Annotated in this window: 121 protein-coding genes (1 of these 121 cut by a window edge); 32 read left to right on the top strand and 89 right to left on the bottom strand. The window is 33.0% G+C overall.

Going from position 1 to position 115,343, the window contains the following annotated elements; translation table 11 throughout:
• Window positions 1-1,002, top strand: partial view of an amidophosphoribosyltransferase gene (locus ACFSSE_RS04010; protein ID WP_379041287.1) — the 3' portion only. The gene continues 903 nt to the left of window position 1, outside the view; 1,002 of the gene's 1,905 nt are visible here — the last part of the coding sequence; its start codon lies beyond the left edge, outside the window; it ends in the stop codon at window positions 1,000-1,002.
• Between the two features lie 71 nt (window positions 1,003-1,073).
• Here the strand turns inward: ACFSSE_RS04010 and ACFSSE_RS04005 are convergent, their stop codons facing one another.
• The 46 genes from ACFSSE_RS04005 to ACFSSE_RS03780 form a co-directional block, all read right to left on the bottom strand.
• Window positions 1,074-2,372 carry an NAD(P)/FAD-dependent oxidoreductase gene (locus ACFSSE_RS04005; protein WP_379041286.1) on the bottom strand — a complete coding sequence of 433 codons (1,299 nt, stop codon included), beginning with the start codon at window positions 2,370-2,372 and terminating at the stop codon, window positions 1,074-1,076.
• Window positions 2,373-2,413: 41 nt separating this feature from the next.
• Window positions 2,414-2,734, bottom strand: coding sequence for a 2Fe-2S iron-sulfur cluster-binding protein (locus ACFSSE_RS04000; protein ID WP_379041285.1), 321 nt, complete (start codon window positions 2,732-2,734; stop codon window positions 2,414-2,416).
• Between the two features lie 2 nt (window positions 2,735-2,736).
• Window positions 2,737-3,756: an NAD(P)/FAD-dependent oxidoreductase gene (locus ACFSSE_RS03995; RefSeq protein ID WP_379041284.1), complete on the bottom strand. Its 1,020-nt coding sequence runs from the start codon at window positions 3,754-3,756 to the stop codon at window positions 2,737-2,739.
• The gene (locus tag ACFSSE_RS03990) at window positions 3,753-4,178 is read right to left on the bottom strand and encodes a MarR family winged helix-turn-helix transcriptional regulator (protein ID WP_379041283.1); all 426 of its coding nucleotides are present in this window, start codon (window positions 4,176-4,178) and stop codon (window positions 3,753-3,755) included. Before ACFSSE_RS03990 ends, ACFSSE_RS03995 begins: the two co-directional genes overlap by 4 nt.
• A gap of 111 nt (window positions 4,179-4,289) precedes the next feature.
• Complete coding sequence (gene rplQ / locus ACFSSE_RS03985; RefSeq protein WP_379041282.1) at window positions 4,290-4,832, bottom strand: 50S ribosomal protein L17; 543 nt, start codon at window positions 4,830-4,832, stop codon at window positions 4,290-4,292.
• A gap of 106 nt (window positions 4,833-4,938) precedes the next feature.
• Window positions 4,939-5,931: a DNA-directed RNA polymerase subunit alpha gene (locus tag ACFSSE_RS03980; protein ID WP_379041281.1), complete on the bottom strand. Its 993-nt coding sequence runs from the start codon at window positions 5,929-5,931 to the stop codon at window positions 4,939-4,941.
• Between the two features lie 89 nt (window positions 5,932-6,020).
• Complete coding sequence (rpsD, locus tag ACFSSE_RS03975) at window positions 6,021-6,629, bottom strand: 30S ribosomal protein S4 (RefSeq protein ID WP_379041280.1); 609 nt, start codon at window positions 6,627-6,629, stop codon at window positions 6,021-6,023.
• A gap of 63 nt (window positions 6,630-6,692) precedes the next feature.
• A complete protein-coding gene (rpsK, locus tag ACFSSE_RS03970) occupies window positions 6,693-7,082 on the bottom strand; it encodes a 30S ribosomal protein S11 (protein ID WP_379041279.1) in 390 nt (129 codons plus the stop codon).
• Between the two features lie 16 nt (window positions 7,083-7,098).
• Window positions 7,099-7,476, bottom strand: a complete 378-nt coding sequence (gene rpsM, locus ACFSSE_RS03965) for a 30S ribosomal protein S13 (RefSeq protein ID WP_379041278.1) — start codon at window positions 7,474-7,476, stop codon at window positions 7,099-7,101.
• A 24-nt stretch (window positions 7,477-7,500) separates the two neighbouring features.
• Window positions 7,501-7,617, bottom strand: coding sequence for a 50S ribosomal protein L36 (rpmJ, locus tag ACFSSE_RS03960; RefSeq protein WP_008506259.1), 117 nt, complete (start codon window positions 7,615-7,617; stop codon window positions 7,501-7,503).
• 1 nt (window position 7,618) lies between these two features.
• On the bottom strand, window positions 7,619-7,837 hold the full coding sequence (gene infA, locus ACFSSE_RS03955; RefSeq protein WP_017257530.1) for a translation initiation factor IF-1: 219 nt from the start codon (window positions 7,835-7,837) through the stop codon (window positions 7,619-7,621).
• Between the two features lie 71 nt (window positions 7,838-7,908).
• The gene (gene map, locus ACFSSE_RS03950; protein WP_379041277.1) at window positions 7,909-8,691 is read right to left on the bottom strand and encodes a type I methionyl aminopeptidase; all 783 of its coding nucleotides are present in this window, start codon (window positions 8,689-8,691) and stop codon (window positions 7,909-7,911) included.
• A gap of 6 nt (window positions 8,692-8,697) precedes the next feature.
• Window positions 8,698-10,032 (bottom strand): preprotein translocase subunit SecY, encoded by a 1,335-nt coding sequence (gene secY, locus ACFSSE_RS03945; RefSeq protein WP_379041276.1) that lies wholly within the window; start codon window positions 10,030-10,032, stop codon window positions 8,698-8,700.
• Between the two features lie 9 nt (window positions 10,033-10,041).
• Window positions 10,042-10,488, bottom strand: coding sequence for a 50S ribosomal protein L15 (gene rplO / locus ACFSSE_RS03940; protein WP_379041275.1), 447 nt, complete (start codon window positions 10,486-10,488; stop codon window positions 10,042-10,044).
• A 5-nt stretch (window positions 10,489-10,493) separates the two neighbouring features.
• Window positions 10,494-10,673, bottom strand: a complete 180-nt coding sequence (rpmD, locus tag ACFSSE_RS03935) for a 50S ribosomal protein L30 (RefSeq protein WP_379041274.1) — start codon at window positions 10,671-10,673, stop codon at window positions 10,494-10,496.
• 4 nt (window positions 10,674-10,677) lie between these two features.
• Complete coding sequence (rpsE, locus tag ACFSSE_RS03930) at window positions 10,678-11,196, bottom strand: 30S ribosomal protein S5 (protein WP_379041273.1); 519 nt, start codon at window positions 11,194-11,196, stop codon at window positions 10,678-10,680.
• A 14-nt stretch (window positions 11,197-11,210) separates the two neighbouring features.
• Window positions 11,211-11,567 (bottom strand): 50S ribosomal protein L18, encoded by a 357-nt coding sequence (rplR, locus tag ACFSSE_RS03925; protein ID WP_379041272.1) that lies wholly within the window; start codon window positions 11,565-11,567, stop codon window positions 11,211-11,213.
• 5 nt (window positions 11,568-11,572) lie between these two features.
• On the bottom strand, window positions 11,573-12,130 hold the full coding sequence (gene rplF, locus ACFSSE_RS03920) for a 50S ribosomal protein L6 (protein WP_379041271.1): 558 nt from the start codon (window positions 12,128-12,130) through the stop codon (window positions 11,573-11,575).
• Between the two features lie 16 nt (window positions 12,131-12,146).
• Window positions 12,147-12,545, bottom strand: a complete 399-nt coding sequence (gene rpsH, locus ACFSSE_RS03915; RefSeq protein ID WP_379041270.1) for a 30S ribosomal protein S8 — start codon at window positions 12,543-12,545, stop codon at window positions 12,147-12,149.
• Window positions 12,546-12,621: 76 nt separating this feature from the next.
• Entirely contained in the window at window positions 12,622-12,891 is a 270-nt protein-coding gene (gene rpsN / locus ACFSSE_RS03910; RefSeq protein WP_379041269.1) for a 30S ribosomal protein S14, read from the bottom strand.
• The gene (gene rplE, locus ACFSSE_RS03905) at window positions 12,884-13,453 is read right to left on the bottom strand and encodes a 50S ribosomal protein L5 (protein WP_379041268.1); all 570 of its coding nucleotides are present in this window, start codon (window positions 13,451-13,453) and stop codon (window positions 12,884-12,886) included. Before rplE ends, rpsN begins: the two co-directional genes overlap by 8 nt.
• Window positions 13,453-13,785, bottom strand: a complete 333-nt coding sequence (gene rplX, locus ACFSSE_RS03900) for a 50S ribosomal protein L24 (RefSeq protein ID WP_379041267.1) — start codon at window positions 13,783-13,785, stop codon at window positions 13,453-13,455. The genes rplE and rplX overlap by 1 nt, the downstream gene beginning before the upstream one ends.
• A gap of 1 nt (window position 13,786) precedes the next feature.
• Window positions 13,787-14,155, bottom strand: a complete 369-nt coding sequence (gene rplN / locus ACFSSE_RS03895; RefSeq protein WP_379041266.1) for a 50S ribosomal protein L14 — start codon at window positions 14,153-14,155, stop codon at window positions 13,787-13,789.
• Between the two features lies 1 nt (window position 14,156).
• Entirely contained in the window at window positions 14,157-14,411 is a 255-nt protein-coding gene (rpsQ, locus tag ACFSSE_RS03890; RefSeq protein ID WP_379041265.1) for a 30S ribosomal protein S17, read from the bottom strand.
• A gap of 14 nt (window positions 14,412-14,425) precedes the next feature.
• Complete coding sequence (rpmC, locus tag ACFSSE_RS03885) at window positions 14,426-14,638, bottom strand: 50S ribosomal protein L29 (protein ID WP_379041264.1); 213 nt, start codon at window positions 14,636-14,638, stop codon at window positions 14,426-14,428.
• A gap of 71 nt (window positions 14,639-14,709) precedes the next feature.
• Window positions 14,710-15,132, bottom strand: a complete 423-nt coding sequence (gene rplP, locus ACFSSE_RS03880) for a 50S ribosomal protein L16 (protein ID WP_379041263.1) — start codon at window positions 15,130-15,132, stop codon at window positions 14,710-14,712.
• A gap of 39 nt (window positions 15,133-15,171) precedes the next feature.
• Window positions 15,172-15,978: a 30S ribosomal protein S3 gene (gene rpsC / locus ACFSSE_RS03875; RefSeq protein ID WP_379041262.1), complete on the bottom strand. Its 807-nt coding sequence runs from the start codon at window positions 15,976-15,978 to the stop codon at window positions 15,172-15,174.
• A gap of 6 nt (window positions 15,979-15,984) precedes the next feature.
• Complete coding sequence (gene rplV, locus ACFSSE_RS03870) at window positions 15,985-16,347, bottom strand: 50S ribosomal protein L22 (RefSeq protein WP_379041261.1); 363 nt, start codon at window positions 16,345-16,347, stop codon at window positions 15,985-15,987.
• Window positions 16,348-16,353: 6 nt separating this feature from the next.
• The gene (rpsS, locus tag ACFSSE_RS03865) at window positions 16,354-16,620 is read right to left on the bottom strand and encodes a 30S ribosomal protein S19 (protein WP_379041260.1); all 267 of its coding nucleotides are present in this window, start codon (window positions 16,618-16,620) and stop codon (window positions 16,354-16,356) included.
• Window positions 16,620-17,444: a 50S ribosomal protein L2 gene (rplB, locus tag ACFSSE_RS03860; protein ID WP_379041259.1), complete on the bottom strand. Its 825-nt coding sequence runs from the start codon at window positions 17,442-17,444 to the stop codon at window positions 16,620-16,622. The genes rpsS and rplB overlap by 1 nt, the downstream gene beginning before the upstream one ends.
• Window positions 17,445-17,451: 7 nt before the next feature.
• A complete protein-coding gene (rplW, locus tag ACFSSE_RS03855) occupies window positions 17,452-17,742 on the bottom strand; it encodes a 50S ribosomal protein L23 (RefSeq protein ID WP_379041258.1) in 291 nt (96 codons plus the stop codon).
• A 1-nt stretch (window position 17,743) separates the two neighbouring features.
• A complete protein-coding gene (gene rplD / locus ACFSSE_RS03850; protein ID WP_379041257.1) occupies window positions 17,744-18,373 on the bottom strand; it encodes a 50S ribosomal protein L4 in 630 nt (209 codons plus the stop codon).
• Between the two features lies 1 nt (window position 18,374).
• Window positions 18,375-18,992 carry a 50S ribosomal protein L3 gene (rplC, locus tag ACFSSE_RS03845; protein ID WP_379041256.1) on the bottom strand — a complete coding sequence of 206 codons (618 nt, stop codon included), beginning with the start codon at window positions 18,990-18,992 and terminating at the stop codon, window positions 18,375-18,377.
• A gap of 269 nt (window positions 18,993-19,261) precedes the next feature.
• Window positions 19,262-20,734 carry an NADH-quinone oxidoreductase subunit N gene (locus ACFSSE_RS03840; protein ID WP_379041255.1) on the bottom strand — a complete coding sequence of 491 codons (1,473 nt, stop codon included), beginning with the start codon at window positions 20,732-20,734 and terminating at the stop codon, window positions 19,262-19,264.
• The gene (locus ACFSSE_RS03835) at window positions 20,734-22,329 is read right to left on the bottom strand and encodes a complex I subunit 4 family protein (RefSeq protein ID WP_379041254.1); all 1,596 of its coding nucleotides are present in this window, start codon (window positions 22,327-22,329) and stop codon (window positions 20,734-20,736) included. The genes ACFSSE_RS03840 and ACFSSE_RS03835 overlap by 1 nt, the downstream gene beginning before the upstream one ends.
• Window positions 22,329-24,377, bottom strand: a complete 2,049-nt coding sequence (locus tag ACFSSE_RS03830) for an NADH-quinone oxidoreductase subunit 5 family protein (protein WP_379041253.1) — start codon at window positions 24,375-24,377, stop codon at window positions 22,329-22,331. Before ACFSSE_RS03830 ends, ACFSSE_RS03835 begins: the two co-directional genes overlap by 1 nt.
• A complete protein-coding gene (gene nuoK / locus ACFSSE_RS03825) occupies window positions 24,377-24,682 on the bottom strand; it encodes an NADH-quinone oxidoreductase subunit NuoK (protein WP_379041252.1) in 306 nt (101 codons plus the stop codon). The genes ACFSSE_RS03830 and nuoK overlap by 1 nt, the downstream gene beginning before the upstream one ends.
• On the bottom strand, window positions 24,679-25,227 hold the full coding sequence (locus tag ACFSSE_RS03820; RefSeq protein WP_379041251.1) for an NADH-quinone oxidoreductase subunit J family protein: 549 nt from the start codon (window positions 25,225-25,227) through the stop codon (window positions 24,679-24,681). The genes nuoK and ACFSSE_RS03820 overlap by 4 nt, the downstream gene beginning before the upstream one ends.
• 232 nt (window positions 25,228-25,459) lie before the next feature.
• On the bottom strand, window positions 25,460-26,038 hold the full coding sequence (locus tag ACFSSE_RS03815; RefSeq protein WP_379041250.1) for a 4Fe-4S binding protein: 579 nt from the start codon (window positions 26,036-26,038) through the stop codon (window positions 25,460-25,462).
• Window position 26,039: 1 nt separating this feature from the next.
• Window positions 26,040-27,110, bottom strand: coding sequence for a complex I subunit 1/NuoH family protein (locus ACFSSE_RS03810; RefSeq protein ID WP_379041249.1), 1,071 nt, complete (start codon window positions 27,108-27,110; stop codon window positions 26,040-26,042).
• A gap of 311 nt (window positions 27,111-27,421) precedes the next feature.
• A complete protein-coding gene (locus ACFSSE_RS03805; RefSeq protein ID WP_379041248.1) occupies window positions 27,422-27,697 on the bottom strand; it encodes a DoxX family protein in 276 nt (91 codons plus the stop codon).
• A gap of 435 nt (window positions 27,698-28,132) precedes the next feature.
• Window positions 28,133-29,116 carry a hypothetical protein gene (locus tag ACFSSE_RS03800; RefSeq protein ID WP_379041247.1) on the bottom strand — a complete coding sequence of 328 codons (984 nt, stop codon included), beginning with the start codon at window positions 29,114-29,116 and terminating at the stop codon, window positions 28,133-28,135.
• Window positions 29,116-30,156 carry a nucleoid-associated protein gene (locus tag ACFSSE_RS03795; RefSeq protein WP_379041246.1) on the bottom strand — a complete coding sequence of 347 codons (1,041 nt, stop codon included), beginning with the start codon at window positions 30,154-30,156 and terminating at the stop codon, window positions 29,116-29,118. The genes ACFSSE_RS03800 and ACFSSE_RS03795 overlap by 1 nt, the downstream gene beginning before the upstream one ends.
• Before the next feature lie 29 nt (window positions 30,157-30,185).
• Window positions 30,186-30,611: an RDD family protein gene (locus ACFSSE_RS03790; protein WP_379041245.1), complete on the bottom strand. Its 426-nt coding sequence runs from the start codon at window positions 30,609-30,611 to the stop codon at window positions 30,186-30,188.
• Window positions 30,612-31,592: 981 nt separating this feature from the next.
• On the bottom strand, window positions 31,593-32,876 hold the full coding sequence (locus ACFSSE_RS03785; RefSeq protein ID WP_379100721.1) for an IS4 family transposase: 1,284 nt from the start codon (window positions 32,874-32,876) through the stop codon (window positions 31,593-31,595).
• Between the two features lie 421 nt (window positions 32,877-33,297).
• Window positions 33,298-34,164, bottom strand: a complete 867-nt coding sequence (locus ACFSSE_RS03780; protein WP_379044659.1) for a DUF808 domain-containing protein — start codon at window positions 34,162-34,164, stop codon at window positions 33,298-33,300.
• 1,317 nt (window positions 34,165-35,481) lie between these two features.
• Between ACFSSE_RS03780 and ACFSSE_RS03775 the strand changes: the two genes are divergently transcribed.
• Window positions 35,482-35,787, top strand: coding sequence for a hypothetical protein (locus tag ACFSSE_RS03775; RefSeq protein WP_379044655.1), 306 nt, complete (start codon window positions 35,482-35,484; stop codon window positions 35,785-35,787).
• 110 nt (window positions 35,788-35,897) lie between these two features.
• Here ACFSSE_RS03775 and ACFSSE_RS03770 read toward each other — a convergent pair whose 3' ends face one another.
• Entirely contained in the window at window positions 35,898-36,410 is a 513-nt protein-coding gene (locus ACFSSE_RS03770) for an ExbD/TolR family protein (RefSeq protein ID WP_379044652.1), read from the bottom strand.
• A gap of 148 nt (window positions 36,411-36,558) precedes the next feature.
• Here ACFSSE_RS03770 and ACFSSE_RS03765 point away from each other — a divergent pair, with 148 nt between their 5' ends.
• The 10 genes from ACFSSE_RS03765 (at window position 36,559) to ACFSSE_RS03720 (ending at window position 47,404) form a co-directional block, all read left to right on the top strand.
• Window positions 36,559-36,984: a cupin domain-containing protein gene (locus ACFSSE_RS03765; RefSeq protein ID WP_379044649.1), complete on the top strand. Its 426-nt coding sequence runs from the start codon at window positions 36,559-36,561 to the stop codon at window positions 36,982-36,984.
• A 231-nt stretch (window positions 36,985-37,215) separates the two neighbouring features.
• Window positions 37,216-38,211, top strand: coding sequence for a hypothetical protein (locus ACFSSE_RS03760; RefSeq protein ID WP_379044646.1), 996 nt, complete (start codon window positions 37,216-37,218; stop codon window positions 38,209-38,211).
• 173 nt (window positions 38,212-38,384) lie between these two features.
• Window positions 38,385-40,295 (top strand): molecular chaperone DnaK, encoded by a 1,911-nt coding sequence (gene dnaK / locus ACFSSE_RS03755; protein WP_379044643.1) that lies wholly within the window; start codon window positions 38,385-38,387, stop codon window positions 40,293-40,295.
• 109 nt (window positions 40,296-40,404) lie between these two features.
• Window positions 40,405-40,743, top strand: coding sequence for a cupin domain-containing protein (locus ACFSSE_RS03750; protein ID WP_379044641.1), 339 nt, complete (start codon window positions 40,405-40,407; stop codon window positions 40,741-40,743).
• Window positions 40,744-41,080: 337 nt separating this feature from the next.
• Window positions 41,081-44,002, top strand: a complete 2,922-nt coding sequence (locus ACFSSE_RS03745) for a kelch repeat-containing protein (RefSeq protein ID WP_379044638.1) — start codon at window positions 41,081-41,083, stop codon at window positions 44,000-44,002.
• Between the two features lie 129 nt (window positions 44,003-44,131).
• Window positions 44,132-45,079, top strand: coding sequence for an NAD-dependent epimerase/dehydratase family protein (locus tag ACFSSE_RS03740; protein WP_379044635.1), 948 nt, complete (start codon window positions 44,132-44,134; stop codon window positions 45,077-45,079).
• Between the two features lie 86 nt (window positions 45,080-45,165).
• Window positions 45,166-45,891, top strand: a complete 726-nt coding sequence (locus ACFSSE_RS03735) for a YebC/PmpR family DNA-binding transcriptional regulator (RefSeq protein WP_379044632.1) — start codon at window positions 45,166-45,168, stop codon at window positions 45,889-45,891.
• A gap of 123 nt (window positions 45,892-46,014) precedes the next feature.
• Window positions 46,015-46,245 (top strand): hypothetical protein, encoded by a 231-nt coding sequence (locus ACFSSE_RS03730; RefSeq protein ID WP_379044629.1) that lies wholly within the window; start codon window positions 46,015-46,017, stop codon window positions 46,243-46,245.
• Window positions 46,246-46,268: 23 nt separating this feature from the next.
• Window positions 46,269-46,487, top strand: coding sequence for a DUF2442 domain-containing protein (locus ACFSSE_RS03725; protein WP_379044627.1), 219 nt, complete (start codon window positions 46,269-46,271; stop codon window positions 46,485-46,487).
• On the top strand, window positions 46,484-47,404 hold the full coding sequence (locus tag ACFSSE_RS03720; protein WP_379044624.1) for a hypothetical protein: 921 nt from the start codon (window positions 46,484-46,486) through the stop codon (window positions 47,402-47,404). The genes ACFSSE_RS03725 and ACFSSE_RS03720 overlap by 4 nt, the downstream gene beginning before the upstream one ends.
• Here the strand turns inward: ACFSSE_RS03720 and ACFSSE_RS03715 are convergent.
• From ACFSSE_RS03715 to ACFSSE_RS03705, 3 genes are all read right to left on the bottom strand, one after another.
• Window positions 47,401-48,837 carry an O-antigen ligase family protein gene (locus tag ACFSSE_RS03715; protein WP_379044621.1) on the bottom strand — a complete coding sequence of 479 codons (1,437 nt, stop codon included), beginning with the start codon at window positions 48,835-48,837 and terminating at the stop codon, window positions 47,401-47,403. The two genes, ACFSSE_RS03720 and ACFSSE_RS03715, sit on opposite strands and share 4 nt — an antisense overlap.
• On the bottom strand, window positions 48,837-49,931 hold the full coding sequence (locus tag ACFSSE_RS03710) for a Wzz/FepE/Etk N-terminal domain-containing protein (protein WP_379044618.1): 1,095 nt from the start codon (window positions 49,929-49,931) through the stop codon (window positions 48,837-48,839). Before ACFSSE_RS03710 ends, ACFSSE_RS03715 begins: the two co-directional genes overlap by 1 nt.
• 66 nt (window positions 49,932-49,997) lie before the next feature.
• Window positions 49,998-51,425, bottom strand: a complete 1,428-nt coding sequence (locus ACFSSE_RS03705; protein ID WP_379044615.1) for an oligosaccharide flippase family protein — start codon at window positions 51,423-51,425, stop codon at window positions 49,998-50,000.
• 85 nt (window positions 51,426-51,510) lie between these two features.
• On the opposite strand from ACFSSE_RS03705, the gene ACFSSE_RS03700 reads away from it, so the two are divergent.
• The 7 genes from ACFSSE_RS03700 (at window position 51,511) to ACFSSE_RS03670 (ending at window position 58,813) form a co-directional block, all read left to right on the top strand.
• The gene (locus tag ACFSSE_RS03700; RefSeq protein ID WP_379044612.1) at window positions 51,511-52,614 is read left to right on the top strand and encodes a glycosyltransferase family 4 protein; all 1,104 of its coding nucleotides are present in this window, start codon (window positions 51,511-51,513) and stop codon (window positions 52,612-52,614) included.
• Complete coding sequence (locus ACFSSE_RS03695) at window positions 52,615-53,211, top strand: ribonuclease HII (RefSeq protein ID WP_379044609.1); 597 nt, start codon at window positions 52,615-52,617, stop codon at window positions 53,209-53,211. It begins immediately after the preceding gene.
• A 12-nt stretch (window positions 53,212-53,223) separates the two neighbouring features.
• A complete protein-coding gene (locus ACFSSE_RS03690) occupies window positions 53,224-54,432 on the top strand; it encodes a glycosyltransferase family 4 protein (RefSeq protein WP_379044606.1) in 1,209 nt (402 codons plus the stop codon).
• A 50-nt stretch (window positions 54,433-54,482) separates the two neighbouring features.
• Window positions 54,483-55,571 (top strand): glycine cleavage system aminomethyltransferase GcvT, encoded by a 1,089-nt coding sequence (gene gcvT, locus ACFSSE_RS03685; RefSeq protein WP_379044603.1) that lies wholly within the window; start codon window positions 54,483-54,485, stop codon window positions 55,569-55,571.
• 10 nt (window positions 55,572-55,581) lie between these two features.
• A complete protein-coding gene (locus ACFSSE_RS03680) occupies window positions 55,582-56,415 on the top strand; it encodes a KilA-N domain-containing protein (protein ID WP_379044600.1) in 834 nt (277 codons plus the stop codon).
• 5 nt (window positions 56,416-56,420) lie between these two features.
• Window positions 56,421-57,134 carry a 2-phosphosulfolactate phosphatase gene (locus ACFSSE_RS03675; RefSeq protein WP_379044597.1) on the top strand — a complete coding sequence of 238 codons (714 nt, stop codon included), beginning with the start codon at window positions 56,421-56,423 and terminating at the stop codon, window positions 57,132-57,134.
• Window positions 57,135-57,235: 101 nt separating this feature from the next.
• The gene (locus tag ACFSSE_RS03670) at window positions 57,236-58,813 is read left to right on the top strand and encodes a M28 family peptidase (RefSeq protein ID WP_379044594.1); all 1,578 of its coding nucleotides are present in this window, start codon (window positions 57,236-57,238) and stop codon (window positions 58,811-58,813) included.
• 71 nt (window positions 58,814-58,884) lie between these two features.
• Here ACFSSE_RS03670 and ACFSSE_RS03665 read toward each other — a convergent pair whose 3' ends face one another.
• Together ACFSSE_RS03665 and ACFSSE_RS03660 are read right to left on the bottom strand one after the other, a co-directional pair.
• Window positions 58,885-59,328 (bottom strand): hypothetical protein, encoded by a 444-nt coding sequence (locus ACFSSE_RS03665; protein ID WP_379044591.1) that lies wholly within the window; start codon window positions 59,326-59,328, stop codon window positions 58,885-58,887.
• A gap of 196 nt (window positions 59,329-59,524) precedes the next feature.
• Window positions 59,525-60,211, bottom strand: coding sequence for an OmpA family protein (locus ACFSSE_RS03660; RefSeq protein ID WP_379044588.1), 687 nt, complete (start codon window positions 60,209-60,211; stop codon window positions 59,525-59,527).
• A gap of 78 nt (window positions 60,212-60,289) precedes the next feature.
• On the opposite strand from ACFSSE_RS03660, the gene ACFSSE_RS03655 reads away from it, so the two are divergent.
• On the top strand, window positions 60,290-61,129 hold the full coding sequence (locus ACFSSE_RS03655; protein ID WP_379044585.1) for an SDR family NAD(P)-dependent oxidoreductase: 840 nt from the start codon (window positions 60,290-60,292) through the stop codon (window positions 61,127-61,129).
• Here the strand turns inward: ACFSSE_RS03655 and ACFSSE_RS03650 are convergent.
• Window positions 61,080-61,556, bottom strand: coding sequence for a DUF2452 domain-containing protein (locus tag ACFSSE_RS03650; RefSeq protein WP_379044582.1), 477 nt, complete (start codon window positions 61,554-61,556; stop codon window positions 61,080-61,082). The two genes, ACFSSE_RS03655 and ACFSSE_RS03650, sit on opposite strands and share 50 nt — an antisense overlap.
• 95 nt (window positions 61,557-61,651) lie before the next feature.
• On the opposite strand from ACFSSE_RS03650, the gene ACFSSE_RS03645 reads away from it, so the two are divergent.
• Window positions 61,652-62,065: a response regulator gene (locus tag ACFSSE_RS03645; protein ID WP_379044579.1), complete on the top strand. Its 414-nt coding sequence runs from the start codon at window positions 61,652-61,654 to the stop codon at window positions 62,063-62,065.
• Here the strand turns inward: ACFSSE_RS03645 and ACFSSE_RS03640 are convergent, their stop codons facing one another.
• Window positions 62,066-63,250, bottom strand: coding sequence for a class I SAM-dependent rRNA methyltransferase (locus ACFSSE_RS03640; RefSeq protein WP_379044576.1), 1,185 nt, complete (start codon window positions 63,248-63,250; stop codon window positions 62,066-62,068).
• A gap of 176 nt (window positions 63,251-63,426) precedes the next feature.
• Here ACFSSE_RS03640 and ACFSSE_RS03635 point away from each other — a divergent pair, with 176 nt between their 5' ends.
• The 3 genes from ACFSSE_RS03635 to ACFSSE_RS03625 all read left to right on the top strand — a co-directional run bounded on the left by ACFSSE_RS03635 (window position 63,427) and on the right by ACFSSE_RS03625 (window position 66,907).
• Window positions 63,427-65,517 carry a peptidylprolyl isomerase gene (locus ACFSSE_RS03635; RefSeq protein ID WP_379044573.1) on the top strand — a complete coding sequence of 697 codons (2,091 nt, stop codon included), beginning with the start codon at window positions 63,427-63,429 and terminating at the stop codon, window positions 65,515-65,517.
• Between the two features lie 67 nt (window positions 65,518-65,584).
• Window positions 65,585-66,100, top strand: coding sequence for a DUF2480 family protein (locus ACFSSE_RS03630; protein ID WP_379044570.1), 516 nt, complete (start codon window positions 65,585-65,587; stop codon window positions 66,098-66,100).
• A 30-nt stretch (window positions 66,101-66,130) separates the two neighbouring features.
• Window positions 66,131-66,907: a DUF3108 domain-containing protein gene (locus tag ACFSSE_RS03625; protein ID WP_379044567.1), complete on the top strand. Its 777-nt coding sequence runs from the start codon at window positions 66,131-66,133 to the stop codon at window positions 66,905-66,907.
• A 157-nt stretch (window positions 66,908-67,064) separates the two neighbouring features.
• Here ACFSSE_RS03625 and ACFSSE_RS03620 read toward each other — a convergent pair whose 3' ends face one another.
• On the bottom strand, window positions 67,065-68,336 hold the full coding sequence (locus ACFSSE_RS03620; RefSeq protein WP_379044564.1) for a hemolysin family protein: 1,272 nt from the start codon (window positions 68,334-68,336) through the stop codon (window positions 67,065-67,067).
• A gap of 338 nt (window positions 68,337-68,674) precedes the next feature.
• On the opposite strand from ACFSSE_RS03620, the gene ACFSSE_RS03615 reads away from it, so the two are divergent.
• Window positions 68,675-70,000 carry an OmpA family protein gene (locus ACFSSE_RS03615; protein WP_379044561.1) on the top strand — a complete coding sequence of 442 codons (1,326 nt, stop codon included), beginning with the start codon at window positions 68,675-68,677 and terminating at the stop codon, window positions 69,998-70,000.
• 133 nt (window positions 70,001-70,133) lie between these two features.
• Here ACFSSE_RS03615 and phoU read toward each other — a convergent pair whose 3' ends face one another.
• The 15 genes from phoU to ACFSSE_RS03540 form a co-directional block, all read right to left on the bottom strand.
• Window positions 70,134-70,802 (bottom strand): phosphate signaling complex protein PhoU, encoded by a 669-nt coding sequence (gene phoU, locus ACFSSE_RS03610; RefSeq protein ID WP_379044558.1) that lies wholly within the window; start codon window positions 70,800-70,802, stop codon window positions 70,134-70,136.
• Between the two features lie 12 nt (window positions 70,803-70,814).
• Complete coding sequence (pstB, locus tag ACFSSE_RS03605; protein WP_379044555.1) at window positions 70,815-71,609, bottom strand: phosphate ABC transporter ATP-binding protein PstB; 795 nt, start codon at window positions 71,607-71,609, stop codon at window positions 70,815-70,817.
• Window positions 71,585-72,445: a phosphate ABC transporter permease PstA gene (gene pstA, locus ACFSSE_RS03600; protein WP_379044552.1), complete on the bottom strand. Its 861-nt coding sequence runs from the start codon at window positions 72,443-72,445 to the stop codon at window positions 71,585-71,587. The genes pstB and pstA overlap by 25 nt, the downstream gene beginning before the upstream one ends.
• On the bottom strand, window positions 72,438-73,328 hold the full coding sequence (pstC, locus tag ACFSSE_RS03595; RefSeq protein WP_379044549.1) for a phosphate ABC transporter permease subunit PstC: 891 nt from the start codon (window positions 73,326-73,328) through the stop codon (window positions 72,438-72,440). Before pstC ends, pstA begins: the two co-directional genes overlap by 8 nt.
• Before the next feature lie 2 nt (window positions 73,329-73,330).
• The gene (locus ACFSSE_RS03590) at window positions 73,331-74,317 is read right to left on the bottom strand and encodes a PstS family phosphate ABC transporter substrate-binding protein (RefSeq protein ID WP_379044546.1); all 987 of its coding nucleotides are present in this window, start codon (window positions 74,315-74,317) and stop codon (window positions 73,331-73,333) included.
• A 269-nt stretch (window positions 74,318-74,586) separates the two neighbouring features.
• A complete protein-coding gene (locus ACFSSE_RS03585; protein ID WP_379044544.1) occupies window positions 74,587-75,114 on the bottom strand; it encodes a hypothetical protein in 528 nt (175 codons plus the stop codon).
• A gap of 146 nt (window positions 75,115-75,260) precedes the next feature.
• The gene (locus ACFSSE_RS03580) at window positions 75,261-76,604 is read right to left on the bottom strand and encodes a hypothetical protein (protein WP_379044542.1); all 1,344 of its coding nucleotides are present in this window, start codon (window positions 76,602-76,604) and stop codon (window positions 75,261-75,263) included.
• 119 nt (window positions 76,605-76,723) lie between these two features.
• Window positions 76,724-79,519 carry a TonB-dependent receptor gene (locus ACFSSE_RS03575; RefSeq protein ID WP_379044540.1) on the bottom strand — a complete coding sequence of 932 codons (2,796 nt, stop codon included), beginning with the start codon at window positions 79,517-79,519 and terminating at the stop codon, window positions 76,724-76,726.
• A 127-nt stretch (window positions 79,520-79,646) separates the two neighbouring features.
• Entirely contained in the window at window positions 79,647-80,153 is a 507-nt protein-coding gene (locus tag ACFSSE_RS03570) for a hypothetical protein (protein WP_379044537.1), read from the bottom strand.
• A gap of 48 nt (window positions 80,154-80,201) precedes the next feature.
• Window positions 80,202-80,702, bottom strand: a complete 501-nt coding sequence (locus ACFSSE_RS03565; protein WP_379044534.1) for an Mpo1 family 2-hydroxy fatty acid dioxygenase — start codon at window positions 80,700-80,702, stop codon at window positions 80,202-80,204.
• A gap of 194 nt (window positions 80,703-80,896) precedes the next feature.
• Entirely contained in the window at window positions 80,897-82,459 is a 1,563-nt protein-coding gene (rny, locus tag ACFSSE_RS03560) for a ribonuclease Y (RefSeq protein ID WP_379044531.1), read from the bottom strand.
• A gap of 227 nt (window positions 82,460-82,686) precedes the next feature.
• Complete coding sequence (locus ACFSSE_RS03555) at window positions 82,687-82,980, bottom strand: cell division protein ZapA (protein ID WP_379044528.1); 294 nt, start codon at window positions 82,978-82,980, stop codon at window positions 82,687-82,689.
• Window positions 82,981-83,002: 22 nt separating this feature from the next.
• Entirely contained in the window at window positions 83,003-83,293 is a 291-nt protein-coding gene (locus ACFSSE_RS03550; protein WP_379044525.1) for a hypothetical protein, read from the bottom strand.
• 390 nt (window positions 83,294-83,683) lie between these two features.
• Window positions 83,684-86,080: a phenylalanine--tRNA ligase subunit beta gene (pheT, locus tag ACFSSE_RS03545; protein WP_379044522.1), complete on the bottom strand. Its 2,397-nt coding sequence runs from the start codon at window positions 86,078-86,080 to the stop codon at window positions 83,684-83,686.
• 143 nt (window positions 86,081-86,223) lie between these two features.
• Window positions 86,224-86,622 carry a response regulator gene (locus tag ACFSSE_RS03540; RefSeq protein ID WP_379044519.1) on the bottom strand — a complete coding sequence of 133 codons (399 nt, stop codon included), beginning with the start codon at window positions 86,620-86,622 and terminating at the stop codon, window positions 86,224-86,226.
• A gap of 414 nt (window positions 86,623-87,036) precedes the next feature.
• Between ACFSSE_RS03540 and ACFSSE_RS03535 the strand changes: the two genes are divergently transcribed.
• Together ACFSSE_RS03535 and ACFSSE_RS03530 are read left to right on the top strand one after the other, a co-directional pair.
• Window positions 87,037-87,528 (top strand): hypothetical protein, encoded by a 492-nt coding sequence (locus ACFSSE_RS03535; protein WP_379044517.1) that lies wholly within the window; start codon window positions 87,037-87,039, stop codon window positions 87,526-87,528.
• A gap of 133 nt (window positions 87,529-87,661) precedes the next feature.
• Window positions 87,662-88,618 carry an acetyl-CoA carboxylase carboxyltransferase subunit alpha gene (locus ACFSSE_RS03530; RefSeq protein ID WP_379044514.1) on the top strand — a complete coding sequence of 319 codons (957 nt, stop codon included), beginning with the start codon at window positions 87,662-87,664 and terminating at the stop codon, window positions 88,616-88,618.
• Window positions 88,619-88,674: 56 nt separating this feature from the next.
• Here the strand turns inward: ACFSSE_RS03530 and ACFSSE_RS03525 are convergent, their stop codons facing one another.
• The 11 genes from ACFSSE_RS03525 to ACFSSE_RS03475 all read right to left on the bottom strand — a co-directional run bounded on the left by ACFSSE_RS03525 (window position 88,675) and on the right by ACFSSE_RS03475 (window position 99,465).
• The gene (locus tag ACFSSE_RS03525) at window positions 88,675-89,127 is read right to left on the bottom strand and encodes a hypothetical protein (protein WP_379044511.1); all 453 of its coding nucleotides are present in this window, start codon (window positions 89,125-89,127) and stop codon (window positions 88,675-88,677) included.
• A gap of 5 nt (window positions 89,128-89,132) precedes the next feature.
• The gene (locus ACFSSE_RS03520; RefSeq protein ID WP_379044508.1) at window positions 89,133-89,480 is read right to left on the bottom strand and encodes a hypothetical protein; all 348 of its coding nucleotides are present in this window, start codon (window positions 89,478-89,480) and stop codon (window positions 89,133-89,135) included.
• Window positions 89,481-89,493: 13 nt separating this feature from the next.
• Complete coding sequence (locus ACFSSE_RS03515) at window positions 89,494-89,760, bottom strand: YtxH domain-containing protein (protein WP_379044505.1); 267 nt, start codon at window positions 89,758-89,760, stop codon at window positions 89,494-89,496.
• Window positions 89,761-89,850: 90 nt separating this feature from the next.
• The gene (locus ACFSSE_RS03510) at window positions 89,851-90,873 is read right to left on the bottom strand and encodes an AI-2E family transporter (protein WP_379044502.1); all 1,023 of its coding nucleotides are present in this window, start codon (window positions 90,871-90,873) and stop codon (window positions 89,851-89,853) included.
• 74 nt (window positions 90,874-90,947) lie between these two features.
• Complete coding sequence (locus ACFSSE_RS03505) at window positions 90,948-91,916, bottom strand: OmpA family protein (RefSeq protein ID WP_379044499.1); 969 nt, start codon at window positions 91,914-91,916, stop codon at window positions 90,948-90,950.
• 73 nt (window positions 91,917-91,989) lie between these two features.
• Window positions 91,990-93,456, bottom strand: coding sequence for a hybrid sensor histidine kinase/response regulator (locus ACFSSE_RS03500; protein ID WP_379100716.1), 1,467 nt, complete (start codon window positions 93,454-93,456; stop codon window positions 91,990-91,992).
• Window positions 93,449-93,850: a response regulator gene (locus ACFSSE_RS03495; protein ID WP_379044493.1), complete on the bottom strand. Its 402-nt coding sequence runs from the start codon at window positions 93,848-93,850 to the stop codon at window positions 93,449-93,451. Before ACFSSE_RS03495 ends, ACFSSE_RS03500 begins: the two co-directional genes overlap by 8 nt.
• 10 nt (window positions 93,851-93,860) lie before the next feature.
• Complete coding sequence (locus tag ACFSSE_RS03490) at window positions 93,861-96,683, bottom strand: PAS domain-containing protein (protein ID WP_379044489.1); 2,823 nt, start codon at window positions 96,681-96,683, stop codon at window positions 93,861-93,863.
• 15 nt (window positions 96,684-96,698) lie between these two features.
• Entirely contained in the window at window positions 96,699-98,123 is a 1,425-nt protein-coding gene (locus ACFSSE_RS03485) for a sigma-54-dependent transcriptional regulator (RefSeq protein WP_379044486.1), read from the bottom strand.
• A 128-nt stretch (window positions 98,124-98,251) separates the two neighbouring features.
• Entirely contained in the window at window positions 98,252-99,034 is a 783-nt protein-coding gene (locus ACFSSE_RS03480) for an enoyl-CoA hydratase/isomerase family protein (protein ID WP_379044483.1), read from the bottom strand.
• An 11-nt stretch (window positions 99,035-99,045) separates the two neighbouring features.
• Window positions 99,046-99,465 (bottom strand): cobalamin B12-binding domain-containing protein, encoded by a 420-nt coding sequence (locus tag ACFSSE_RS03475; protein ID WP_379044480.1) that lies wholly within the window; start codon window positions 99,463-99,465, stop codon window positions 99,046-99,048.
• A gap of 182 nt (window positions 99,466-99,647) precedes the next feature.
• Here ACFSSE_RS03475 and ACFSSE_RS03470 point away from each other — a divergent pair, with 182 nt between their 5' ends.
• Window positions 99,648-100,535, top strand: a complete 888-nt coding sequence (locus ACFSSE_RS03470) for a hypothetical protein (RefSeq protein ID WP_379044477.1) — start codon at window positions 99,648-99,650, stop codon at window positions 100,533-100,535.
• A 41-nt stretch (window positions 100,536-100,576) separates the two neighbouring features.
• Here the strand turns inward: ACFSSE_RS03470 and ACFSSE_RS03465 are convergent, their stop codons facing one another.
• Entirely contained in the window at window positions 100,577-101,833 is a 1,257-nt protein-coding gene (locus tag ACFSSE_RS03465; RefSeq protein ID WP_379044474.1) for a pyridoxal phosphate-dependent aminotransferase, read from the bottom strand.
• A gap of 112 nt (window positions 101,834-101,945) precedes the next feature.
• On the opposite strand from ACFSSE_RS03465, the gene ACFSSE_RS03460 reads away from it, so the two are divergent.
• Together ACFSSE_RS03460 and ACFSSE_RS03455 are read left to right on the top strand one after the other, a co-directional pair.
• Window positions 101,946-102,374, top strand: a complete 429-nt coding sequence (locus tag ACFSSE_RS03460; RefSeq protein WP_379044471.1) for a nuclear transport factor 2 family protein — start codon at window positions 101,946-101,948, stop codon at window positions 102,372-102,374.
• Window positions 102,375-102,691: 317 nt separating this feature from the next.
• Entirely contained in the window at window positions 102,692-103,825 is a 1,134-nt protein-coding gene (locus ACFSSE_RS03455) for a BamA/TamA family outer membrane protein (RefSeq protein ID WP_379044468.1), read from the top strand.
• 213 nt (window positions 103,826-104,038) lie between these two features.
• On the opposite strand, the gene ACFSSE_RS03450 is transcribed toward ACFSSE_RS03455, so the two are convergent.
• Entirely contained in the window at window positions 104,039-105,019 is a 981-nt protein-coding gene (locus ACFSSE_RS03450; protein WP_379044465.1) for a deoxyhypusine synthase family protein, read from the bottom strand.
• 192 nt (window positions 105,020-105,211) lie between these two features.
• On the opposite strand from ACFSSE_RS03450, the gene ACFSSE_RS03445 reads away from it, so the two are divergent.
• Complete coding sequence (locus ACFSSE_RS03445) at window positions 105,212-106,339, top strand: BamA/TamA family outer membrane protein (protein WP_379044462.1); 1,128 nt, start codon at window positions 105,212-105,214, stop codon at window positions 106,337-106,339.
• Between the two features lie 89 nt (window positions 106,340-106,428).
• On the opposite strand, the gene ACFSSE_RS03440 is transcribed toward ACFSSE_RS03445, so the two are convergent.
• Together ACFSSE_RS03440 and ACFSSE_RS03435 are read right to left on the bottom strand one after the other, a co-directional pair.
• Window positions 106,429-107,496, bottom strand: a complete 1,068-nt coding sequence (locus ACFSSE_RS03440; RefSeq protein WP_379044459.1) for an AI-2E family transporter — start codon at window positions 107,494-107,496, stop codon at window positions 106,429-106,431.
• A 48-nt stretch (window positions 107,497-107,544) separates the two neighbouring features.
• Entirely contained in the window at window positions 107,545-108,288 is a 744-nt protein-coding gene (locus ACFSSE_RS03435) for an O-methyltransferase (protein ID WP_379100713.1), read from the bottom strand.
• Between the two features lie 123 nt (window positions 108,289-108,411).
• On the opposite strand from ACFSSE_RS03435, the gene ACFSSE_RS03430 reads away from it, so the two are divergent.
• Window positions 108,412-109,272: a transglutaminase-like domain-containing protein gene (locus tag ACFSSE_RS03430; protein ID WP_379044453.1), complete on the top strand. Its 861-nt coding sequence runs from the start codon at window positions 108,412-108,414 to the stop codon at window positions 109,270-109,272.
• Here ACFSSE_RS03430 and ACFSSE_RS03425 read toward each other — a convergent pair.
• The 4 genes from ACFSSE_RS03425 to ACFSSE_RS03410 form a co-directional block, all read right to left on the bottom strand.
• Entirely contained in the window at window positions 109,269-110,177 is a 909-nt protein-coding gene (locus tag ACFSSE_RS03425) for an alpha/beta hydrolase (protein ID WP_379044450.1), read from the bottom strand. The genes ACFSSE_RS03430 and ACFSSE_RS03425 overlap by 4 nt on opposite strands.
• 12 nt (window positions 110,178-110,189) lie before the next feature.
• Window positions 110,190-111,279 (bottom strand): peptide chain release factor 2 gene (gene prfB, locus ACFSSE_RS03420; protein WP_379044447.1). Its coding sequence is split into 2 segments (ribosomal slippage): window positions 110,190-111,218 and window positions 111,220-111,279, totalling 1,089 coding nucleotides; the frame shifts between segments, so codons are not numbered across the junction.
• A 216-nt stretch (window positions 111,280-111,495) separates the two neighbouring features.
• Window positions 111,496-112,035: a T9SS type A sorting domain-containing protein gene (locus ACFSSE_RS03415; RefSeq protein ID WP_379044444.1), complete on the bottom strand. Its 540-nt coding sequence runs from the start codon at window positions 112,033-112,035 to the stop codon at window positions 111,496-111,498.
• Window positions 112,036-112,696: 661 nt separating this feature from the next.
• A partial coding sequence (locus ACFSSE_RS03410) for a beta strand repeat-containing protein (RefSeq protein ID WP_379100710.1) occupies window positions 112,697-115,343 on the bottom strand: 2,647 nt, incomplete at its 5' end.

The raw sequence follows: 115,343 nt of genomic DNA, 5'->3' as shown, positions 1-115,343 counted from the left end.
AAAGATGGTACGGTAACGGAAGAAATTTTTAGAGAACCAGTAGAGAAAAAAGCATGTTCTTTTGAGAGAATTTACTTTTCGAGAGGAAGTGATGCCGATATTTATAAGGAACGTAAACAGTTAGGGAATTTATTAACTAACAGAATTTTAGAAAGTGTAAATCACGATATTGAAAATACTGTTTTTTCTTACATACCAAATACAGCTGAAGTTGCATTTTATGGTTTAGTGGAAGGTTTACATAGCTACACAGTTAAAACTCAAAGAGACGCTCTAGTAAATAGCCGTAATAATTTAACAGACGAAGAATTAGATCGTATTTTAAAAGTTACTCCAAGGGTAGAAAAATTAGCTATAAAGGATGTAAAAATGCGTACTTTTATTACGCAAGATGCTGAACGTAGTGATATGGTTGCCCATGTTTACGATACTACTTATGGTTTGGTAAGAAGAGATATTGATACTATTGTAGCTTTAGATGATTCTATAGTAAGGGGAACTACCTTAAAACAAAGTATTTTAAGAATATTTGACAGATTAGGGCCAGTTAAAATCATCATTGTATCATCTGCACCACAAATACGTTACCCAGATTGTTACGGAATTGATATGAGCCGGATGGGTGAGTTTGTTGCCTTTGAAGCTGCCATTACATTATTAAAAGAAAGAGGTATGGAGCAGGTAATTGCAGATGTTTACTCAAAATGTAAAGCTCAGGCAAATTTACCTAAAGAAGAAGTAATTAATCATGTAAAAGCTATTTACAGCCCTTTTAGTCCCACAGAAATATCAGCTAAAATTGCAGAAATAATAACCCCTAAAGAAATAGCGGCAAAGGTAGAAGTGATTTATCAAACTTTAGAAGGTTTACACGAGGCTTGTCCTAACCATTTAGGAGATTGGTATTTTTCTGGAAACTATCCTACTCCAGGTGGAAACAAAGTTGTAAATAGAGCATTTATGAATTGGATGGAAGGTAAAAATGCAAGAGCATATTTATAAAATAAATTAATTTTAAACAAAAAATCCCGAATGAATCGGGATTTTTTGTTTGTAGGTATTTTAATAAAAGTCTATTTTGCTACTGTTTCTTCAGTCATTAATTCTCTATTAAATTTCCGGATAATCACTCGTGTTCCTCTATCGTAACTAAAGTAATTAATAATCCAGTTCATTAAAGTAACTGCTTTGTTTCTAAAACCTACCAAAAAAAGTAGGTGTATAAACATCCAAGTTAACCAAGCAAAGAATCCTTGAAATTTCCAATATTTTAAATCTACAACTGCTTTATTTCTGCCTACTGTCGCCATTGAACCTTTATCAAAATAATCAAAATCAAGTGGCTTTTCATTATTCAAGATTCTAATTAAATTATCACCTAATTGTTTCCCTTGTTGTATGGCAACCTGGGCAACACCAGGATGCCCGGTTGGAAACTCCTTAGTTTCCATGTAGGCTAAATCACCAATAGCAAAAATATCATTGTAATTAACAATTTTATTATAGTTGGTTGTTTTAATTCTTCCTCCTCTTACTATCTCAGCTTCATCTAAACCTGGTATTAAAGCACCTTTAACACCCGCACTCCAAATTACACCTTTAGTCGTAATTTTTTCAGTGGTATTATAAGTTATCGTATCGCCATCGTAATGGTTAACCCTAGTTTTTTCCATTACAACAACACCCAAATCTTCTAAAAATTCTTTAGCTTTCGCTGATGCTTGTTCCGAAAATGGCTCTAAAACCCTTTCACTTCCTTCCAATAAGAAAATCTTCATAGTTGCGATATCCAATTCCGGATAATCGCTCACCAAAACATGATTTTTTAGTTCTGCTAAAGCACCAGCTGTCTCCACTCCTGTTGGTCCACCTCCAACAACCACAAAAGTCATCAACGCCTCTTTACGGATAGGGTCTTTCTCTATAAGAGCTTCTTCTAAATTCTGAAGAATTAAAGAACGCATATTTAAAGCTTCGGGAACCGTTTTCATTGGCATAGAAAAATGTTCAATCTCCTTTTGTCCAAAAAAATTAGTCTCAGAACCTGTAGCTAGTACCAAATAATCGTAATCGTAATCACCAATATCAGTAATTACCTTTTTTTCATTTGGCAAAATTTGCAATACATCTGCCACCCTAAAATTAAATCTTTTTTGATGTTTAAAAACTTTTCTCAACGGAAATGCAATAGAATCTGGTTCTAATCCACCAGTAGCAACTTGATACAATAAAGGCTGAAAAGTGTGGTAATTATGCCTGTCTAACATCAAAACATCTACTTCCTTATTCTTTAATTTCTTCGCTAATTGTATTCCTCCAAAACCTCCACCAATAATTAAAACTTTTGGAAATTGAGTATTTTTATTTTTCATTTCTATTTATGCTATTCAATTTCAAACTAAAATTGAGTATATTAAAACAAATCACTATTAATCTTAACAATAATCCCTTCTAATTGTTCGCTAACGCTCAATTGGCATGCCAACCTGCTGTCTATACTTACATTAGGTAAAGTGTCTAACATATTCAACTCGTTATCCTCAGCAGGCTTTAGATTTTCTAGGCCTCGTATAACTTCAATTTGACAAGTGGCACATAATGCCATACCACCGCAAGTTGCTAAAATATCATATTCTGATGCTTTAAGAACCTCCATCAAATTTAAGTTAATGCCTTCAGGCACTTCAATTAGCTTTCCAGCACCGTCTCTGTCTATTACCGTAAAATTAATCATATCTAAAAGCTATTAACACCATAAACGGTGGTGTATTTAAAAGAAAGTTTAGCATCAGGATAAACAAATTTAAAAGCACTTTGAGCCATTAAAGCAGCTTCATGAAAGCCGCTTAAAATTAATTTCAGCTTCCCTTTGTAAGTATTTATATCTCCAATTGCATAAATTCCTTTAATATTTGTAGAATAGTCCTCGGTATTAACCTCTATTGCAGATTTATTAATGCTCAAATCCCAATCAGCTATTGGGCCTAATTTCGGACTTAAACCAAACAGTGGAATTAAATTATCTGCTAACAAAACATGTTCTTGCTTATTTTTATCTATCAAATAAACTTTTTCTAATAACTCAGAACCTTCAATCTTAACCAAATGAGAAGAAAGAATTAAATTTATTTTACCTGCTTCAGCTAAATTAAAAACTTTTTCGGCAGAGTCTGGCGCACCTCTAAACGTATCACCCCTATGCACTAAAGTTACCTCTTTTGCAATGTTGGCAAGGTATATTGTCCAATCTAACGCAGAATCTCCACCGCCGGCAAGTATTACTTTTTTACCTCTGTAAAATTCAGGATCCTTAACCATATAATTAACTCCCTTACCTTCAAAATTTAATAAATTTTCAATATCTGGTTTACGAGGTTCAAAACAACCTAAACCGCCTGCAATAACAACGGTCTTACAATTTATAATTGTTCCATCACTAGTTTTAACATTGAAAGTTTCATCATCGTTTTTAATTAATTGTTCAACACGCTCGCCTAATGAAAATCCGGGGTTAAATGGTTTAATCTGTTCCATTAAATTATCTATTAAAACTTGAGCTTTAATTTCAGGAAAACCAGGTATATCATAAATTGGCTTTTGAGGATAAATTTCTGACAACTGACCACCAACTTGAGGCAATACATCTACCAAGTGGCAACGCATCTTTAATAGTCCTGCTTCAAAAACTGCAAATAATCCTACTGGACCTGCACCAATAATACATAAATCTGTGACTATATTTTTAATCTCACTCATGACAATGATTGATAAATAGTATTTAAAATTCTTGTTAAATCTTTATAATCTTGTTCTGTTAAATTCTCCCATGCCTTTTTTCTAATCTCAGTAACTTTTGGCGCCCATTCTTTTTGTTTTTCCTTACCCAAATCAGTTAAATGAATAATAAAACTTCTTCTATCATCTTCTTTAGATTTTCTTTCTACCAAACCTTTCTTTACTAATAAATCTAATATCCTTGTTAAAGTTGGGTTATCTTTGCCTGTTAATAATGCTAATTGACTTTGATTTTGATCATTGTTCTCCACTAAGTTTTTTAGAATAACCCATTGATCTATGGTGATGTCAAAATTTTCTTCATTAAATCTTTGTTGTGCATACTGCTTTACCTTTTTTGACGTTTTGTCCAAAAGATGCGAATACATACTAAACTCTTCCATTACTGTAATAATAATTAGTACAACAAATATAAGTATAATAAATATTATAGCATAAAAAAACCTCCAACATATAAATGTTGGAGGTTTTTAAAATACTTTCTTTTAAAAATATTATTCAGCTGATTTTTCTTCTTTAGAATCCGCAGCCTCTTCGGTAGCAGGTGTTTCTTCAGCAACTGGAGCTTCTTCAACTACTTCAGCTTTTTCTGCAACGGGTGCATCATCTGCTTTTTTAGTTTTTGAACCTCTTCTACGAGTAGATTTTTTCTCTACTTTAGCTTCTGTATTGTATGTTTCGTTGAAATCAACTAACTCAATCATTGCCATTTCAGCGTTATCACCTAAACGATTACCCAATTTCACAATACGGGTATATCCACCTGGACGATTAGCTACTTTTTCTGCAACTTCTCTGAATAATGTAGTTACAACTTCCTTATTTTGTAAGTAAGCAAATACAGTACGACGAGAATGTGTAGTATCACTTTTTGATTTTGTAATCAAAGGTTCAACATAAATACGTAAGGCTTTAGCTTTGGCAACAGTTGTAGTTATACGCTTGTGCTCAATTAAAGATGAAGCCATGTTAGCCAACATTGATTTTCTGTGTGCTGTTTTACGACCTAAGTGATTGAATTTTTTTCCGTGTCTCATTTTCTATTTATTTGCGCATACCGTCAGCTCAAGCCTAAATTGGCGAACCGGGAATTATGCGGCATTTTCACATTAATAACTAAGTCCCCTTCAGGGGATTTAGGGACTATTCTTCGTCTAATTTAAATTTAGACAAGTTCATACCAAAAGATAAACCTTTTGATTTAACTAATTCTTGAATCTCTGTTAAAGATTTTTTACCGAAATTTCTGAATTTTAACATATCAGCAACATCGTAAGAAACCAATTCAGCTAAAGACCTGATATCAGCTGCTTTTAAGCAATTTAATGCTCTTACAGAAAGATCTAAATCAACTAATTCAGTCTTTAAAATTTTACGCATATGTAAAACTTCTTCATCAACTTCTTTAGTTTCTTCTTTAGCTTGTGATTCTAATACCAAGTTTTCATCAGAGAACAACATAAAGTGCTGTATTAATATTTTAGCAGCTTCTTTTAATGCTTCTTCTGGATGAATTGAACCATCAGTAGTAATGTCTAAAACCAATTTTTCGTAATCAGTTTTTTGTTCTACCCTAAAGTTTTCAATAGTATATTTAACATTTTTAATTGGCGTGTAGATAGAATCTATGGCAATTACACCAACTGGTGCATCAGCATTTTTATTTTCTTCTGCAGCAACATATCCTCTACCTTTATTAATAGTTAATTCTATTTCTAAAGTAACAGAATCTTCCATATTACAAATAACAAAATCAGGGTTTAAAACCTCAAAATTGTTAGAGAATTTAGTGATGTCACCAGCTTTAAAAGACTCTTGACCGTTTATAATCACAAATATCTTCTCGGTATCGCCAGAATCACCTGTTTTCTTAAAACGTACTTGTTTTAAGTTCAAGATAATGTCTACCACATCTTCTGCTACACCTTTAATGGTAGAGAATTCATGAGAAACACCTGAAAAACGAACTGAAGTAATTGCGTAACCTTCTAAAGAAGAAAGCAGAATTCTTCTAAGTGAATTACCTATTGTAACACCAAATCCAGGTTCCAACGGACGAAATTCAAACGTACCATCGAAATCTGTTGATTTCTGCATAATCACTTTATCGGGTCTCTGAAATGCTAAAATTGTCATTTATTTGCCTTATGTTAATCGTTAATTTTTAGATAAAATAAATAATTGCTGGCCATTTATTTCAAACAACCAGCAATTATAAATTATCATTATTTAGAGTACAATTCGACGATTAAGTTTTCCTTGATATTCTCAGGAATACTATCACGTTCAGGATATTGTAAAAATTTACCAGATAGTTCTTTTGCGTCCCACTCTAACCAATTGTATTTATTAATCATACGGCCAGCAACACAATTTGTAATGGTTTCTAAAGTTTTAGATTTCTCTCTAACCTGTACAACATCTCCAGCTCTTAAAGTATAAGAAGGAATGTTAACTACTGAACCATTAACGGTAATGTGTCTGTGAGATACCAATTGACGAGCCCCAGATCTTGTTGGTGCAATACCTAAACGGTAAACTGCATTGTCTAATCTTGCTTCTAACAATTGTAATAAGTTTGTTCCCGTGATACCTTCTTTAGCAGAAGCTTTTTTGAACAAGTTTGAGAATTGTTTCTCTAATACACCATAAGTGTATTTTACTTTTTGCTTCTCTTGTAACTGAGTTGCATACTCCGACTGCTTTCCTCTTCTTTTAGAAGCGCCATGCTGTCCGGGAGGGTAATTTTTTCTATCTAATGCCTTATCAGGACCGAAAATTGGTTCTCTGAATTTACGGGCTATCTTTGATTTTGGACCTGTATATCTTGCCATTTTTTTTGTTTTAAAGTATCATCCCAACAGTATTGGAAGAATCTTATCTTTAAAAATAATTAATTAAACTCTTCTTCTTTTTGGTGGACGACATCCGTTGTGCGGAAGTGGAGTAATATCCTTAATAGTTGTTACTTCCAATCCTGAATTTTGTAAAGTACGGATTGCTGATTCACGACCAGAACCTGGACCTTTAACAAAAACCTCAACTTTACGTAAACCCAAATCATGAGCAACTTTACCGCAATCTATTGCAGCCTGTGAAGCAGCATACGGTGTGTTCTTTTTAGAACCTTTAAATCCTTGCTTACCAGCTGAAGACCAAGAGATTGTTTGACCTTGGTTGTTGGTAAGAGTGATAATGATGTTATTAAATGTAGCGTTGATGTGTGCTTGACCTACGGCCTCCACTACAACAATACGCTTTTTAGTAACTTTTTTTGACTTAGCCATTTTTTACTATCAATTATTATTTAGTAGCCTTTTTCTTGTTCGCAACAGTTTTTCTCTTTCCTTTACGGGTACGAGAATTGTTTTTGGTTCTCTGTCCACGTAGTGGTAAACCCTTCCTGTGACGTAGTCCTCTGTAACATCCAATATCCATTAAACGTTTAATGTTTAACTGAACCTCAGAGCGAAGTTGTCCTTCTACTTTGATAGATTCATTGATAATGTTACGGATCGCTGTTAATTCTTCATCGGTCCATTCTTGAACTTTTTTATCTACGCTGATGTTAGCTTGCTCCAATATAGATTGTGCAGTGCTTCTTCCAATTCCGAAGATATAAGTAAGGCCGATCTCTCCTCTTTTGTTTTTTGGTAAATCAATACCTGCTATCCTTGCCATTTTTTTCTGTTGATAGTTTAATAATTAACCTTGACGCTGTTTGTACTTAGGGTTCTTTTTGTTGATAACATAAAGTTTACCTTTTCTGCGAATAATTTTGCAATCAGCGCTGCGTTTTTTAATGGATGCTCTAACTTTCATTTTATTTATACCTATAAGTTATTCTACCTTTTGTAAGATCATAAGGAGACATCTCCAATTTAACACGGTCTCCAGGTAAAATTTTAATGTAATGCATTCTCATTTTACCCGAAATGTGTGCGATAATCTCATGACCATTCTCCAGTTCAACACGAAACATTGCATTAGACAACGCTTCTTTTATTATTCCGTCTTGCTCTATAGAGGATTGTTTAGCCATATTTCTTTGATTTTTACTTAATTAGCACCGCCCAAAGCGGGACGCAAAATTAAGTAAAAAAATTTAAATTCCTATTTTTTATTTAAAACTTCTTCAATGTATTCAAAAGTTGACAAAATATCGGCTTTACCCTTCTTAATTGCCACTGTGTGTTCAAAATGTGCTGATGGCTTTTTGTCAATTGTAGATACCGTCCAACCATCTTCCCAAAACTTTACTCCAGCTTTTCCAGCATTAATCATAGGCTCAATGGCAATCACCATTCCTTCCTCTAACTTAATACCTGATCCTCTTTTACCGTAATTTGGAACTTCTGGTTTCTCATGTAATCTTTTACCAACACCATGTCCAACCAATTCTTTAACAACACCGTAACCATGCTTTTCTGCATGTTGTTGACACGCAAAACCTATGTCGCCAATTCTATTACCTACTACTGCTTTTTCTATTGCTAATGTTAAGCATTCTTTAGTAACTTCTAATAATCTCTTGCTTTCCTCTGCTACCTCACCAATGGTAAATGTATAAGCAGAATCACCAAAATATTTATCTTTAATTACACCACAATCTACAGAAACAATATCTCCACTTCTTAATTCATAATTACCAGGAAAGCCATGTACTACTTGGTCATTTAAAGAAATGCACAAAGTATAGGGAAACCCGTTATAATTTAAAAAAGCTGGTGTTGCATTATTATCTCTAATAAATTCTTCAGCAATCTTATTTATGTGCTTGGTTGCAACTCCTTCTCCAATAACTTTAGCTATTTCTGCATGAGTTTTAGAAACTAATAATGAACTTATTCTTATCAGTTCAATTTCCTCGTCAGATTTAAAAATTATTTTAGACATTTTCAACTAGATCACCGCTTCGGAACCGACACCCGCTACAGGAGTACGTCCTTTAATTCTACCAGTTTTCATTAATCCATCGTAATGACGCATTAATAAATGACTCTCTACTTGTTGTAAAGTATCTAAAACAACGGCTACTAAAATTAACAATGAAGTGCCACCAAAAAAGTGTGCAAACTGAGAGTTAACTCCTGCAATGATTGCAAAAGAAGGTAAGATTGCTATTATTGCTAAAAATACAGAACCTGGGAATGTTATTTTTGAAATTATCCCGTCTATAAAATCGGCTGTTGTTTTACCTGGTTTTATACCGGGAACAAAACCACCATTCTTTTTCATATCATCAGCCATTTGATTAGGATTAATCGTTATAGCTGTATAGAAAAAAGTAAACAGAATAATTAAAATAGCAAACGTTAAATTATACTGCCATGAAGTGTAATCGCTAAAAGAAGCTAGAGTTGCTGATTGTGCATTTGGGAAAAACTGACCAATTGTTGAAGGTATAAACATAATTGCTTGCGCAAAAATAATAGGCATAACCCCTGCAGCATTAAGCTTTAAAGGAATATACTGTCTAACTCCGCCGTACTGTTTGTTACCAACTATTTTCTTAGCATACTGCACTGGCACTTTACGTGTTCCTTGTATTACTAAAACGGTAAATACAACTACAGCAAATAATGCTACAAACTCAATAAAGAAAGCAATTAAACCACCTTGTCCGTTCTGACGACTGATAAACTCTGCACCAATACCGTAAGGCAATTGAGCAATAATACCAACCATTATTAATATAGATATACCATTTCCAATACCTTTGTCGGTGATTTTTTCTCCCATCCACATTACAAACATGGTTCCGGCAGTTAAAATTATCATTGAAGATATTGTAAATAAAGGCTCTGATATTAATCTAGCATCTGGAGCAATTTGTGATTTAACATATCCAATTGCTTGTAAAGCTGTAATACCAATAGTTAGGTAACGAGTAATTTGGGTGATTTTCTTCCTTCCACTCTCTCCTTCCTTCTGCATCTTTTGAAAGTAAGGAACTGCAATACCTAAAAGCTGAACAACAATAGACGCAGAGATATATGGCATTACTCCTAAGGCAAAAATTGATGCTCTAGAGAATGAACCTCCTGCAAACATATTTAATAACCCTAACAAGCCTTCTTTGGCGTCTTGGTTATCTAAAGAACTTGGATCTACACCAGGTAATACGATAAATGAACCAATTCTATATACTAAAAGAATTAAGAGCGTGTATAAAATACGCACTCTTAATTCCTCAATTTTCCAAATATTGGATAATGTTGTGAACAGCTTCTTCATTAACTAAAATTATATTTTTTCTACAGTACCACCTAAAGCTTCAATAGCTTTTTGAGCTGCAGCTGTAAATGCATGTGCTTTAACTTCTAATTTAACTTTGATTTCGCCTCTTCCCATGATTTTTACTAAATCATTTTTAGAGATTAAACCATGTTCTTTCATAATATCGAAAGTAACAACTTTTAAATCAAATTTTTCAGCTATTTTTTGTAAAATATCAAGATTGATACCTACATATTCTACTCTGTTTGGATTTTTAAATCCAACTTTAGGCACACGACGTTGCAAAGGCATTTGACCACCTTCGAAACCTACTTTTGACTTGTAACCAGAACGAGATCCAGCACCTTTATGTCCACGTGTTGATGTTCCTCCACGTCCAGAACCGGTACCTCTACCAATTCTTTTTCTGTTTTTTGTTGAACCTTCTGCAGGTTTTAAATTACTTAAATTCATGGTAATTATACTTTTTCTATGGCTACCAAATGATTTACTTTCTTCACCATTCCAATAATTGCCGGATTAGCTTCTACTTCTACGCTGCTGCTGATTTTAGTTAAACCTAAAGCCTGCATCGTTCTTTTTTGGCGTTCACTTCTATCAATAACGCTCTTAATCTGGGTGATTTTTATCTTAGCCATCTTCTTAACCGTTAAAAACTTTATTTAATGAAACACCTCTTTGATGAGCTACTGTATGCGCATCTCTTAATTGAGATAATGCAGAGATAGTAGCTTTAACCACGTTGTGTGGGTTAGAAGAACCTTTAGACTTTGCTAATACGTTATGTACACCAGCAGATTCTAACACAGCTCTCATCGCACCACCAGCAATTACACCAGTACCATTTGCAGCAGGTTTTAAGAAAACAAAACCTCCAGAAAATTTACCAATTTGCTCATGTGGTATAGTGTTATTAATAATTGGCACTTTCACCAAATTCTTTTTCGCATCATCAATTCCCTTAGCAATTGCTTCGGTAACCTCTTTTGCTTTACCTAAACCGTAACCTACTACTCCATTCTCATCACCCACCACTACGATAGCTGAAAAACTGAAAGTACGACCACCTTTAGTAACCTTAGCAACACGTTGGATGCTAACCAAACGATCTTTTAATTCAATCTCGTTTGCTTTTACTCTTTTTATATTTATAGTTGACATCTGTACTTCTAAAATTAAAAGATTAAACCACCCTCACGAGCACCTTCAGCCAAAGACTTAATTCGGCCATGGTACAAGTAACCATTTCTATCAAAAACTACTTCTGTTATCCCAGCTGCAATTGCTTTCTCAGCAACTTTTTTTCCTACTTCCTTAGACTGGTCTATTTTTGGACCTTTTGAACTGAAATCTTTCTCTGAAGATGAAGCAGCAACTAATGTTTTGCCAGCAATATCATCAATGATTTGAGCATATATTCCTTTGTTACTTCTGAAAACAGATAAACGTGGACGCTCTGTAGAACCAGAAATTCTTTTTCTGATACCTTTTTTTATTCTATCCCTGCGGGACAATTTAATTCTTCCTGCCATGACAATTATTTTTTAGATGCTGACTTACCTGCTTTTCTTCTCAATTGCTCTCCAACAAACTTAATACCTTTACCTTTGTATGGCTCTGGGGCTCTTAATGAACGAATCTTTGCAGCAACTTGACCTAACAACTGCTTATCAATAGATTCTAAAATAATTGTTGGATTTTTTCCCTTTTCTGCTGTTGTAGCAACTGTAATTTCTGGAGGAAGAGCAAAAACAATATGGTGAGAATAACCTAACACTAAATCTAAGGTATTACCTTGATTTGTTGCTCTGTAACCTACACCTACTAATTCTTGCTGTAATTTATATCCTTCTGTTACACCAACAACCATGTTGTTAATTAAAGCTCTGTACAAACCATGTAATGCTTTGTGACGCTTTTGCTCAGATGGACGTGTAACCAAAATATTTCCGTCTTCTTGAGATACAGTAATATCTGCATCTACTTGTTGACTTAATTCTCCTTTTGGTCCTTTAACTGTTACTAAATTATCTTTAGAAACGTTTAATGTTACTCCACTTGGGATTGTAATTGGGGCTTTACCTACTCTTGACATATCTCTCTCCTCCTAATTAGTAAACGTAACATAAAACCTCACCACCTACATTCAGCTGTTTAGCTTCTTTATCGGTCATTACACCTTTAGAAGTTGACATGATGGCGATTCCTAAACCATTTAATACTCTGGGCATATTGCCCATACCTGCATATTTCCTCAAACCTGGTTTACTCGCTCTCGCAATACTGCGGATAGCTGGAATTTTAGTGATTGGATGATATTTTAAAGCTACTTTAATAGTACCTTGAACATCATTGTCTTCAAACTTGTAATTCGTAATGAAACCTTTGTCAAAAAGTACTTTTGTAATTTCCTTTTTGAGGTTTGATGCAGGAATTTCAACAACCCTGTGGTTGGCCTTGATGGCATTCCTTACTCTTGTAAGATAATCTGCTATTGGATCTGTATACATTTTATTGTTATATAAATAAAAAGAATTTTTCGGACCGCAAAGGTACAAAAAATTCTTATTAATTCACTATTGATAATTACCAGCTGGCTTTTCTGATGCCTGGAATTTTTCCTGCTAGAGCCATTTCACGGAAAGTAACACGTGAAATACCAAACTGACGCATATAACCTCTTGGACGACCAGTTAATTTACATCTGTTGTGTAAACGTACTGGAGAAGAGTTTTTTGGTAGTTTATCTAAACCTTCGAAATCGCCAGCAGCTTTTAATGCTTCTCTTTTCTCAGCGTATTTCTCTACCATTTTTTGACGCTTTAGTTCGCGAGCTTTTATTCCTTCTTTAGCCATTGTTAACTATATTATGATTTTTAAATGGTAATCCGAATTGTTTCAACAATTCTAATGCTTCTAAATCTGTACTTGCACTAGTTACAAAAGTAATATCCATACCTTGTATCTTATTGATTTTATCAATGTTGATCTCAGGGAAGATAATTTGTTCTGATACTCCTAATGTGTAGTTACCGTTTCCGTCAAAACCTTTATCATTAATTCCTTTGAAATCACGGATACGTGGTAAAGCTACAGAAATTAAACGATCTAAAAATTCAAACATTTGATTATCGCGTAAAGTAACACGTACACCAACTGGCATACCTTTACGTAATTTAAAGTTTGAAATATCTTTTTTAGATTTAGCTGAAACTGCTTGTTGACCAGTAATTGTAGTTAATTCTAAAATTGCAGATTCTACAACTTTCTTATCAGTTACACCTGCTCCAACACCTTGGTTGATAGCAATTTTTTGTAACTTAGGTACTTGCATAACACTTTTGTATTGGAATTTATCCTTTAAAGCGCTAACAATTTCCTCTTTGTATTTATTTTTTAATCTTGGTGCGTAAGCCATTACTTAATTTCCTCCCCAGATTTTTTAGCTATTCTAATTACTTTCCCATCTTCATTTCTCTTTCTAGTAATTCTTGTTGCATTTCCTGATTTAGGATCTACTAACATGATATTAGAAATATGAATTGGGGCTTCCATTTTGTTGATACCACCGTTAGGATTAGCAGCATTTGGTTTAGTATGTTTAGAAACCATATTGGCTCCTTCTACTAAAATACGGCTTGTTTTAGTAATTACTTCTAAAACTTTACCTTGCTGTCCTTTTGAATCGCCTGCTATCACTTTTACTAAATCACCTTTACGGATGTTTAGTTTTACGTTTTTCTTTTCCATATTACAAAACCTCCGGTGCTAATGATACAATTTTCATGAATTGTTTTTCACGCAACTCTCTTGCAACAGGACCGAAAATACGGGTTCCTCTTGGCTCATCTTGTGCGTTTAACAAAACAGCTGCATTATCGTCAAAACGGATATAAGAACCGTCTTTTCTTCTAATTTCTTTTTTAGTTCTTACAACTACGGCTTTAGATACTGTTCCTTTTTTAATGTTTCCAGATGGAATAGCACTTTTTACAGTTACTACCACTTTGTCTCCTATAGAAGCATATCTTTTACCGGTACCGCCCAATACTCTAATAACTAAAACTGATTTAGCTCCTGAGTTGTCGGCTACGTTTAATCGTGATTCCTGTTGTACCATCTTATTTAGCTCTTTCTACAATTTCAACTAATCTCCAGTTCTTGTTCTTACTCAGCGGACGTGTCTCCATGATCAGGACGGTATCACCGATACCGCAATCATTCTTCTCGTCATGAGCCATAAATTTGGTAGTCGTTTTTACGAACTTACCATAAATTGGGTGTTTCACTTTACGCTCAACTGCAACTACAATAGACTTGTCCATTTTGTTGCTCATCACCAACCCAGTTCTTGTTTTTCTTAATTTTCTTTCCATTTCGACTTTAAAAATTATGAATTACTTTCAGAAACTGCCTTAGCCTTGCGCTGAGTTAATTCGGTATTGAAACGAGCGAGGTCTTTTCTCGCCTTATTAATTCTTGTAGGATTTTCTATAGCAGAAACTGCATGAGCAAACTTTAATTTAGTTAAAGTTGCTTTCTCCTCTTGAATCCTGGTAACGATTTCTTCGTTTGACAGGTCTTTGATTTCTGAGTATTTCATTTTATTGTTAGTTAATAGTTAAAGTTGTCTTTGTTAGGTAACGGCCAACAAAAAAAACTAAAAACCGATTTTTATGCTTCTACGTAATCTCTACGTACTACAAATTTTGTTTGAACTGGTAATTTTTGAGCTGCTAAACGCATTGCTTCTTTAGCTACTTCATATGGTACTCCTTCAGCTTCGAAAAGGATTCTTCCTGGTCTTACAACGGCAACCCAATATTCTGGAGCTCCCTTACCCTTACCCATACGAACCTCTGCAGGTTTTTTGGTTACTGGTTTGTCAGGAAATATACGAATCCACACTTGACCCTCACGTTTCATAAAACGTGTTACGGCAATACGAGCAGCTTCTATCTGACGGCTGGTGATCCAGCATTCTTCTAATGATTTAATTCCGAATGAACCGAAAGATAACTCAGCACCACGAGAGGCTAAACCTTTCATTCTGCCCTTTTGCATCTTTCTGAACTTCGTTCTTTTTGGCTGTAACATTACTTTGTCTTTTTTCGTTAAAACGATTTTTCTTAATAATTATCTCTTTCCTCTTCCAGCACCGGCACCTGCACCAGCTCCACCACCACGGTTATTACCACCGCCACGGTTTCCTGGTTTTCTGTCTGCACCACCACGGTTATCGCGTGAGCCGAAACCACCACCTTCTGGTTTACCACCTTTACCAGTGTTTGCACCTATGTTAGGAGAAAGATCTCTCTTACCATAAACTTCGCCTTTACAAATCCAAACCTTAATACCTATTTTACCATAAGTAGTTAAAGCTTCACCTAAAGCATAGTCTATATCAGCTCTCAAAGTATGTAATGGAGTTCTTCCATCTTTATATTGTTCGCTACGAGCCATCTCTGCTCCACCTAATCTACCAGAACACATGATTTTAATTCCTTCTGCTCCCATTCTCATGGTTGCAGCAATAGAAGTTTTCATTGCTCTTCTGAAAGAAATTCTAGCCTCTAATTGTTTTGCAACACCGTCTGCAACTAATTGTGCATCAAGCTCTGGGCGTTTAATTTCAAAAATGTTGATTTGAACATCTTTCTTAGTTAATTTCTTTAACTCTTCTTTGATTTTATCAACTTCTGAACCACCTTTACCGATTACAATACCTGGACGAGCTGTGTGTATAGTTACAGTGATACGTTTTAAAGTTCTTTCGATAACAACTTTAGAAACACCACCTTTTGCTATACGAGCAGATAAGTATTTACGAATTTTTTCGTCCTCAACTAATTTGTCAGCATATTTATTACCACCGTACCAGTTAGAATCCCAACCACGTACGATACCTAATCTAAGACCTATTGGATTTGCTTTTTGTCCCATTTCTTATTAATTAGTTTGAGGTTCAACGTTCTTACTATCTACTACCAAAGTTACATGGTTAGAACGCTTACGTATTCTATATCCACGACCCTGAGGAGCTGGTCTTAAACGCTTTAATTGACGTCCGCCATCAACCATAATTGTTTTCACAAACAGTTGAGCTTCTTCTGGGCGTTGACCCTCATTTTTAGATTCCCAATTTTTGATAGCTGATAATAATAGTTTCTCAACTCTTATTGCTGCTTCTTTATTGGTATATTTTAATATGTAAAGTGCCTTTTCAACACGTTCACCTCTGATCAAGTCTACTACCAGTCTCATTTTACGAGGTGAAGTTGGGCAATTATTTAATTTTGCTACTGCTTCCATTGCTTATTATTTTCTTTTTTCAGCGTGACCTCTAAATGTTCTGGTTGGAGCAAACTCTCCCAATTTGTGACCAACCATGTTCTCAGTTACATAAACGGGAATAAATTTATTTCCGTTGTGTACTGCGAATGTGTGACCTACGAAATCCGGAGATATCATTGATCTTCTTGACCATGTTTTAATTACGGTCTTTTTACCTGCGTCATTCATTGTAGAAACTTTTCTCTCTACATTATGATCTATATAAGGTCCTTTTTTAATCGAACGAGCCATTATTTCTTCCTCCTATCTATGATGAAACGATTTGAGTATTTCTTTTTGTCACGGGTTTTAAATCCTTTAGATAATAAACCTTTTCTTGAGCGTGGGTGACCACCTGATGATCTTCCTTCACCACCACCCATTGGGTGATCGACAGGGTTCATGGCAACACCTCTTACTCTTGGACGACGGCCTAACCAGCGTTTTCTACCAGCTTTACCTAAAACCTCGTTAGCATGTTCTGAGTTAGATACTGTACCAATGGTAGCAGTACATGTAACCAAAATCATACGAGTTTCACCAGAAGGCATTTTAACAGTTGCATATCTACCGTCTCTTGCCGCTAATTGAGCATAAGAACCAGCGCTTCTTGCAATCTGACCACCTTTACCAGGAGTTAACTCTATGTTATGCACAAGAGAACCTAATGGAATGTTAGCCAACTTAATGTTGTTACCTAGATCAGGCGCTACAGCATCTCCAGCAATTACAGTAGTACCTACTTGTAATCCTTCAGGAGCAATGATGTATCTTTTTTCACCATCTACGTAATGTAACAGCGCAATACGGGCAGTACGATTTGGATCGTATTCTATTGTTGCTACTGTTGCAGGGATATCTTTTTTATCGCGTTTAAAATCTATTAATCGGTACAATTGCTTGTGTCCCCCACCGATATAACGCATAGTCATTTTACCAGAATTATTACGACCACCAGATTTGCTTTGTTTTACAACAAGCGTCTTTTCAGGAGTACGAGTAGTGATTTCTGTGAAATCATTACCAACTCTGAAACGAGTTCCAGGGGTAACTGGTTTAAATTTTCTTAAGCCCATAATTTAATTAAATATTGCTATAAAAGTCAATAATTTCACCTTCTTTTAAAGTAATAACTGCTTTTTTAATTTTAGCAGCTCTACCTGATACCATGCCAGCCTTAGTTGAACGGGTTTTTAATTTACCAACTACAACCATTGTATTTACTGACTCTACATTTACACCATACATGGCTTCAATGGCAGATGTAATCTGCAACTTGTTAGCTCTGTGATCACACTGAAAAGTATAACGGTTCAATTTTTCAGTTAGTGAATTAGCTTTTTCTGTTAATACAGGTCTTTTTAAAATGTCCATATTACTTGGCTAATGCCTCCTCCAATTTTTTTACCGAACCGGTAGTGAATACTAATTTTCCTGCGTTCAATACATCGTATGTATTTAACTGATCAGCAGTGATAACTTTAGTTTTTTGTAAGTTTCTACTTGCTAAGTAAACATTATCATTTGCAGCTGAAAGAACAATTAATGTTTTTTCTTCTGATAAATTTAATGCACTTATTAAGCTTACAAAATTCTTAGTTTTTGGGGTATCGAAGTTAAAATCTTCTAATACAACAACGCTATTATCTTTTGCTTTATAAGCTAAAGCTGATTTACGAGCTAATTCTTTAAGTTTTTTATTCAACTTAAAGCTATAATCACGAGGTTGAGGACCAAATACTCTACCACCACCATTAAATAATGGAGATTTAATACTACCAGCTCTTGCGCCACCTGTTCCTTTTTGTTTGTACAACTTACGAGTTGAACCTGCAATTTCATTACGTTGTTTAGACTTGTGAGTCCCTTGACGTTGATTTGCTAAATACTGCTTTACATCTAAGTAAATTGCGTGATCATTAGGCTCAATACCGAAGATAGCCTCAGAAAGCTGCACCTTGGCACCTGTTTCTTTACCTGAGACGTTTAATACTTTAACTTCCATCTTACTTCTCGATTAATACGTACGAACCTTTAGCTCCTGGAATTGATCCGCTTACTACTAATAAATTTTGCTCTGCAAATACTTTAACGATTTGAAGATTCTGGATTTTCACTCTATCACCACCAGTTCTTCCAGCCATTCTCATTCCCTTAAATACTCTTGAAGGGTATGATGACGCACCTAACGAACCTGGAGCTCTTAAACGGTTATGCTGACCGTGAGTTTGCATACCCACACCGCTAAATCCGTGGCGTTTCACAACACCTTGAAATCCTTTACCTTTAGAAGTACCCACTACATCAACGTAGTCTCCTTCTAAAAAAAGATTGACATCAACAACCTCACCTAAAGTTTTCTCTTCTGTAAAGTACTTAAACTCAACAAGCTTACGCTTTGGAGTTGTGTTAGCCTTTGCAAAATGACCTTTTAGGGGAGCAGAAGTGTTCTTCTCTTTTTTCTCATCGTAAGCTAACTGCACCGCAGCATAGCCATCAACTTCGATGGTTCTCACTTGTGTTACAACACAAGGGCCAGCTTCTATAACAGTACATGGTATGTTTCTACCGTCTGCGTCGAATATGCTGGTCATTCCTACTTTTTTTCCAATTATTCCTGACATTTCTTTATTTTAATTAACACCCATCGAAGCAGTAGGGCTTCGTTCAAGGTGGGACATAGTATCCGCCTATTGGCGGACGGCAAAGATATGAAAGTCTTATTAATAATCAAATAGTTATGAAGAAAATTTTTAATAATTTATTAACACCAAATAGCAATGCTAAAATTGATTATAAATCGCACTCTTATTAGCTCTAAAAAGGAATAGAACCGTAAAGAGAATTTTTTCATTAGCCAACGTTTAAAATTTTCAATAATGGTTTATGAAAATTAAAGCGTAAAATAGTTGAGTATGCTTGGAAATAAACCTAATAATAGCGTTAATACAGCTAACAAAATGATATAAATCCTTAAATTTTTTCTTCCATAAATAATCGGGATATTTAGGTCAGATTTTTTAAGGAATAAGTTTAATGGTATTTTTAAATAATAGAATAAAGAGATTACAGTGGTAAAAGCTGCAACAATTAATAAAACTGTTATATAAGGCTGTGATAAACCAACTGATAATAGGATTGAGAAAACCACGAACTTAGCAATAAAACCAGCTGTTGGTGGCAAACCAATTAACGAGACTAATAATAAAACTAAAGCTACTGCTAGAGTAGGGATGTTTTTTCCTAAACCTTTTAATTCAGCTATTTTTGTAAAGCCGTAGCTATTTTCTATACTCGCCAAAGACATAAATGTGCCAATATTAGCAATGCTGTAAATGGCTAGGTAGCACAATAATGATTTTAAAATAATAGCTTGTGGTAATACAAAAAGCATTAGTATAAAACCTGTATGACCAATTGCAGAATAAGCCATCATTCTTTTAGCATCATTCTGAAAAACAGCAATTACATTTCCTAAAATCATAGAAGTTGCGGCAACGGCTAAAATGAATTGATTGAAAACATCTCCGTTTTGAAAACTTGGGATGAGGTAATATAAAAAACCGAATACTGCTATTTTTGGTGCTGTGGCTAAAAAAGAAACCACGGATGTTGGTGCAGCTTCGTAAGCATCGGGTGTCCAGAAGTGAAATGGCACTGCAGAAAGTTTAAAACTGATGCCTGCTAAAACCATAATTACTGCTAAATAAGCTGGAATATTTGCTGTTTGACTTAAACCCTCCAACATCACTTCGTTATAAAGATTTATTGTACCTGTAAAGCCATAAATTAAACTAATTCCGTAAAGCATAATGGCTGATGAAACAGTACCAAACAAAACGTATTTCATGCTTGCCTCTGCTTCTTTTTTCTGATAAGCATTGTATGCCACCATTAAGTAAGAAACCAAAGAAATCATTTCTACCGAAAGATACAGCATTAATAAATTTGCAGAGGATATCAACAAAAACAATCCAAGTGTACCAGCTAAGAAAATAGATATAAAATCGTTTATTCCCTTTGGGTGATTTTGTAACCGATCATCTTGGTAAAAGAATAATAGCGAAAATAAAGACGCGGCAACAACAAGTATTTTAAATTGAAGCGCTGACTTTGAGAAAACAAACATCCCGTTAAAGAGAAATTTGTTTGATTCAAAAGCATAAAGTTCATTTAACAAAACAGCTCCACTTATGATTAAGGTTAAAGCAGCCAAACCAGCTATGATATTCTTTGAGTTTTTGGAAAATAAATCTGTAACAATAACTAAAAGAAATCCGATAACAATTATCCACTCACTTTTTAAGTAAGGCAATGATTGCAGAATATCACTGGTTGTTTGGCTAATGCTTGGAATATTTTGCATTATTTAAACATCATCAAAAATTGGTTCACAGAACTACTCATCACATCAAAAGCAAGAGAAGGCATCACTCCTAATATTAAAGTCATACCAGCTAAGGGTACTAATGCTAAAACCTCTCTTGCATTAATATCTGTTAATTGCGCTTTCCATTCTTCCTTTTTCAACCTCAAAGTACCAAAGAACATTCTTTGTAAAGTCCATAACAAATATCCTGCGCCAAGCAAAATACCCACAGCACCAACAATTGCCATCCAACGTGGTAAAAACCCGTTTAAACTTTCTGAAGAAAAAGCACCAATTAACGTAAATACTTCTGCAATAAATGCCGAGAATCCGGGTAAACCTAAAGAAGCGAAAAAAGCAATCATCACAAAGCTAGTGAAAACGGGCATCTGATTAGCTAAACCTCTAAAATTGTAAATATCTCTGTCATGCACTCTATTATATATTACACCAACTATAAAGAATAGCATCACAGAAAGAAAGCCATGAGAAATCATCTGCATCATAGCTCCGTTTAATCCTTCGGATGTTAAAGATGCAACACCCAATAAAACAAAACCCATGTGCGATACTGAAGAGTAAGCGATCAACCTTTTCAAATCGGTTTGAGCCAAGGCATTCATTGCGCCGTAAATAATAGATATGACACCTAATAAACCAACCCAAAAAGACATGGAAACTGCTACATCAGGAAAAATACCGTAAGCAATACGTATGATTCCGTAACCACCAACTTTCAATAAAATTCCTGCAAGGATAATGGATATAGGTGTTGGTGCTTCTACGTGGGCATCGGGCAACCACGTGTGAAACGGAAAAACCGGGACTTTAATAGCGAAAGCGATGAATACAACTATAAATGCCACTGCCCTTGCCGAAAAGCCAAAAATTTGAATATTTGCTAATGCAGAGAATATAGAACCTGCTGAATAATTTGCTGGGTTCATGGCGTAAACCATATTAAAAGTATGGTTACCTGTAGTTGGGTCTGTTACTGAAAGGTATAAACCAGCAATCACCAACAACATAAAAATTGACCCAAACAAAGTATAAAGAAAAAACTTAATGGCTGCGTATTCTCTTCTCACTCCACCCCACATTCCTATCAAGAAATATAATGGCAAAAGCATCAGCTCATAAAAAATGTAAAATAAGAATAAATCTAAAGCGCAAAAAACACCTTTAATAGCTGTATTTAACAATAGAAATAGCGCAAAATATCCCTTCAAATTTGTTTTTATTTCCCATGATGATAGTGAAGCAATCAACATGACTAATGCCGAAAGCCAGACCAAACCGATAGAAAATCCATCGACACCTAATAAATAATCAATTTGCAATGTACCCAATGTGCCTAAATCTAATCTGATCCAATCTAATTTTTCGAGCCATTGATATTGTGATAGCTCATTAACTCCGGCATAAGCTGCTGTTGTTTTAAATTGAAAATAGAGCCAGGTTGCTAGTCCCAACTGCACTAAGGAAACACCCAGATTGATGTATTTGAATGTGCCACTCATTTTTTTCGGTAGTATTAAAATAATAACACCAAAAACTAAAGGCAAAAATATAAGGACTGATAATAAACCCATCAGATAATAATTTTATAAACCATAAAACTTAAAAACATCAGCAACATCCAAATAAAATAATGTTGCAATTTACCACTATGCATGGCTCTTAACCAAATTCCAATTCTGCTTACTAAATCCGCAGTTCCGTTTACTAATCCATCAACTATGTTTCTATCAACCCAATCCGTAATTTTTGAAAGAACTAAAACAATATTGGTCATTAAATGAAGTGCGCCGTCAATAATATTTTTATCAAACCAAAACAAAGCTTTTGCTTTATACAATACAATTTGCATCAACAAATCATCGTACAAAGTATTAAAATACCATTGATTGTAGGAGAATTTATAATACCAGGTATTTTGATGAGTAAAAACTATTTTTTGTTTGACATAAATAAAATATGCTGCAATAATTAGTATAACACTCAATACATTAATATATATAGGAATCAAAACATTAATTAGGCCATGAGAATGATGTGCAGTTGTATTGAAAGCATTGTATAGCCAAGAGCTTTCTAAACTAAAAGGGTTTAATGCAAAAAAGAAAGCGAAACAGAAGATTGCCAATATTAGAACTGGAATTTTCATCCAATTATTAGGATCGTAGATTTTTAAATCTTCTGCTTTGATAGCTAAAATTTTTAATAAATTAATTTCCCCAAAGAATGTTTTAAACACCACTCTAAAAATATAAAAAACGGTTAACCATGATGTAATTGAAATAACAACTGGAAATAACAAATAAATTCCACCACGGTGAGATGCCCAGTCGAAAACGCTCAGCAATATGGCATCTTTAGATAAATAACCCGATGTAAAGGGTAAACCTGATAATGCAATTGCTGCTGCTAAAAAAACGATTGCCGTGAGTGGCATTAATTTAAACAAGCCTCCCATGCTACTCATATCCTGCTCGTCAAAATTGGCTTGGTATTTTTCTTTTATATGATGTAGCTGATGAATAACCATGCCGGCAGCTAAAAACAATAAACATTTAAAAAAAGCATGAGTAACTAAATGGAAAATTGCTGCAGAATTGGCTTGCACACCAACTGCCAAAACCATAAAACCCAATTGTGATATGGTAGAAAAAGCTAAAACTTTTTTAATATCGGTTTGAGTAATGGCAATGGTTGCCGCCATAAATGCGGTAAATAAGCCTATGGATGCCATAGAAACCAACACCAAATCGTTAAACAATGGTGCTACTCTCAATAATAAAAATACTCCCGCAGCTACCATGGTTGCTGCATGTATTAATGATGAAACCGCTGTTGGCCCTTGCATAGCATCGGGCAACCAAGTATGTAATGGAAACTGGGCCGATTTGGCTACAGCACCTGCTAAAAAGCAAAAGCCTGCAATACTTAACCAGTAAGAAGGCATGGTGCCAAAAGGGCTTACCCATAAATCGCCTTTAACAAAAGACGACTGTATCAATCCGTTTGAACCAAAAAGTGTATTAATATCTAAAGTATGAAATTGAGAAAGCAAAATCATAAGCCCAATTAAAAAGCCTACATCTCCTATCCTATTCATTATAAAAGCCTTTTTATTAGCTTGCACCGCTTTTTCTTTTGTAAACCAAAAGCCTATGAGTAAATAGGAAGCAAAGCCCACCAACTCCCAAAAAGCATAAAGTAGAAAGAGTGAATCGGCAATAACAACACTGAGCATTGCAAAACAGAACAGACTTAAATAAGCAAAGTAGCGGAATTTCAAAGCTTCTTTACGGATGTATTCTACAGAATAAATATGTACCAATAATGCGATAAATGAAACCAACACCAACATAATAAGGCTTAAATCATTTAAAAGAATACCTAAATTGATGTTATAATTCCCGAGTTCTATCCAACTGAAAGTAAATTGAAGCAATGGCTTTTGCCATAAACTCAGAAACAGAATAATGGAAGAAATTAAAGAAACGCTAATGCTTAAAATACCCAAAAAAGCAGCCCATCTTTTAAAAATTAAAGAAAAAATAAACGCCAATAAAGGTGCTGTAATGGCTATTAAAGCAAAACACAAAAGCTGATAATTTGTAAAAAGCCCTTCCATTATCCTTTTAAAGTGTTAGATTGATTTGGGTCAATGGTTTGTGACCTTTTATACAAATTCATGATGATAACCAAAGCCACTGCAACAGCGGCCGCAGCTAAAACAATAATGAAAAGTGCGAAAATTTCTCCGGTGTTATCAATTCTATCGTATTTGCCAAATGCAACCATATTTAAAATGGAGGCATTTATCATTAACTCTACTCCCATTAAAATTTGAATGGCATTTTTACGAGTGATTACTGCAAATAAACCTAACGAAAACAAGGTTGCCCCAATAAATAAGAAATGTGCTAAAGGTATCATTCTGTTTTAGGCTCCTTTCTGGCAATATGTGCAGCACCAATTAATGCCATCATTAACAAAATAGAAATCATTTCTAAAGGCAACAAATACCTGCTCATTAAATTAACTCCTATATTTCTTATTCCGTTATCACTAACTGTTTTTACAGTTTTTTGAAGCTGAGCTTCTTTAATCCAAGCTATATTTTCAAAATCTATTTGAAGAAAAGCGTAAATTAGAATTCCGAAAAACAACAATACAATTAAACTTCCTGATAACCTATGTGCCGACAATAATCCCGAAGGTATTTTAGCCATAGCGTCTAGAGAGTCTTTACTAGAAAGTAAAAATGCAAACAGCAGCAATACTAAAACTCCGCCAACATAAATTACTATTTGTGTAAGGGCAACAAAATCTGCCAAAGCAAAAACGTATAAACCTGCTACCGCAAAAAGGGTGACAAAAAACATAAAAACAGAGCGTACCAATTGCTGGCTAAGCACCACATAAGCGGCGCTGCCAATGGCAATGAATGTTAATATATAAAATATGATTTGTTCTATCAATTCTCTATTGTTTATTTAAATATTTAGGCCTTTTAGCTCATACCTTGCCTGCCCTCATGCCGGGCAATGGCAGCAACTTTTTTACAGAAAAAAGTAACCAAAAACTGTCGCCTGCGCCCTTTGCTATTTATGTTTGTGCTTTTCACTTCTTCATCTCTTCCGCAAAGGACAAGGGCGAATAAAGCGTAAACTTTGGAAGGTGCTTCTGCTTAGTCGATCTTCCATTTTACTTCTATTCCATTTTTTTCATTGCAGCTAATTTTGCGGCTTGTCTTTCTGCCAATTGTGCTTCCAGTTCTTTTCTTTTTTGTTCTGCCTCTGTGTCTGTCATGGTGGCAAATTTATAATTCAAATCAGAAATATGAGTTACACTTTTATCGTATTGATTGGTCATGGTGATACATTCTGTAGGGCAAACCGTGGTACATAAACCACAGTACATACATTTAGCCATATCAATATCAAACTTTGGCGCATATAACCTCTTTACCGATCCATCAGAAGTTTTACCAATAGCTTCTGTTGCTTTAATACTTTCAATTTCTATACAATCAACCGGACAAATTTTCGCACATAAATCGCAAACAATGCAATCATCAATTACCACTTCTAATTGGTAACGCCCAACTTCTGGTACTGGTAATTTTTGATGTGGATACTGAACTGTAGCAATTCCATTCTGCTGTTCAAAATAATCACTTTCTTTAATTCCTTTTACTTTTTTACTTTCAGATGCAGCAAAGAGGTGGCTAATGGTAAGAGCCAAGCCTTTACATGCAGTTAAAAAACCATTTAATGCTGTATTTATCATTTTAAAAAAGTAATAATCTCCATAAACCAGATGCTACCAAACAAGCAAAAGCAAGCGGTGTAAGCACTTTCCAGCATAATGTCATCAATTGATCTACCCGTAAACGAGGTAATGTCCACCTAATCCACATTTGTATGGCCACCACCATTAAACATTTTCCCATTATCCAAAATATCCCCCAAAATATTCCGGTGGTATATTCCGCTAATTTGAAGTCTCCAATGTTTGGTAACGGGGTATTCCAACCTCCTAAAAATAAAGTAACACCAAGCATTGCTACTAAAAACATCATGGCATATTCGGCTAAAAATATAAAAGCAAAACGCAAGCCAGTATATTCTGTATGGAAACCTCCAATTAACTCCGATTCTGCTTCTGGTAAATCAAACGGTGCTCTGTTACATTCGGCCAAAGAAGCAATGAAATAAATAATATAAGCAATGATTAAATGCGGAGCCTGAAAAATATTCCATGCTAAAAAGCCACCAATGTGGTTAACATTAATAAATCCTAAAAGTTTTATTTCTTGGGTAGCTAAAATACCCTGGTTATAATTTATTAATTGTAAATCTAAGGTTTGCGACATCATTACTGCTGAAATCATTACAAAACCAATAGGAATTTCGTAAGATACCATTTGCGCTACAGACCGTACCGCACCCAACAAACTGTATTTATTGTTTGAGCCCCAACCGGCCATTAAAATGCCTAATGCCTCTATAGAGATGATAGCAAAAACATAAAATACGCCTAAGTTCATGCTTGCAGGCACTAAACCTGGTGCCCAAGGTAAGGCTACAAAACCCAAATAAACGGCTACAAAAATAATGACTGGCGCTATGGTAAACAGCACTTTATCTGCCAAAGCAGGTACAATATATTCTTTCTGGATCAGCTTTAAAATATCGGCAGCGGTTTGTAGCAAGCCGTATTTACCTACTTCCATTGGCCCTAACCTGTCTTGTATAAAAGCAGATATTTTCCTTTCTGCATACACACTAAACAGCGAAAAAACCGCTATAAAGCCGAATATGGTGAAGGCAACCAAAAAATATATTAGATAAAAATTCAATATTTAGAGCTGTTTTTTGCGCTGCAAATCTAATGAATTTAGGGTTGTTAAAAGAATCTCTACTAATTTAATAGATATTTATTTTTTTTCTTTTGAAAAGGTGCTGTATTGCCAATCATTTCTGCCAGTCGGGCTTTACGCTTTACTACGTTTGTCCGCCTACTGGCGGGCAATCCGGGGTGCCGCTACAATCCCGTTTATTTAAGGTTGGGTTGGCGGAGTTTATATGGGTTTTTGGTTTGGTAGTCTGAAAACGGTTTTTAATTTTTAATCAATAAAGGTGCTTCGCTTAAACATACATTTAGATTTATTTACGCCTTTTTCAAAAGATATTTCAAAGCACCCGTACACCAAAGTGCCCAAATAATTAACACTGGTTGAAAAAACAACCTGATTAATCTTTTTAGGTCGGTATCTAAACCAAAACCATCAATGCCATTGGTATATTGAGAGATATTACCCGGAAAAATAAGCACATAAAAAATTGCCAATGCAATTCCGACTTTCACTTTATGTTTCACTAAAAAAATCATTGCAAGACCAAAAGTAATTTCAACAATGCCTGAGGAAATCACTACAAAATCCATAAAAGCAGGATGTAGGTAACCATCGAGGTACCTGAGCCTGAAACTCCCCTCTTTGAAAAGTTAAATGGCCAATTCCTGCCAACAACATAGCCAAGCCCAATAAAACTCTAAATATATTTTGAAGTAATGTTGTTTTCATATTATTCTAATTTTCCTTTTAGCGTTTCTTCAAGTATCAAGCCGAATCCATTTATACTGTAAAACATGTTGAATGAGCTTCCTCTTTGGAAGAGTTTCTTATAAAGTACTTAGGATTATATAGGGTTAAGACGCTACAAAGGAATTTTTGTAATCATTATGGTTATTATTCTTTTAATGGTTAGGGAGTTTGGAAAACCTAAATATTATTTAATCCAGAGAGACGTTGTTCTTAACTCTCTGGAAAGGTTGACCTTATTCAATATTAGTAATTGTTCAGATACTATCAAAATACAACTACTGTAATGATAAACCCCATAAATTAGCTGATTCTTCTAATTCGTATAAATCCATATCATTTTCCCATTCATCTACAATTTCAAAATAAAAGTTTTCTAAACAATACCAAATCACAAAAATTTCTGGTTGTGTTATAAATGATAATTGATGAAATCTTATTCTATTATCTTCGAAAATCTGATTAATCTTATCTTTCCGAATATTGATAAATTCATCAATTTGGTTAAGTAATTTTTCTTGCTGTTTTATATCAAGATAATTAATGATGATTTTAATGTTAATCAAAGAAGAAACTCTGTCAAAATCCACCTGTGCATATTTGTAGATTTTTCCCTCCAACTTTCTTATAAGTGAATAAATGATATTATCAGGATTATCCGATAAGACTTTATTTACTGCTGAAAATTCATCGTCAGCGATCTCATATAATGATAGCAAACGATAAACACGCCTTTTTAGATAAGGCTGAATATCAGCTTCTTGTTTATATGATAATTGATGCGAAGTATTAGACCAAGCATGTTGATTTAAAGTTCTTACTTGTATCTCAAATACTAATTCACTTAAATGTGCTTTATCTTTGAAAAACTCGATATCCAATTTTAATGACGCATCATAATGATTGGAAGTATAATCAAGTTTGTCAAAATTAAGAACATCTTGTTTGTATTCAGTTTTTAACAATCGGAAATTGCTTTTCAAAAAAGAATCAACTTTATCTAATTCTTCTTTATAATTACATATGATTCTTATTCCTAGTTTGTCTTTTAAGTCCTTAAAATCATATTCTTTTTCTCTCTGCTTCTTTTTTATTTTTTTTATGATACTTAATAAATCTTTGGTTCTATAAAAGATTTCAGGTAATATTTCATGTTCAGTGATGTGTTTTTTTATATAAATAAAAATTATTTTTCCAAGTTCTTCATACAAAGGTTCCTCTTTTGCCCAAGAATCAGTTATATTTTTAATATCAACAGACACTATTTAATTATTTTTATTTTAGAAATAATTTCGGCTTTCGTTTTTCCATCATTCATCTTTTCAAATTTTACGTTATCATCGAATGTACCTTTATTTCCAATTATTGAAATATCATTTGCAAATAAAACTGTAATTTTTTGTACTTGTCTCGATATTTGCGTTAAATCTTTTATAAAAGATGAGAATCCAAAGTTTTTACTCTCTAGAAAACTTTTGTAATTAGTTTTATCTTCTTTATTTGATAGGTAATCATCAGCAAATTCTCTTGGACTTAAAGTTGATTTATTACATTGAACATATGAATTTAAATCTTGTAAATATTTAGCTCTGAGAATTGGTTCTTCTATAGTATCAATATAAGTTTTAGTAAGATTATAAAATTTCTGAGTAGTTATTTTTGGATCTTCATAAGCATTGCAACCTAGAAATTTGTCAATAAACCAAGTCGTAACTTCACGTTTACTTTTCATGTCAATTTGATAGTCCATAATTAAACCATCATATTTAGCATCAAAATCCTCTCTTCTAATCAACAAGGCTACTTTATAAATTTTTGTTTTTTGAGTCAGCATTAAATCTTCAACTTCTGCTATATCATAAGAATCGGTTTTAGGATCTAATGTCAATTGCATTCCTTTGTCCATCTCTAATTTAAGTAATAGGCAGGTTGTATAAGTATTCACTTTTGCTAAAATCACTACTAAAATCCCAGCAGCGTTAGAGCCAATCTGTGTTTCAAATAAATGTTTTGCAAGTGATTTTGATTTATCTATAAATAGGTCATTATTGCCTAAAACTTCCTTAATTAAATAAGAAACTGGAGAATCACTATTATCATTAAAGCTTATTCTAAATGATTTATCACTTGCTAAGGCTTGAATAATTTTATCTCTAAAAAACAATTTTAGTCCATCCGATAGTTTACTTTCTAATTTACTATACTTAGGTTCTATTGTTAGATCTCCTTTTTGATGTTTAGGTATACTGTGTACGATTACCTTACTTACGGTTATAGTATTAAGTTTTAATTGTTCAGGCATGTTTATAAATTATATTTTCATTATTTTAATTAATCAACCTCAACCACCACACTCCCCACCGCCATATCATGCATCGCCTTCCTTTTCTCATTCCCTTTCACCGTCAATAAAGAAATCCAACCCAAAAATGCTTTGATTAAAAATCGAACAAGCGCTTTAAAGAAATTGATATTTTTTGTGGGTTGCTGCTCATCCCTCACTCTTAAACCAAAAAGTCGCTGACCTATGGTAGCACCCGTAAAACTGGTAAATAAAGGATCGTACAATAAAAAAATAAATACGATAGCTATAATCCGGGCTTCATCTGCCACTGTTTCAAATTGGGCAAACAAGGTTGTAAATAGCATCATGAACAAAATAATCAACAGCATATCGGTGAATAAGGCTTTTACTCTTTTGGCAACGCCAGGGTATTCCACAGTGTATTGAATTTCAAGTTTTAATAAGTTTTCCAAAGGTTGAGGTTAAAAACTAAAAGTAAATTTTTATTAATATTAAAGCAAATATATTTAGCTGTTAATTTATATTGTTTTTATCAGTGATTCAATATTTTAATATTAGCTCCTAATTTAAAAGAGATGGAGTTATTTTACGGGAAACCGTAATCATTTTTTTGTGGTAATCTGAATATTAGCGCAAGGTCCTTATTCGAGAGAACCTATTTATCAGTTTGTAATGATGTTTAGAATCAAAATCTTCCCGCCTCATTGCCGGGGGGAATGGCTAGTTCTTTTCCATTAGCTGAAAAGAACCAAACCCGAGCGATAGCGAACACTTGAACTCCTTTAAAAAAAATAAACACTTGATAAAAAAGCCACCGCTGCGTTTTATGCTACAAAGACAGTGCAATATTTTCCGCACCATTACTGCATAAAACAAGGCGGAATTTTCTGTTAACGAAGGGTTATTGTTGTTAGGACACGCTCTTAATTTGTAATGCCAGAAAATAATGTAATACTATTAACAAAGAGATAAATCCTCCTACCTCGTCGATATGATACGGTGAAGGGAATTGTACCATTACGATACTTCGAACTTGATTCCCATAACACAAGGAGCGTGAGGAGTGCTAGCAAAATCAATAAAGAATCAGCACAATAGCTCAAAAGCAATGCCAAGCCTATAACGAAGCGGTTTTACGCTGGCTTTGCACACCCTTTGCTAACAGAAAAACGAGTAAAATAAGCGCTCCTTCTTTTTTGATGTGCGACGGGGCCGTGAAAAAGCCCCTGTGCGACAAAAAAGTGGTTTGGTTCTTTCCCTTATGAAAGAACAAAGAAAACAAGTCCTCATTCGTGAGAACCTATTAATAAATTGTAATTGTACTTTGATATTAAAATCTTCCCGCCTCATTGCCGGCGGAAGGGCTAGTTCTTTTCCATTAGCTGAAAAAGGAACCAAACCCGAGCGATCAATGTCATTAAGTTAAGGAAAATTCATATAGCATCCCTTTGATTTTTAGTAACTTTAGGTCTTATCCGACCTCTGTATTTACCGACATGCCTTACCCGATTATTACGTACAGGGACAGTATTTTTAAGGAACAAATTTTTCAGTTCCCTGAATATATTGTCCAAGGGTGCTTTTAGATAAAGTAGCTCCATTATCCTGTTTTTTAAGAAACCATAGGATAGATTGGTATTTACTTTATAATTGTACTTTCTGTCTTTGTTTTGCTCATGCAATTCTCCTTTGATATCGTTTACTATAACCGACTGAAGGTTACTAATAAAGATGGCGCAGAAAAAATCCTGCTGGATACTGAGCTGTGAATAACCGGTAAACCACTCTATCTTAAGCTTATTCTTTAATTCGTCATAAAATGTTTCGACGCCCCATCTTAGGAAATACAATTCCTTGAACATCTTAGAAGGATATTTTTTACTATCCATCAAGGTCGTCATTAATACCTCAATTTCTCCACTAGGCAGTTCAATTCTCAACAGACGAACCTTCAAACCAGTATTTTTATTATAATCCTTGCCTTCAAATGATTGCTTCTCTTTAGGGTATATCTCTGTGATTATCGATTTCTTTCCGCCCCTAACGAAGGTAGCTACAACTAGAGAGTAACTAACTTTTACCCGTATCAAGCAATCAATATGCTGTTTTATATGTTCATTTACAAAATCATAGGACGGATAACCCCGGTCATAGATAATGAGGTCGTTCTTTTTCCATTGAGTAGCATGTCTTAGAGCCAATTCCCGTTCTCCTATACTCAGGTTCTCCAGAACCGCATCTAGAGTTACGCCGTTCAGCACATCGTACAAAACCGATGATCTTGCCTGTACTATCTCTACCTCTGACTGGTTCTTTGTTACGCCATAACATGCTTTCAGTTCCAAGGTCATGGGTAGGGTGATCCTAGAGCCATCTACAGCAAGTATCCTAAAACCGTTTGAAAGTATCAATGATTCATTATCAGCGGTGTAATAGTTTTCTATAATGACTGACGAAAGATGCTTAAAAACAGTAGGCTTTATTTTTTTTCTGTTCTGTACAAATGCACTTGAGGTGAAAGAAGGGGTGTTTTGTGAAGTAAAACGCTCGTTTAAATAACGTACAAACCCATCTATTTCAATCGCAAGGCTTGTTCGTAATAAATTGATCATGAAAAGCAAAGTGGCACTGAAGGGTTGTTTTCTGTTTCTAGTAAAATTCTGTTCTTCCATCTTGAAACGCTGCGCAAGATCACCACTAAATATAACTTCCCTCAATTTTTCTATAATTAAAAAAGAGGTTTTTTTTGCATTTTAAATATTTGATTATGAATTAAATATACAAAATTACATCCATAAAAACAATATAATTAATTGATAATCAGATAATTAAATCCTTAACTTAATGACATTGCCCGAGCGATAGCGAACACTTGAACTCCTTTAAAAAAAATAAACACTTGATAAAAAAGCCACCGCTGCGTTTTATGCTACAATGGTTTGCTTTATTTTCTGCATCGATACCGCATAAAACAAGGCGGAATTTTCTGTTAACGACGGGTTATTGCTATTAGAAATTTCTACTAATAATTTGCAATTTTTCTCTTTTCCAGAATAGAAGGAGAGTGACTTTGATGGACCTTAAATTCTACAATTCATAAGCACTCCCTCTCCTTCGGAGAGGGCTGGGGTGAGGCCCCTATTTCTTAAACACAGAAATCACCTTTTTCACCAACATCACTACACCCACAACAATTAACCCTGCAAATAATCCCATTAAAAATTCTTTCACCATCGGGTTAAGCTCGGGAAATATGTGATGTAGATATTCAATATTATGTACGAAAATCCCTCCTGATACTAAAAGTAAAGCTATGGTACCAACAAAGGCTAAAACTTTAATAATAACTGGTAAAGACTTTACCAATAAACGACCTATCATAGCAGAAAAGCCTTCACCTCTAGAACGCTTGATCAGTTTATAGCCAGCATCATCCATTCTTACAATTAAGGCAACAATACCATAAACACCTACAGTAGCTAATAGTGCTACCACAGAAACAGTAAGAATCTGGATGGTAAGACTTTCTGTTAATACAGTGCCTAATGCAATGATGACGATTTCTACAGAGAGGATAAAATCAGTTAATATGGCTGACTTTACTTTTGCGGCTTCTTGTGCTGGAGCGTCTTGCATCACCTCTGCTGCTGCTACGGGAATAGGTTTTGAACGATAGAACAAGTATTCTACAATTTTTTCTACGCCTTCATAAGCTAGGTAAAAACCGCCCAAAATCAGAATAAATGTAATAATGGCAGGAAAAAATGCTTGTAGCAGCATAGCTACAGGAACAATAATGAGCTTATTTAAAAAAGACCCTTTGGTGATAGCCCATAAAACTGGGATTTCTCTGGAAGACAAAAAACCGGTTGCTTTTTCTGCATTAACAGCTAAATCATCACCCAGTATCCCTGCGGTTTTACGGGTAGCCAACTTTGCAGTTAACGCAACATCATCCATTAAAGCCGCAATATCATCTAAAATTGCAAAAACACCTGAAGCCATATTTAATTTTTAATGGCGCAAAATATACATTTAATTGACGCCTTTCAAAAAGAATTGACATTGATTAAAAAATGAAGCTTGATCTCTCCTTTGTGCATTTGATGCCACTAGTATATAACAAATCATCTTCTAACTTGGCTATGATGCGGTGATGAGATTTTCACCTTGCCACATCACAAGGAGCTGTGGACTGCTCGGTAAATAAAAAAAGAAAAAGCACCTGTGCAACAAAAAAATGGTTTGGTTCTTTCCCTTATGAAAGAACAGAAGAAAACAGATCCTCATTCGAGAGAACCTATTATTAAATTATAATTATACTTTGATATTAAGATCTTCCCGCCTCATTGCCGGCGGAAGGGCTATTTCTTTTTTCATACTTAACATATGTTATAATTAGGCATTCAAGAGTGCTTCGCAATTTCCGATGAAAAGAAACAAACCCAAGCGGTAGCGAACACATGAAAGCCTTCGAAAAACAATAAATAAATTGAATAAATCTCCGCTGCGTTTTATGCTACAATGGTAGTGCTTTATTTTCTGCATCGATACCGCATAAAACAAGGCGGAAATTTCTGTTAAGGAAGTGTTATTGCTTAAAGGATATTTTTGGTGGTATGATGATACACATCCTTCATACAGTCAATCTCCCAACAACCTGCATCATGGACATATTTTTTTTCAATTGATAAGCACTCCCTCTACCTTGGAGAGGGCTGAGGTGAGGCTATTCCACAACACAATAGCAAAACGATACCCTCAACGTAAGATGAAGCTTCTAGCAGTTACCTACACTATAGCAGCTAGTCATCAATTTGGTACAACAATTAAACCCAGATTACGCATTATAGGTTAAAGCGAAACTAAATTATACAAAAAAGCCATGAGACACGCATTTTTTCCAATTGAAAGAATAGTAATTCTATTCTAATTTTTTCAATTGATAAGCACTCCCTCTCCTTTGGAGAGGGCTGGGGTGAGGCTCTTACACAACAACACTATACCTTCAACGTAAGATGAAGCTTCTAGCACTATACCTACACCATAACACCAAGTCATCAATTGGTTCAGCAATTAAAAATAGAGCCAAAAAAAACAAAGCAAATTTTGAAAACTTAGAGCCTGTTTAAGTTTGTATGGTAAAAATGTTTGTAGCTTATTTTTGAGCGAAACGAGGAAAATTTTGTAGAGATAACCGGAAGCTATCTCTACAAAATTTAACGAAGTTGCAGCCAAAAAGAAGCAGAAACAAATTATTAGATAAATCTTAAACAGGCTCTTATAAGAGATGTTTAAATTTAATTCAGCAAATACCTAACTATGGCAATTAGTGAAAACCCACTTTTAAAAGGCTTTAGCGGACATATTGATAAAACAATTGTAGTGAAACAATACCCTGGCGGCAGAACAATTATCACCGCTTATCCAGACATGAGCAAAGTAAAACCTAGCAAAGCACAACTATTAGCAAAAGCTGATTTTGCAAAAGCAGTTGCTTATGCTAAAGGCTTTTTGAATGATGATGTTAAAAAGCAAGAAGCAAATCATCGTTTAGCAAACAGAAAAGGAACTTTATACCATGCACTTATTACCGAATATATGGCTGTTTTAAAACAGGGTAAATAAGCTTTAATAAGAGACTGCTGCATACCTTGTTCGCTCATCCTACGTTCGGTAACGTAAGATCACCGAAGGAATCCCGAACAAGGCATAACCAAAAAAACAAATTTCCCAAATCAATAGATCCCTTGGTCTTTCAACTTCGAAACATCTTCCTTAGAAATATCAACAATGGCATAAGATGGAATTTGGGTAATATTTAACTCATCCAACACATCTACCAAATCTTTGTACTGAGAGCGGTCAGATGGTTTAATTAAAACCATTAGTTTTTTACCTGTTTTCGCTAAAACCTCTTTAGAACGATTGATTAAAACATCTCTAATGCCATTTCTACTGAAATCTGTTTTTGCAAATTCGTCTGGTTTTTCATTTGTGCCGGTGTACCAAAATATTTGATTTGCTGCGCCCAAGCAAAGTGTTAATGTTTGTGATTTTTTAACCCCACCATCAACATCAGCAACTGGCATGGCAACATTCATCATCGTGGTTTTTGATAAGCTGGTAGTCAGCATAAAAAAAGTGATTAATAAAAATGCAAGATCTACCATTGCTGTTAAATCAACGTGTAAGTTCATCCTTTTGGATGTACCAGAACCGCTTTTCTCGGAGGTGTTTAATTCTGCCATAATTTTGAATTTAAGATTTATACTGGTTAATTTAATTAACTCAAATAGCTAAATATTATTGCTAGATACTACTGTTATTTAATTCAAAATAGAATACTGAAATTATTCACCTAGATTTTACCTCTAAATAAATCCCTATATTTAATTCATGAAAAAGATTAAACCAATTTACCTTATCTTAATTACAACAATATTGTGTTTTATTACTCCTGTAATAGCCAAACAATTAGAAGCTTATATTTTAGAACATGAAAGCGAAATTGCTTTAACGCAAGCTGGCACCCATAATGGTGGAGGAAAAACTACTGGTTACAACTTTTTTGCTAAAGCCGATGATTTAAAGTTAGTTTTTAGAAAAAGGGTTTTACATCCGGGTTCTGCAATTGGTTACCACCTGCAAAAAGAAGATGAGATTTATTACATTGTTGAAGGAGAAGGTGAAATGCAAATGAATGGAAAATCTTTTACGGTAAAAAGTGGTGATGCTATTTTAACTCGCCCAGGTAGTTCACACGGTTTAAAAAATACCAGCAATAAAGATCTTACCATTATCATCAACTACGAAAAAAAATAAAAAGCTTAGAGTTTGTTTAAATTTGTATTATAAAAATGTTTATAGCTTATTTTTGAGCGAAACAAGGCGAATTTTGTAGAGATAGCCGGAAGCTATCTCGAAAACTGCTTTAGCACTCTTGAGTTCCTTTTAAAAAAAATAATACCACGAAAAAATTTAACGAAGTTGTAGCAAAAAAGAAGCATAAACAAATTATTAGATAAATTTTAAACAGGCTCTTAAATTCATCAAATGCAAAACAGTTTAGGATTTAAAAGATTCGAGAAACAACTCGAAAAATTAGATGCAATTCTTTCATCAGCGAAAGCGAGCGAAAACTCAACAATTCTTTTTTATAAATCTGATGCAAGGCAAGTGCTTTTTTATTTAGAGGCATTAAGCCGACTGTATAAAAACATACATAATAAAAATCTTTTTGACGGTTTAAAAGACGAATTTAAATGCTTAGAAGACCAATTAGGCAAAATAGATTATTACGAAAATTACCAAAAAGAACTAGCTTCAATTCCCAATTTCCCAACCAAACTTCTTGAGCATTTACAAAAACACCATCAAATAGCGTTAGAAAAACTAGGCAATTTATTAAAAGATGATGATTGGTTTAAAACTAAGTTAAAGGATATTAGCAGTGAATTATCAAAAGCAGATTGGCTAAAACCAAAAGAGGAAAGAAAAGAGATTGCGAAAGAAATCTTTAAAGAGATAAAGGATATTGAAAAAGATTATGAAACAGGAAAACTAAATTTTAACTATTTAGAAGAAGGTGTGCATGAGTTTAGACGTCAAATACGTTGGATTAGCATATATGCACAAGCTTTAGATGGTGTAATTCAGTTAAAACCTGATGATTTAGCGGAAAAGCTACGTATTTATTTAACAAAAGAAGTGGTGGGAAGTAAGTTTATTGTAATGCCAACTGCTGATGGCTCGCCAGAAACCATCCAATTATCCCAGTCTGCATTTTATGCTTTAAGCTGGATGATTGCAAGAATTGGCGATTTGAAAGATGAGGGTTTAAAATTGATTTGTGTGGAGGAATGTATGCGAGAAATTAATTATTTACCCGAAGAAGAAATTCAAGATGCTGCTAAAAAACTAATACCCAATTTAAAAATTACGCCTAAACAAATAAAAATAGAGATGAAAACTTTGGTTGATAAGTTTATAAACGATGATAAAGTTTTAGCAATTTTAAGGAATGATTTGAAATCTATCTATAAGGATTAAGGAAATTAACATCATGAAATCTGCCAATCTGTCGTTAGAAAATCTCTAAAAACTGCCTAAATATTCCAATAAATCTGTCAGTTTCCTTGTTTTTCTGCCAGTTTAATATTGGCACAAGCCTTGATAAACAGGTTACGTTAAGAATATTGTAAATAACTAAAAAATAAAATATCATGTCAAAAATTATCGGAATAGATTTGGGAACTACCAACTCTTGCGTATCTGTAATGGAAGGTAATGAGCCAGTTGTTATTGCTAACAGCGAAGGTAAACGTACCACTCCATCTATTGTTGCATTTGTAGAAGGTGGCGAACGTAAAGTTGGTGATCCTGCGAAACGTCAGGCTATTACTAACCCTACCAAAACTATTTATTCAATCAAGCGTTTCATGGGAAACAGCTTTAACGAGGTTTCTAAAGAAATAAGCAGAGTACCTTACAAAGTTGTTAAAGGTGATAACAACACGCCAAGAGTAGAAATTGATGACCGTAAATATACTCCTCAAGAGCTTTCTGCAATGATTCTTCAAAAAATGAAGAAAACTGCTGAAGACTTTTTAGGTACTGAAGTTACTGAAGCAGTTATCACTGTTCCTGCATATTTTAACGATGCACAACGCCAGGCTACTAAAGAAGCTGGTGAAATTGCTGGTTTAAAAGTTCGTAGAATCATTAACGAGCCAACTGCTGCTGCCCTTGCTTACGGTTTAGATAAAACCAACAAGGACATGAAAATTGTTGTTTTTGATTGTGGTGGTGGTACGCATGACGTTTCTATCCTTGAATTAGGTGATGGCGTTTTTGAAGTAAAATCTACTGATGGTGATACCCATTTAGGTGGTGATGATTTTGACCAAGTAATTATTGATTGGTTGGCAGATGAATTCAAAAGCGAAAACGGTATGGATTTAGTAAAAGATCCAATGGCTTTACAACGTTTAAAAGAAGCTGCTGAAAAAGCTAAGATTGAATTATCTAGCTCAACTGCTACTGAAATTAACTTGCCTTACATTACTGCTGATGCAAGCGGACCTAAACACTTGGTACGTTCTTTATCTAAAGCTAAATTTGAATCTTTAGCTGCTGATTTAATCAAAAGAACAATTGACCCATGTAAATCAGCATTAAAAAATGCTGGAATGAGCACTTCCGATATTGATGAAATTATCTTGGTTGGTGGTTCTACACGTATTCCTGCAATACAAGAAGCAGTTGAGAAATTCTTCGGAAAATCTCCTTCTAAAGGTGTTAACCCTGATGAGGTTGTTGCAATTGGTGCTGCTATACAAGGTGGTGTATTAACCGGAGAAGTGAAAGACGTTTTATTATTAGATGTTACGCCACTTTCTTTAGGTATTGAAACTATGGGTGGTGTTATGACAAAATTAATTGAGTCTAACACAACTATTCCATCTAAAAAATCAGAAACTTTTTCTACTGCGTCTGACAGTCAGCCTTCTGTAGAGATTCATATTTTACAAGGTGAGCGCCCAATGGCGAAGGATAATCGAACAATTGGACGTTTCCACTTAGACGGTATTCCACCTGCACCACGTGGTGTGCCTCAAATTGAAGTAACTTTTGATATTGATGCTAACGGTATTTTACATGTTGGTGCAAAAGATAAAGCGACTGGTAAAGAGCAAAAAATTAGAATTGAAGCTTCATCTGGTTTATCTGATGAAGATATCAAGAAAATGAAAGAAGAAGCAGAAGCCAACGCTGAGTCTGATAAAGCTGCAAAAGAAGAAGCAGATAAAGTAAACACTGCTGATGCTTTAATTTTCTCTACAGAGAAACAAATTAAAGAATACGGAGATAAAATTCCAGCTGATAAAAAAGCGCCTATTGAAGAGTCTTTAGAAACTTTGAAAAATGCTTATGCTGCTAGAAACTTTGCTGATATTGATGCTGCAACTGAGAAGTTAAACGCTGCTTGGGCTGCTGCCTCAGAAGATATGTACAAAGCTACTGAAGGTGCTGGTGCAGAAGGTGCTCCACAAGGAGATGCTGGTTCACAAGATGCTTCTGACAGTGTAACGGACGTTGAATTTGAAGAAGTAAAAGACGAAGAGAAGAAATAATTGTCTTTTAGAATACCATAAACAGAATCCTCAAGCTTTAAATAGCTTGGGGATTTTTTTATTGCTTAAATTTGAAAATTAAAACAGATAATACTATTAACGATAAAGAATGAGCTTAACAAGTAAAGAATTTCAATTAGGAGAAGAAATAGTTTGGAAAAATGCAGGCGAGGGCATTCAGCGTCAACTATTTGGTTATAACAAACAAGTAATGATGGTGAAAGTTAAGTTTGAGAAAGGTGCTGTGGGCAGCTTACACCAACACCCTCACACGCAAGTAAGTTATGTAGAAAGCGGCCTGTTTGAAATTACCATTGATGGCAAAAAACAAATCTTAAAAACTGGAGATGGCTTTTTTGTAAACCCCGATTTAATACACGGTGCGGTATGTTTAGAAGCAGGTGTTTTGGTAGATGTTTTTAATCCGATGAGGGAAGATTTTTTGTAGGGTAGTTGGTTAGTTTGTTGGGTGGTTAGTTAGGGAATTTAAGGTGATAGTAAAGATGCGTAGCTTCGACCCATTTGAAATAGCAATGGATTTCAGTATGTGGCGCTATTCAAGGGTTAGCGAAATTATACTTTGAAACAAATACATGGAAATATATTGATAGGTGCTGTACTTATTATTTCTTTACAATAAATGTTCTTCTAAGAAATTTATATAAAAACAAATCATTTTATTTGTTTTTACCTGACAATTAAACCAAAAGATTAAAATACCCAACCTTGGGTATTGATATTAATTATTTATTACAAGACTTTTGATATAAATAATTAATGTTCTTATGAAAAAAATAATACTCTATTTATTTACTAGCTTCCTATTTATTGGTGCCCAAGCACAAACACATAGCTGGGCTAATATGAAAGCGTTAAACGACGACATACCAACAAGATATAGAAGCCAAATGGTTTCTTATAATAATAAAATTTATTTTTTTGGAGGTTATGGTGGTGGAAATTTAAATGATTTTTGGGAATATGATCCATCTACTAAAATATTAACCGAGCTCCCTGATTTACCAGGATTCTTAGGAAATGTGGATGGTGGATCAGCTTTTGTTGTCGGTTCAAAGATTTATTTATTAAAGAATCGTTCAGAAGTATATGAATACGATTTCATCACTAAAATATGGAGTTCAAAAACCAATTTCCCCGGTGATTTTAATTTTAACAAACCTGAGGCTTTTGTTGTGGGCACTTTAATATATGCGGCAAATAATACTAATAATAGGTTTTACAGTTACGACCCAACAACGAATCTATGGACGCAAAAAGAAGATTACCCTGGTTCTATAAGACAGGGAGGTTTTGCATTTTCTTTAAACGGAAAAGGTTATAAAGGAGGAGGTTCTTATAACAGCACTTATCCATTACAATTTTATGAATATGACCCAGTATTAGATTCATGGGCAGCTAAAGCGAATATGCCAGTTTCACTATTGCTTGCAACTGCATTAGAATGTAACGGACTTGGATATGTGGGTACTGGTGAATTATCCTCAACCACTTATTCAACCACATCATGGTATCAATATGACCCAAATGCCAATAGCTGGTCTTTAAAATCTTTAGTTCCTTTTCCTGTGAAATATTCTTCAAGTGCTGTTATAGGTAATGAAATATTTGTTTTTTCTGGCCTTGAAAAAGGCGCTAATAAAGCTGATAACTCAAAAAGCTTTATTTCTAGATACAATACTTTGTTAAATACTTGGACTACAGACACCTTATATGCTGGTGGTAATAGAGCTTTTTCAAATTCATTTTATAATAATGGAAAGATTTATGTTGTTGGAGGGCGTGATGGCGAAGAAAGAACAGATACTTGGCAATATGATATTTCTTTAAATAAGTGGGAAAGAAAAGCAGATAAGCCTGGTATAGGTTTTTCCGAAGCAGCCCAAACATCTGTAGATGATAAACTGTATTTGATTGGTGGCTACAATAGATCAAGTACAGGGAGTGCATTAGTTTATATAAATACTTTTTTACAATACGATATAACCTCAGACCAATGGGCTTACAAGGCTTTATACCCAGGAGGAGCTTTGAAAAACATAGGTGCTTTTACTATTAATAATACGATTTACGCAGGTGGAGGAATTGGTACTTTACAAAGAAACACCTTTTATAAATATGACGAGACAGCAGACACATGGTCATCCCTTGCTAATTGTCCTGAAGCCGGTCAAGTAATTGCAAGTTTTGAAATAAATAATATTGGATACTTTGTATTTAATACTGGTAACATGTATGCTTATGATCCAATTCAAAATTTATGGACTCAGAAGCAGTCTGTTGTTGATTTTGGCAGTTATAGCACTGCAGGAACTAATAATAGTTTTGTTAAGAATGGAAATGCTTATCTCGTCGGTTTTGATTATGAAACAGGGGGAATATATACTAATCATACTTTGAAAATGTACAACCCGATTGAAAATAAATGGTCAAAAATCATTGAATCACCATTTAATAAAAACGGTAAGGTGGTTGTAACAGATGGTAATGATGTTTATGTAGGGTTTGGGATTGATAGAAGTCTCATTGGAAATTCTTCAACTAGCTATTATCAAGTTGAGAACAATTGGTACAAACTTACTTTTGAAGCAGATGTCTCTGATTATATTGGAGATAAAGTCTATAACTGTTATGGTTCTTCTGGCTTAGAAAGTAAAACGTTCACTGATGAAAATGGAAAACTGTTTCTTTCTTTTAAAGCTGCGATTTCTAGTACAGTTAATACCTGTATTCAGCAACGCTCTTTATCAACTGCAAATCCTTTTAGAGAAAAATTGATTAAAATATTCGGAAATTCAAACGACACTTATTCTGCAATGTTCGCCAATAAAAATTTCAGAATTACAGGCAACAATATATCATCAGGAAATACTTTGAGAATGTATTTTAAAACTACAGAATTAAATGCTTTGATAAATGCTTTTAATTTAAAATACGGAACATCAAAAACTATGAGCGACATCAAAATTGGGGTATTTCAGGGCGTAGACCTTGATCCTGAAAATAATGAAATTATAACTTCATCTTACACTATTCATAGCCCTTCAAGTTATGATTATAAAACCGATGATAAATATTTAGAATATACTCTTCAATCAGGTGAAAGTTTACCCACGAATGCCGAGGTTTATGCTGTGATTTATGAGAACACAACTACTCTTCCTGTTGATTTAGTTTATTTTGATGCTACAGTCAAATCATTAGGTGCGATATTAAATTGGTCTACCTCTAGCGAAACAAATAATGCTCATTTTATTTTAGAAAAGAGCATAGATGGGGTTAATTTTATTGAAATTGCTAAAATAGAAGGACAAAATTCAGTATTAAATTCAACATATGAATACCTTGATAAATCGTTTAAAGAAGATTGTTATTATAAATTAATTCAAGTTGACAAAGATGGCAAGCGGATAGAATTTAATAGTCAAATTAAATTTTTAAAAAATATTTTCACTAATCAAGACATTAAAATTTACCCAAATCCAGCAAACAGTTTTATTGTTGTTTCGGGATACGATCTTTCATCTTATCAAATAAAAATATTAACATTAGAAGGTAAGTTAATAGAGATTATTAAAATTTCTGATTCCTCTACAAAATTGAATTTAAGTAAATTGGCAATCGGAAAGTATTTAATTATTGTTGAGTCTAAATCAGGAATAAGTGTCCAAAAAATTTTAAAGATTTAAGAAGCGGATTAAGTTAGGCAGAAAATATTTTTCTGCCTTCTTTTGAAATGGCATTTCACAAATTCTACTCATTATCCATTTCACCTTTAACCATTAAAAACTACCTTTGCCACTAAATTTAATTTTTTAATGGCAGAAACAATTTTAGTAATAGGTTCTAATGGACAAATAGGAACTGAGCTAGTTACAGAACTACGGAGTATTTATTCTGTAAACCAAATAGTAGCTTGTGATATTCGTCGCCCCGATTACGACACTAAAAATGCTGGTCCTTTTGAGTTTGTAAATGTTTTAGATAAAGAAAACTTAAAAAGCGTATTTCATAAATACAAACCTTCTCAAGTTTATCTACTAGCCGCCTTACTATCTGCCACGGGAGAACAAAACCCCAAATTAGCATGGGATTTAAACATGAACGGCTTATTGAATATATTAGATTTTGCTATAGATTTTGGAACCAAAAAAGTTTATTGGCCAAGTTCCATTGCCGTCTTCGGACCTCATTCACCAAAGCTAAACACACCACAATTTTGCACCATGGATCCTAATACCGTTTACGGCATTAGTAAATTAGCTGGAGAACGTTGGTGCGAGTATTACTTTCAAAAATATGGTTTAGATGTTCGCAGCATACGCTACCCCGGTTTAATAAGTTGGAAAGCAATGCCAGGTGGGGGAACTACAGATTATGCAATCCACATTTTTCACGAAGCGTTAAAAAAAGGAAGTTACAGTTCTTTTTTATCTGCCGAAACAGAATTACCCATGATGTATATGGACGATGCCATAAGAGGGACAATAGAATTAATGGATGCTCCGGCAGATAAAATCACTATCCGCTCTAGCTATAATTTTGGAGGAGTAAGTTTTAATCCTGAGCAGTTAGCTACAGAGATAAGAAAGCATATTCCTGATTTTAAATTAAATTATACTCAAAAAGATTCTCGTCAAAATATTGCCAATAGCTGGCCTCAAAATATTGATGACAGTTTCGCGAAAAAAGACTGGAATTGGACACCCGAATTTAATTTGGAAAAATTAACTTTGGCAATGCTTACTAATTTGAAGAAAAGCTAGAAGACTTAAAACAAAAGTATCAAGTATCAAGACCTAAACTACGTTCATCTTGATACTTGATACTCACTACTAAAATACTACAAAAAATGGGAAGAGCATTTGAATTCCGCAAAGAGCGGAAAATGAAACGTTGGACTAAAATGGCAGTTCAGTTTACACGTATCGGGAAAGATATTGTAATGGCTGTTAAAGAAAACGGTCCGCATCCAGAAACTAACTCAAAATTAAGAACTGCTATTTTAAATGCAAAAGCAGTAAATATGCCTAAAGACCGTGTTGATGCAGCCATTAAAAGAGCATCAGACAAGGATTTAGCTGGCTACGAAGAATTTGTTTACGAAGGTTATGCACCACATGGCGTTGCTATTTTGGTAGAAACCGCTACTGATAACACCAACAGAACGGTTGCTAATGTTAGAAGTTATTTTACTAAAACCAATGGTTCTTTAGGTAAAACTGGTTCTTTAGATTTTATTTTTAAAAGAGTTTCATCTTTTAGATTTGAGCCCGGGGAGCTAGATTTAGAAGAACTAGAATTAGAATTGATTGATGCTGGCTTAGAAGAAATTTTTGTAGAAGCGAACGAAGAAGGTGAGGATGTTGCGGTAATACACGCAGGTTACGAAGATTTTGGGAACATGCAAAAAGCTCTTGAAGAAAAAGGGATTGATGTAAAACAAGCAAAATTAGAGCGCATTCCTTTAACACATAAAGAAGTAACTGAAGAACAGATTGCTGATATTACTAAACTTTTAGATAAGTTAGAAGAGGATGAAGATGTGCAGGCGGTTTATCATAACATGGAGGAGTAGGAAAGCTAAAGGCGTAAGGCAGAAGGTATAGGTTTACGAGAAATTATGGTAATTGGCACTTTGCGTTTATCCAAGGGTTAAAGTCTTATTTGTTTTTACGATATTTATTTAAAATTAATTCTTATGAAAGATAAAGATTTCTTAGTAGTAATTTCTGAAATGTTGAGGAAACAAGATCAACAATCTGAGTTACTGAGTCAACAAATGGACGTTTTAAGTCAACAATCTGTAACACTCACTAAAATAGCCGACACCCTAAATAGTTTTATAGATTTATCTGTAAATCAGTTTGAGCAACAACAAATATTTAACGAAAAGTTTTTAGATAAACTTGATAATATTGGAAAAAAATAATTCTATAGCTATTAAAGCAGGAAATGGGAATAGTAAGTAACAGACGTAAAGACCAAGAATTAAAAGTTGTTTTTAATGATGACAGTTTAATTTTAGAGATAGATGGCAAAGAAACTGCTATTCCCCTTTTATGGTACCAAAATTTATTAAATGCTAGCCCAGCAGATAAAGCAAAATGGAAGCTGAGCAATGATGGCAAAAAAATGATTTGGGAAAATTTAAATATTGAGATTCTGATATGACATTTGAAGAATTTTTCCTGAAAAAGAAAATTGACTTAGATATTTTTAAAAATGACAAGCCTGATATTTATGCTGAGTTTGTTTGGCATTATGAGGAAATGAGCGAAAAAAGTTTTGACCATACTAAAAAGTACTGGTTTAATAATTTGCGCATTGCCTATCCCCTATCAGATGAAAAAGCTTTTAAATTAAAAGAAGATTTAAATCTGAATAATTTACCACCAGTTAGAGTAGATAGAGTTGCACAACCTGCAGAAAAAATAATACCTGAAGATGTTCCAGCTTTTAAACCAAGATTTAAAGCACCAACTATTCCAGAAGTTAATGAAAAAGAGGAAGCAGTAGAAAGTTCAGAACCGGCTGCTCCAAAACCTTCCGGATTTAAACCACGTTTTAAAGCAGGAGCAGCTAAAATTGTTGAATCAACCGAAGAAAAAGCAGAAACAACAGTATCAGAGAAAACAACGCCATCTCAAGAAAATGCTATTGTAGCTAAACCAGCAGGTTTTAAACCAAGATTTAAAGCTGGGCTGACTAAAGAAGTTGATGCGGTAGAGAAAAAAGAAGAAACAACAGTACCAGAGAAAACAACGCCATCTCAAGAAAATGCTATTGTAGCTAAACCAGCAGGTTTTAAACCAAGATTTAAAGCTGGGCAAACTAAGACGGTTGATGCCTCTGGCACTGTTGAAAACACAAAAGAAGACGTTAAAGAAAACCAACCGATAGAAAAACCTATTGTATCTAAACCAGCTGGGTTTAAACCAAGATTTAAAGCAGGAGTAACTAAAGAAGTGGAGCCTGTTGAGCAAACATCAGTAACTGAAAAAGAAGATATAAAACCAACTGAGGAAACTTCGGATACTAAACCAATGGGTTTTAAACCAAGATTTAAAGCTCCACCAAAAGAGGATTAATTACGATTTAGCCGTAGAGATTGGTTTTTAAAATCAAGCGCAACTGCCATTCCCATCATTGCCCAAAATATTACTGCAACTTTATCTTGCTCTAAAAAGTTATTTAACAAACCGTGAAAAAAGTAAGTGAGCATAGCTAATAAAATAGCCAAAGCCAATATTTTTATTTCTTTATTGGCTGGGTTATAATAAACCCTCATCAGTATAAAAATAAAGGTTAAAAAAATTGCTAAAATAATAAGCAAGCCAAAAACACCACTTTCTACCAAAGGCCCAAAATATTCGCTATGCATTGATCCCATATCTCCGTGTGTGGTGCTAATACTAGTCATTTCATGCGCTCTTTGAAATGGCGAATATTCAAACATATATGTTCCTGGTCCGTAGCCCAAAAAAGGTTTTTCTAAAAACATTCTATACCCGCTTTCCCATCTATTTAAACGTTCAACATTAGATTCATCTGTGCGTACATTAGAAATAGACTGAATATCTGCTGCAATACTTTTGCCAGACACTGATTTATTGAATTTAACCTTTTGATAAATTTCATCGCTAAAAACTAAACTTAAACCCAAAATTAAAAGCAAGAAAACAAGCATCGTTTTAAACTTTACTTTAAACTTTAATAAAAAGTAAAAAGCCAAAACAAATATCAAACTCAAAACCGCGGCTCTAGAATAAGATAAAGCAACGCCCAAACTTGTTAAACAAATAAATGCAAAATAGATAGTCTTATTAATAAACCCATTATTAGTTTGCTTAGAAAAAAACAGCACTAAAGAAAACACCAAAACAATGCTACAAACTGCGCTGTAAACGGTATGGTCAGCCATAAAGGGTTGCATTACCAACATACATTTTTCTTGAGAAAAACCTACTTTATAATGATTAATAGTGGTATAAATAATAACTAAGCATAAACCAAAACCAAAGGCTGTAAAAAACTTGTTGATATTTTTTGGATTTTTAAAGATAATTGCCCCCCAAAATAAACCAAAAACTATTGTCCATAACCTTGCAAATAAGTATTTAAAAGAAATGATTGGCAAAGTACTGGTAACGGAAGTAATTAAAAGCCAAACCAAGTTTATGATAATTAAAACCACCAGCGGATGCTGAAGTACATTTCTGAAATCTTGTATGTTTTGCAATAACTTAATGCCAAATAAAACAAGCATAAGCAGCATTAAAGGCTCGTTAGGCAAATTAATTACAGAACTACCTATTAAATATTGAATTGAAATTGGCGTACAAAATGCTATTAAATAATAAACGCTCTCAATAGAAAGTAAAAACAATACGACAACTAAAAATGCAGCGGGAATAGCCAAAACATAATATTCTGGAAGGCCATAAGCTAAAAAAGCGCCTAATAATACAGCTCCAAAACTTATAGCATATACTTTTTTAATATCGCTAGCCAAGCTTATCATTAATTTTTAAAGCTTGGTGCTATAAAATTTATGTAGCAAATGGTAAATAAGCTTATTAAAAATGCCGAAAGTGCAAATAAAAATACCATTAACATTTTATTAGGATACTTGCTTTTTTCTGGTACTATTGCTTTCTCAACCAAAAAGCGTTGCGAAATAAAGCCTTTATAATCTAACTCTGCAGCTTCAAATCTTAGTTGTAAGTTTGATAAAGATTCTTGCTCTTTTTTGTAAACGGCTTCCAATTCTAAATATTTACCACTTAATTTCCCAAAATTGGCAACTGTTGGCTGTAAAGATTGATAAGTAGCTATTGCTGCCGCTAGTTTACCTTTTGCTCGAATAATAGTGGTATCGGGCAGTTTACTTTGATAACTTTCGTAAACTTTTACTCTGGCTTCCTCTGCTTTTACTTGGGTTTGCGCTTTAACTATGGCTTCACTTAAAACTTCAGATTGTGCTTCATAGTCAAAAATTCCTTTTGCCCTAATTTGGCTCAGTTGCTTTAAAATGGAATCAACCTCTGTTTGCTTTTTTTTGTAAGCCAGTTTAATTAATCCGTAAGCTTGCTCTCCTCTAATTTGCTGAATTTGGCTGCGCATACTATCCAAACAAACTAAAATATAGTTTGCCATGTTAGCAGCTAAAACAGCATCAACATCTTTTACTAAAATCTTAATTGCTAAAAAATCTGTTCTTTTAAACTCAACATTATCTTTAAACTCTGCTCTGGCTTTAGTTTTAGGAAATTTTGCGGCGGCATCAATGCCATAATGTGCTGTCAAATTAAATTGATTAATTACTTTATCTTTAAGATGATCAGAATTTAAAAGCTCCAAAGTTTGATCTATTTGTTCTTCATCACCAAAACTCATAAAGTTTTCCAAGTTATTATCTGCTAATAAAGATTGAGAAATCGAATTATTTCCTGGGATGTAAAAAGTAGTATAAGCTTCGTACTTTGGAGTAATTACGAAAGCTAAAATCAAACCTATTAAAGCTCCAAAAAAAGTAATTAAAAAAATATGAAGACGATATTTATTGGCTAATTTAATAACATCAACTAAATCAAAATTGGCTTGGTTATTTGGCATACTAAAATTAAAACTGTGAATTTAAATATAATAATTGCTTAAAAAAGCAAAAAAAATGATTGTACATCAACTTATCATTTTCCGAATTTTCTTAACATCAAAAAACCTAAAAAACACCCCAACAATAGTTGATAACGAAAAGTAAATGACCAAACTAAATACCCAATTAATTGAAATTTTAGTCAACAAGGAACCTAATAAACACAGTAACCCCGCATAAAGCAATAATTTTATCCAAATTATAGGTTCAAAACTGTATTTAAAGTAAGTATAATATAAAACTGAATATAATAAACCCACTATGGCAAAACTTAATAAAGAACTTAAAGCCGCACCTAAAGCCTGATAATTTGGAATTAACAACAGATTTAAACCAACATTAATGAGTAAACCCATGGCCGATATAAAATTTAAAAGCTTTAAACTATTTTTAGCAGTAAATAATGTACTAAACACATAATAGAGCGCTATTAATGGTAAACAAAACATCAAAACTCCAAAAATTAAAGCCAAATTTTCTGTGGCTTTTTCTAGATAAAATAGCTGCATTAAAGGGTTTCTATAAAACCAACTTGCAAAAGCTAAAATTAAACTTGCGGATACTAAAAACACAAAGCTTTGTTTTACAATTACCTCTATCTGTTTTTTATTATTAATAAGTTTCCCAATTACAGGATATAAAAAAGAGGCAAATAAAATAGAGAACATGGTTGCGGCATCTAAAAACCGATATGCTGCCGCATAAACTCCTGTTTCATGTGCACCATTATCTAAAATTTTATCAAGCATAATCACATCAACCCTGTTATATGCCACCACTAAAAATGCAAAAACAGCAAAAGGGAAAACGCTCTTAATCAACTGGAAATCAAATAGAATATGTTTTCTTACAAATACAGAGATTTTACGCTTGTTTAAATAATAGATGCATATTAATAAACTAATTATTACTGCCAACAACTGGGCAATTGCATAAAACTTAATGGTCCAAATAAAAGCAGTGTTTAAATATAGTAAAGGGATAAAGAAAACAATTAGAATGCTTTTATCTAGTACAGAAAAAATTACATCAATATTTAGCAGCTGATGACCTTTTAAAAAACTTCGGAAATAAGTTAAAAGTGAATACCCAATTTGATACATAATTAATAAGAAAACTAACTGGTAATCTTCTAATCCCAAAATAAAAGAGCCCACCAATGTTATTACTAAATACAGTATTGATAAAATAATTTTCAGATAAAGCAGACCAGAAATTTGCTTTACATCACTTTTATCTTTACTTAATTGGTTAATTAAAAAATTATTTAAGCCAGGGTCGTTAATGATGGATAAAATTAAAGTATAATTGAGAATACTGTAATAGGTGCCATATTGGGCAAAACCAACACTCAATTGCACTTTACGCTCAATAAAAAAAATCCAAATTAGCTTAACAAATACATTAACTAATAAAAGCAGCGTTACCTGCCCGGCAAATTTTTTGTTTGTCATTCAATGGCAAAATAAATCATTAATCATTAAACAACAATTTTATTATGCGTTTGCATATCTTTAGCCATAAATCAACCAAAGTAAATTGCGAATAGCCGTTAATACACGTTTATTAAAAAAGAATAAATTAGAAGGAATTGGTAGGTTTACTTACGAAACCTTACGAAGCATGGTGCTTAAACATCCAGAGGTTGAGTTTATATTTTGCTTTGACCACAAATTTGACTCCGAGTTTATTTTTGCACCAAATGTTAAAGGTTTGGTTATTCATCCTCCAGCCAAACACCCATTTCTTTACTATATATGGTTTCAACATTGTTTACCACGAGTTTTAAAAAAACATAAAATAGATTTACTGCTTTCGCCTGATGGTTATTTGCCTTTAAATACAAAAATTAAAACTTTGGCAGTTATACATGATATAGCTTTTGAACATTTTGAAAATGGAGTGAATTGGCTAGAGCAAAAATATTATAACTATTATTTCCCAAAATTTGCAAACCAAGCAACACGGATAGCAACCGTTTCTGAATTTAGCAAACAAGATTTGGTAAACACTTATCAAATTAGTGCGGATAAAATAGATGTGGTTTATAATGGCGTTACTGATGCCTTTAAACAGCTATCAAACAGCCCAAAACCGCTAATTCCGTATTTTATTTGTGTTGGCGCCATTCATCCTCGTAAAAACATTCTTAACTTATTAAAAGCGTTTGAGGCTTTCAGAAAACAAAACCCAACTTTTAAACATCAATTAATTTTGGCAGGCCGCAGAGCTTGGAAAACATCTGTTTTGGATAAACATTTAAAAACTATGACTTTTAAAACAGATGTTATTTTTAAAGCTGAATTATCTGATGATGAAATAAACCTGCTGCTAAATAATGCTACTGCCAGTATTTACCCTTCTTATTTTGAAGGTTTTGGCTTACCGGTTATTGAGGCTTTTAGTTGTGGTACCCCTGTAATTACCAGCCAAGAAACCGCAATGGAAGAAATTTCAAAAGGTGCTGCTCATTTATTTAACCCTAACAATTTTAAAGAATTAACGCGAAAAATTTACGAACAAGCTGCTGGAATTGCAGATAATCAACAAAAAATTATTTTAGGTTTAAAATTAGCAAAACAGTATAATTGGGAAAATACCTCAAAATTACTTTGGCAAGCCATATTAAAAACAATAAACTAAATGCTATTACCTTTTTACCAAAATGAATTTTTAGAAGCCGGTTGCGATGAAGCTGGCAGAGGATGTTTAGCAGGGCCTGTTTTTGCCGCTGCCGTTATTTTACCTAAAAATTTTAACCATCCTTTATTAAATGATTCTAAACAAATTAAAGAAAAAGACCGTTTTATTTTAAGGAAAGAAATTGAAGAAACTGCAATAGCTTTTGCTGTGGGGATGGTAGATCATCAAGAAATTGATAAAATAAATATTTTAAATGCTTCATTCTTAGCAATGCATAGAGCAGTAGAAAAACTAACCATTAAACCAGATTTTCTAATTATAGACGGAAATAGATTTAACGTGTATCCAAATATTAAACATCAATGTATTGTTAAAGGTGATAGCAAATACTTCTCTATTGCTGCCGCTTCTATTTTAGCCAAAACCTACCGAGACGATTTTATGGCTGCAATTGACAGTGAATTTCCAGCCTATCAATGGAAAAAAAATAAAGGCTACCCAACAATTGTGCACAGAAATGCGGTATTAGAATTAGGTTTTAGCCCCTACCACAGAAAAACTTTTAAAGTAAGTAATCCACAGCTATCCATTTTTTAGTATTTTGCAATTATGCGCATCCTTGTTATCACAAATAGAGTCCCATTTCCTGCCGATGGCGGCTATGCAATTGTGGTACACAACTCTTTAAAAGCGCTGTTAGATTTAGGTTGTAACATTACTTTGTTTAGTTTAAATACTACAAAACACTATGTTAATATTAAAGATATCAACGACCCTATTTTATCAAAAATTAAGTTTCAGCACTATAAAATAGACAATAGGGTAAAAGCTAAAGATGCTTTTGTGAATCTTTTTTCGCAACAATCTTATAACATCAGTAGATTTTATCATTTAGGCTGTGCAAATAAATTGGCGCATTTATTAAAAAACGGAAATTTTGATATCGTTCAATTTGAAGGCTTACAAGTTACGCCGTATATAAATGTTGTAAAAGTAAATTCGAAAGCCAAAATAATTTACAGGGCGCACAATATCGAGCATCAAATCTGGAAAAGACTCACCATTAAAGAACCCTTTTTACTAAGAAAACTATACCTTCATTTATTAAGTAAAAGGCTGCAACGTTTTGAGTTTGATGTTTTAGACAAATTTGATTGTATTTTAGCCATCAGTTTTGTTGATGAACATTTTTTTATTGATGCTGGTTACAAAAACAAAGTTCACACTTTCCCTGTTGCTGTTAATATTGATGAGTATGTGAATGATTATCAGCTATCTCCAAATAAAAGTTTAGGTTATATAGGTTCTATGGATTGGCGACCAAATATTGAAGGTTTAGACTGGTTTCTAGATAAAGTTTGGCCATCTATTAAACAATTAGGCTCCGGTATTACTTTCCATTTGGCTGGTAAAAACATCCCAAAAAGTTACGAGATTTTAGAAGGCGAATCTTTTATTATGGAAGGCAAGGTTGATAATGCGAAAGAATTTATAGCCCGCCAACATGTGCTCATAGTTCCCTTGCTTTCTGGCAGTGGCATGCGTGTTAAAATTATTGAAGCCATGGCTTTGGGTAAATGCATTATTGCCACTTCAATTGCTGCTGAAGGTATTAGCTATCAACATGATAAAAACATTTTAATTGCTGATACTGTTGACGATTTTTACAAACAAATATTACGCTGTTTTACCGATAAAACATTGATTAACCGTATTGGCGAGGGTGCCAAAAAATTAGTCGATAAAAATCATAATCAAAAAAAACTTGGCGAAAAACTTTTGGTTGTTTATGAAGAACTTCTTCAAGAAGAAAATTAAATTTTATTAATTTCGCAATTCAATTTCATATCCATAATCTTATTAAATAAATGAAAAATACCGCCTTAACAGCTAAGCATGTTTCTTTAGGTGCCAAAATGGTTCCGTTTGCAGGTTTTAATATGCCCGTTCAATATAAAGGAATTAACATTGAACACCTTGCAGTTAGAAATGCCGTAGGTGTTTTTGATGTAAGCCACATGGGCGAGTTTATTTTAAAAGGAGAAAAGGCTTTAGATTTAATACAACAAGTTTGCAGTAATGATGCTGCTAAGTTGGTTGATGGTAAAATTCAATATTCTTGCCTTCCAAATAAAGATGGCGGTATAGTTGACGATTTATTGGTTTACCGGATAGACCATAAAACTTATATGTTGGTGGTTAACGCATCTAATATTGATAAAGATTGGGATTGGATCAGCAGCTTTAACACTTATGGTGTAGATATGAAAAACATATCAGACCGTACTTCATTACTTGCAATACAAGGCCCAAACGCTGCCAAAGCTCTGCAAAGCTTAACCGAGGTTAATTTGGAAGAAATGGAATACTATACTTTCAAAAAAGGGAAATTTGCAGGTATTGATAATGTTTTAATTTCGGCAACCGGTTATACTGGTGCAGGAGGTTTTGAAATTTATTTTGATAACGAAAATGCCGAAGCAATTTGGGCCGCTGTTTTTAAAGCTGGCGAAGCTTATGACATACAACCCATTGGATTAGCCGCTAGAGATACTTTACGGTTAGAGATGGGTTTCTGTTTATATGGTAATGATATTGACGACACCACCTCCCCTATTGAAGCGGGCTTGGGCTGGATTACAAAATTCACCAAAGATTTTAACAATTCTGAAGCCCTGTTAAAACAGAAAAAACAAGGCGTAAGCAAAAAATTAGTTGGTTTTGAAATGATTGATAGAGGAATTCCTCGTCATGATTATGAAGTTGTTGATGCAGAAGGAAATGTGATTGGCAAAGTAACGTCTGGTACACAATCTCCATCTTTACAAAAAGCAATTGGAATGGCTTATGTGCAAACAGATTTAGCAAAAGAAGACCAAGAAATTTTTATTAAAATTAGAGACCAAAAAGTAAAAGCCAAAGTGGTTAAATTCCCTTTTTATAAAGTGGATTTATAAGATTTGAAAAATGGCAATAAAAAACAAATGCATTGAAGTAAATGGGGTTAAAGTAACTATAAATTTTACCAACCAAGCAGATTTTATTTCGCTAACTGATATTGCTAGATTTAAAAATTTAGATAGAACTGATACGATTATTCAAAATTGGTTAAGAAACAGAAATACGATAGAACTTTTAGGTTTTTGGGAACAGCTTTATAACCCGAATTTTAAACCCATCGAATTCGATGGGTTTAGAAAACAAGCTGGCTTAAATAGTTTTACGCTTACCCCTAAACAATGGGTTGAGAAAACTGAAGCAATTGGGATAGTATCAAAAGCAGGTAAGTTTGGAGGAACATTTGCTCATAAAGATATTGCATTTGAATTTGCTTCTTGGATCTCTATTGAATTTAAACTTTATTTAATCAAAGAGTTTCAAAGATTAAAGGACGATGAAAGCGAAAGGCTAAAATTAGACTGGAATCTTCAAAGAACATTAGCTAAAGTAAATTACCATATACATACAGACGCTATTAAAGAAAACCTTATTCCAACAGAAATTTATAAAAATAAAATACCATTAGTTTACGCAAGCGAGGCAGATATTTTAAACGTAGCTTTATTTGGAATAACAGCCAAACAATGGCGTGATAAAAATTCTGAGGAAAACGGAAACATCAGAGATCAGGCAACTTTAGAACAACTAGTAGTACTTTCTAATCTTGAAAGTATAAACGCTATTCTCATAAATCAAGGCTTATCACAAAGTGATAGGTTAATTCAACTCAACCAAATAGCCATTACCCAAATGAAATCACTTTTGAAAAGTGTGGCTTTAAAAAAATTAAAATCATCATAAAATTTATGCAAAAAAGAAATATTGAAGTTTGCTTAACACCAGCTTTAATCTCACTGTACGATTTAAAGAACTCCATTGTTGTTGTTATAGACATTTTTAGAGCTACCAGCTCTATTTGTTACGGAATAGAAAACGGAGCAAATGCAATTATACCTGTTGCAACAGTAGAAGAATGTAAAAACTACGAAAAAGAGGGTTACTTATTAGCTGCCGAACGTGACGGTAAAGTGGTAGAAGGTTTCAATTTTGGAAACTCTCCTTTTGCATATACCACCGAAAAGGTAAAAAACAAAACAATTGTTTTAACCACAACTAATGGCACTCATGCCATTAACGAATCTAAAAGAACTGCATACCAAATAATAATTGGTTCTTTTTTAAACTTAGATGCTATTTGCGATTATCTAAAATCGCAAGATAAAGATGTGCTTTTACTTTGTGCAGGTTGGAAAAACAAATTCAATTTAGAGGATACCATTTTTGCAGGTGCTGTAGTAAATCAGCTTAAAACTGAAAATTATATTTTAGATGATAGCAGCATTGCGGCAGATGATTTATACCAACAAGCTAAAGATAATTTAGAAGCTTATACAGCTAAAACATCACACAGTGAGCGCTTAAAAAAACTAGGAATTGAAGAAGATATAAAGTTTTGCCTAAACGTAAATATTACCAAAAGCATCCCAGTATTAGTTAACGATAAACTGATTAAAATGTAAAACCCTCAGCTTTATCTATTCAAATCTTTACAAAGCAAAACCATCAAATAACTTAAATTGGTTTAGCTTTATAAAAACGTTAATTAATCAATTATTAATATATGAAAAAACACATTTTAATAGCTTGCTTATGTTCTGGTGCATTATTTCTTCAAGCACAAGATAAAGTAGCTCAAAAATACGCAACTACAATTACTAAAGAAGATGCCTTTAAAAGACTAAGCATATTAGCTGCTGATGATTTTGAAGGAAGGGAAACTGGAAAAGCAGGAGCACAAAAAGCAGCAGAGTATATCAAATCTCAATTTGCATCTTTTGGATTAAAAGCCCCAGTTAATAACAGTTATTTTCAAGATTTAGATTTAAAAGAAAAATCATCAATAACCCGCAATGTAATTTTAAATGGATCTCCTTTAACATTTTTGAAAGATTTTTATACACTGCCAAATGATTTCATCGACATAAAAAAAACTTATAAAAACTTTGTTTTTGTTGGTTATGGCATTGCATCTGATAAATACGATGATTTATCAAACCAAAACTTAGAAGGAAAAGTTGCTATAGTTTTAATGGGCGAACCTGTTGTTAATGGTAAATCATTAATAAGCGGGACAGAAAAAATGTCTGACTGGACAAGTAGTAGATCTAAAAAAGCAACTGCTTTAGCTGCTAAAAATCCTGCTGCAATTATTTTCTTAAACCCTTCTATGGCAAGAATGAGTGCTAATGCAGCCTACTTTAATAGAGCTTCACTTGAGTTGGGTAAAAAAGAAACTAAGGAAAAACCCTTAACAATTTATGCTTCGGAAAGTGCGATAAATAGTTTAATGGAAGCTACAGGTAAAACCGTTAGTCAACTTACTGAAAGTATAAAAGAAACTCAGAAACCTGCGTCTATTTCTTTTAACGCAAATTTAGATGTTAATTACGAATCAAAATATACCGTAATTGAAGCTAAAAATGTGCTTGGGTTTTTAGAAGGAAACGACCCAATTCTTAAAAAAGAAATAATTATAATATCAGCTCATTACGACCATATTGGTGTTGGCGAAGACGGTGATGTTTTTAATGGTGCAGATGATGATGGATCTGGAACTACTGGCGTCCTAGAAATCGCTGAAGCTTTTGCAAAAGCAAAAAAAGATGGAAAAGGTTCTAAAAGAAGTATTTTATTTTTAACAGTAGTTGGTGAAGAAAAAGGTTTATTAGGTTCAGAATGGTATTCTGATAACCCAGTATTTCCTTTAGAAAATACCATTACCAATTTGAATATTGATATGATTGGAAGAGTTGGCGAAGAATATAAAGGAAAAGAAGATTCAGCTAATTATGTTTATTTAATTGGTTCTGATAAATTAAGCTCAACCTTAAAGCTAATTAACGAAAACGCTAATAAAACTTATACCAATTTGGTATTAGATTATAAATATGATGATCCGGCAGACCCTAATAGGTTCTACTACCGTTCAGATCATTACAACTTCGCAAAGCATAATATTCCAATTATATTTTACTTTAATGGAGTGCATGAAGATTACCACAAAAAAACCGATGAGATTAAAAAGATAAATTTCCCACTGTTAACCAAGAGAGCTCAACTGGTATTTTACACCGCTTGGGATTTGGCTAATAGAAGCGAAAAACCAAAGGTTGACAAGCAAAATGATATGAAAAACTAAACGAAAAATTAAAGGCACAAAAAAAGGGATAAAAAATTATCCCTTTTTTTATTTGCAATAAAATCTTTGACCTAAGAAGCTAACTTAACAGGATTAAGTCTTAAAAACAGATTCTCGAAGTTTATTGTATTTCCACTTAACCAATTCAGAAAAGCAAAAACTCCTGTATTCTCTTTCTTGTTCCCAACCGTTTCTAAAACAAACTTATTCATTGCAGCCGGGATAACTTGTTCGCTCAAAGTTTTAGCATCGTTAATATTCAAATTAAAATATTTATTTAAACGATTAGCATATTTATTTACCATCATGTTTGTTAAATCCTGATAAACAGCATCTTTCCCCTTAAAAAAGGACATCAATTCACCAACCTTACCATTATCTAACTTGCTTTTTAACACGTCAACAATAACACCAGTTGCCTCATTAATTGCAGCATCTATTGTTCCTTCTTTAATTTCAGATGTTAAAAAAGCTTGTTTACTTTCTTTAACAATTTGGCTAAGTTTTTCAAACATGATTACAAATATTTAGTGATTAACAATTACATTTCAAATAAGGGATTTAATTATCATAATTTCAAACAAAAAGCTCAAATATTTTTATAAATACAAATATTTGACAAACCTATTAAGTGTTTTGAAATTTGGAGATAAAAAAAGGAAATCTTTAATAAAATAGATTTCCTTTTAATATATATTAGTTGTTTGTTTACTAGTTACCAGTAGCAGTCTTTGCTTCTTGCTTCATTTTTGCATTAGCAACAATTACAATTTCTACCCTACGGTTTAAGCCCATGCCTTCAGCAGTATCATTTGTTGCAATTGGCTCAGATTCTCCTTTTCCAACAACTTTCAATCTACTATTTGCAACACCTTGAGATACCGCATAACTTTTAACTGAGGCAGCTCTTCTTTCAGATAAACTCATATTGTAGCTATCACTTCCAGAAGCATCAGTATGTCCAATAACCATTATGTCAGTATCAGGATATTTATTTAATGATGCTGCTAAATTGTCTATATTTTGTTTTGCATTTGCTTGCAATTCAGATTTATCAACTCCGAATAAAATCCCAGAATCAAATTTGACAATAATTCCTTCTTCATACGGAATAACTTCTGCCCCAGGAATACTTTGTTGAATTTCTTGAGCTTGTTTGTCCATCTTTTTACCAATAAATGCTCCTGCTGTACCACCAAGCGCACCTCCTATAATAGCGCCCACAGCTGTATTTCCAGCTTTTTTACCAATTAATGCACCAATAGTTCCACCAGCAGCTGCGCCAATTCCCGCACCTTTTTGTGTATTAGTTAAAGATTTACATGCAGGCATGATAGCTGACGTTCCTATAACTGCCATTAAGCCTAATGCTGTAGCTTTTAATTTATTAATTTTCATAATTTTATTTGTTGTGATTTATAAAGCCAACTACACAAAGAAAATGCCAAAAAAATATTATTCTTACTTTTGTTTAAGATGGATATAAATCAAATAAAAAGAATAGCAATAATAGGATGTGGTTGGTTGGGCTTTCCACTTGCAAAACATTTTCAAAAAAACGGTTATTTAGTTAATGGCTCTACAACAAATATTAATAAACTCCAATTATTAGCAGAAAATAACATTGCCCCTTTTTTAATACAATTGCCAAATACTATTGATGAAAATAGTTTAGCTCACTTTTTAAATGCAGATTTATTAATTATAAACGTACCACCCGGAAGAAGTGAGGAAAAAGGAGCTAATTATGGTGATAAAATGGAGCATTTAAAAACTGAAGTTTTAAAGTCCAACATTAAAAAAATAATTTTCATTTCTTCAACATCTGTTTACGATGAAAATAATGGTTGGCATACAGAAGAAAGCAACAGCTTTGCAAACACAGCATCTGGTTTAAGAATGTTAGCTGCAGAAAAAACATTTACAGCTGTAAAAGAATTAGATGTAACGGTTATAAGAATGGCCGGATTAATTGGCCCAGAAAGACATCCCGGAAGATTTTTCGCAGGAAAAGAAGCTATCCCTAATGGACTAGTGCCTGTTAATTTGATTCATTTAGAGGATTGTATTGGCGTAATTGAACAAATTATTAATCAATCACTTTGGAACCAAACATTTAATGCTGCTGCACCAACGCACCCAAGCAAAAGTGATTTTTACGATTTAGCCAGCAGGCAGCTTTACAACAAAAGAGCACAATTTATAAAAGAGAAAAAAGATTTTAAGATTATTAGTGCTGATAAAATCGTATCAACAGGGTATCAATTTAAACACCCTGATTTAATGCAATGGCTTGTTCAAAATCATCAAAATTAAACGATGCTTTGTCTAAAACATCCCAAGTAGAATCAGAAAGCAACCTAACAATAGATAAATACCGACTAAAAGATTGAGAACGACCCCATTCATTGGGTGCAATCATGCTAACTAAAAATTCGCCTGCTTGCTTTTTTTCGTACAGATGATATACTTGCCCCATTACAGGTTTAAAGCGTATTTCGGCTTTATAAATTAGCTCAGATATTTTTAAACGGTCTTCAATTTCTTTAACCTGCTGCATAATAAGTTCTGCTTGCTTACGTAACATATCAATTTGTTGATGTGCCTGCATGTGCATTGCCTCCACTGCATTTGCGGTTACCTTATTTTTATCAATCGGTTTAATAACCGGAGAACTTACCGACAAAGGAACAGGAGAAAACTTTGCCTCGCCAGTATAATAACTACTTTTTTCTTTATTCATAATCTTTAAACCTAAATTTATGCTTTTGGTTTTGAATCCGTTAAAAAACTAAACATTTTTATTTATTAAGTTTAAACCCAACTATTAAAAGAAATATGGAAAAATTCAGCTGCTTAATTATTGAAGAAAACACAAAAGATGTATTACAGCTATCAGAAATATTAAACTCTTTTAAATATTTAGAAATTATTGGTAACACAGAGAACGTAAAAGAAGGTTTAAATTTATTGAACACTTTAGAACCACAAATTCTTTTCTTAAATTTTCAGCTCAATAACACCAATAAATCTCAGCTATTAGAAAAAGTAAAGAAACAACCTACCATCTTTTTTATTATTGATGATGATCATGAAACCAAGAAAAACTTCGAATTAAACGGATTTAAATATATTGTTAAACCATATCATCAAACTCAAATTAAACAAGCGTTAGATAGTATCATGCAAACCCATAATCAGTTAGCTACTAAAATGCAAAGCTTATTGGGTAAATTAAAATTTGAAGATTAATTAATAAACCCTACATAATAAACCTTTTAAATACTCACCTTCTGGAAAAGAAATTCTAACCGGGTGATCTTCTGGTTGAGTAAATTGATGAATAATTTGCACTTCTTTACCGGCATCTAAAGCTGCCCAGGCAATTATTTGCTTAAAAGTTTCCATATCCACAGCTCCAGAACAGCTAAAAGTAGCCAACAAACCACCTTCTTTTAAAACATGCATTCCTAATCTATTCAAATCTTTATATGCTCTTGCCGCTCTATCTAAAGCAGAACGAGAGGGTGCATATTTAGGTGGGTCTAAAACTACAATATCAAATTCTTCTCCTGCCTCTTTAAATATGCGTAATTGCTTATTTACATCACTTTGTATGGCTTCGTGTTTTATGCCTTCAAACTTATTTAAAATGATATTCTTTTTTAAAGTCTCAATAGCTAAAGCAGAACTATCAACAGAAACAACTTCCGCTGCTCCTTTTGCCATCGCGTTTAAAGAAAAACCTCCGCTATAGCTAAAACAATCTAACATCCGTTTTCCTTTAGCATAGTTTGCCAACAAATCTCTGTTAAACCTTTGGTCGCAATAAAAACCAGATTTTTGACCTTCTACAATATTAATATTGTATTTGATACCATTTTCTTTTACCTCCACAAAATCTGGAGGCAAAGTACCCCAAACTAAACCTTCTGTGGCAGCTAAACCATCATGCGCTCTGGCACCAATATCACTTTTATCAAAAATACCTTTAGCACCAGTTAGCCTTTGCAACTCATCTAATATTACAGGTTTTAGGCTTTCCATACCCGATGTTAGTATTTGTACCGCTAAATAATCTGCGTATTTATCAGCAATTAGACCTGGCAAATAATCAGATTCACTAAAAACTAACCTACAAGTATTGTTATCTGCATTAATTAAATGCTTTCTATTATTAAAGGCTGCTTGCAAGCGTTTTCTATACCAAGCTTCATTAGGTAAAATTTCTTGGTCCCAACTTAAAACTCTAATTGCAACTCTAGATTCATTATTATAATATCCATAAGCCAAAAACTCATCATCATAGGCATATACAGTCACCAATTCTCCGTTTTCGGGCTTTCCTTTAACATTTTGTAATGCTCCAGAAAAAATCCAAGGATGACGTTGTAAAACAGCTTTTTCTTTACCCTTTTTTAATATAATTGATACCATAAGCCACAAAGGTATAATAAAGCTTTTTTTTAAACTCAAATAATCTAACAATTATGCAACATATTTATAAATGCCTTATTTATTGATATATATAATCTAAATAAATTTTATGCTTTGTTGTGTAAATTTGTATCTTGCGCCCTCGAAAAATAAAACATAATTACAATATGGGTATAATGGGTTTTTTGCGTGACCGAGCAGGTGTAATCATTGTGATTGCTATCGGTGTGGCAATTGTTGCGTTTCTATTAGGTGATGCGATACAAAGTGGACAAGGTTTTATATCTGAGTCGCAAAGTGAAATTGGTGAGGTGGGAAATGAAACTATTTCTTACAAAGATTTTAATGAAAAAGTAGAACAAAATTCTGCGCAATTTAAACAGCAAATGGGAAGTTTAAACCCACAAATGACTGCTTACGTTGTAGAAAACACTTGGAACCAAACAGTTTCTGGTATTATCTTAAAAAAACAAACAGAAGATTTAGGATTAACCGTTGGCGAGTCTGAACTTTTTGATTTATTGTTTGACAATCCTTCTCAACAAGTTCAACAAATTTTCTCTAACCCACAAACAGGTGTGTATGATAGAGCAACAGCTTTAAATTCGAGAAAAAGTGCTGATACAGACCCAACCGGTCAATTAAAATCTCAGTGGATTGCATTAGAAGAGAATGTACAACAACAAAGAATTAACGAGAAGTATATTAACTTAGTTAAAAATGGCATATATGTTAACTCTTTAGATGCTAAAGATGATTATACCAACAGAAACAAATTGGTTAATTTTGAGTACGTATTTAAAGATTATGCTTCTGTACCTGATGCTGAAGTAAAAGTTACTGATGCTGATTACAAAGAGTACTACGAGCAAAATAAATACAAGTTTAAAAACGCTACTGAAACCAGAACGTTTGAATATGTTGCTTTTGATGCTGCGCCCTCTAAACAAGATACTTTAGACGCTAAAGTAGCAATTGATAAAATTACTGAAGGCTTTAGAACCTCTACAAATGATTCTTTATTTGTAGCAATCAATGCGGATACAAAAACTCCTATAGTTTATCAAAAGAAAGGTCAATTAGAGCCTGCTTTAGATTCTGTAATGTTTGGTGCAAGCAAAGGTTTTGTTTACGGTCCGTTTTTCTCTAATGGCACCTACAAAGTAGCTAAACTGGTTGATTCTAGAGTTAGTCCTGATTCTGTTAAAGCTCGTCATATTTTGATTAACCCAGCTACAGAAGGTGGTATGGATAAAGCTTTAGCTAAGGCTGATTCTTTAAAGAAATTAATTTTAGGTGGTGCTAATTTTGCTGCATTAGCTACACAATATGGCACTGATGGTTCTAAAGATAAAGGTGGAGATTTAGGTACTTTTACAAGAGGATCAATGATTCCAGCTTTTGAAGATGCCGTATTTAATGGAGCAGTTGGCCAAACAATGGTTTTGCAAACTCAATTTGGAGTACACGTTATTAATATCCAAAATCAAATTGGTTCTTCAAGAGTTGCTAAAGTGGCTGTAGTTGATAAAGCTTTGGCGCCAAGTTCTGTAACTGAGCAAGCTGCGTATCAAAAAGCACAAAGCTTTATAAGCAACGTGAGCAACCAAACTTCTTTTGATGAAAACGCTAAAAAACAAGGTTTAAATAAATTATTAGGGACTGATGTTGGACCATTACAAGGTTCCTTACCTGGTTTAGAGGATGCAAGAACTTTAATACGTTGGGTTTTTAATGCAGATAAAGGCGATGTATCTAACGAGATTTTTGACATTGGTGATAAATATGTTGTTGCGGTTTTAACAGCGGTTAAACCAGAAGGTACTTTGTCTCTAGAAGATGTTAAAAAACAAATTGAACCAGATGTTAAAAGACTTGCGCAAGCTAAAGTATTAAAAACTTCCTTTGAAAAAGCAGTTTCTGGAGTATCAAACATAGCACAAGTAGCACAAAAAACAGGTACAACTGTTACCCCAGTAGAAAACGTTGTTTTTGCCAATCCAGTTATCCCTGGTATAGCTCAAGAAAACAAAGTTATTGGAAGTATTTTTGGTTCTCAGCCTAATAAACTATCTAAAGTAATTGAAGGTGATAGGGGTGTTTATGTATATACTGTAAAAAGTTTTACTAATCCACCGGCTTTAACAAATGTTTTAAAAGTTAAAGAACAAATGGAACAATCTATTAGCCAGCAAGTTGACGCTTCTGTTTTTGAAGTTTTACGTAAAAAAGCTGATGTAAAAGATTTTAGAGCTAAGTTTTATTAATAGTAAAATACTTAATTTTAAAGCCGAGGTTGATAACAATCCTCGGCTTTTTTAGTTTTATAGAATTATGGATATTCAAGAAAACATTGTTAACAAAGTTGCGCAAAGCGGATTAATATCTTTTGATTTAGCAGATTTACACCAAGCTGGAGAAAGAGTAGTTTATGATATAAAAGATAACCTTTTTCATGGTTTAATGCTGAGAGAAAAAGATTTTAGAGAATTTCTTAAAGAGCACAACTGGGGAAGTTATACTGGTAAAAATGTAGCAGTAATTTGTTCTGCAGATGCCATTGTGCCAACTTGGGCATATATGCTTTTGGCGTCAAAATTAGCTCCATTTGCTAATTATACTGTTTTTGGAGATTTAGAATTATTGGAGACTATACTTTATTTAAATGCCTTAGATAAATTAGATTTAAGCAAATACAAAGATCAACGCTTAGTAATAAAAGGCTGTGGAGATATTTACGTACCTACTGCAGCATTTGTAGCTATTACAACAAAGTTGAGTACAATAGCTAAAAGCATCATGTACGGAGAGCCTTGTTCTACAGTACCCATATTTAAACGTAAAGATTAATTTGGTTCATTTTTTGCAATAATCTTAACTATGAGAAAGCATATTTTAACATTAATCTTGATAGCTTTTGTTTTTGGTAATGGTTTTTCCCAAACCATAGACTATTTAGACAAATCTGCTTTTAAAGCTGGAGAAACTATAAAATACAAATTAAAGTATGGTTTTTTTACGGCGGCAGAAGCAACTATACAGGTTTTAGCTACTGATGTAAAATTAAACAACAAACCTACTTACCATTTATTGGTACAAGGCCAAACATCTGGCTCTTTTGATGTTTTTTATAAAGTTAGAAACAGATATGATTCATATATAGATAAAGACAATTATAGTCCTTATTTATATACCGAAAACGTAAGAGAAAACAAATATACCAGAAATGATAAAGCTAGATTTTACCAAAATGAAAAAAAAGTAGTTGCTACCAAAGGAACATTTAAATCTCCTGTTAACCAAACATTTGATTTGGTGAGTGCCTATTACTTTACAAGAAATTTAGATTTAAAAGGGATTAAAGTTGGAGACAAAATTGTACTTAACTACTTCTTAGATGACGAGGTTACGCCATTAACTATTGAGTATTTTGGTAAAGAAATTATTAAAACAAATTTAGGTCAGATAGCTTGTTTAAAATTTAGTCCTTCTATTAGACCTGGACGAGTATTTAAAAAAGACAGTAGATTGTTTCTTTGGATTAGCGATGATGCAAATAGAATACCGGTAAAAGCACAAGCAGAGGTTTTAGTGGGGTCTATTAATATGGAAATCTCATCTGCAAGTGGTTTGGTTAAACCTCTAAATACGCAGTAGATTTGTAATGTATAAAGAGAAAAAAACGACTAATCTAGCTCAACTAAATTCAATAATTTAGACTGTGTAATAAAATTATGTTTAATTATTCTTTTGGAAAAAATTAAAAAAATCAATAACTTAATTAATAATCTTTCTGAAATACTTAAATTCTTACCTATAATTTAGTAATTAAAATTTTATCTATCCTTTGGCCATCCATATCAATCACCTCTAATGAAAACTTATTCCAAACGCATGTTTCACCAGTTTTAGGGATATGATTTACTATGGAAATAAATAATCCTGCCACAGTGGTAAATGCCCTATTTTCTTCTTCATCTAAAACATTAAAATAAGTTAAAAGCTCATGGTAAGGTAATTGACCATCTACTAACCATGATTCATCATTTCTTTTTAGAATCTGAAAATCTTCTTGATCTAGTTCAACCGAATCACCAATAAGCTCATCGAGAATATCATTTTTAGTAATAATCCCCTGAAGAGATCCATATTCATCTAAAACGATAGCACTATGGCACCTCTTTACCTTAAATTGCTCTAAAACCTTGTATGCCGCCATACTTTCTGGTAAATAAATAGGCGTAGTTAAATTGGCTTTTATATCAAATTTATCAAACCCTGATGCTTTACTAAACAACTCTTTAACAGCTATAAAACCAATTAAGTTATCAATAGACTGCTCACAAACAGGGTAAACAGAGTGAGGGTACTTGTTCACTATGTTTCTAATAGCGGCTAAATCATCTTTCAAATTAATCCAAACCATTTCATGCCTGGGAGTCATCAACTGGCTTACATTCCTATCACCCAAAGAAAAAACTCGTTTGACAATATCGTGTTCTATTTCGTCTATTTCTCCTCCTTCTACGCTATCATGCAGTATTAATTTAATTTCATCTTCTGTAACACTACCTTCTTTTTTGTCTTTAATGCCCAATAAACTAAGAAATAAATCATTGGTTTTAGCTAATAACCAGATTAGAGGTTTTGTGATGGTTGATAAAACAGTCATAGGTATTGCTACCGCAGAAGCTATTTTTTCAGGAAAACTTAGGCCTAATCTTTTAGGAATTAACTCCCCAAAAACAATAGTTAAGTAGGTTATCACTACAACTACGGTAATCACTGCAAGTGAATCTGCGTAAGCGGTTAAAAAATCAAACCTCTTATACCATTCTGTTAAAACAGCGGTAAAAGAATTACCACTAAAAATACCTGTCAATATACCAATAAGGGTTATTCCTATTTGTACGGTAGATAAAAATGTGTTTGGACTGTTTGCTAATTCAAAAGCTTTTTTAGCTTTTTTATTACCTTTTTTTGCAGCAGTTTCTAACTTAAATTTCTTTGATGAAACCAGTGCAATTTCACTCATAGAAAAAACACCATTCAACAAAATTAAAACTACAATTATTAAAACTTCCATAATCTTCAATGCAATTCAAAAAGTCGCAAGATATATAATTTATCTGTTGCGTTTAATAAAGATGATGATTTTAAAATAGTCTCTTTAACAGAAACACAGGCTTTACTGATTTTATAGGCCTATATACTGTAAGAAACTGTATTGTATAGTTTACAAATCTTCAACTTAATTAGAGAACGTCCTTTACATCCTACATCGTCTCAGTTAATAAAAAATATTAAAAAAAGATAAGTAATTGATTGATAATACTTCATGATTTTCATTTCAAAAATGGCTGGCTTTTTTCAATTAATGATTATCAGTTATGAATTAAAACAACTGAGCATAATTATTAAAAAATGAAAACAGTTACTAAAATCTCGATGATGCTTGCACTAACAGGTATGGCATCTCAAACAATCGCTCAAGAAACTACACCTGAAACAAAATCACGTTTCTCTACAAAAAATTTCCGTACTTGGTCAATTGGCGCACATGGTGGCGTTTTAACACCTTATACTGTTTTCAGAGGTGAAAACAACGATTTTAACACGCCAACTGAAAGCTGGGGATATGGTGGATTTATAAAAAAACAAATTATTCCTTCTTTTGGTATTCAAGCAGATTTTTTAGCAGGAAACGTAGAAGGATTAAGAGCATCAAGCCTTGTCCCTAATACTTCGGCAAATGCGCTTTATGAAGGTTCAAGCTTTAAATCTCACATCGAATGGTCTGCTGCATTAACAGCAAATTTTACTTTAGCAAATCTAAGCATCAATAAAGAAAACGGTTACTTTTCTCCTTATATGAAAGCTGGTGCAGGTTATATGTCATCAAATGCTGAAGTTATAAACGCAGGACCAAGCAGAGGTTATGCTGAAAACTGGTTTGTACCTGTAGGTGCAGGTTTCAAAATTGGTATTTCAAGAGGAATCAATCTTGATTTTGGTTACGATGTTAACTTTGTGAAAACAAATAATTTTGATGGTGTAGCTGGTTCAAGTTTTGATAATTTTTCTTACGGTCATGCAGGTATTGAGTTTGCTTTAGGAAAAAGACAAAATCCGCAATTAGCAAATTATAGCGCATTAGCAGATTTAAGAAAACAAACTGCAGCAGAAAGCGCAGAACTACGCAATGCCTTATCAACAGCTGAACAAAATGCAGCGAGAGAAAGAGAACAGTATGCTAAAGATATGGGTGATGATGATGGTGATGGTGTAGCTAATAAATTTGATAAATGCCCGGGAACTGCTGCAAATACTGTGGTTGATGGTGCAGGATGTGCGTTAACTGTCCCAAGAGAAATTATTAGGGAGAAAATTGTAGTTACTGAAGCAGATAGAAGAATTGTTGATGAAGCTATCAAAAATTTAGAATTTGATTTATCTAAATCAACCATCCGTCCAACTTCGTATGCTACATTAAACAGAGTTGCAACATTACTAAAAGAAAAAGATTTTAGTTTAAAACTTGCTGGACATACAGATAACACTGGTTCTATGGAACTTAATCTACGTCTATCGAAAGAAAGAGCAGAAGCCATTAAAGCTTACTTGGTAAGTCAGGGTGTTAATGCTTCAAGAATTGAAGCAACAGGTTACGGTCCAAACCAACCTATCGCTCCAAACGATACAGCAGAAGGCAGACAAACCAATAGAAGAGTAGAATTTAGTATATTCTAAGGTTTAGAATAAACACTCTTTAAAAGCATACAGGAATTCGTTTCTGTATGCTTTTTTTATGGCTAATAAACATCCTAATACGTTTCATACTTAGCCGGTAGAGTTAGTTAATAATGCTTGAAAACAGGTTTTCTTATTTCTTATTATTTTTGTAGTGTTTTAACACCTTGGCTTCAATATAAAATATAATTTCTTCTGCAATATTTTTACTTTGATCGCCCACACGTTCTAACCGTCTGATGATAGAAAGAACGTTTAATGCTTGTTCAGTTTTCTCAGGATGCTTTAAAATAAACTCAGCTACATTTTTATTCGCCTCGGCATTAATATCGTCCAGCAGTTCATCTTTTTTGAAAATGCTTCTGGCTAGTTTAGTATCTTCTTCTTCAAAAGCTTTTAAAACATCCAATACAATCTGGTTGGCGCTTTCATACATCAAATCAAATTGAGTGCAGTTTAACAGTTCTTTATCAAAAGGTTCTTTCTCGCTTAAAATAAACTTACAGATCCCCTCGGCAATATCACCTATACGTTCCAGGTTATTATTGATTTTTAAGGTTGCCAGCGCAAAGCGCAAATCTATAGCTACCGGGTTATATAAAGCAAAAATACTTTCGCAATCTCTGTCTATTTTCAGCTCCATAGCATTTACTCGTTTTTCAGAAGAAATCACATCTCTTGAAAAATCTTTATCAAAAGTTCGCAAAGAATGGAGCGCTTTTTCTAATTGCTGAATAACCAGTCTCCACATTTCTGTGGTATCTTCTTTTAATTTTTTTAGTTCAGTTTCTAAATGAGTCATACCGTTATTGAATTAGCCAAATCTTCCTGTTATATAATTTTGTGTCGCATCTTTGGCTGGGTTGGTAAATATCTTATCAGTAAGATCATACTCTATCAATTCTCCCATATAAAAGAAAGCGGTTTTGTCACTTATTCTTGCTGCCTGCTGCATATTATGCGTCACAATTACAATTGTGAAATCCTTTTTTAAATCATAGATTAACTCTTCAATTTTAGCAGTAGAAATAGGATCAAGAGCTGATGCAGGTTCGTCCATTAACAAAACGGATGGCTTTACGGCAATAGCCCTGGCAATACACAGCCTCTGTTGCTGACCGCCAGAAAGTGCCATGGCAGATTTGTGCAAATTATCTTTTACCTCATCCCATAGAGCTGATAATTTTAAAGCGTTTTCTACCGTATCTTGTACCACCGATTTTGATTTTTCTCCATTAATTCTTAAACCAAAAGCTACGTTTTCGAAAATGGTCTTCGGAAAAGGGTTAGGCTTTTGAAATACCATGCCTATTTTTTTTCGATACTCATAAACATCAATTAGGTCTTCATAAATATCAACTTCATCTATCAATACCTTACCCTTAATAGTTACATCAGGAATCAGATCATTCATTCGGTTAAAACACCTTAAAAAAGTTGATTTACCACAGCCTGAAGGGCCTATAAAAGCGGTTACTGTATTTGCTGTAATATCTATAGAAACCTCTTTTAATGCTTGCTTTTGTCCATAGTACAAGCTTAAATCAATGGATCGAAGTTTATACTCTCCGTTGGAGGTAGTTTTTAAATTGTTGTTTTTTTGTACCATCTGTTTCTTAATACTATGGCTATACCATTTAATAAAAATGTAAATACCAACAAGACAATTATGCCTGCTGCAGCGTTATCAACAAAGCCCTGTTGTGGTCTAGATGTCCAGTTAAATATTTGAATAGGTAAAGAGGTATATTGGTCCAACGGTCCTTCTGGGATAAAAGGCACATAAGCCAGTGCTCCTACTACGATTAGCGGTGCGGTTTCACCAATTGCCCTGGAAACAGACAATATGATTCCGGTTAATATTCCTCCGAAAGACGCAGGCAAAACTACCCGATATATGGTTTGTAGCCTAGTAGCACCCAATCCAAATGCTGCTTCTCTCAAAGTATCGGGTACAGCCTTAATAGCCTCTCGTGTGGAAACAATGATCACCGGCATAATTAACAATGCCAGTGTTAAAGCACCAGACAAAATACTATTCCCTAAACCCGCCATCCTAACAAATAATTGTAATCCTAATATACCATAAATAACAGAGGGTACACCAGCCAGGTTAGAGATATTAATTTCGATAAACTTAGCCAACCTGTTTTTATTGCCATACTCCTGAAGGTAAATTCCGGATAGAATCCCTATTGGGAGTGCAATAAGGATGGTAAAAAACAACAAACTTACCATACCGGCAATGGCCGTGTAAATCCCTGATTGCTCCGGAAAACGGGAAGGTAAATTCGCAAAAAAGGACCAGTTTAAACGGGATAAACCTTTAATAAGGATATCGGCAATAAGAACCAGCAAGGTTAACAAACAGGTAAACGTACAGAAAATGGCAAAAACTTTAAAAGTTTTATCCTTAGCTCTGGCAGAAAAAAAGACTTTATTCATAACGTTGCTGATATTTTTTTCTAATCCAAAAACTGATGTTATTGAGCAGAAAGGTAAACACAAACAAAGTCATCCCTGCTGCAAAAATGGTTCGGTACTCTAAAGAATCCTGAGGTACATCGCCCATACTTACTTGTACAATATAAGTGGTAATGGTTTCTACCGATTCCATAGGGTTAAAAGTAAGTTTAGGTTCTTGCCCGGCAGCAATGGCCACAATCATGGTTTCTCCTAAAGCCCTAGATATGGCTAAAATAACCGAAACAATAATCCCCGAATTTGCCGCAGGAACCAGTACTTTAAAAGCTGTCTCGAACCTGTTAGCACCTAAACCATAAGAAGCTTCCCTTAAGGATTTTGGTACGGCTCTTAAAGCATCTTCACTTAAAGAGGTGATGTAAGGAATAATCATGATCCCCATCACAATACCCGGTGATAAAGCATTAAAACCCGATAGCTCGGGAAAGATTTTTTGAAGCAAAGGCGTAACAAATTGCAAAGCAAAAAACCCGTAAATAACTGTAGGCACAGCCGCCAATACTTCAAGCAATGGTTTAACTATCGAAGTAAATTTTTTAGAGGCATATTCATTGAGGTAAACGGCAATGGTAATTCCGACAGGCACCGCTATCACTACCGCAATAAAGGTGGTTAACAAAGTACCCGATAGTAAAGCCAAAATACCGAAATGTTTATCTTCAAATAAGGGTGTCCATTCGGTATCTGTTATAAAATCAAAGAAAGACACTTCTCCGAAAAACTGAAAGGTATCTACAGACAGCACCAGAATGATACCCACAGTAGTTAACACCGATACCATACTGCAAAGCAGCATGATGAATTCGATGAGTTTTTCTGATTTAATTTTATTAAGACCTACCATGTTTAATCTGCTGACAATAATTCTAATAGATTAACACCCACAATTGATTTATCTGCGAAAACAGAACCTGTTTTACTATTGAGAAACCTTTTGTACGATAAGCGATAAACTTCATTTGGCAGCGCCACATACCCTACCTCTTTAGACAAAGTTGCTGCTTGTTCCAGATAAAATTTAATAAATTTCCTCATCTCGGACCTGTTCACCGTCGCAGCATTTACATAAATAAACTCTGGCCGTGATAAAGGTTGATATGATCCGTTTTGAACCGTTTCCTCTGTCGGGAATATAGCTGGTGCATTATTGGTTACTTTCACCGGGACAAGTTTCAACTTACTTTTATTTTCTGAATAATAAGCTAGACCGAAATAACCGAGTCCGTTTTTATCAGATGAAACGCCTTGTACCAATACATTATCATCTTCACTAGCAGTATAATCTCCACGGGAAGACTTGGCTTTGCCATTTATCGCTTCGGTAAAATAATCGTAAGTACCAGAAGATGTTCCCGCACCATATAAATTTAAAGGTACATCTGGCCAGGATGACCGCACCTGTTTCCAGCTGGTAATTTTACCTTGGCTTTCTGCCGACCACATTGTTTTAAGTTCTGCTACGGTTATATCCTTTACAAAATCATTCTTCGGACTCACCACTATAGCCATACCATCGTAACAAACAGGGATTTCAATAAAAGAAATGCCATTTTGCTTACTGCTTGCTAGTTCATTTTTACTGATAGGTCTGGAAGCATCGCTGATATCCGTCTCTCCACGTAGAAATTTCTTAAATCCACCGCCCGTACCAGATACTCCAACAGTTACGCGAACATCAGGTTCTACTTCTCTAAACTCTTCTGCTACGGCCTCGGTTAATGGATAAACACTACTAGAACCATCAATATTAATTTTTCCTTTATACTCCTTAAAACAGGAACTCGAAAAAATTACTACTGATATTAATAGGTATCTTGCTTTACAGGTAGCCATGCTTTATCATATTATCCTTACATAATGCCATTAGTGGATTTACCATTTCTTTAACCAGCATGACGTATTTTAAACAAGAATTACCATAAGTAAATGGTAGTTTATGACAAAATAAGTCATATCTACTTCTATGAGTAAGGTTAAAATCTAAAATTATGTATAATAGCATGAAGTAAGCGAGATTTAATGTTAACAAAAGGTTATCTAATTAACAACAAACCCGCAAATAGCAAACAGAAGCTTACTTTCGGATATAAAAAAAATAAAATTTAAAATTCTGGAGAAGCCTTAACAAAATACTGCTTTACATACAAAGTATCTCTAATTTCGCTATCCGTCAGATCAGCTTTAAGGATAACACTAGCTTCAATCAACCATTTTGCCTCAGCAGCAGGTTTATCAGGTGTGGTATTAATTCCTTTTACATAGCCGGCAATAGGTTTGTAGTCTATCCAATTGCATGTAGGACAAACAAATTTATAAACTACTGCACCAGCTTTAATAGCATTTTCATTAATCTGGAAGCTATTGCCCTCCATAGGGGCTTTAAAATACAATGTCCGCTGAGCAACAACTGACGAATAATCAGATTCAGCTATAAATAGACGATAGCTCCCTGCTTTAAGAGCCATATTTGAATCAATATCGGCATTCTCTAAATAGGAATAGTTGCAGGTAGAATTGTCTTCACACATTGTAAGGTTATCTCCGCTAATTTTAATATCCTTAGACTTTTCGCAAGAGGTAATTGATAGCGTGACCAATATGATTACTGGTAGAATGCTTAATTTTTTCATGTCTTTATTGTTTAATTGTTTTATGCCTATACTTTATAACAGGATAGATTGATACAGCTACAACATTAAGTTTATGTTAAGTTTTTCCAAAACAAAAAATCCCGCCAAATTTTGGCGGGATTCATAAATAATGATTAAAATATTTATTAGTTAACTCTAGCCCAAGTACCAGTAGTTACCCAGTTGTTTGAGCTTTGTACAGCACCTTTATATTGTGCAGCTGTGAAATAAGAACCTAAAGTTGTAGGATTAAAAGCACCAGTAGCTGAAGTACCAACATATACATTTGAAATGTATGATGGAGTTGTTGATGTTGCAGTAAATGTATTTAAATAGGTTGCATCAATAAGCATGTTAGTTCCTGTAAATGAAGGGCGTGTTCCACCAGAAGGAGTTGTGTTTTTGAAAACATGTGGATTAACATTAACTACATCAGAATTTTTCAAAAATAATGAACCATCAGCCATATTAGCTAAGCTTTGGTTATGCTCAATATCAATTCCATTACTAAAGTTATAGATAACAAAGTTATATAATTTTGCTTTTGTACCCTCACGTAATTTTAAACCAATTGTTTTACCTGTCTCAATAGCAGTTAAAGGATCATCTCCTGTTTTTGCAGTTAAAGATCCTACTAAAGTAACGTTAGAAATAGTTGGCTCTGAGAAAGGAGCTGCTGCATTATTTGAGCCATTATTATCAGCTTCAAAACCTCTATCGGCAACTGAACCAGTATTACTATTTTGAATACCTACCCAGAATTGTCCTTTACCTTTCCATCCGAAAGTCCAGTCAAACAGGTCATCCTGAGCACCAAAAACTACAGCATATTTAATATCAACAGTACCACCAAACATCTCAAAACCATCATCACCACCACGGTAAGAGCAAATGTATTCTACTTTAGTACCAGCACCAACACCTTCGAAAGTGATACCATTGTGTTCTTTAGTAGCAGTTTGTTTTTTACCAGTATACTCAACTCTTACATATCTAATTATGCCAGAATTATCATTCACATCTGTACCTCCATAATTAACACCAGCACCCATTTCAGATGCTACAGTAGCACCAGGATTAGAAGGAGCTTTACCACAAATGATTAAACCACCCCAATCTTGTTCCATAGGTGTAGCTTTACCAGAAGTCATCACAATTGGAGCGGTAGCAGTTCCTTGTGCATCAATTTTAGCACCTGGTTCAATTAACAAATAAGCAGTTGCAACTTCAACAGCGTCAGACTTTATAGTAACACCCTCTTCTATTTTAATAGTATTATTAGCTTTAACATGAACTCCGCCTTTTAAAAAATAAGTGTTCCCTTTTCCTAAAGTAACATTACTAGTAATATCACCTGTGATTACTGTATTATTAGGCAAAACACCGTTTTGTCCAGAATCAATAATATCATCGTCTTTACCGCAAGAAGCGATAGTTATTGCTGATGCAGCTAATAATACTAAGAGATTTGATTTAAGTAAATTTTTCATTGAATTTTTTCTTATTAATGTTTTATTATTGTTCACAAATAAAGGCTTTTACAATTAACAGGTTGTTAATTTAGATTTAACAAATAGTAAGCTTTTCGTTAATTTAATGTAAAGCCTATTTAGAATGTATAGTTAAGATTTAACCCGACATTAAAACCTCTTTTTATATTACTAAAAGTTAAGTCGTTGGTACTATACTCTTGATTATAAATAATATCTGGATTTAAGATATTTCCAAAAGTTAAATCTAGTCCTACTTTTTTGTTGAATTTAGTATTCATTACAAAATCTAAAGTATTTACGGGCATTTCATAAATATCACCTGCACCTTGTGAACCTGCTACGAATAACCTTTTCCCAAATACGTTATAGGCAACTGTGAACATCGTATTCGCATCCTTACTCCAGTCTTTTTTGTAAGAAAAATCTACATTTACTAAATAAGGAGACGCCCCAAATAGTGGTCTTTTTAAATTAGTTGGATTAATAGCAACTCCCTTTTCAGCGATTTTATTTGGATCTATTTTAATTTGAGTATAAAGGTAGGAAGCATTAAATCCAACAGACATGTTTTTAATAATTTTAGATTCTGACTGAACTAAAGAGCCTAAATTACGATTTGCTTCCACTTCAATTCCAGTAACTACAGCTTCATCAGTATTGATGTATGAAAACAAATCATCAGAAGAATTCACTTGAGCCAATTCTATTGGATTTTGTATATATTTTCCAAATAAAGAAACTGCAAATAATTCTCCGTTACTAGGATAAATCTCGTACTTTAAATCTAAATTGTAATTAGCACTATTTACTAATTGGGTATTACCTTGTATCTCTGCAGTAGCCGCAGCTGTATTTAAACGAAACGGAGCAACTTCAACAAACAAAGGTCTAGAGATTGTACGACTGGCTGCTAATAAAAAGTTAGACTTTTCTGAATTAATAAACTTCAAAGTTGCGCCAGGCAAGAAATCCAAATTAGTCAACTGCTTTTGTTTAAAAGGAGCAGATAAAGTTGCGCCTCCGTCTTTATAGAAAATATTTTGAGTAGAAGCCTCAACTCTTAAGCCTGCGGTCAATAAAATAGTTTTATTCCATTCCAAATTAAAGTTTGCATAAGGAGCAGCTATTAATAAATCCGCTCTGTAATTGTTTGGGGCATAATAACTCTCAGTATATTTAAATGTACCTGCTGTATTTCCGTCTCCTAAATTATCCCCTGTTAAAGTTGCATCTACTTTATTAGGATCTACATTATCGGTTAAAGCTATTTTTGTATCTATCTGACGAGCATCAAAAACTCTGTCTTTAAATCTTCCATTTAAACCAAACTGAACAGATTTAAATGCTTTTTCCTCAGATTTCGATTTGATATCAAATTCTACTTTTCCAGACAGCTCAGAATCATCCAAGTCAGCGAAAAATTTATGATTATTACTCACCGCATCAGTCACGAAGAAAGAATTTCCATTAACGTTTCTGAAAGTATTTTGAGTACGATCAGGTGTATTTCCTGTAGTTTTGGTATAGCCAAATGCCCAAACTAAAGCGCTTCTTTCACTTAATTTGTAATTACTGTTTAATTGACCTGACAATAATGTATTTTGAATATAAGTATTTCTTCTTCCTGAAATATCACCTAAATCGAATTGAAAACCAGTGTTATCATAAATACCATCATTAGCATCATTCACAAATAATCCAGTAAAATTATACGTAGCTTTTGCAGAATGCTTATAATATAAATTAAATAAACCAGAGGTATTGGTATTATAAATAAATGTCTCTGTATCATAAAGATAACGTGGAGATTGCTGAGCATTAAATAAGGCAGATACTCCTTCAAAATACCTATATTCATTTTTAAAACTTGCATTCGCTAAGAAGCCTAATTCCTTTCCATCATTAAATTTATAGAGGTTTCCTCCAGAAATAGAAATTCCGTTGTTTACCGGAGCTGTTTTAATTTGTGGACTCCATGGCGTAGCAAAACCTGGGTTTTCATTGTTACCATTAGTAAATGAATCATATCCTTGAGTAGATTCAACAAATGCTGGTAATTTTCTATCTCCACCACTAAATCCAAAAAAACTTTTTGTACTTGGGTTAGTTTGTAAAAACCTAGAACCTGTAGTAATTGAATTGTATCCTGATGAAAGAGAAACTTTTAAAAACGAGGTTTCTGGATAATCTTTTGTTACTATATCAATTGAACCACCAGAAAAATCACCGTAAAATTGTGAAGTATAAGATTTTACTACAGAAATGTTTTTTACAATAGACGTTGGAAATAAATCTAAAGGGATCAATTTTACATCTGGATTAGTTGATGGAATTGGTAGTCCATTTAAAGTAGCATTATTGTAGCGATCTCCAAGCCCTCTAACAAAAACAGCTTTATTCCCAACTACCGATACACCAGATATTTTTGAAACACCCTCTCCTACGTTTGAAACACCTTTCCTACTAAGCTCTAAAGCACCAATTTTTTGAACAACAATAGTGGCGTTTTTACGCTCTACCAATAGAGCAGTTTCGTTTTCACGATTAGCTTTTGCAGTGACTACTACTTCATTTAAAGATTGCTTTGATGTTTCATCTAAAGTAACATTTAACACTGTAGCACCTCCATTTGTTACAACAACATCGGTTACTTGTTTTGGCTGATAACCTAAATACCTAAAAATTAGACTGTACTTGCCTGGCTTAAGATTGGTAAGATTGTACATTCCGTTGACGTCTGTTGACACTCCTTGAGATGTCCCTTCTATCCCAACAGAAACACCAATTAAAGCTTCCGCAAATGCTTTATCAATTACTTTTCCTCTAATGCTGCCGTTCTGTGCAAAACCGGATAAAGAAAAGAAAATTAATGTACTACTGATTATAAAGAATGATTGAATTTTTTTTTTCACTTTTGCATTGTTTAGTTGTCGCAAAAGTATTAGCTATATGTTACCTAGCTGTTATATTAAAATTAATTAACAGTTACATGTGTGTTAAATTTATGTTAACTAAGATAATGGAACAGTAATTTTAAATTTAAAAATACCTAACCTCCAATCTTTTTTCTTTTAATGAATCCGTAGGAATGATGATTTTGAATAAGTATTCAAACTGATTTTCAGGGATAGAATCAATATTCACTTCTAAACCCAACCTCTTTATTAGTGGAATAATTTGCTCTCTTTTTAAACAAACGATAGCACCTTGTTTCTCCAAGATTAATGATGGTATATTGTTCAAATCATCATTATGTACCTCTGTAATTTCAATATCTTTATTTTTTGATATAGCTTTCAAAGACTCAATATTACTACCTTCCTTTAAAGCAATTAAAGCATCAACGTTCTCATTTAAAAATAAACTATCTAAAAGCAAAGCTCTAGTTTTCCCTATAACATTCAAATTACCTAAAGTATCGGTTTCCGCATTTCTAATAACCCATATATATGTATTTCTACTTGCGTTACTTTTACAACCATTAAGGAAAACTAAAAAGAAGCTAAACGCTAATACACTAAATAATATTTTAATTGAAGCACTCATTACTGCGAATATGGAAAATTTTATATTAACAAAACATTAAATTTTCAATTAATATTTAATAGTCAGCCTTGTAAGAATAACATGTAACAACCAAATTGGTCCTACCAATAAAAACTTAATGGCATTTAAAAATGATGGCTTCTTTCCTTCTATTTTATACCCTATAAATTGACCAATATGAGCTAAAACAAATATGGCCAAACTAACTTGCCATAAAGTTGGCCCTCCGGCTTGTTCAATGTATTCTAACTGAACAATAAAGAAGTAACAGAAGCCGAAAAAGAAAAGCATTAGATAGGAAAGTAAGGGAGAAAGTTTAAGGTAATAATAAATAGCACAAGCTAAAACAACAGAAAACCAATTGATAAACATATTGTATTTACCTAAAAAAGCTAATTGTGGAAATGGAATTGATGTAATTAAACCTATTATACTAAATATAATTAATGGAACACATATCCATTGAATTAATTTATTTTTGGAGTTTTGGTGAAATTCTGAATATTCATTAAATAATATATCAACTTTTCTTTTTTCTTCTTTTTTCATCTTTTATTTAACCACAGGGGGCACAAAGGTTTGAGCTACAAAGATATTGATTTCTTTCAATCACAGAGGGCTCGGAGTTCACAGAGTTGGGTTGATATATTTAATAAAAAAAGCGATGAAAATACTCCACCGCTTTTATCTCTATCTTTTAAATCAGTTAAAATTTCTTAAATCTCGAATCTAATCTCTCTAACTTACTTAGCATAAGCTACGCTCCTAGTTTCTCTAATAACAGTCACTTTAATTTGCCCAGGATAAGTCATTTCTGTTTGGATACGATTAGAAATATCTGCCGCTAAAATTTCAGATTGCGCATCTGATATTTTCTCGCTTTCAACTACAACCCTTAATTCTCTACCTGCTTGTATTGCAAAAGTTTTTTCAACTCCTGGGTAAGATAATGCCAAGCTCTCCAGTTCCTTTAATCTTCTGATGTAACTTTCTACCACTTCTCTTCTTGCACCTGGTCTTGCGCCAGATATAGCATCACAAGCCTGTATAATTGGAGAAATCATAGAAGTCATCTCAATTTCATCATGGTGAGCACCAATAGCATTGCAAATTTCTGGATGTTCTTTATATTTTTCAGCTAGTTGCATTCCCAGTATTGCGTGTGGCAATTCTGGGTTATCATCAGGCACTTTACCAATATCATGTAATAAACCTGCTCTCTTGGCCATTTTAGCATTTAAGCCTAATTCGGACGCCATGGTAGCGCAAAAATTAGCTACCTCGCGAGAGTGTTGTAACAAGTTTTGACCGTAAGAAGAACGGTAACGCATACGACCAACCATTCTGATTAACTCAGGATGTAATCCGTGGATACCTAAATCTATCACTGTTCTTTCGCCAATCTCTACAATTTCTTCTTCAATTTGCTTTTGAGTTTTAGCTACAACCTCCTCAATTCTTGCAGGGTGAATACGACCATCTGTTACCAAGCGGTGCAAAGCTAAACGAGCAATCTCTCTACGTACTGGGTCAAAACCTGATAAAATAATAGCTTCAGGTGTATCATCAACAATAATTTCTATTCCTGTTGCAGCCTCTAAAGCTCTAATGTTTCTACCTTCACGCCCAATAATTCTACCTTTAATTTCATCATTTTCGATATTAAAAATAGAAACGGTATTTTCTATTGCAGATTCTGTAGCAGTACGCTGAATAGTTTGAATAACTACTTTTTTAGCTTCTTTAGCTGCGGTTAGTCTAGCATCGTCAACAATGTCTTTTATTGAGGCCATGGCATTTGTGCGAGCTTCTTCTTTCAGGTTGTTTTCTAATTGAGTTTTGGCTTCAACAGCTGTTAAACCTGCAATTGCTTCTAATTGAGTTAGGTGTTGCAACTTAACAGCATCAACTTCATCTTGCTTTGCCTTTAATATTTCAGTTTGTTTTTCGAAACCTTTACGCTGATTTTCAAGCTCAAGCTCTTTTTTGTTCTGATTCTCTAACTTCTGATTCAGAGACTGTTCTTTTTGCTTTAGAGAATTTTCTCTTTGCGAAATATTGTTATTTTTTTGACTAATCTCTTGTTCATGATCAGCTTTCATTTGCAAAAATTTCTCTTTTGCTTCTAACAATTTATTTTTCTTTAAGATTTCTGCATTGTTTTCTGCATCTCTTAAAATTTTCTTCACTTTGGTTTGTGCAGCAACCTCTTGTTGCTTAAGTAAAGTACGAAGTAAGTATCTTCCTGTAACAATACCTAATCCAAATGCCAGTGCAGCAACAACTAGGTAAAAAACTATTTCCATAAAATTTAATTAATAATAAAATAAAAAAAACCGCTTTAAGTTTTAGACCCCATGTATTGTAAACTTGTCGATCATGTTTTAGGGTTTAAGCCGTAAACAGGTGGCAGAGCCAAATGAATGATGCTTTTGTTACCCTTCTTAATATCGAAGTGTTAAGTTTAATAAATAGTGAAACCTAAAACCTAAGGCGGTTATATCTTCAAAAATAGTTTTTTCTGATGAAATAATTATACTTTATTAAAAAAATCGTTTAAAATACTGTCCAATTGATAAACTTTCTCTGCAACATCTGTATCGGCATTACTTGCTTTTTTTTCTGCATTTAAAGACGCAGTAGCATAATGCAACACACACATAGAGAGTAAGTCTTGTTTATCTTTAACCGCGTATTTTTCTTGTAATTCTTTTATACGGTCATTAATTAACTTGGCAGCTCTTCTTACAACTTCTTCCTCCTCCATGTTTACCTTTAACGGATACACACGGTCGGCAATATTTATTTTTATCGAGATTTCTCCCATCTGAGCATTAGGTTCACAAGTATTACTTATTTAGCAATACAATACACTTATCTATTTCCCGCACAAATTCGTTAATTTTTTGTTTGATATCAAGTGTTTTTTCACTTGGTCCCTCTAAACTTTTCGCCAACTTCATTACTCTAAGCTTTTCTTCCAACTCAAATTTCTTTTTTTCACTGGTTTCTAATGCTATTTTTAATGATTGGTTTTCTAAATTTATCAGTTCATTATGCTCCTGCAAAGCCTTTGATAGTTCAACCAGCTTTTGGGTGCGGTCCAACACTTGATCTAATTTCTTAGCAATTACAGACATTTATAATTATAATTTTTAATTGGTTTAGAGTTAATTTATTATTGTTGTTCTTGTTGTTGATGATTGATAATATTTATTTGTGCGTTTTCACACGCTGTACACTATATCTTTTTATTTCCCTTCCTTCGACTCCGCTCAGGATGACAAATAAAAAGGATGCCGTTTCCATCGTTAACGCCTTATCGAGTGGATATGCAAGAGTTAAAATAATCTTCTCTTACCATCTTTTGATTAACTAATCCATCAAATTTACGCTTAAGTTTCCCGAAGTGTATCATCAAATTCCCTGATTTCGATTTCCTATTAAACCTTTCTTGAAGAATTTTTGAAGTGTTTTTTGAATTCGATTTATCATTTATTATTGTCATAATGTTGAATTTAAAAAAATACTTACCTAATCTCAGCACCAACATCTTTACCGAAGTTAGCAATTAATTTCTGCATAATAGCATCAATCTGTTTGTCTTCTAAGGTTTTTTGTTCATCCTGCAAAGTAAAACTTAAAGCATAAGATTTTTTACCTTCTGGTAATTTATCTCCTTGGTAAACATCAAATACATTTACTTCTTTTAATAAAGTTTTTTCTGTCTTGATAGCTATTCGTTTTAAATCTTCAAAACGAACATCTTGGTTAATTAGCATTGATAAATCTCTTCTAACGGCTGGGAATTTAGAGACCTCTTTGTAACTGATTTTATTATTTTTAACCAACATCATCAACATATCCCAATTTATATCAGCATAAAAAACATTTTTGCTTACATCTGCTTGCTTTATTTTTTTAGCAGCAACAGCTCCAAAAGAAACTAAAACCTTAGCTCCTCTTCTGTATTGGATTCCGTAGTCAAAATTTTCACTTTCTACTTCGTCTGATTGTAAATTAACCACATTTAATCTTTTCAAAATAGCATCAACTGTTGCTTTTAAATGAAAAAAGCTGGTTGGTTTAGCTTGCTGATTCCATTGTTCTGCTTCTGATTTACCGCTTAAAAAAATTGAAAGATGATTATGCTCTTGATATTTACCATCAACTGCATGGTAAGTTTTGCCAAATTCATAAAATTTTACATCCGCAGTTCTTCGGTTTTGATTATAAGCCACAGCTTCTAAACCAGAAAACAACATATTTTGACGCATTACGTCTAAATCTGAACTTAAGGGATTTAATATTTTAACTGCTTCATCTAAATTATTTGAGTAAGATGATTTTGTTAAAGAATTTGCTAAAATTTCGAAAAAACCATTTGCTGTTAGCATATCGGCAATGGTGTTTTGTATTACTTCTTTGTCTGGCTTTGGCGAAACATTTAATGAAGCATTTACTTTTTGCGGAATTTCAATATTGTCGTAACCGTAAATACGTAAAACTTCTTCAATAACATCAACTGGGCGAGTAACATCAACTTTATAGGTTGGTACTTTTAAAGTCAATTGTTGTTCTGTTTCTTTTATTATCTCTATTCCTAAAGATTTTATGATGCTTGTGATTTCTCCATTACCAATTGCTTTACCAATCAGTTTATCAACTTGCTCAAAACTAAGTTCAACATCAAAAGCACTTACAGGATTTGGGTAATGATCAAAAATATCGGAAGTAATTTGTCCACCTGCAATTTCTTGAATTAAAAGCGCTGCCTTTTTTAAGGCTGTTACAGTAATTTCAGGATCGGTACCACGCTCAAACCTAAAAGAAGCATCTGTTTTTAGTGCAAATCTTTTTGAAGTTTTACGTACCGATACTGCATTAAAATAAGCACTCTCTAAAAATATGTTTTTAGTAGCGGTAGAAACACCAGAATTTACACCTCCAAAAACGCCAGCAATACAAAGTGGTTTTTCGGTATCACAAATCATTAAATCGTCTGCGGTTAAAGTTCTTTCTACTTCATCTAAAGTTTTAAATTTTGTCCCTTCATCACACTTCTTAACTATAATTTTTCCGCTGGCAATTTTATCTGCATCAAAAGCATGTAATGGCTGTCCTAAATCATGTAAAATATAATTAGTAGCGTCAACAATATTATTTATCGGGCGTAAGCCAATTACGGCTAATTTTTCTTTTAACCAACTAGGAGATTCTTTAACTGTAACGCCAGATATAGTTAATCCAGAATATCTTGGTGCTGCATCAGTATCAACTACTTCAACATCAATTGCAAAATCTTGATTGTCGATTTTAAAAGCTGTTAAATTATTTGGAATAATTGGAATTTTTAAAAAGGACGCAATATCTCTTGCTACGCCTAAATGCGAAGCCGCATCTGCCCTATTTGGTGTTAAACCTATTTCAAAAACAAAATCATCATTCAAATTAAAGTAGTTCTTAGCTAAAGTGCCAATTACAGCATCATTAGGTAAAACCATAATACCGTCATGTGCTGCGCCTAAACCAATTTCATCTTCGGCACAAATCATTCCTTCAGAAACTTCTCCTCTTATTTTTGATTTATTTATTTTGAAAGGTTCGCCGCTAGTTGGATAAACGGTACAGCCAACGGTTGCAACTACTACTTTTTGGCCTGCAGCTACATTTGGCGCACCACAAACAATTTGCAAAGCATCTATTTCGCCTACATTAACTTTAGTGATTCTTAGCTTATCAGCATTATCGTGTTGCTTACAGTCTAATACTTCGCCAATTACCAAGCCTTCTAAACCGCCTGGAATTGCTTGTACTACTTCTAAAGATTCAACCTCTAAACCTATTGCTGTTAATATGGTAGAAATATCTTCTGGACTTTTATCAGTATTTACAAATTGTTTTAACCAGTTGTATGAAATTTTCATTTGACTAAATTTTTATAAAAAGAAACAAATCAAAGATTTTTCCTTTTTAATTAGGAATGCAAAAGTAAGAAATTTAGCCCTTAATTTATGATTGATGTTGTTTTGTTTTATGATGAAAGATTTAATTAAAATTGGGACAATAATTATTCTTTATTAAAAACCAATTTAAGATCATCAAATGTAATGGGTTTAAATATGTACATTTTTATGAGTGGAATTTCCGCTGCTTTTTTTGTATCTTTTGGATCTATTGAAGAGCTTATCATATACAAATCAAAATTATCTTTAGTAGCATAGTCAAGTTTCATAAAAGACTCTAAAAATTCCCATCCATTCATTACAGGCATTCTCACATCTAACAATATAATATTAGAAGATGTATCGATTTCTAAGCTAGAATTTGTAAAAAAATCTATCGCCTCTTTTCCATTTTTGAATACTTCAACATTATTACACAGTTTCTGGATACTTATTAACCTTTGAACAGCATAAGCGTACACATCATCATCATCAATAATATAAACTGTTTCAATTTTATTCATAAATACTATTCTAAGCAGATAAGGCGGATGTTATTTTATTAAGTGCAAATATAATTTAAATATATAAATAATGTAATTTTTAGTTAAGCAACCAACGAAAAATTATCAAATTAAAAATAATACGCATTTCATTTACAAAAGACTCCATTTAATTAATTAAAAAAGCGAAATAAAGCATCAAACAATTATTAATCAATGTTTTAGCAATTCTTAAACTTTGAGTTGAATAAATTTTAAGTCTTTTTAAGAAAATGTTAAAGAATGGTTTATTTGAAGCCGGTAAATTATTTTCTTTTATAAAAACCTCATTAAATTATTAAATTTTTATAAAAATTAATAAATAACTATCATTTATACAAATTTTAAATACTTTTGTTGTGTTATTAATTATTAAACACTTTAAAATTTAAAATAATGAGAAATCTTATAATTTATTCACTATTTGTTTTAGCGTTAGCTAACCCCATTGTTTCTAAAGCAAACAACCTTTTAATTAAAGATGATGCTATAGAGAATATATCATCAAATGTTTTACAACATTTTGGATATACATTTTATAGAGCAAAAGATGTAAAATGGTCAATTAATGAAACCTACCAAAAAGCAACTTTTACATTAAACGATAAAGTTACGTATGCTATTTATGATTTGAATAATACTTTTTTAGTAGCTACACAAGTTGCTACTATTGATGAATTACCTGAAAAAAGTAAAATTAGTTTAGAAAAAGACTATTCAAATTACAAAACAGTTCATATTCTTAAAATTGTAGCTAGACCAACAAATTATGAATTAGAAGATGATACTAATAATTATTGGATAGAAATGACTAGTAGCACAGAAAGTTTAGTTGCGGTTACCAGACCAAAATCAGAATTAAATATTGTTAGAAAAGAAAAAAAATAAACACAATTAAATACAAATAGTAAAATGGGGTCATGATAATGGCTCCATTTTTTGTTTTTATAGCCTTCTAAATAAACAGATTTCCATTTTTGATAAGTAAACAATAACTTAGACCTCTCAAAATATAAAAAATATGAAAACGTCTTTCGATTTTGACAAACCTATTGCTGACTTGCAAAATCAAGTAGAAAAAGTTAAACAGGTTGCTGAGAAAACTAAGGTTGATATGTCTGCAACGCTAAAAGAGCTTGATGAAAAAATAGAAAATACAAAAAAAGAAATATACACCAACCTTACTGGTTGGCAACAAGTTCAAATCTCAAGGCACCCAGAAAGGCCTTATACTTTACAATATATAGAAAATATATGTGACGATTTTATTGAAATGCATGGTGATAGGACAGTAAAAGATGACAAAGCTATTGTAGGTGGTTTTGGTTCTATTAATGGAGAAACAGTTATGTTTATTGGTCACCAAAAAGGAATTAACACTAAATTAAGGCAATACCGTAACTTTGGAATGGCAAACCCCGAAGGTTACAGAAAAGCTTTACGTTTAATGAAACTTGCTGAAAAATTTAATAAACCTGTGGTAACTTTTATTGATACGCCAGGTGCTTTCCCAGGTTTGGAAGCAGAGGAACGTGGACAAGGTGAAGCAATTGCTAGAAATTTATTAGAAATGTCTGTATTAAAAGTTCCTATTATTTGCATAGTTGTAGGTGAAGGTGCAAGTGGTGGCGCTTTAGGAATTGGAATTGGAGATAGAGTTTATATGTTAGCACATACATGGTATTCTGTAATCTCTCCAGAATCATGTTCTTCAATATTATGGAGAAGCTGGGATTTTAAAGAAAAAGCAGCCGAATGTTTAAAACTAACTGCTGATAATATGCTGGCCAATAAATTAATTGATGGTATTATTGAAGAACCTATGGGAGGCGCACACCAAAACCCAGAAGCAATGTGTGCAACTATAAAAGAAAAAATAATTAGTGATTTAAAAATACTTAAAGAGAAGAAAATTGATGTTTTAATTAGTGAAAGAATTGAGAAATTCTGCGCTATGGGAACTGTTGTAGAATCTTAAAATTGTGTGCTAAAACATAAAAGGCTCGATTTAAAAAAAATCGAGCCTTTTATGTTTTAAGCTGTTTCACTTTCTGGAGGAATTCCATAATCATCAATACCGTATCTTTTCTCTTTTTTGGTTTTAGATTTCACAAAACCTGTAGCTTTATCTATCCAGTTTGATAATACATCTTTATTGAAAACAGAGGAGTTAATTGTTTTTTGAGATATCAAAGACACAATAGTTTTGAATAAAAAGCCTCTATTTCTTAATATAGTTTTATTTAAAAATAATGGAATCAAAATTCTACCTAAAGAAGTTACAAAATCGGCCTTAAGCGGGCTTGAAGGCTGAGAAAAGCTTCTATTACTTATAAATAAATTTTTAACAAAAGAAAAAGGACTTGTTAGTTTCTCTTTAACTGAGATGTACTTTTGATTTAGATAAATCTCATCTTCTTGCTTTTTTATTTTTAATAAAGCAATTTTAGCTCTTAAATCATCAATATTTCTAATTTCTAAATCCATAATAATTATTTTTTGAAAATTTTCTGAATAAAAAGATTAGTTAATGGGTTATGGATGTGTTTTTTACTGATTAATATAAGAAATATTAAAAAAACTGCATATATTCCTCCTACCGCTAAAAATCCTAAATAATAAACACCAAAAATAACTCCTAAATAAAGAGCTAAACCAACGCTCATGAAAAATAGAACCATCAGAGAAACAATAGCTACTAAAATTCCAACTATAACAGAACTAGAAATCAGTACTAGTTTTTCTATAGCACTTAATTTTTTTAATTCTATATAGTTAGTTACATAATTAGTTATTTTACTAAATATGCTCTCTTCGCCTTGAGCGTTACTATTATTCATTTATAATTAATATTTAAGCGTTATGAACATCATCAATATATTCTTCTTCAGCATTTTTAAGTTTTGACTTAATATTACTTACTACTTTATCTTTAAATTCTGTAAGGTTATCGATTTCTTCTGCTGCTTTTTCTTTAATACTGTCTCCTAAATTTTTCAAAGAATCAGACAGTTTATCACGAGTTTCTGAACCTTTTTCTGGGGCAAATAATAAACCTAAAGCTGCTCCTGCTGCTAAGCCTGCCAACAATGCTACTACTGTTTTTGAGTTATCTTTCATGATTTTAAAATTTTAAATTGAGTGTAATTATATAATTTAACAAGAAAATACCTTGCCAAACTTTTTGAGAAATTAAATTTTATTCAAAATTTAAGAAAGTGTATCATTATTTTCAACAACTGCCTTGTCATTTTCGTAAATCTTAATCAAATGTATAAACCATAATAACAAAAGCGGACCAAATACTAAGCCTACAAATCCAAATAGTGGTAAACCAATAATTACTCCAACTACTGTAATTATTGGATGTGTATCAGCAATTTTTTTGTTAATCATAAACCTTATTACGTTATCTATGTTTATAATCACAATCAAAGTAAATAAAGTAATAAACATACCTTGCCAAAATTCACCGTTTAAAAACTGAATCAATGCAGCTGGACCTGTAATTAATGGAGCCCCAATTACAGGCATAAAAGAAAGAAAGAAACCAACAATTCCCCAAAATATAGCATCATCTACACCAGCAATAAAAAAGCATAATGTAACTAGTAAACCTTGTACAAAAGCAATTACTCCTTGCCCTAAAACGTTGGAGTAAGTTGTGTTTTTTAACTCTATTCCAAATTGTAATGAATGATTTTTTTTTAAAGGCGCATATTTCAATAAATTTTCTTCAAATTTTTCTGACTGCACAAACATAAAATAAAGTATAAAATACATCACAGTTATGGTTAAAAACACGCCAAAAGCACCGCTTACAACAGACGGGAACAAATCTTGCACAAAATCACCAAGTTTTGATACGTATTTCTCTACCAAATTTGGTTGATTAAGTTTTACACCAACAAAATCATCTATCTTAGAAATTATAGCCTTTATTCTAAATTGATCGTTTTTTAGGTTTGTCATTCTGTTAACCACCATATAACTGATGGTGAAAAAAGGAATAATGATGATGATAAAAGAAATAATTATTACTGAAATAGTTGAAGCAATTTTCCCGATTTTAGTTAGAAAATAATTATAAACTGGCTTAAAAATAGTGTATAATATAATAGACCCCAAAAAAGCATTAAATAATTCTCTTAAACTATATATTATAACACAAGCTAGTATTACAATAGTTATTAATACAATATTATTTCTTTGCTTATCGGTAAAAACAGACATATTTTGGTTTTGAAATTGTTTAAAACAAAAAAAGCTCCGAAATTTTCCGGAGCTTTTTATTATTATATTTTATGCTAATTTTTTATAACGTTTAAAGGGCAACCTGCTCCATCAACCTTAACTGTTGAAGGTGTGTTTGGGCATTTATCCAAATGGTCTGCAACTCCGTCTCCGTCAGTATCTTTTTTCAAATCAATAATTTGACCTTCTACTGTAGTTGTTCTTACTTTTAATTTAGAAACATCTTCTTTTAAAGAATTATCTTTTAATTCATCATAAACTAACGCCGCTGGGTTTGCCCAAACTAAATTAGGTTTTGATTTAGATCCTAAAGCAAACTCTAAACCTAAAGAGGTATAAGAAAACTTATCTTTTGAAATTGGTTTACCGTAATTAGCGTCAACATTATCTCCATCAACAAAATTCATAGTGTAACCTAAATCTAAACTTACACAATCAGATAACTTGAATTTAGTACCCACTCCAATTGGAAAATATGCTTCCCTAATGTAATCTTTACCACCTTCTGCTTTACCTTTCCAGTCGATTGTTGCATTTGCTGCATTTACATAGCTTGGTGCGTAAGCCATTAAACCTAAACCCGCAGAAGCTGTAAAATTAACAGCGTTTTCTTTACGCATAAAATTAATGGACCCTAAATTTAAAACCCCTTTAAAATCAGCAGCATAAGCAATTTTAGTGTCAAAAGATTTATAGTTTCCTTGTAAGCCATTTGGTGCATCAGTATTATCGCCAGATAAATTACCAAACAACAAACTACCTTGTAAACCGAAACTGTGAAATAATTGTTTTTTTAAATAAACGCTATATCCAAAATCTGTATTCCAATTTGTAAAATCGTTTGATCCTCCAATTACAACTACCGGAGCTAAAACTCCAGCGCTAACACCTATTGAAAATGTTTTATATTGCTCTCTTCCGCCAAATGTTTTTGCTTGGGTAGCGGTTGCACTTTTTTCTTGAGCAAATGTTGTTGCTGAAACTAAAATGCCAGCAAATAATAAGTTTAATGATTTTTTCATTTTTAATTTAATTGTACACAAAGATATTTTTATTTAATTAATTTTATATTGATTTTATTAATAAAATCATCATTTAATTGTCCCAACTTACTTGTTTATTGCTAATTGGAAGATGTAAATAAAATGTTGTGCCTTCGCCTTCTTTACTTTCAAATTCTATTTTACCATTGTGATTAATGATACTTTTTTGAGTATTTGTTAATCCCAAACCAGAGCTTTTTCCTTTAGTAGTGAAAAATGGTTCGTATATTTTAGATTGATTATCCACACTAATACCTTCACCATCATCTTGTATTTCTACTACCACAAAAGCATTAAGTAACTTAAAGTTTATTGAAATAAATGAGGGTTGAGCTGCTACCGAATTATTTAATATGTTTGAGATTGCATTAACCATCATATCGTAATCAACATCAACAAATATATCAGAATCACTATAGTCTTTTATTAATTTAATTTGATGCTCATTTGCACTTATTTCAATTGTCTCTAAACACTCATCTAACAAAATACTTAACGCCCTAGGTTGTATATTTAACTCTGTAGTTTGTGTAGAATTTATAAAATCTGTGATAAGAATATTTATACGCTCAAAATTATTTTTTATAATATCCAAATACAACTTTGATGAATCGTCTTCAGTACTTATTTCGAGCTTTAACTGCTCTAAAGACAAATTTATATTTGATAATGGATTAGTAATTTCATTAGCAAGACTTTTAGCAATTCTTTCTGTAACTGCGATTTTTTCGGCATCAATTGATGCTTTTTCGGCTTCAATTCTTCCTGCTATATCATGTACTATGCAATAATAAAGTTCTTCTGTAGCATGTTGATCTATTTGTAAAAATGCTGAAACTGAAACTTTTTTATTTTCATGGGTTTTACTTATAAAATCCGTTTTGAAATCATTTATAGCGCCTTTTTGATCTATTTCTTCTGTAAAGCGTAAACTATCATCAGGGTTGCTGAATAATTGTACCCCATTAACATTTAAAATCTCTTCTTTTGAATAAGACAAGAATTTAAGCCCAGCTTGGTTCATATCTCTGATACCGCCTAAAGAATCCATTATTAAAAAAGGTTCTTTTGAGCGTTCAAAAATAATTCTGAATTTATTTTCGCTTTCTCTTAAAGCTTTTAAAGTATGTTTATGTTTTAAAGCATACCTAATAGATCGTTCAATGGTGTAAGGATTAATTTGATCTTTCACCAAATAATCAGCTGCTCCTATTTCTAAAGCTTCTTCATCAACTTTTGAATCTCCTTTACCTGTTAAAATAATAATTGGTTCATCAACATTTGATTTTATGGCTTCATGCAGTAAATCAATACCCGTATATTTACCTAATCTATAATCTACCAAATAAATATCGTAATGGCTTTTAAGCATTGCATTGATAGCCTCTTCGTAATTATTTATCCAGGTGAGTTTATAATTTTCTCTTTGAGGAATTTCATTAAAAATATCTTTCGTTAAGATAAAATCATCCTCATCGTCATCCACTAACAAAACTTTAACTGGTTTCATATCAGCCATATTTTTGAATTAAATCGCGTGTAATTTCAATCATCACATCAAAACTAAAAGGTTTAGTTATGAAGTCATCTGCACCAAGTTTTAGCACTTTTTCCTTATCGTGGTGGCTTCTTGAGGTTGATAATATTACAACAGGAATGTTTTTAGTTATTTCGTCTTTCTTTAACTGAGTTAAAAGTTCTAAACCGTTAACTTTTGGCATATTCAAATCTAATATCAACAAAGACGGATAAATTATACTACCATTACTAATTGCCTCTTTAAATTTGAGTAATACTTCTTCTCCATCTTCAAAAAAAGACAATGAATTTGAGCAATTGTTTTCTTCAAATGCTTCCTTAATAATCATCCTATCATCCGGGTCGTCATCGGCAATCCAAAATAGTTTATTCATAATATTTTTTTTAATGATGAACGGGTAAAATTATAATAAAAATTGTACCCTCATTTTGCTTACTACTTACTGTAATTACTCCATTATGTTTTTCAACAATTTTTTTACAAACAGCTAAACCTATCCCTGTACCTTGGTACTCATTACGGGTATGTAATCTTTGAAAAAGTTCAAATATTTTATCGGCATATTGTTGGTCAAAGCCAATACCATTGTCTTTAACTGTAATACGGCAATAATCTTTGTTATGATCTAAATCAGGAATATTTAAAGCGTCTCCTCGTAATATTTCACTTTTAATTTCTACTATCGGTAAAGTATCATCTCGGGTAAATTTTATAGCATTAGTTAGCAAATTCTGAAACAATTGCCTTATTTGACCAGGTATAGCAGTAATATGGTGATTTACAATAAGATCTATAGTGGCATTTTTTTTCTCAATTGTGTATTCTAAATCCTCAATTATTTTTTGCATCTCATCATGCAAATCTACCTCTACAAAACCTTCGTCTGTTCTTGTAACTCTAGAAAAAGTTAATAAATCGTCAATTAAAGTTTGCATTCTTTCAGATGCATTTTGCATTCTTTTAATATAATCTATCCCTTCTTCGCTAATGCTTGCGCTAAACTTGTTTTGTAAACGATCTCCAAAAGCTCTAATTTTTCTTAATGGCTCTTGCAAATCATGAGATGCAACATAAGCAAACTGCTCTAAATCTTGATTTGAAGTGTTTAATTCATCAACCTTTAATTCTAAACTTTTTTGTACTTTTTTAATTTCAGTAATATCATGCATTACAACCATAACATTAAAAATATCACCCGAAACATTTTTTACCGGTTTATAATCAATCATAAAAGTTTTTCCGTCAAACTCTTTCTCTAATTGAACTTCTTCCCCAGAAAATGCTTTTTCTAATATCTCAACATTTTCATTAAAATCACTTTCAGGAAATAGTTCTTTGATGTGGATACCTGCTACTAATTTATTTCGGAAATTAAAACTATTAATAATTGGTCCATCAAAAAGTATCAATTTAAATTTTCTATCGTACATTAAGACAATAGAATCTGGCACATTACTAGCAATGGTTTTATAAATACTTTCAGTTTTTTCTAAAAGGATTGCTGCATTTTTAAGCTCTGTAATATCTTGTAAATTACCTATTATTTTGGTGATATTTCCTTCTGCGTCTAATACTAATTTTGCGGTTAAGTAGATGTATCTTATAGATTTATCTGGCCTATTAATTCGGTATTCAAAAGCAAAATTTGTTTTATTAGCAAACATGCTTTCTAAATATTTGATACACTTTTCTAAATCATCTTGGTGTATTAAGTTTCGGTAAAAATTTAGCGTAATATCAACCGAATTAGGTTCGTAACCATGTATTCTAAATAATTCTTCTGACCAAAAGAAATGATCTACGCCAGCAAACCATTCAAAACTTCCGTTATGTGCAATTGATTCTGCTTCTTTTAGTAAAGCCTCGTTTTGAGATAATTTTTGAGTTGTTTCTTTAAGTTCTGTTATATCTAAACAGGTACCTATTACTTTGTTGTCTGATTGTATATATCGGCACTGTGCTAAAATATAACGTCTTTGCCCATTAACCCACAAAACTTCGTATTCTGTATTAAAAGACGTTTGATTTTCTATAGCTTCTTCTAACATTTTTTTATACGAGTTTCTATAAACGGGTATAATCATGTTAAACATTAATTCCAAATCGGGTGAAATAGAATTAGGCATGTAGCCAAATATTTTATACAATGAGTCTGAAAAGTTAATTTCTTTAGTTGCTACATCTAACTCCCAGCTACCCATATTAGCTAGTTTCTCTGCATTTTGCAAAAGGTTTTGACGGCGTTCTAAATCTTGTTGAATTTTTTCTTTAGCTTTTATTTCTTCATCTAAAATTAAATTCATTTGATGCTGTTTAGATATATTACGGGAGTAATTTAAACTTATACCTAAAAGAGGAACTACGTAAGTAAAAAACCTTAAAAATTGAGCGAAATTATATTCTATATCAAAATTTTTGAAAAACACCGCCATGTGAACATTGGCAAAAATGGCTGGTATCATACTTAAAATTAGCATTTGAAAAAAAATACCATTAAACTTTTTAAGTACTTTAGGCATTAAAATACCTCCCCAAATTAGGTATAATACAATACTGATTAATTCTAAAGGATGAGTAAAAAATGATTCTCTTTTAATAAAAAATGTTGATATTTCTTTAATGTTAAATAGATATAAAACTAAAACAAATGTGATTAATGCGAACAAACCACCAATACTTCTTAATATTGTTATTTTGTTACTGTTATTAGTTTCTGGCTTATATTTTATTTTTAAAATTATAACAGTACCTATTATAAGAAGTATGGCATGTAACATTCTGCTAGTAAACCAGCTCATGTAAATAGCTTCATCTAAATTTAGCTCTGTTTTTAATACTCCAAAAACCACTAAAAGATGAATCATATCAAACAAAGCTGTACCCAGCATTACCAAGCCAACAATTGGAGCTGCTATATCATTTTTTACTCTAAAATCTATTAAAGTTAAAATGCAAGTAAAAATACCTACGGCTATACTAAATATGATCCAGATAGTAGAAAAGGTTTTTCCGAGGATGAGTTCTGTTGAAATACCTTCACTTAATTTAGAAAAATTTATAATTCTGTAATTATTATAATTTATTTCTACACCCAGCATAGAGAGTACCGTTGGAGCGATACATATTAAAAAAATAGCCCAAAAATATCCCATAGGAATATCAATACCTGACTGCTCTTTTTTTAAGGATAATTTATTAATTGCCACAGTATGTATTTAGGTTTACTCTATATTAATTGCTTTCATTTTATTGTAAAGCGTTTTTCTATCTATATTTAATATTTGAGCTGCTTTGGTTTTATTAAACTTAACCTCTTTTAAAACTTTTAGAATGGTATCATACTCTGCTTCTTGAGCAGCGTTTTTTAAATCAAGTTTCTTTTCTTTTACATTATTGGCACTTGCGGTTTCTATGGCATTTTCAAAAGCAGAAACCTTAGAATGTGTAGAAATTTCTAAAGGCAAAGCTTTAGTTTGAATAAAATCTCCCTCTGTTAACAATACTGCTCTTCTTAAAACATTTTTAAGTTCACGCACATTACCTGGCCAAGGGTAAGTTAAAAAACTTTCTTCAACATCAGCAGAAAAGCCTTTTACCTCTTTATTTAATTCATTATTTGCTGATAATAGAAAATATTCTGCAAATGTCATTATATCTTTTCCACGCTCTCTTAAAGGGGGCATGTAAATTCCAAACTCGTTAAATCTGTGGTATAAATCTTCTCTAAATCTACCTTTAGAAATCGCATCAATAAGGTTTTCATTGGTTGCAACAATAATTCTAACATCTAAATCTATCTCTTTTGTTGAACCTATACGCTTAACTTTTCTTTCTTGCACTGTTCTTAATAAGGCAGCTTGTATTTCGTAGGATAAATTACCTACCTCATCTAAAAATAATGTGCCGCCATTAGCCATTTCAAAGTGACCAATCTTAGTATATAATGCTCCGGTAAATGACCCTTTTTCGTGACCAAAAAATTCTGAACCGGCTAATTCTTTTGTTAAAGACCCACAGTCCATTGCCACAAAAGGCTTGTCTCTTCTTGGGCTTTTTAAATGAATACTTTTTGCTACTGATTCTTTTCCTGTTCCGCTTTCGCCGATTAATATAACACTGTAACCTGTTGGCGCAACTAAATCTATTTGGCGTATCAATTCTTTTGCTGCCGGACTTTGCCCCACAACGTAATCTTCTTGTTTAAATGCTCCGTTATTATTTACTTCTCTGTTTTTACCTACTTCTGTTGAAGATTTAGGCTTATCCATCTCCTCATTTAAAGCCTGTTGTGTATCAATAGCTTTTTTGATGGTATTTAAAATTTCATCGGGATAGAGTGGCTTTGTGATATAATCATAAGCACCCATCTTTATTAATTCGACAGCAAGCTTAATGTCAGAATAACCAGTGATAATAATAACTCCTGTTCTTGGATAGTTTAATTTAATTTTCTTTAAAATTTCCCTCCCATCAGTATCTTCCAACCTAAAATCGCAAAGTACTAAGTTGAAACTTTCCTTGGCCATAATTTCAAATGCAGCCACACCAGATGTTGCTGTTTTAACTTCAAAACCATTTCTGGATAAGAATTTAGATAACAACAAACCAATGTTTACCTCATCATCAACTATAAGAATTTTTTTCATGGAATATTTTTGCTCTTAATACAATAAATTTAATTAAAATTAACTGAGCGAATATAATTAATAATTTTAATTGGGAAAAACTTTCTACACAATTAACTATAAAGCATAAATATATTTTATATGCTATTTTATTTTCTTAAAAATACAGGTTTTCGCTTTTCTAAGAAGGCATTTACACCTTCTTTAAAATCTTCTGTACCAAAACATTTTCCAAATTCTTCAATTTCCACCATAAAACCATCATTTGCAGCATTAAATCCAGCGTTTATTGCTCTTATTGCTGCTGAAATTGCTGTTGGAGAACGACTAATTATTGTTTCCATCATTTTTAAGCATGTTGGCATTAGCTCTTCTGCAGTAGTTACTTTATTAAGCAAACCATAGTTAAAGGCTTCGTTAGCATCAATCATATTTGCAGTTAAAATCATCTCCATTGCCCTACCCTTGCCAATTAATTGAGTTAAACGTTGTGTACCTCCATATCCAGGTATTAGCCCTAAGGTTACTTCGGGGAAACCTAATTTTGCATTTTCGCTAGCTATTCTTATATGACATGCTAAGGCTAACTCTAATCCTCCGCCTAAAGCGAAACCGTTAATAGCTGCTAAAACAGGTTTTTCAGAATTTGCAATCATATCAAACACATCATCCTGACCATTAAATGCTAATTTTCTTCCTTCATCTACACTGTAATTAGAAAACTCAGAAATATCTGCACCTGCAACAAAAGCCTTTTCGCCAGAACCTGTTAAAATTATTCCGCCTACTTCTTTATTGTCCTGAGCATCAAGAATTGCAATGTGCAGTTCTTCTAAAGTTTGTTTGTTTAAAGCATTTAACTTTGTTGGCCTATTTATAGTGATTTTTAAAATATTAGACTCTAATTCTGTTATTATATTCTGGAAATTCATACTCGTTATATTTAAAAATTTCTGTTTTCGTAAACCCATTCATTAATATAAGCTACAATATCTGTGGTGGTGGTACCTGGGTTAAATAGCTTCCCTACACCTAGTTTTGTAAGTTCAATATTATCATTTTCTGGAATTATGCCACCACCTGTAACCAAAACATCGCTTATTTGATTATCTTGAAGTAGCTTCATTATTTTCGGAAAAACCGTCATGTGTGCGCCTGAAAGAATAGAAACGCCAATAGCATCAACATCTTCTTGTATTGCTGTATTTACAACCATTTCTGGCGTTTGCCTTAAACCTGTGTAAATAACCTCCATACCCGCATCACGTAAAGAAGTGGCAATAATTTTAGCTCCCCTATCATGCCCATCTAAGCCTACTTTTGCAACCAAAACCCTTACAGGTCTGTTTACTTTCTTTTCCATATATTTTTTAGGTTTTTATAATGATTTTTTAGGATTAAATTATTTAACAAGCAATATTATTTAAGGTACATAATATAAATGTAACAGAAATTATTTTTAATTATAAAAATTGATAGCTCTTAAAATATATCAATAAAATAAAGGTTTATAAATTCATTAACTGTATTTTGCATAAAACTAAAATGAAAAATATATTCTTCTTTTTTCTGTTTTTAAACTTTTATACTAACAGTTTTTGTAATACCGCTGATAGCAAAATCACATTAAATACAAATCCTACTTTAATCAGTGATTCTTTAAAAAAAAGCACTAAAAGTTTAATTATTAGAAGTTCATTAAACCAGTTAGATCAAAATATTTATTTAAGTAGCTTAAATGATTATAGCTTTTTAAAAAATAATTTACGTTTTTTTGATAACGGTTTTAATAGAAAGCAATCAAAATTTAATGAAATTTTAGCCATTAATGCATTACATAATAATGATTTAAAAACATCATTGTATTATTTAAACCATGTTTTTACCGTTACCACAGACTCTTTGCAAAAAGCAAAAACAACCCAAAATTTAATTAAAATTTACCAACAAATTGGAAACTACCAACAAGCTCAATATTTTATATATTATAGTAAACAACATTATGGTTTGTTCTTAACTTTTAAAGAACGCTACAATTTACAAACATTAGAAGCCAAAAATGCGTTTGAATTAGGCTTTACAAAAAAAGCAGAAAACATTATTATTCAGCAATTATTACCAAAAAGCAATAGGTTTGGCGGCAAATATGCGGAGTATAAATGCTATTTATTATTGGGTAAAGTTTACTTAAAAGCAAAAAGCTTGGTACAAGCAAAGTGGTTTTTTATACAAGCCAATTCTTTAGCTATACAACAAAACAACACGAACGGCAGAATTGAGACCTATTTATTGTTAGCAAGAGCTAAAATTATTGCGAACGATAAAAATGTAGCCTTAGAGGATTTAGCTAAAGCCCGAGAACTAATTGGCGGTAATAATTCTATTTATTTAGTCGATTTGAATAAGTTATATGCTTTAGCAAAAGGAAGTTAAATTATCCAAATTGCTAAAAACAGCAATTTGGATAATTATATTTATTTCAGTTTTGATAAAGCTTCTTTTAAAGCTGGTAGTTTACTCCTAATTTCTTTTGCAGAACTTGCCCCTACTGATGCTCTAAACCAGCACATTTCTTCTGTACCAAATGCAGAAAAAGGCACCAAAGCAATATTTGCTTCTTTTATTAAATAGAAATTTAAAGCTGTTGATGTTTCTAAAACAAAGCCATTTGGAGTAGTTTTACCAACATAATCTATTTTTATGGTTAAATAAATGGCACCCATTGGCTCAATAGCATCAATAGCAAAACCTTCATTTTTAAGATCCATTAAACCATTGTAAAGGGTATCTAAACTTTCGGTAACTTTATTTTTAAATGTGTTCAGAAATTCATCAACGGCAGGCGTATTTACTAAAAATTTAGACATCGCAACCTGTTCTGCCTTTGGCGCCCAAGCACCCATGTGGCTTACAATAGCTCTCATTTTCTCTAAAATATGAGCGGGACCAAAGCCCCAACCTACTCTTACGCCTGTTGCAGCAAAACATTTGGAGCTTCCATCAATAAAAACGGTATAATCTCTTAATGCTGGCACTAAAGTTACTGGGTTTACATGTTTGTGATTACCAAAGGTTAGTTGTGAATAAATTTGATCGTAGAAAATATATAAAGGTTTCTCATTTGCCCCCCTTGATTGATTTTCTTCTAACACCAACTCACAAATTTCTTTTAAATTATCTGCCGTAAACATAGTTCCGGTTGGGTTTAAAGGAGAGCATAATGCCAATAATGTTGCCCCTTTTAAATACGGTTTTATATCTGCACCAGTTGGCATAAAGTTGTTTTCTGGCTGGGTTGGCACTGCAACTCCGTTTGCTCCTAATAAATGTGCGTAATGGTTATTATTCCAAGATGGTGCTGGGTAAAGAATGGTATCACCAGCATCTACCAAAGCTAAAAAAGTAGCATAAATTAACGGACGAGAGCCACCAGAAATTAGAATTTCGTTATTGGCCGAATAATCTAAATTTAACCTCTCTTTCAAAAAAGTAGAAACACTTTGTCTTAATGCTAAAACACCGCCCGCAGGTGGGTAATTAGTTTGATGGGCTTCATAAGCTTCAACAATATCGTTTTGTAATTGCTGTGGTATTGGAAAAAGTTTTGGGTCAAAATCACCAATAGTTAAATTAGCAACTTCTATTCCTTTTGCTTTCATTTCATTTACCTCACCGGCAATTTTAATAATTTCTGAGCTTACTAATGATTCTCCTAATGCTGATACTTTCATAAAATTTTAATCTTGGGTGGCAAAGGTACTAAAATTGATTTTTACCTTAAATGATTTTATAATTTAGCAAAAAGTTAAAAAAAACATATTTTAGCATTCAAAAAAACAAACCATGAAAGGAAAATCACTAATTACTTTATTTATAGTATTTGCTGCGTTTAACATTAAAGCACAAACAAAAAAAGAGAAAGTAGAAATTGCAGCAAAATATTTTGTTGATGCCTTAATAAGCGGCCGTCAAGCTGATTTAGAATACATTACTTGCGATAGTTTGTCTTACGGACATTCTAGTGGGAGAATTGAAACTAAAAAAGATTTTGTTTATAATTTAGTTACTAATCAATCTGATTTTGTAACTATTGATATAATTAAACAAACTGTTAAAATTGAAGGAGATGTTGCTATTGTAAGACATAATTTACACGCAACTACAAATGATAAAGGTAACCCTGGAGAAGTTTATTTAGGCGTTATGTTAATTTTTAAGGAGCAGCCTAATGGAGAATGGAAGTTATTGGCTAGGCAGGCTTATAAGGTTTAGGTTATTTAGTGAGTAATGAGTAGTGAGTAATGAGTAGTGAGTAGTGAGTAGTGAGTACTGAATACTGAGTAATGAAAATAAAAAGAAGAGATTTACCTTACGGATAAATCTCTTCTTTGTTTAAAATACAATAATATTACTAACCTAAAAACTAAGCGAACAATAAAGAACAACAATACTAGCATCAGATTCAGATTTTACGATAATTTTTTTGTGGTTTGTGAGTAGGATGTAAAATATTCGACTTTTAACCGTTTTAAATACTTTAAGAAAATTTTAATTGAAAATAAAATCGAAACTTTGGTTTTTTTAAAACCATGAAAAAAATATTTTTTTTAACTATAGCGCTTTTAGGTAGTATTAACTGTACGGCGCAAAAAAAGTTAATTGAAAAGCTATTCTCTAGCGATACCACAAGGCATAATAGCTTTTTTCCGGTCCCTTTAATTGGTTATACCCAAGAAGCTGGTTTTGAATTTGGAGCTGTAGGAATTTATTCTTTTTATTTAGATAAAACGGATAGCACTATAAGGGCATCCCAAATTTATGGAGTGGCTTTTACGAGTACAAAGGGAGTAAGTCAAATTTCTAGCAAAGCAGATATTTGGACCAAGGGGAATAAATGGCATCAATTATACGAAGCTAGGTTTTCAAATATTCCATTTAATTTTTATGGTTTAGGGAGTAATACTAGTAAAGCAGATGAAGATTTAGTAGTACAAACAAGATGGCGAGTTGGTGCCGAAATTGAAAAACAATTTACAAAATCTTACTATCCGGGAGTAGGTTTTGAATTTGAATCTGTAAATTTTAAAGATGATGAACCAGGCGGTATTTTTGATTTGGAAAACCAAGCAAATTTAATTGATAAAGATGGTGGTAGATATGTTTTTTTAAAAATTACCCAATTATTAGATACAAGAAATAGCAATACTTACACCACAAAAGGATTTTACGGAAGATTTAGATATGCTTATGCGCCAGATTTTTTTGGTGGCAACAATTTTAAAGGGAACTTATTTACAACAGATTTAAGATATTTTAAATCTGTTAACAAAAAATTAGTTTTAGGAAACCAGCTGTTTTATGAGGCTGTAACTAGTAAAAAAGATATTCCATTTTATATGTTAAGGCAAATGGGTAATGACCAAATTATGCGTGGTTATTATTTGGGAAGATATAGAGATAAAAATTATATGGCCTTACAGGCCGAGTTACGTTATAAAATAATAAATAGGTTTGGCATGGCCGCGTTTGGTGGTGTTGGTTCGGTTTATAATAGAGGCTTTTTGCCACAACAAAATTTTAAACCTAGTTATGGATTAGGAGCAAGAATATTTTTTGATTTAGAGAAAAGTTTAGCCTTAAGAGTAGATTATGCTTGGGGAGAAAAGCCAATGGGCGAGAAAAGAATTAGTGGTTTTTACATTTCTTTGGGTGAAGCGTTTTAGTTAAAAATGATAAAACAGTAAGTTGGGCGATAGCAAATTGAGTGAATAGTAACTGGTAAATAGTGAATATATCGTACCCAAAGAAACGTTTTGAACAAAATTCATTTAAATGTTTTTTAAATAGAATTCTGAAAAGTATTGAGCGTTCATGTATAAAAACAAAAAAGAGATTCACCTTTTGGTAAATCTCTTTTTTTTAAAATTTTAATAAGATTATTGCCCTAAAATCCAAGCGAACATTAAAGGTACAACAATAGTTGCATCTGATTCCACTATAAACTTAGGTGTATGTATATCTAGTTTACCCCAAGTAATTTTTTCGTTTGGCACTGCACCAGAGTAAGAACCATAAGAAGTTGTAGAATCTGATATTTGACAGAAATAACTCCAGAAAGGAATATTTTCCATTTCCATATCTTGATACAACATTGGCACTACACAAATAGGAAAATCGCCAGCAATACCGCCACCAATTTGAAAAAAGCCTAAACCTTTACCTCCTGAATTTTCTGGGTACCAGCCTGCTAACCAAGTCATGTATTCAATACCACTTTTCATGGTGCTAGCTTTTAACTGGCCTTTGATAACATAAGATGCAAAAATATTACCCATGGTTGAGTCTTCCCATCCAGGTACAACAATGGGCAAGTTTTTTTCGGCCGCAGCCAACATCCAAGAATTTTTTGGGTCAATTTCATAATACTGTTCCAAAACACCACTCAACAGCATTTTGTACATAAATTCATGAGGGAAATATCTTTCGCCAGCAGCCTCAGCGTCTTTCCATATTTTTTCGATATGCTTTTGTAATCTTCTAAAAGCTTCTTCTTCTGGAATACAGGTATCAGTAACTCTGTTATAGTGGTTTTCTAATAAATCCCACTCATCTTGCGGACTTAAATCTCTGTAATTTGGCACTCTTTTATAGTGTGAATGAGCTACCAAATTCATTATATCTTCTTCTAAATTTGCGCCTGTACAAGAAATTATCGATACTTTATCTTGTCTTATCATTTCGGCTAATGAAATCCCCAATTCTGCAGTACTCATAGCGCCAGCAAGGGTAATCATCATTTTTCCACCTTCATCTAAATGGGTTTCGTATCCTTTTGCTGCATCCATTAATGCCGCGGCATTAAAGTGTAAATAGTTTTTCTCTATAAACTGAGAAATTGGACCTCTTTGCTTGCTCATTTTAATCTTTTTTTTGCAAAAATAAGGTTTTATGCTGTATTGAAAGAAATAGATTGTTTTTTGATGGAATTTAAAGCTTTATATTGCGCCTTATATAAATCTATTTTAGATACACCAATTTGTATAAAAAGTTTAGGCATTAAAAATGTGTATGCAAACTGTACCAATCTGAATTAAAGAGAACAACCTACAATGAGAAAAATTATATTTTTTTTGCTACTTACTTCTTGCACCTTACACCTAAGTGCTCAAAATAAAATCATCAATAAATTATTTTCAAAAGATACCACAAGACATAATAGTTTTTTGCCTTTACCTTTAATTGGTTATTCGCAAGAAGCTGGCTTAACATTGGGTGCAATAGGTATTTATTCTTTTTATGCCGATAAAAATGATGCTAACATAAAAGCTTCGCAGGCTTATGGGGTATTAAGTTTTAGTACCAAAAAAAGAGTTCAAATAAGTTTTAAAACTGATGTTTGGACATCTGGAAACAATTACCATTATATTGCAGAGGCAAAATTATTAAAACAACCATTTAATGTTTACGGTGTTGGTAACAGCACTTTATTAGTAAATGAAGACGAGATAGACATAAGCAGGTTTAGGTTAAACGGAGAATTAGAAAAACTGGTAGCTAAAAACCTTTACTTAGGTGGTGGTTTGGAGTATGAGAATGTGGGTTATACAGATAAAGTTGCTGGCGGTATTTATGAAACTAGCCCTAATGTTATTGATAAAGATGGTGGCCAGTTTATGTTTTTTAAAGCTACTTCATTTTTTGATTCGAGAGATAATGTGCCTTACCCAAGTAAAGGTTTGTATGCAAAATTACAGTACGCTTATGCGCCAAACTTTTTTGGTTCTCCTAATTTTAATGGCAGTTTAATTACTGCTGACTTACGTCAATTCAACAAAATAAATCCAAAATTAAATTTAGCCGTTAACGCTATTTATGAAGGTTTAATCTCTAAAAAACCTATTCCTTTTTATAACTTAAGGCAAATGGGTAACGACCAATTTATGAGAGCGTATTACAGTGGGCGTTTCCGTGATAAAAACATGATTACTTCACAAGCTGAATTAAGATACAGACCAATACCAAGATTTGGCCTAGTTGCTTTTGGTGGCGCAGGTAAAGTTTATGGTGAAAATTCTTTTATTGACACTGATTTTAAACCAACTTATGGTTTAGGTGCAAGAATATTTTTTGATTTAGAAAAAGGTTTAGCCCTAAGAATTGATTATGCTTTGGGAGAAAAACCAATGGGAGAGAAAAGAATTAGTGGTTTTTACCTTTCTTTAGGTGAAGCGTTTTAATTGGATGTAAAATGGTCAATGATCAATGATCAAAATTACTTCTTAAAATTAAAAGCAAGAAGATGTTTTAAACCTTCTTGCTTTTTTTATTATTTATTTAAAGGGTTCTCTTCTGGAACGTCATCTCCAATTAAAACACCCCATTTTTTGAAATTCTTTGTTCGGTCAAAAGCAATTTTTAATATAGCTATAATTGGTAGTGCTAAAAACATTCCTGAGATACCGGCCAAAGTACCTGCTAAAACTATCCCCAATATGGCTACTAAACTATTTATCTTTACTTTAGAGCCAACTATACGTGGCATCAAAATATTATTATCTAAAAACTGAACTACCGCTATTACAATTAATACGGTGAAAATTGGCCATACTTCTTGCGTTGAACTTACGGTAAGCATTACACCTAATATATTACCAAATAATGCCCCAATGTATGGGATAAGGTTTAATATGGCAAATAATACACCAATTAACAAAGCATGTTTAATTCCAATTATCCATAAAATACCACCTAAGAGTACTGTGATGTATAATATCTGTATCAATAATCCCATTAAATAACTCTGTATAATGTCTTCAATTTGTTTAATACTTTCTTTTACACTTGGTAAATCCTCATCACTAAACCACATGATGCAAAATTTTAATAACAGGTTTTTATACGATAACATCAGAAAGATATAAATTGGTAACAAACCAAAAAATATCAAGGCTCCAGATACTGAACCTAAAATTCCACTTAAAATAGCACCTGTACCACTTAGGAGCTTATTACTTTGTTCGTTTATAAAGCTAATTTGCTGTTCTGTAGAGAAATGAGTAAACCCTCTAATCCACTGGCTTAAAGAATTAAGATGAACATTTATATTTTTTTTAATTAATGGAAAATCTTCAATTAATATTTGAATTTGTGCAGAAAAAAACCAAACTAATCCAGAAACAATAATCAGCATTAACAAAATAGGTAGTGATATGGCTATAATTTGTGGGAATTTCCTGTTCTTCAAAAATCTGTAAACTGGCAAAAGCATCATACTAATAAAAAAAGCCATTAAAATGGGCATAATAATGCTACTTCCTACCAAAAGGATATACCCAATTAAAAAAAGGCCTAAAAGCTCCAAAGCTCTTTTTGCGGTAACAGGAAATTCTTTCATATCTTAAATGCTTATTTTTTTAGATAGACTAATCTTATGCCAAGTTTATTAAAATTTTATTTTAAAATTCTGTTTCGCTTGATCTGTTTTAAAAAACACAAGTCCAATCCAAAACAAATCTATAGTTACAGTAACATCAGGGTGGTTTTTTATTTCTTCCCAAGCTTCTTTCATACCAACGCTCCAATAAATATCGTCGAAAATGAGTACCGTTTTATCATGTACTTTGGGTAAGCACCAATCAAAATAATTTAAGGTAGCTTGTTTTCTATGGTTACCGTCTATAAAAACAAAATCAATATTTTCTTCTTTTGCCAACACTTTAGGTAAGTTATCATCAAAATCCCCTATTTCTACATTTATATTACTTAAGTTTAATTTCTCCCAATTTTGTTGCGCACTTTTTGCAGTTTGCGGACAGCCCTCCATGGTTGTTATTTTTGCGTTTGGTACAGCTACACTAAAATAAGCAGTGGTAAGCCCTAAACAAGTACCTAATTCTATTAAATTATTAGGCTTAAATTCTTTTGCTAACCTATATAACAATTGGGCTAATTTTTTAGGCTTTAAGGCATTTTTAGCCAATGATTTTATTTTTTTCTGTTTTTTATTATTAACCTGAGAACCTGCACCTAAATCTGTAATAGTTATCACACTTTCATCTTTAAGTAAACTTTCGCGTAAATTTTCTAAATTATTGTAATCAGAATTATCTTTAAAATTGTAAATTACTTTATCTACCAAATTGTAAACAAATGGAGAATGAGTACCATGCCTTGTTTTGGCACTCATGATGTGTTTTAAATAGTTTTTTGTAAGTGTTGTATTAAACATGATGCTAAAATAAACATAATGCTACAAGGTATATAAACAAAAATTAAAGTTTTATTTTATCGACTTTAAATTTGTAAGATTATGATTAATGAAAGAGAAATAAGTTCCCTAATAAAATTATTAGACGACCCCGACCCCCAAATATTTGACCATATTGAAGATAAATTATTGTCTTACGGTAATGAAATAATTAGCTATTTAGAAGATGCTTGGGAGCAATCTTTTGATGCTTTATTGCAAGAGCGTATAGAAAACTTGGTACACAAAATACAGTACCAAAATGTACGGGAAGATTTGGCTTTATGGCACCAAAGCGGCGGTTTTGATTTATTAAGAGGGATTTTAATTATCAATAAGTACCAATACCCAGATTTGGATGAAGAAAAAATAATTAACCAAATTGAAGCCATTAAAAGAGATGTTTGGCTACAAATGATGTATGAAGCAAGCCCAGTAGAAAAGGTGAAGCTTTTAAACCATGTTTTTTATACCATTTATGGATTTTCTGGCAATACAAGTAATCACCAAAATCCGTTAAACTCTTATTTAAACCAGGTATTAGAAAGTAAAAAAGGGAACCAAATTTCTTTGGCTATTATATACTCAATTATTGCGCAAAAGTTAGACATTCCTATATATGGGGTAAACTTACCACAACATTTTATTTTAGCTTATATTGATGAGCTTGAACAAAATGAGAAAGAGAAAGCCATTTTGTTTTATATTAATGTTTTTAACAAAGGTTATATTTTTGGAAAGCGAGATATTGATCAGTTTTTACGTCAGTTGCAAATAAAGCCCGAAAGTTTTTTTTACGAACCTTGTACCAATACAGAAATTATTAAGAGAGTGCTAAGGAATTTAATTAGCTCCTACGAGAAAGCAGGAGCTAATGATAAGGTTGATGAGTTGGTTAAATTGTTAGATGTTTTAACCCCTTAATCAAGCATATTTATAGATTTTAACCAAGTTAACATACTTACAAACCACTCTTCGTTAGTGGTTTTATTTTCTAAACCAAACCCGTGACCTCCACCTTTATAAAAATGAGCTTCAACAGGCACATTAGATTTTTTTAACGCAAGCATATAATTTACACTATTTTCTGACGGCACAGTTTTATCATCATTTGCATGAAACAAAAATGCTGGTGGTGTATTTGAATTTACTTGTAATTCATTAGAAAACGCTATAATATCGGCCTCAGTGGGATGATTGCCTAATAAATTATTTTTAGATCCTTGATGTGTAAAACTATCCATAGTAACAACTGGGTAGCCTAGAACAGAAAAATCAGGTCTCAAATTAATGTTGTTAGGATTCTCAATTAATGATTTTAAAAAATGAGTTGATAAAGTGGAAGCTAAATGTCCGCCGGCAGAGAAGCCCATAATTCCAATCTTTGCAGGATTTAGCTGCCATTTACTAGCATTATCTCTTACTACTTTAATTGCTTGTTGAGCGTCTTGCAGTGTCCCAATTTTTTTATCAAGCATTATATCATCAGACGGCAGTCTGTATTTTAAAACAAATGCAGTTATTCCTCGCTTATTAAACTCTTGAGCAATTTGGTAACCCTCATGTGAAATAGCTAAAATTTTATACCCACCACCAGGGCAAATAATTACTGCAGTGCCGTTTGGTTTATCTGCAAAATATGCAATCAATTTAGGTTCAGATACTTTGCCTATCCTGAGTTTCCCATCTGTACCTGTATTACTTTCTTCAATATAATCTTTATTTATTTTTGAATTCGGAATTTCATTAGCGTATAAATTCATAACAGTTTGTGCATTTAATAGCTGATTAGAAAGAATTAAAACAAAAAATAAAATTGCTTTTTTCATAACGATATATCATTAATTTGAACCACCATATTCCATTAAATATGATTTTAAAAATTCATCCAATTCCCCGTCTAAAACAGCTTGCGCATTAGAGGTTTCAAAATCAGTTCTTAAATCTTTTACTAATTTATAGGGATGCAAAACATAGTTTCTAATTTGTGAACCCCATTCTATTTTCTTTTTATTGCCTTCAATAGCATTGGTAATTTCCATTTTTTTACGGATTTCAATCTCATACAATTGAGACTTTAATAAACGCATGGCATTTTCCTTGTTTTGAAGCTGAGAACGTGATTCCTGATTTTTAATAATAATACCAGAGGGTTTATGATACAACCGAACGGCAGTTTCTACCTTGTTCACATTTTGCCCACCAGCACCACCAGCTCTAAAAGTTTCAAATTCTACCTCGGCAGGGTTTATGTCAATCTCAATGGTATCATCAACCAATGGATAAACGTAAACGGAAGCAAAGGAAGTATGTCTTTTAGCATTGGCATCAAACGGAGAAATACGCACCAAACGATGAACTCCGTTTTCACCTTTAAGATAACCGTAAGAAAAATCTCCATCAAATTGCAAAGTAACCGTTTTAACGCCTGCTACATCTCCTTCTTGGAAATCTTGCTCTGTTACTTTATAACCATTTTTTTGCGCCCACATGGTGTACATCCGCATTAGCATTGCTGCCCAATCGCAACTTTCTGTACCACCAGCACCAGCTGTAATTTGCACAACTGCGCTTAATTGATCTTCTTCTGCCGAGAGCATATTTTTGAATTCTAATTCTTCTACGGCAATCAAAGTATCTGCATAACCCATTTTTAACTCATCTTCAGTAGCTTCATCAGCCTGAAAAAACTCCAATAAAACGGCTAAATCTTCCACAGCAGTTTCTGCCTTTGAAAAAGCATCAGTCCATGTTTTTTTAAGCTTTATAGCGTGTAAAACCTTTTCGGCTTCTTTTGGTTGGTCCCAAAAATTAGGTTCAAGAGTTTTGGCTTCTTCTTCTTCTAATAGTAAAAGTTTAGCATCAACGTCAAAGATGCCTCCTCAGAGACGTTATCCTGTCTCTCAAATCTTGCAGATTGTCTTTTGTCATGCGCAAATATAAATTTTTAAAACACAATTTTAATTCTCATTCGACTATGATTACCTAAATCTCGAAAAACATAAAATCAGAAACTTATTTTATGAACAATTTTAGGAGAAATTTTTCAAACTCAGTATTTGATATTTTTTAAAAAAGCAAAAAAAATATCCCCGAAATGATATCGAGGATATTTAGAATTTAAGAGTGTTAATTTATATATTTTACTTACAATGATACTATTTCTTCTACACCAGCAATTAATAATTTTTTGGTATAAACTTTTTTGTTTGCTATAACTTTTAACGAATATACACCTGCAGGTACGTAACCAAAAGTGAATTTTAATACTTGTTTTCCTTGGGTAACACTATAGTTAGAAGAAGTTAATGGTTGTCCCCACATGTCAATAATAGAAATCGAAACCCCATCATCATCAATTAAGCTTATAGCTACATTTGTATAGTTTACTGCTGGGTTAGGATAAGCATTAATTTTATTTAAGCTATTATCTGCAAATTCTGTAATCTCTCTAGTAACATAGTTAAAGTGATTAGGTTGTTGAAAACCTTGAGTTAAATAATTAGATCCGTTTTGAGTTAACGTGTTAGTTGAATAAGCCTGTCCGATTGTGAATTGAACATTTTCTCCAAATGTTGAAGTTGCTTCACCACCACCTGATGTAATAGCAAATCTTTCGATAGTTTGAGCCATTGTTGAGAAACCTAAACTTGCTACTAAAACTGATATTAAAATTAACGTCTTCATGCTTTGTATTAGACAAATTCAAAGCCATCAGAAATTTGGGGAATAAAATCTCGATTAATTTAGATGAAAATGATAGAAAATTAAAAAATCACATCATGCAATGGCTTAATAATCATCATTTAAACCACAATTGAGACCGATTTTTAATTGTAAGGAATATTTTAAACTAATTTCAATAATATTTTGATGTGCTAATATTACTGAAAGAGCAGTAATTAAAACGGGTAATTTTAGGCAATAAAATCCCAATTTGGGTATATTTATACGATTCGCAAAAGCTCCAATCGTATTTTAGTACTGGAGGTTAAATGAGAATCATTATAAAAAAATTAATATAGACTTTTACGAATCACAATATTAAAGGTTAAAATAACCTTTAATTAAAGTAAAACATACTCGTATTGCACAATACGAGTAACTAATTTCTTATTTATACTCATTTTGAGTAAAAAATAACCCAATTTAGATATATAATGAACAATAGTATTTTTTTTCAATTCAAAGATTATTGAATTTGCAGTATTGGATTATTAATAGAGAGAAATAAATTCTTATCAAATAACTCTTATAATTATAATAGGATGATATGAATACGAATTATGAAAACAAAAAAAAGCTGTCTCATTTTATTTTGAGACAGCTTTTTTTGTTTTAGGAGGTTTTACTGAATAATTGTAATATTTAATTGCGTATCAGACATGTTAGTGTTTGATGTATTAGTATTATTAAAACTGATTTCTATTGAATTAGTACCGGTAACTCTAGCGTAACCTATTGCCACTGTGTTTGGCAGTGCAGTTCTGGGAGACACCATTACGGTTGCCGTATTAACATTTAGACCAGAGATACCAGTTAACGTATAAGTTCTATTTGTTGATGAAGTATTCCTTGTCACTGTAAAAGCGCCACTAGATATAGAAATCTTGAATATCCCAGAAACAACTGTTGTTGATGTTTCGCCAACTTGAAGTGTATTTGTATGTGTATTACCTACTACTTGCAATTCAGAATCGGCAACGGTTCCGCTTGTATTAATACCTACTCTTACATTATTATTTAACCCAATTCCTTGCATTCTCATCATCTCCACATTACCTGCTGGTGAATAATTGAATTTAGAAAACACAATTGGTTCATCGCCATCATCGCCTATAACAAAATCTAATCTACCGTTGTTAGCTGTTCCAGAACTTCCAAACTCAAAGAAATCAGTACCGGCAGCACTACCTTTTAGTCTAAAATTACCATCAGTAGTAGTGTAGAACATTGGCTTGTAAAAACTTGCAGCACTTGCTTCAAATTGTAGCGCCGAAGTAGTACCATTCCCATTTACAAAAACCAGTGGCTGATTAGCGTCTGTATAATCTGCATAACTTTGAGTTAAACCCAAAGCCCCTCTTGTACCAAACTGTAACATTTGAAGATTATTAGAACCAATTTTGAAAGCTACGTTATTGGTAGTTCCTAAAAAGGTTGATGCTGTTGCATTGGAATTACCTGTTAACAGCCAATTTGATGCTGCAGCCTCTGTTGCAGGCGCCCATATTGTGCCATTATATTTCAAAACCTGACCATTGGTAGCAGACATATTATTTAATTTATCAGCAGTAATGCTAGCATTTGCTAAATCTGCGGTTGCAATTGTTCCATCTAGAATTTCATTTGAGGTTACCGCTCCAGTTGCTATTTTAGCAGAGGTTACTGCATTATTTGCTAAATCTGCGGTTGCAATTGTTCCATCTAAAATTTCATTTGAGGTTACCGCTCCAGTTGCTATTTTAGCAGAGGTTACTGCATTATTTGCTAAATCTGCGGTTGCAATTGTTCCATCTAAAATCTTAGCAGATGTTATTGCATTAGTAGCAATCGTGGGTGACGTTGCTGTACCCGTTAAATCGCCAACCAATTGAATTACTCCTTTTGCGGATGTACTTGCGTCTGCTGGGGTTGAAGCACTTGGAGTTGCTGGAGCCCAATTACCTCCGTTCCATGTTAAAACCTGGCCATTAGTAGCACTAGCAGAAGTTAATTTACTTGGACTAATAGATGTATTTGCAATTGCAGCATCTGTTACAGAAGCAAATGCTAATTTACTTGCATCAATACCTCCTTGTAATTTTGATGCTGAAATTGTACCATCTGCAATTTTAGCATTAAAAATAGCACCATCTTGAATATTATAACCTTGAATTGTCCCAGTTCCTATTTTGTCTGCTGTAACTGCACTTGAAGCTATTTGAGTAGCCGTAACTGCGCCAGCAGCTATTTTAGCACTAGTTACTGCATTATTTGCCAAATCTGCTGCTGAAACTGTACCATCAACAATTTTCGCACTTGTAATAGCATTATTTGCTACTGTTGGAAAAGTGGCAGATCCTGTTAAATCTCCAGCTAATTGAATAATTCCTTTTACAGATGTGCTAGCGTCAACACTTGAACCGCTAGCCCCAGCTGGACCTTGAGGCCCTGTAGCGCCAGTGGCTCCCGTTGCGCCATTATTTCCTGCTATTCCTTGAATGCCTTGTACTCCTGTTGCTCCTTGTGCTCCTGTTGCTCCTTGTGATCCAGTTGCTCCTGTTGCACCAACTAAGCCTTGTGGACCTGTTGCTCCAATATTTCCTTGTAAGGATAAACCTGAACCCCAATTACCGCCCGATTTTGGTCCAAATATAAATTTTGTGGTTGCATTGAAATAATAATCTCCATTATTACCTATACCGGAAGTAGGATTAGATACCCCAGATAAAATTTGACTTCCATTTGAACCTGCTACTCCAGTTGAACCGGTGCTTCCTGTAACACCTTGAGCGCCTGTAGGTCCAGTAAGACCTTGAATTCCTTGCGCACCTGTTGGACCGGTTAAACCTTGAATACCTTGTGCGCCAGTTGCTCCTGTTGCTCCGGTGTTTCCTGTTAAACCTTGTATTCCTTGCACTCCTGTTGTACCCGTATTTCCTGTTATACCTTGTATTCCTTGCGCTCCCGTTGCACCAGTTGCTCCCGTATCGCCTTTAGCTCCGGTTAAGCCAGTGTTTCCCGTTAATCCTTGGATTCCTTGCGCTCCAGTTGCTCCTGTATTTCCTGTTATACCTTGTATTCCTTGTGCTCCTGTTGTACCCGTATTTCCTTTCGCTCCAATTGCACCAGTATTCCCAGTTGCACCTGTTGCGCCAGTGTTTCCAGTTAATCCTTGGATTCCTTGCGCTCCGGTATCTCCTTTTGCTCCGGTTAAGCCAGTGTTTCCTGTTAATCCTTGGATTCCTTGCGCTCCAGTTTCTCCTTTAGCACCTGTTGCGCCAGTGTTTCCA

Source organism: Pedobacter alpinus (genome assembly GCF_042684645.1).
In the GTDB taxonomy this organism is placed as follows: Bacteria; Bacteroidota; Bacteroidia; order Sphingobacteriales; family Sphingobacteriaceae; genus Pseudopedobacter; species Pseudopedobacter alpinus.
Note: the sequence above shows the minus strand (reverse complement) of the source record. Positions and strands in the feature narration are given on the sequence as shown.

Coding starts and splice junctions, on each gene's coding strand:
- ACFSSE_RS03435 (WP_379100713.1), bottom strand. CDS start 108,288: ATGAGTGCCAAAACAAGGCATGGTACTCATTCTCCATTTGTTTACAAT.
- ACFSSE_RS03640 (WP_379044576.1), bottom strand. CDS start 63,250: ATGGTATCAATTATATTAAAAAAGGGTAAAGAAAAAGCTGTTTTACAA.
- gcvT (WP_379044603.1), top strand. CDS start 54,483: ATGAAAAATACCGCCTTAACAGCTAAGCATGTTTCTTTAGGTGCCAAA.
- ACFSSE_RS03550 (WP_379044525.1), bottom strand. CDS start 83,293: ATGTCTGTAATTGCTAAGAAATTAGATCAAGTGTTGGACCGCACCCAA.
- ACFSSE_RS03775 (WP_379044655.1), top strand. CDS start 35,482: ATGGCAATTAGTGAAAACCCACTTTTAAAAGGCTTTAGCGGACATATT.
- ACFSSE_RS03735 (WP_379044632.1), top strand. CDS start 45,166: ATGGGAAGAGCATTTGAATTCCGCAAAGAGCGGAAAATGAAACGTTGG.
- ACFSSE_RS03635 (WP_379044573.1), top strand. CDS start 63,427: ATGGGTTTTTTGCGTGACCGAGCAGGTGTAATCATTGTGATTGCTATC.
- ACFSSE_RS03725 (WP_379044627.1), top strand. CDS start 46,269: ATGGGAATAGTAAGTAACAGACGTAAAGACCAAGAATTAAAAGTTGTT.
- ACFSSE_RS04005 (WP_379041286.1), bottom strand. CDS start 2,372: ATGAAAAATAAAAATACTCAATTTCCAAAAGTTTTAATTATTGGTGGA.
- ACFSSE_RS03565 (WP_379044534.1), bottom strand. CDS start 80,702: ATGAAAAAAGAAGAAAAAAGAAAAGTTGATATATTATTTAATGAATAT.
- ACFSSE_RS03675 (WP_379044597.1), top strand. CDS start 56,421: ATGCAAAAAAGAAATATTGAAGTTTGCTTAACACCAGCTTTAATCTCA.
- ACFSSE_RS03650 (WP_379044582.1), bottom strand. CDS start 61,556: ATGAATAAAGAAAAAAGTAGTTATTATACTGGCGAGGCAAAGTTTTCT.
- rplE (WP_379041268.1), bottom strand. CDS start 13,453: ATGGCTTACGCACCAAGATTAAAAAATAAATACAAAGAGGAAATTGTT.
- pstB (WP_379044555.1), bottom strand. CDS start 71,609: ATGGTACAAAAAAACAACAATTTAAAAACTACCTCCAACGGAGAGTAT.
- rny (WP_379044531.1), bottom strand. CDS start 82,459: ATGGAAATAGTTTTTTACCTAGTTGTTGCTGCACTGGCATTTGGATTA.
- rpmD (WP_379041274.1), bottom strand. CDS start 10,673: ATGGCTAAGATAAAAATCACCCAGATTAAGAGCGTTATTGATAGAAGT.
- ACFSSE_RS03645 (WP_379044579.1), top strand. CDS start 61,652: ATGGAAAAATTCAGCTGCTTAATTATTGAAGAAAACACAAAAGATGTA.
- ACFSSE_RS03705 (WP_379044615.1), bottom strand. CDS start 51,425: ATGACAAACAAAAAATTTGCCGGGCAGGTAACGCTGCTTTTATTAGTT.
- rplB (WP_379041259.1), bottom strand. CDS start 17,444: ATGGGCTTAAGAAAATTTAAACCAGTTACCCCTGGAACTCGTTTCAGA.
- ACFSSE_RS03770 (WP_379044652.1), bottom strand. CDS start 36,410: ATGGCAGAATTAAACACCTCCGAGAAAAGCGGTTCTGGTACATCCAAA.
- ACFSSE_RS03620 (WP_379044564.1), bottom strand. CDS start 68,336: ATGGAAGTTTTAATAATTGTAGTTTTAATTTTGTTGAATGGTGTTTTT.
- ACFSSE_RS03830 (WP_379041253.1), bottom strand. CDS start 24,377: ATGGAAGGGCTTTTTACAAATTATCAGCTTTTGTGTTTTGCTTTAATA.
- ACFSSE_RS03445 (WP_379044462.1), top strand. CDS start 105,212: ATGAGAAAAATTATATTTTTTTTGCTACTTACTTCTTGCACCTTACAC.
- ACFSSE_RS03625 (WP_379044567.1), top strand. CDS start 66,131: ATGAGAAAGCATATTTTAACATTAATCTTGATAGCTTTTGTTTTTGGT.
- ACFSSE_RS03460 (WP_379044471.1), top strand. CDS start 101,946: ATGAAAGGAAAATCACTAATTACTTTATTTATAGTATTTGCTGCGTTT.
- ACFSSE_RS03715 (WP_379044621.1), bottom strand. CDS start 48,837: ATGATAAGCTTGGCTAGCGATATTAAAAAAGTATATGCTATAAGTTTT.
- rpsH (WP_379041270.1), bottom strand. CDS start 12,545: ATGTATACAGATCCAATAGCAGATTATCTTACAAGAGTAAGGAATGCC.
- ACFSSE_RS03740 (WP_379044635.1), top strand. CDS start 44,132: ATGGCAGAAACAATTTTAGTAATAGGTTCTAATGGACAAATAGGAACT.
- ACFSSE_RS03615 (WP_379044561.1), top strand. CDS start 68,675: ATGAAAACAGTTACTAAAATCTCGATGATGCTTGCACTAACAGGTATG.
- ACFSSE_RS03440 (WP_379044459.1), bottom strand. CDS start 107,496: ATGAAAGAATTTCCTGTTACCGCAAAAAGAGCTTTGGAGCTTTTAGGC.
- ACFSSE_RS03750 (WP_379044641.1), top strand. CDS start 40,405: ATGAGCTTAACAAGTAAAGAATTTCAATTAGGAGAAGAAATAGTTTGG.
- ACFSSE_RS03795 (WP_379041246.1), bottom strand. CDS start 30,156: ATGCCTGAACAATTAAAACTTAATACTATAACCGTAAGTAAGGTAATC.
- ACFSSE_RS03690 (WP_379044606.1), top strand. CDS start 53,224: ATGCGCATCCTTGTTATCACAAATAGAGTCCCATTTCCTGCCGATGGC.
- ACFSSE_RS03580 (WP_379044542.1), bottom strand. CDS start 76,604: ATGAAAAATTTACTTAAATCAAATCTCTTAGTATTATTAGCTGCATCA.
- rpsN (WP_379041269.1), bottom strand. CDS start 12,891: ATGGCTAAAGAAGGAATAAAAGCTCGCGAACTAAAGCGTCAAAAAATG.
- ACFSSE_RS03415 (WP_379044444.1), bottom strand. CDS start 112,035: ATGAAGACGTTAATTTTAATATCAGTTTTAGTAGCAAGTTTAGGTTTC.
- ACFSSE_RS03995 (WP_379041284.1), bottom strand. CDS start 3,756: ATGAGTGAGATTAAAAATATAGTCACAGATTTATGTATTATTGGTGCA.
- ACFSSE_RS03450 (WP_379044465.1), bottom strand. CDS start 105,019: ATGAGCAAGCAAAGAGGTCCAATTTCTCAGTTTATAGAGAAAAACTAT.
- ACFSSE_RS03470 (WP_379044477.1), top strand. CDS start 99,648: ATGAAAAATATATTCTTCTTTTTTCTGTTTTTAAACTTTTATACTAAC.
- infA (WP_017257530.1), bottom strand. CDS start 7,837: ATGGCTAAACAATCCTCTATAGAGCAAGACGGAATAATAAAAGAAGCG.
- ACFSSE_RS03780 (WP_379044659.1), bottom strand. CDS start 34,164: ATGGCTTCAGGTGTTTTTGCAATTTTAGATGATATTGCGGCTTTAATG.
- ACFSSE_RS03815 (WP_379041250.1), bottom strand. CDS start 26,038: ATGATAAATACAGCATTAAATGGTTTTTTAACTGCATGTAAAGGCTTG.
- ACFSSE_RS03495 (WP_379044493.1), bottom strand. CDS start 93,850: ATGAATAAACTATTTTGGATTGCCGATGACGACCCGGATGATAGGATG.
- ACFSSE_RS03530 (WP_379044514.1), top strand. CDS start 87,662: ATGAAAACGTCTTTCGATTTTGACAAACCTATTGCTGACTTGCAAAAT.
- ACFSSE_RS03745 (WP_379044638.1), top strand. CDS start 41,081: ATGAAAAAAATAATACTCTATTTATTTACTAGCTTCCTATTTATTGGT.
- pstA (WP_379044552.1), bottom strand. CDS start 72,445: ATGAATAAAGTCTTTTTTTCTGCCAGAGCTAAGGATAAAACTTTTAAA.
- ACFSSE_RS03695 (WP_379044609.1), top strand. CDS start 52,615: ATGCTATTACCTTTTTACCAAAATGAATTTTTAGAAGCCGGTTGCGAT.
- ACFSSE_RS03570 (WP_379044537.1), bottom strand. CDS start 80,153: ATGAGTGCTTCAATTAAAATATTATTTAGTGTATTAGCGTTTAGCTTC.
- rplX (WP_379041267.1), bottom strand. CDS start 13,785: ATGGAAAAGAAAAACGTAAAACTAAACATCCGTAAAGGTGATTTAGTA.
- rpsE (WP_379041273.1), bottom strand. CDS start 11,196: ATGTCAACTATAAATATAAAAAGAGTAAAAGCAAACGAGATTGAATTA.
- nuoK (WP_379041252.1), bottom strand. CDS start 24,682: ATGATACCTTTAGCACATTTCTTATTTATTGGGGCAACCTTGTTTTCG.
- ACFSSE_RS03555 (WP_379044528.1), bottom strand. CDS start 82,980: ATGGGAGAAATCTCGATAAAAATAAATATTGCCGACCGTGTGTATCCG.
- ACFSSE_RS03535 (WP_379044517.1), top strand. CDS start 87,037: ATGAGAAATCTTATAATTTATTCACTATTTGTTTTAGCGTTAGCTAAC.
- ACFSSE_RS03980 (WP_379041281.1), bottom strand. CDS start 5,931: ATGACAATTTTAGCATTTCAGAGACCCGATAAAGTGATTATGCAGAAA.
- ACFSSE_RS03840 (WP_379041255.1), bottom strand. CDS start 20,734: ATGCAAAATATTCCAAGCATTAGCCAAACAACCAGTGATATTCTGCAA.
- ACFSSE_RS03720 (WP_379044624.1), top strand. CDS start 46,484: ATGACATTTGAAGAATTTTTCCTGAAAAAGAAAATTGACTTAGATATT.
- ACFSSE_RS03585 (WP_379044544.1), bottom strand. CDS start 75,114: ATGAAAAAATTAAGCATTCTACCAGTAATCATATTGGTCACGCTATCA.
- rpsQ (WP_379041265.1), bottom strand. CDS start 14,411: ATGGAAAGAAAATTAAGAAAAACAAGAACTGGGTTGGTGATGAGCAAC.
- ACFSSE_RS03425 (WP_379044450.1), bottom strand. CDS start 110,177: ATGAAAAAAGCAATTTTATTTTTTGTTTTAATTCTTTCTAATCAGCTA.
- ACFSSE_RS03515 (WP_379044505.1), bottom strand. CDS start 89,760: ATGAAAGATAACTCAAAAACAGTAGTAGCATTGTTGGCAGGCTTAGCA.
- ACFSSE_RS03680 (WP_379044600.1), top strand. CDS start 55,582: ATGGCAATAAAAAACAAATGCATTGAAGTAAATGGGGTTAAAGTAACT.
- ACFSSE_RS03510 (WP_379044502.1), bottom strand. CDS start 90,873: ATGTCTGTTTTTACCGATAAGCAAAGAAATAATATTGTATTAATAACT.
- rpsM (WP_379041278.1), bottom strand. CDS start 7,476: ATGGCAAGGATAGCAGGTATTGATTTACCAAAAAACAAAAGAGGAGAG.
- rpmJ (WP_008506259.1), bottom strand. CDS start 7,617: ATGAAAGTTAGAGCATCCATTAAAAAACGCAGCGCTGATTGCAAAATT.
- secY (WP_379041276.1), bottom strand. CDS start 10,032: ATGAAGAAGCTGTTCACAACATTATCCAATATTTGGAAAATTGAGGAA.
- rplD (WP_379041257.1), bottom strand. CDS start 18,373: ATGGAAGTTAAAGTATTAAACGTCTCAGGTAAAGAAACAGGTGCCAAG.
- ACFSSE_RS03655 (WP_379044585.1), top strand. CDS start 60,290: ATGGATATAAATCAAATAAAAAGAATAGCAATAATAGGATGTGGTTGG.
- rpsK (WP_379041279.1), bottom strand. CDS start 7,082: ATGGCTAAGTCAAAAAAAGTTACTAAAAAGCGTATTGTTGTAGTGGAG.
- ACFSSE_RS03505 (WP_379044499.1), bottom strand. CDS start 91,916: ATGAAAAAATCATTAAACTTATTATTTGCTGGCATTTTAGTTTCAGCA.
- ACFSSE_RS03540 (WP_379044519.1), bottom strand. CDS start 86,622: ATGAATAAAATTGAAACAGTTTATATTATTGATGATGATGATGTGTAC.
- rplO (WP_379041275.1), bottom strand. CDS start 10,488: ATGAATTTAAGTAATTTAAAACCTGCAGAAGGTTCAACAAAAAACAGA.
- ACFSSE_RS03630 (WP_379044570.1), top strand. CDS start 65,585: ATGGATATTCAAGAAAACATTGTTAACAAAGTTGCGCAAAGCGGATTA.
- ACFSSE_RS03835 (WP_379041254.1), bottom strand. CDS start 22,329: ATGGGTTTATTATCAGTCCTTATATTTTTGCCTTTAGTTTTTGGTGTT.
- rplR (WP_379041272.1), bottom strand. CDS start 11,567: ATGGCAGGAAGAATTAAATTGTCCCGCAGGGATAGAATAAAAAAAGGT.
- rplV (WP_379041261.1), bottom strand. CDS start 16,347: ATGGAAGCAGTAGCAAAATTAAATAATTGCCCAACTTCACCTCGTAAA.
- dnaK (WP_379044643.1), top strand. CDS start 38,385: ATGTCAAAAATTATCGGAATAGATTTGGGAACTACCAACTCTTGCGTA.
- rpsC (WP_379041262.1), bottom strand. CDS start 15,978: ATGGGACAAAAAGCAAATCCAATAGGTCTTAGATTAGGTATCGTACGT.
- ACFSSE_RS03525 (WP_379044511.1), bottom strand. CDS start 89,127: ATGGATTTAGAAATTAGAAATATTGATGATTTAAGAGCTAAAATTGCT.
- ACFSSE_RS03660 (WP_379044588.1), bottom strand. CDS start 60,211: ATGAAAATTAATAAATTAAAAGCTACAGCATTAGGCTTAATGGCAGTT.
- ACFSSE_RS03430 (WP_379044453.1), top strand. CDS start 108,412: ATGATTAATGAAAGAGAAATAAGTTCCCTAATAAAATTATTAGACGAC.
- ACFSSE_RS03475 (WP_379044480.1), bottom strand. CDS start 99,465: ATGGAAAAGAAAGTAAACAGACCTGTAAGGGTTTTGGTTGCAAAAGTA.
- ACFSSE_RS03665 (WP_379044591.1), bottom strand. CDS start 59,328: ATGTTTGAAAAACTTAGCCAAATTGTTAAAGAAAGTAAACAAGCTTTT.
- rplF (WP_379041271.1), bottom strand. CDS start 12,130: ATGTCAAGAGTAGGTAAAGCCCCAATTACAATCCCAAGTGGAGTAACA.
- rpsD (WP_379041280.1), bottom strand. CDS start 6,629: ATGGCAAGATATACAGGTCCAAAATCAAAGATAGCCCGTAAATTCAGA.
- rplC (WP_379041256.1), bottom strand. CDS start 18,992: ATGTCAGGAATAATTGGAAAAAAAGTAGGAATGACCAGCATATTCGAC.
- ACFSSE_RS03500 (WP_379100716.1), bottom strand. CDS start 93,456: ATGGCTGATATGAAACCAGTTAAAGTTTTGTTAGTGGATGACGATGAG.
- rplN (WP_379041266.1), bottom strand. CDS start 14,155: ATGGTACAACAGGAATCACGATTAAACGTAGCCGACAACTCAGGAGCT.
- ACFSSE_RS03465 (WP_379044474.1), bottom strand. CDS start 101,833: ATGAAAGTATCAGCATTAGGAGAATCATTAGTAAGCTCAGAAATTATT.
- ACFSSE_RS03670 (WP_379044594.1), top strand. CDS start 57,236: ATGAAAAAACACATTTTAATAGCTTGCTTATGTTCTGGTGCATTATTT.
- rplQ (WP_379041282.1), bottom strand. CDS start 4,832: ATGAGACACGGAAAAAAATTCAATCACTTAGGTCGTAAAACAGCACAC.
- ACFSSE_RS03765 (WP_379044649.1), top strand. CDS start 36,559: ATGAAAAAGATTAAACCAATTTACCTTATCTTAATTACAACAATATTG.
- ACFSSE_RS03730 (WP_379044629.1), top strand. CDS start 46,015: ATGAAAGATAAAGATTTCTTAGTAGTAATTTCTGAAATGTTGAGGAAA.
- ACFSSE_RS03990 (WP_379041283.1), bottom strand. CDS start 4,178: ATGGAAGAGTTTAGTATGTATTCGCATCTTTTGGACAAAACGTCAAAA.
- ACFSSE_RS03805 (WP_379041248.1), bottom strand. CDS start 27,697: ATGGATTTTGTAGTGATTTCCTCAGGCATTGTTGAAATTACTTTTGGT.
- rplP (WP_379041263.1), bottom strand. CDS start 15,132: ATGTTACAGCCAAAAAGAACGAAGTTCAGAAAGATGCAAAAGGGCAGA.
- rplW (WP_379041258.1), bottom strand. CDS start 17,742: ATGGACATTTTAAAAAGACCTGTATTAACAGAAAAAGCTAATTCACTA.
- phoU (WP_379044558.1), bottom strand. CDS start 70,802: ATGACTCATTTAGAAACTGAACTAAAAAAATTAAAAGAAGATACCACA.
- ACFSSE_RS03760 (WP_379044646.1), top strand. CDS start 37,216: ATGCAAAACAGTTTAGGATTTAAAAGATTCGAGAAACAACTCGAAAAA.
- ACFSSE_RS03710 (WP_379044618.1), bottom strand. CDS start 49,931: ATGCCAAATAACCAAGCCAATTTTGATTTAGTTGATGTTATTAAATTA.
- rpmC (WP_379041264.1), bottom strand. CDS start 14,638: ATGAAATACTCAGAAATCAAAGACCTGTCAAACGAAGAAATCGTTACC.
- rpsS (WP_379041260.1), bottom strand. CDS start 16,620: ATGGCTCGTTCGATTAAAAAAGGACCTTATATAGATCATAATGTAGAG.
- ACFSSE_RS03480 (WP_379044483.1), bottom strand. CDS start 99,034: ATGAATTTCCAGAATATAATAACAGAATTAGAGTCTAATATTTTAAAA.
- ACFSSE_RS03520 (WP_379044508.1), bottom strand. CDS start 89,480: ATGAATAATAGTAACGCTCAAGGCGAAGAGAGCATATTTAGTAAAATA.
- pheT (WP_379044522.1), bottom strand. CDS start 86,080: ATGAAAATTTCATACAACTGGTTAAAACAATTTGTAAATACTGATAAA.
- pstC (WP_379044549.1), bottom strand. CDS start 73,328: ATGGTAGGTCTTAATAAAATTAAATCAGAAAAACTCATCGAATTCATC.
- ACFSSE_RS03590 (WP_379044546.1), bottom strand. CDS start 74,317: ATGGCTACCTGTAAAGCAAGATACCTATTAATATCAGTAGTAATTTTT.
- map (WP_379041277.1), bottom strand. CDS start 8,691: ATGTCTAAAATAATTTTTAAATCTGACGAGGAAATTGAACTGATAAGA.
- ACFSSE_RS03485 (WP_379044486.1), bottom strand. CDS start 98,123: ATGAAAAAAATTCTTATAGTTGATGATGAGGTAAACATTGGTTTGTTG.
- ACFSSE_RS04000 (WP_379041285.1), bottom strand. CDS start 2,734: ATGATTAATTTTACGGTAATAGACAGAGACGGTGCTGGAAAGCTAATT.
- ACFSSE_RS03455 (WP_379044468.1), top strand. CDS start 102,692: ATGAAAAAAATATTTTTTTTAACTATAGCGCTTTTAGGTAGTATTAAC.